98 protein-coding genes and 1 pseudogene (2 of these 99 only partly in view) are annotated in these 115,343 nt (G+C 66.9%); 71 read left to right on the forward strand and 28 right to left on the reverse strand.

Annotation, left to right across the window (positions count from 1 at the left end; genetic code table 11):
* The 3 genes in view from PVZ72_RS13825 to PVZ72_RS13835 are tightly spaced (at most 46 nt apart) and all read left to right on the forward strand, a layout consistent with a single transcriptional unit that may run on beyond the window.
* On the forward strand, nt 1-777 hold the 3' portion of the coding sequence (locus tag PVZ72_RS13825; RefSeq protein ID WP_273862218.1) for a Gfo/Idh/MocA family oxidoreductase. It extends 240 nt beyond the left edge of the window; 777 of the gene's 1,017 nt are visible here — the last part of the coding sequence; its start codon lies beyond the left edge, outside the window; it ends in the stop codon at nt 775-777.
* A gap of 5 nt (nt 778-782) precedes the next feature.
* The gene (locus PVZ72_RS13830) at nt 783-1,571 is read left to right on the forward strand and encodes a TIM barrel protein (RefSeq protein WP_273862219.1); all 789 of its coding nucleotides are present in this window, start codon (nt 783-785) and stop codon (nt 1,569-1,571) included.
* Nucleotides 1,572-1,617: 46 nt separating this feature from the next.
* The gene (locus tag PVZ72_RS13835; protein WP_273862220.1) at nt 1,618-2,544 is read left to right on the forward strand and encodes a sugar ABC transporter substrate-binding protein; all 927 of its coding nucleotides are present in this window, start codon (nt 1,618-1,620) and stop codon (nt 2,542-2,544) included.
* 143 nt (nt 2,545-2,687) lie between these two features.
* Here PVZ72_RS13835 and PVZ72_RS13840 read toward each other — a convergent pair whose 3' ends face one another.
* The 5 genes from PVZ72_RS13840 to PVZ72_RS13860 all read right to left on the reverse strand — a co-directional run bounded on the left by PVZ72_RS13840 (nt 2,688) and on the right by PVZ72_RS13860 (nt 9,897).
* Nucleotides 2,688-3,302, reverse strand: coding sequence for a TetR family transcriptional regulator (locus PVZ72_RS13840; protein ID WP_173147902.1), 615 nt, complete (start codon nt 3,300-3,302; stop codon nt 2,688-2,690).
* A gap of 338 nt (nt 3,303-3,640) precedes the next feature.
* Nucleotides 3,641-4,927, reverse strand: coding sequence for a beta-ketoacyl-ACP synthase II (gene fabF, locus PVZ72_RS13845; RefSeq protein WP_273862221.1), 1,287 nt, complete (start codon nt 4,925-4,927; stop codon nt 3,641-3,643).
* Nucleotides 4,928-4,992: 65 nt separating this feature from the next.
* Complete coding sequence (locus tag PVZ72_RS13850; RefSeq protein ID WP_273862222.1) at nt 4,993-8,091, reverse strand: efflux RND transporter permease subunit; 3,099 nt, start codon at nt 8,089-8,091, stop codon at nt 4,993-4,995.
* Nucleotides 8,088-9,203, reverse strand: coding sequence for an efflux RND transporter periplasmic adaptor subunit (locus tag PVZ72_RS13855; protein WP_273862223.1), 1,116 nt, complete (start codon nt 9,201-9,203; stop codon nt 8,088-8,090). The genes PVZ72_RS13850 and PVZ72_RS13855 overlap by 4 nt, the downstream gene beginning before the upstream one ends.
* A 76-nt stretch (nt 9,204-9,279) precedes the next feature.
* Nucleotides 9,280-9,897, reverse strand: coding sequence for a TetR/AcrR family transcriptional regulator (locus tag PVZ72_RS13860; protein WP_273862224.1), 618 nt, complete (start codon nt 9,895-9,897; stop codon nt 9,280-9,282).
* A 98-nt stretch (nt 9,898-9,995) separates the two neighbouring features.
* Between PVZ72_RS13860 and PVZ72_RS13865 the strand changes: the two genes are divergently transcribed.
* Nucleotides 9,996-11,447 carry an efflux transporter outer membrane subunit gene (locus PVZ72_RS13865; protein ID WP_273862225.1) on the forward strand — a complete coding sequence of 484 codons (1,452 nt, stop codon included), beginning with the start codon at nt 9,996-9,998 and terminating at the stop codon, nt 11,445-11,447.
* A gap of 181 nt (nt 11,448-11,628) precedes the next feature.
* A complete protein-coding gene (locus PVZ72_RS13870) occupies nt 11,629-12,261 on the forward strand; it encodes a LysE family translocator (RefSeq protein ID WP_273862226.1) in 633 nt (210 codons plus the stop codon).
* Here the strand turns inward: PVZ72_RS13870 and PVZ72_RS13875 are convergent.
* On the reverse strand, nt 12,258-14,828 hold the full coding sequence (locus PVZ72_RS13875; RefSeq protein WP_273862227.1) for a bifunctional diguanylate cyclase/phosphodiesterase: 2,571 nt from the start codon (nt 14,826-14,828) through the stop codon (nt 12,258-12,260). The two genes, PVZ72_RS13870 and PVZ72_RS13875, sit on opposite strands and share 4 nt — an antisense overlap.
* A 312-nt stretch (nt 14,829-15,140) precedes the next feature.
* Between PVZ72_RS13875 and xdhA the strand changes: the two genes are divergently transcribed.
* From xdhA to guaD, 4 genes are read left to right on the forward strand one after another with little or no spacing between them, the layout of a single operon-like run.
* A complete protein-coding gene (gene xdhA, locus PVZ72_RS13880) occupies nt 15,141-16,580 on the forward strand; it encodes a xanthine dehydrogenase small subunit (protein WP_273862228.1) in 1,440 nt (479 codons plus the stop codon).
* Entirely contained in the window at nt 16,573-18,972 is a 2,400-nt protein-coding gene (gene xdhB, locus PVZ72_RS13885; RefSeq protein WP_273862229.1) for a xanthine dehydrogenase molybdopterin binding subunit, read from the forward strand. Before xdhA ends, xdhB begins: the two co-directional genes overlap by 8 nt.
* Nucleotides 18,969-19,793 carry a xanthine dehydrogenase accessory protein XdhC gene (xdhC, locus tag PVZ72_RS13890; protein ID WP_187979618.1) on the forward strand — a complete coding sequence of 275 codons (825 nt, stop codon included), beginning with the start codon at nt 18,969-18,971 and terminating at the stop codon, nt 19,791-19,793. The genes xdhB and xdhC overlap by 4 nt, the downstream gene beginning before the upstream one ends.
* A gap of 24 nt (nt 19,794-19,817) precedes the next feature.
* Nucleotides 19,818-21,122 (forward strand): guanine deaminase, encoded by a 1,305-nt coding sequence (gene guaD, locus PVZ72_RS13895; RefSeq protein WP_443218251.1) that lies wholly within the window; start codon nt 19,818-19,820, stop codon nt 21,120-21,122.
* A 213-nt stretch (nt 21,123-21,335) separates the two neighbouring features.
* Here the strand turns inward: guaD and PVZ72_RS13900 are convergent, their stop codons facing one another.
* A complete protein-coding gene (locus PVZ72_RS13900) occupies nt 21,336-22,433 on the reverse strand; it encodes an NADH:flavin oxidoreductase/NADH oxidase (RefSeq protein WP_273862230.1) in 1,098 nt (365 codons plus the stop codon).
* 92 nt (nt 22,434-22,525) lie between these two features.
* Between PVZ72_RS13900 and PVZ72_RS13905 the strand changes: the two genes are divergently transcribed.
* Together PVZ72_RS13905 and PVZ72_RS13910 are read left to right on the forward strand one after the other, a co-directional pair.
* Entirely contained in the window at nt 22,526-22,849 is a 324-nt protein-coding gene (locus PVZ72_RS13905; protein ID WP_133861023.1) for an ArsR/SmtB family transcription factor, read from the forward strand.
* A 194-nt stretch (nt 22,850-23,043) separates the two neighbouring features.
* Nucleotides 23,044-24,090, forward strand: coding sequence for an SGNH/GDSL hydrolase family protein (locus PVZ72_RS13910; RefSeq protein WP_273862231.1), 1,047 nt, complete (start codon nt 23,044-23,046; stop codon nt 24,088-24,090).
* A gap of 69 nt (nt 24,091-24,159) precedes the next feature.
* Here the strand turns inward: PVZ72_RS13910 and uraH are convergent, their stop codons facing one another.
* On the reverse strand, nt 24,160-24,531 hold the full coding sequence (gene uraH / locus PVZ72_RS13915) for a hydroxyisourate hydrolase (RefSeq protein ID WP_273862232.1): 372 nt from the start codon (nt 24,529-24,531) through the stop codon (nt 24,160-24,162).
* Between the two features lie 216 nt (nt 24,532-24,747).
* Here uraH and puuE point away from each other — a divergent pair, with 216 nt between their 5' ends.
* Genes puuE through PVZ72_RS13935 form a run of 4 tightly spaced genes read left to right on the forward strand, consistent with a single transcriptional unit; the run spans nt 24,748 to nt 27,693 of the window.
* Complete coding sequence (puuE, locus tag PVZ72_RS13920) at nt 24,748-25,656, forward strand: allantoinase PuuE (RefSeq protein ID WP_273862233.1); 909 nt, start codon at nt 24,748-24,750, stop codon at nt 25,654-25,656.
* Complete coding sequence (uraD, locus tag PVZ72_RS13925; protein WP_133861027.1) at nt 25,653-26,165, forward strand: 2-oxo-4-hydroxy-4-carboxy-5-ureidoimidazoline decarboxylase; 513 nt, start codon at nt 25,653-25,655, stop codon at nt 26,163-26,165. Before puuE ends, uraD begins: the two co-directional genes overlap by 4 nt.
* A gap of 23 nt (nt 26,166-26,188) precedes the next feature.
* The gene (gene alc, locus PVZ72_RS13930) at nt 26,189-27,196 is read left to right on the forward strand and encodes an allantoicase (RefSeq protein ID WP_133861028.1); all 1,008 of its coding nucleotides are present in this window, start codon (nt 26,189-26,191) and stop codon (nt 27,194-27,196) included.
* Nucleotides 27,193-27,693, forward strand: a complete 501-nt coding sequence (locus PVZ72_RS13935; protein ID WP_273862234.1) for an ureidoglycolate lyase — start codon at nt 27,193-27,195, stop codon at nt 27,691-27,693. The genes alc and PVZ72_RS13935 overlap by 4 nt, the downstream gene beginning before the upstream one ends.
* Here the strand turns inward: PVZ72_RS13935 and rarD are convergent.
* The 3 genes from rarD to PVZ72_RS13950 form a co-directional block, all read right to left on the reverse strand.
* Complete coding sequence (gene rarD / locus PVZ72_RS13940; RefSeq protein ID WP_273862235.1) at nt 27,690-28,598, reverse strand: EamA family transporter RarD; 909 nt, start codon at nt 28,596-28,598, stop codon at nt 27,690-27,692. The genes PVZ72_RS13935 and rarD overlap by 4 nt on opposite strands.
* A complete protein-coding gene (locus PVZ72_RS13945) occupies nt 28,595-29,446 on the reverse strand; it encodes an EamA family transporter (RefSeq protein ID WP_273862236.1) in 852 nt (283 codons plus the stop codon). Before PVZ72_RS13945 ends, rarD begins: the two co-directional genes overlap by 4 nt.
* A gap of 74 nt (nt 29,447-29,520) precedes the next feature.
* Complete coding sequence (locus PVZ72_RS13950; protein WP_273862237.1) at nt 29,521-30,111, reverse strand: DUF3060 domain-containing protein; 591 nt, start codon at nt 30,109-30,111, stop codon at nt 29,521-29,523.
* Nucleotides 30,112-30,283: 172 nt separating this feature from the next.
* Here PVZ72_RS13950 and PVZ72_RS13955 point away from each other — a divergent pair, with 172 nt between their 5' ends.
* From PVZ72_RS13955 to PVZ72_RS13965, 3 genes are all read left to right on the forward strand, one after another.
* Nucleotides 30,284-31,174 carry a LysR family transcriptional regulator gene (locus PVZ72_RS13955; RefSeq protein WP_133861033.1) on the forward strand — a complete coding sequence of 297 codons (891 nt, stop codon included), beginning with the start codon at nt 30,284-30,286 and terminating at the stop codon, nt 31,172-31,174.
* Nucleotides 31,175-31,236: 62 nt separating this feature from the next.
* The gene (locus PVZ72_RS13960; protein WP_222613601.1) at nt 31,237-31,791 is read left to right on the forward strand and encodes a peptidylprolyl isomerase; all 555 of its coding nucleotides are present in this window, start codon (nt 31,237-31,239) and stop codon (nt 31,789-31,791) included.
* Between the two features lie 94 nt (nt 31,792-31,885).
* Entirely contained in the window at nt 31,886-33,757 is a 1,872-nt protein-coding gene (locus PVZ72_RS13965; RefSeq protein WP_273862238.1) for an ABC transporter ATP-binding protein, read from the forward strand.
* Here PVZ72_RS13965 and PVZ72_RS13970 read toward each other — a convergent pair.
* On the reverse strand, nt 33,712-34,329 hold the full coding sequence (locus PVZ72_RS13970) for a hypothetical protein (protein ID WP_273862239.1): 618 nt from the start codon (nt 34,327-34,329) through the stop codon (nt 33,712-33,714). The two genes, PVZ72_RS13965 and PVZ72_RS13970, sit on opposite strands and share 46 nt — an antisense overlap.
* 172 nt (nt 34,330-34,501) lie before the next feature.
* Between PVZ72_RS13970 and queD the strand changes: the two genes are divergently transcribed.
* From queD to PVZ72_RS13985, 3 genes are all read left to right on the forward strand, one after another.
* On the forward strand, nt 34,502-34,858 hold the full coding sequence (gene queD / locus PVZ72_RS13975; protein ID WP_273862240.1) for a 6-carboxytetrahydropterin synthase QueD: 357 nt from the start codon (nt 34,502-34,504) through the stop codon (nt 34,856-34,858).
* A gap of 82 nt (nt 34,859-34,940) precedes the next feature.
* The gene (locus PVZ72_RS13980) at nt 34,941-36,407 is read left to right on the forward strand and encodes an inorganic phosphate transporter (RefSeq protein WP_133861038.1); all 1,467 of its coding nucleotides are present in this window, start codon (nt 34,941-34,943) and stop codon (nt 36,405-36,407) included.
* A gap of 141 nt (nt 36,408-36,548) precedes the next feature.
* On the forward strand, nt 36,549-36,731 hold the full coding sequence (locus tag PVZ72_RS13985) for a hypothetical protein (RefSeq protein WP_187979629.1): 183 nt from the start codon (nt 36,549-36,551) through the stop codon (nt 36,729-36,731).
* Nucleotides 36,732-36,830: 99 nt separating this feature from the next.
* On the opposite strand, the gene PVZ72_RS13990 is transcribed toward PVZ72_RS13985, so the two are convergent.
* A complete protein-coding gene (locus tag PVZ72_RS13990; RefSeq protein ID WP_273862241.1) occupies nt 36,831-37,040 on the reverse strand; it encodes a hypothetical protein in 210 nt (69 codons plus the stop codon).
* Nucleotides 37,041-37,463: 423 nt separating this feature from the next.
* Between PVZ72_RS13990 and PVZ72_RS13995 the strand changes: the two genes are divergently transcribed.
* From PVZ72_RS13995 to PVZ72_RS14125, 27 genes are all read left to right on the forward strand, one after another.
* The gene (locus PVZ72_RS13995; protein WP_273862242.1) at nt 37,464-39,695 is read left to right on the forward strand and encodes an NADP-dependent isocitrate dehydrogenase; all 2,232 of its coding nucleotides are present in this window, start codon (nt 37,464-37,466) and stop codon (nt 39,693-39,695) included.
* A 129-nt stretch (nt 39,696-39,824) separates the two neighbouring features.
* Nucleotides 39,825-40,277: an NUDIX hydrolase gene (locus PVZ72_RS14000; protein ID WP_273862243.1), complete on the forward strand. Its 453-nt coding sequence runs from the start codon at nt 39,825-39,827 to the stop codon at nt 40,275-40,277.
* A gap of 28 nt (nt 40,278-40,305) precedes the next feature.
* A complete protein-coding gene (mnmA, locus tag PVZ72_RS14005; RefSeq protein WP_405046476.1) occupies nt 40,306-41,388 on the forward strand; it encodes a tRNA 2-thiouridine(34) synthase MnmA in 1,083 nt (360 codons plus the stop codon).
* Nucleotides 41,385-42,005 carry a high frequency lysogenization protein HflD gene (gene hflD / locus PVZ72_RS14010; protein WP_273806045.1) on the forward strand — a complete coding sequence of 207 codons (621 nt, stop codon included), beginning with the start codon at nt 41,385-41,387 and terminating at the stop codon, nt 42,003-42,005. The genes mnmA and hflD overlap by 4 nt, the downstream gene beginning before the upstream one ends.
* An 87-nt stretch (nt 42,006-42,092) precedes the next feature.
* Nucleotides 42,093-43,463, forward strand: a complete 1,371-nt coding sequence (gene purB, locus PVZ72_RS14015; RefSeq protein ID WP_273862245.1) for an adenylosuccinate lyase — start codon at nt 42,093-42,095, stop codon at nt 43,461-43,463.
* A 58-nt stretch (nt 43,464-43,521) separates the two neighbouring features.
* Entirely contained in the window at nt 43,522-44,700 is a 1,179-nt protein-coding gene (locus PVZ72_RS14020; protein ID WP_273862246.1) for a ribosomal protein uL16 3-hydroxylase, read from the forward strand.
* Between the two features lie 12 nt (nt 44,701-44,712).
* Nucleotides 44,713-45,243 (forward strand): DUF7931 domain-containing protein, encoded by a 531-nt coding sequence (locus tag PVZ72_RS14025; protein ID WP_273862247.1) that lies wholly within the window; start codon nt 44,713-44,715, stop codon nt 45,241-45,243.
* Entirely contained in the window at nt 45,240-46,001 is a 762-nt protein-coding gene (locus PVZ72_RS14030) for a secretin N-terminal domain-containing protein (protein ID WP_273862248.1), read from the forward strand. The genes PVZ72_RS14025 and PVZ72_RS14030 overlap by 4 nt, the downstream gene beginning before the upstream one ends.
* A 259-nt stretch (nt 46,002-46,260) precedes the next feature.
* Nucleotides 46,261-46,674, forward strand: a complete 414-nt coding sequence (locus PVZ72_RS14035; protein ID WP_007158885.1) for an NADH-quinone oxidoreductase subunit A — start codon at nt 46,261-46,263, stop codon at nt 46,672-46,674.
* Nucleotides 46,675-46,684: 10 nt separating this feature from the next.
* Nucleotides 46,685-47,359, forward strand: a complete 675-nt coding sequence (locus PVZ72_RS14040) for a NuoB/complex I 20 kDa subunit family protein (protein WP_059315327.1) — start codon at nt 46,685-46,687, stop codon at nt 47,357-47,359.
* 51 nt (nt 47,360-47,410) lie between these two features.
* Nucleotides 47,411-49,195, forward strand: coding sequence for an NADH-quinone oxidoreductase subunit C/D (nuoC, locus tag PVZ72_RS14045; RefSeq protein ID WP_158894193.1), 1,785 nt, complete (start codon nt 47,411-47,413; stop codon nt 49,193-49,195).
* 2 nt (nt 49,196-49,197) lie between these two features.
* On the forward strand, nt 49,198-49,698 hold the full coding sequence (nuoE, locus tag PVZ72_RS14050) for an NADH-quinone oxidoreductase subunit NuoE (RefSeq protein WP_187979635.1): 501 nt from the start codon (nt 49,198-49,200) through the stop codon (nt 49,696-49,698).
* On the forward strand, nt 49,695-51,044 hold the full coding sequence (gene nuoF, locus PVZ72_RS14055; RefSeq protein ID WP_273862249.1) for an NADH-quinone oxidoreductase subunit NuoF: 1,350 nt from the start codon (nt 49,695-49,697) through the stop codon (nt 51,042-51,044). The genes nuoE and nuoF overlap by 4 nt, the downstream gene beginning before the upstream one ends.
* Nucleotides 51,045-51,182: 138 nt before the next feature.
* Nucleotides 51,183-53,900: an NADH-quinone oxidoreductase subunit NuoG gene (gene nuoG / locus PVZ72_RS14060; protein WP_273862250.1), complete on the forward strand. Its 2,718-nt coding sequence runs from the start codon at nt 51,183-51,185 to the stop codon at nt 53,898-53,900.
* On the forward strand, nt 53,897-54,907 hold the full coding sequence (gene nuoH, locus PVZ72_RS14065) for an NADH-quinone oxidoreductase subunit NuoH (protein WP_133861053.1): 1,011 nt from the start codon (nt 53,897-53,899) through the stop codon (nt 54,905-54,907). The genes nuoG and nuoH overlap by 4 nt, the downstream gene beginning before the upstream one ends.
* A gap of 10 nt (nt 54,908-54,917) precedes the next feature.
* On the forward strand, nt 54,918-55,466 hold the full coding sequence (gene nuoI / locus PVZ72_RS14070) for an NADH-quinone oxidoreductase subunit NuoI (protein ID WP_017642306.1): 549 nt from the start codon (nt 54,918-54,920) through the stop codon (nt 55,464-55,466).
* A gap of 9 nt (nt 55,467-55,475) precedes the next feature.
* Nucleotides 55,476-55,988: an NADH-quinone oxidoreductase subunit J gene (gene nuoJ, locus PVZ72_RS14075; RefSeq protein WP_133861054.1), complete on the forward strand. Its 513-nt coding sequence runs from the start codon at nt 55,476-55,478 to the stop codon at nt 55,986-55,988.
* A gap of 25 nt (nt 55,989-56,013) precedes the next feature.
* Nucleotides 56,014-56,322 (forward strand): NADH-quinone oxidoreductase subunit NuoK, encoded by a 309-nt coding sequence (gene nuoK / locus PVZ72_RS14080; RefSeq protein ID WP_007158894.1) that lies wholly within the window; start codon nt 56,014-56,016, stop codon nt 56,320-56,322.
* Nucleotides 56,319-58,166, forward strand: coding sequence for an NADH-quinone oxidoreductase subunit L (gene nuoL, locus PVZ72_RS14085; RefSeq protein ID WP_273862251.1), 1,848 nt, complete (start codon nt 56,319-56,321; stop codon nt 58,164-58,166). Before nuoK ends, nuoL begins: the two co-directional genes overlap by 4 nt.
* A 27-nt stretch (nt 58,167-58,193) precedes the next feature.
* Nucleotides 58,194-59,726: an NADH-quinone oxidoreductase subunit M gene (gene nuoM, locus PVZ72_RS14090; RefSeq protein WP_273862252.1), complete on the forward strand. Its 1,533-nt coding sequence runs from the start codon at nt 58,194-58,196 to the stop codon at nt 59,724-59,726.
* Between the two features lie 7 nt (nt 59,727-59,733).
* Entirely contained in the window at nt 59,734-61,185 is a 1,452-nt protein-coding gene (gene nuoN, locus PVZ72_RS14095) for an NADH-quinone oxidoreductase subunit NuoN (RefSeq protein ID WP_133861057.1), read from the forward strand.
* Nucleotides 61,186-61,334: 149 nt separating this feature from the next.
* The gene (locus PVZ72_RS14100; protein ID WP_273862253.1) at nt 61,335-63,368 is read left to right on the forward strand and encodes a M13 family metallopeptidase; all 2,034 of its coding nucleotides are present in this window, start codon (nt 61,335-61,337) and stop codon (nt 63,366-63,368) included.
* Nucleotides 63,369-63,441: 73 nt separating this feature from the next.
* Nucleotides 63,442-65,112 carry a bifunctional protein-serine/threonine kinase/phosphatase gene (locus PVZ72_RS14105; protein WP_273862254.1) on the forward strand — a complete coding sequence of 557 codons (1,671 nt, stop codon included), beginning with the start codon at nt 63,442-63,444 and terminating at the stop codon, nt 65,110-65,112.
* Nucleotides 65,113-65,365: 253 nt separating this feature from the next.
* Nucleotides 65,366-66,112 carry a uroporphyrinogen-III C-methyltransferase gene (gene cobA, locus PVZ72_RS14110; RefSeq protein WP_273862255.1) on the forward strand — a complete coding sequence of 249 codons (747 nt, stop codon included), beginning with the start codon at nt 65,366-65,368 and terminating at the stop codon, nt 66,110-66,112.
* Nucleotides 66,113-66,172: 60 nt separating this feature from the next.
* Entirely contained in the window at nt 66,173-67,192 is a 1,020-nt protein-coding gene (locus PVZ72_RS14115; protein ID WP_273862256.1) for a ligase-associated DNA damage response exonuclease, read from the forward strand.
* Nucleotides 67,189-68,910 (forward strand): ATP-dependent DNA ligase, encoded by a 1,722-nt coding sequence (locus tag PVZ72_RS14120; RefSeq protein ID WP_273862257.1) that lies wholly within the window; start codon nt 67,189-67,191, stop codon nt 68,908-68,910. The genes PVZ72_RS14115 and PVZ72_RS14120 overlap by 4 nt, the downstream gene beginning before the upstream one ends.
* Before the next feature lie 2 nt (nt 68,911-68,912).
* Nucleotides 68,913-70,016 (forward strand): FUSC family protein, encoded by a 1,104-nt coding sequence (locus PVZ72_RS14125; RefSeq protein WP_187979658.1) that lies wholly within the window; start codon nt 68,913-68,915, stop codon nt 70,014-70,016.
* Here PVZ72_RS14125 and PVZ72_RS14130 read toward each other — a convergent pair.
* The gene (locus PVZ72_RS14130; protein WP_273862258.1) at nt 69,956-70,420 is read right to left on the reverse strand and encodes a hypothetical protein; all 465 of its coding nucleotides are present in this window, start codon (nt 70,418-70,420) and stop codon (nt 69,956-69,958) included. The genes PVZ72_RS14125 and PVZ72_RS14130 overlap by 61 nt on opposite strands.
* A gap of 501 nt (nt 70,421-70,921) precedes the next feature.
* On the opposite strand from PVZ72_RS14130, the gene PVZ72_RS14135 reads away from it, so the two are divergent.
* From PVZ72_RS14135 to PVZ72_RS14155, 5 genes are all read left to right on the forward strand, one after another.
* Nucleotides 70,922-71,701, forward strand: coding sequence for a transporter substrate-binding domain-containing protein (locus tag PVZ72_RS14135; RefSeq protein WP_007158910.1), 780 nt, complete (start codon nt 70,922-70,924; stop codon nt 71,699-71,701).
* 102 nt (nt 71,702-71,803) lie between these two features.
* Nucleotides 71,804-72,544 (forward strand): ABC transporter permease, encoded by a 741-nt coding sequence (locus PVZ72_RS14140; RefSeq protein WP_133861065.1) that lies wholly within the window; start codon nt 71,804-71,806, stop codon nt 72,542-72,544.
* Complete coding sequence (locus PVZ72_RS14145; protein ID WP_007158912.1) at nt 72,541-73,251, forward strand: ABC transporter permease; 711 nt, start codon at nt 72,541-72,543, stop codon at nt 73,249-73,251. Before PVZ72_RS14140 ends, PVZ72_RS14145 begins: the two co-directional genes overlap by 4 nt.
* 37 nt (nt 73,252-73,288) lie before the next feature.
* On the forward strand, nt 73,289-74,401 hold the full coding sequence (locus PVZ72_RS14150) for a succinylglutamate desuccinylase/aspartoacylase family protein (protein ID WP_273862259.1): 1,113 nt from the start codon (nt 73,289-73,291) through the stop codon (nt 74,399-74,401).
* A 34-nt stretch (nt 74,402-74,435) separates the two neighbouring features.
* On the forward strand, nt 74,436-75,200 hold the full coding sequence (locus PVZ72_RS14155; protein ID WP_133861067.1) for an ABC transporter ATP-binding protein: 765 nt from the start codon (nt 74,436-74,438) through the stop codon (nt 75,198-75,200).
* 82 nt (nt 75,201-75,282) lie between these two features.
* On the opposite strand, the gene PVZ72_RS14160 is transcribed toward PVZ72_RS14155, so the two are convergent.
* Nucleotides 75,283-75,414 (reverse strand): hypothetical protein, encoded by a 132-nt coding sequence (locus PVZ72_RS14160; protein WP_007158915.1) that lies wholly within the window; start codon nt 75,412-75,414, stop codon nt 75,283-75,285.
* A gap of 470 nt (nt 75,415-75,884) precedes the next feature.
* Here PVZ72_RS14160 and PVZ72_RS14165 point away from each other — a divergent pair, with 470 nt between their 5' ends.
* Nucleotides 75,885-76,610 carry a TorF family putative porin gene (locus PVZ72_RS14165; RefSeq protein ID WP_187979663.1) on the forward strand — a complete coding sequence of 242 codons (726 nt, stop codon included), beginning with the start codon at nt 75,885-75,887 and terminating at the stop codon, nt 76,608-76,610.
* Nucleotides 76,611-76,613: 3 nt separating this feature from the next.
* Here the strand turns inward: PVZ72_RS14165 and PVZ72_RS14170 are convergent, their stop codons facing one another.
* Nucleotides 76,614-80,960 (reverse strand): DEAD/DEAH box helicase, encoded by a 4,347-nt coding sequence (locus PVZ72_RS14170; RefSeq protein ID WP_273862260.1) that lies wholly within the window; start codon nt 80,958-80,960, stop codon nt 76,614-76,616.
* A gap of 231 nt (nt 80,961-81,191) precedes the next feature.
* Nucleotides 81,192-82,136 carry an NAD(P)-dependent oxidoreductase gene (locus PVZ72_RS14175; protein ID WP_273862261.1) on the reverse strand — a complete coding sequence of 315 codons (945 nt, stop codon included), beginning with the start codon at nt 82,134-82,136 and terminating at the stop codon, nt 81,192-81,194.
* Between the two features lie 208 nt (nt 82,137-82,344).
* On the opposite strand from PVZ72_RS14175, the gene PVZ72_RS14180 reads away from it, so the two are divergent.
* From PVZ72_RS14180 to PVZ72_RS14195, 4 genes are all read left to right on the forward strand, one after another.
* Nucleotides 82,345-83,574, forward strand: coding sequence for a maltoporin (locus PVZ72_RS14180; protein ID WP_273862262.1), 1,230 nt, complete (start codon nt 82,345-82,347; stop codon nt 83,572-83,574).
* A gap of 98 nt (nt 83,575-83,672) precedes the next feature.
* On the forward strand, nt 83,673-84,956 hold the full coding sequence (gene egtB / locus PVZ72_RS14185; RefSeq protein ID WP_273862263.1) for an ergothioneine biosynthesis protein EgtB: 1,284 nt from the start codon (nt 83,673-83,675) through the stop codon (nt 84,954-84,956).
* Nucleotides 84,957-84,959: 3 nt separating this feature from the next.
* Nucleotides 84,960-85,922 (forward strand): L-histidine N(alpha)-methyltransferase, encoded by a 963-nt coding sequence (gene egtD / locus PVZ72_RS14190; RefSeq protein ID WP_273862264.1) that lies wholly within the window; start codon nt 84,960-84,962, stop codon nt 85,920-85,922.
* A gap of 114 nt (nt 85,923-86,036) precedes the next feature.
* On the forward strand, nt 86,037-87,869 hold the full coding sequence (locus PVZ72_RS14195) for a putative bifunctional diguanylate cyclase/phosphodiesterase (protein WP_273862265.1): 1,833 nt from the start codon (nt 86,037-86,039) through the stop codon (nt 87,867-87,869).
* Nucleotides 87,870-87,924: 55 nt separating this feature from the next.
* Here the strand turns inward: PVZ72_RS14195 and PVZ72_RS14200 are convergent, their stop codons facing one another.
* On the reverse strand, nt 87,925-89,244 hold the full coding sequence (locus tag PVZ72_RS14200) for a DEAD/DEAH box helicase (RefSeq protein WP_158893063.1): 1,320 nt from the start codon (nt 89,242-89,244) through the stop codon (nt 87,925-87,927).
* 50 nt (nt 89,245-89,294) lie between these two features.
* Entirely contained in the window at nt 89,295-90,209 is a 915-nt protein-coding gene (gene prmB, locus PVZ72_RS14205; protein ID WP_273862266.1) for a 50S ribosomal protein L3 N(5)-glutamine methyltransferase, read from the reverse strand.
* A 111-nt stretch (nt 90,210-90,320) separates the two neighbouring features.
* Here prmB and PVZ72_RS14210 point away from each other — a divergent pair, with 111 nt between their 5' ends.
* Nucleotides 90,321-92,087, forward strand: coding sequence for a thiamine pyrophosphate-requiring protein (locus PVZ72_RS14210; RefSeq protein WP_273862267.1), 1,767 nt, complete (start codon nt 90,321-90,323; stop codon nt 92,085-92,087).
* 69 nt (nt 92,088-92,156) lie between these two features.
* Nucleotides 92,157-92,480 (forward strand): hypothetical protein, encoded by a 324-nt coding sequence (locus PVZ72_RS14215; protein ID WP_187979670.1) that lies wholly within the window; start codon nt 92,157-92,159, stop codon nt 92,478-92,480.
* On the opposite strand, the gene PVZ72_RS14220 is transcribed toward PVZ72_RS14215, so the two are convergent.
* The 3 genes from PVZ72_RS14220 to PVZ72_RS14230 are packed head-to-tail and all read right to left on the reverse strand — an operon-like array spanning nt 92,481 to nt 95,190.
* Entirely contained in the window at nt 92,481-93,350 is an 870-nt protein-coding gene (locus PVZ72_RS14220) for a rhomboid family intramembrane serine protease (protein ID WP_133861079.1), read from the reverse strand.
* Nucleotides 93,347-94,306: a metallophosphoesterase gene (locus PVZ72_RS14225; protein ID WP_273862268.1), complete on the reverse strand. Its 960-nt coding sequence runs from the start codon at nt 94,304-94,306 to the stop codon at nt 93,347-93,349. Before PVZ72_RS14225 ends, PVZ72_RS14220 begins: the two co-directional genes overlap by 4 nt.
* Entirely contained in the window at nt 94,306-95,190 is an 885-nt protein-coding gene (locus PVZ72_RS14230) for an NAD(+) kinase (protein ID WP_187979672.1), read from the reverse strand. The genes PVZ72_RS14225 and PVZ72_RS14230 overlap by 1 nt, the downstream gene beginning before the upstream one ends.
* Nucleotides 95,191-95,230: 40 nt before the next feature.
* Between PVZ72_RS14230 and PVZ72_RS14235 the strand changes: the two genes are divergently transcribed.
* Nucleotides 95,231-96,211, forward strand: a complete 981-nt coding sequence (locus tag PVZ72_RS14235; protein ID WP_273862269.1) for a DUF1853 family protein — start codon at nt 95,231-95,233, stop codon at nt 96,209-96,211.
* On the opposite strand, the gene PVZ72_RS14240 is transcribed toward PVZ72_RS14235, so the two are convergent.
* From PVZ72_RS14240 to PVZ72_RS14250, 3 genes are all read right to left on the reverse strand, one after another.
* A complete protein-coding gene (locus PVZ72_RS14240; RefSeq protein WP_273862270.1) occupies nt 96,184-97,107 on the reverse strand; it encodes a 1-aminocyclopropane-1-carboxylate deaminase/D-cysteine desulfhydrase in 924 nt (307 codons plus the stop codon). The genes PVZ72_RS14235 and PVZ72_RS14240 overlap by 28 nt on opposite strands.
* 11 nt (nt 97,108-97,118) lie before the next feature.
* A complete protein-coding gene (locus tag PVZ72_RS14245; protein WP_187979675.1) occupies nt 97,119-98,432 on the reverse strand; it encodes a chromosome partitioning protein ParA in 1,314 nt (437 codons plus the stop codon).
* A 287-nt stretch (nt 98,433-98,719) separates the two neighbouring features.
* Nucleotides 98,720-100,774: an NADPH-dependent 2,4-dienoyl-CoA reductase gene (locus tag PVZ72_RS14250; RefSeq protein WP_273862271.1), complete on the reverse strand. Its 2,055-nt coding sequence runs from the start codon at nt 100,772-100,774 to the stop codon at nt 98,720-98,722.
* A gap of 196 nt (nt 100,775-100,970) precedes the next feature.
* Between PVZ72_RS14250 and PVZ72_RS14255 the strand changes: the two genes are divergently transcribed.
* From PVZ72_RS14255 to PVZ72_RS14270, 4 genes are all read left to right on the forward strand, one after another.
* Nucleotides 100,971-101,993: a carbon-nitrogen hydrolase family protein gene (locus tag PVZ72_RS14255; protein ID WP_273862272.1), complete on the forward strand. Its 1,023-nt coding sequence runs from the start codon at nt 100,971-100,973 to the stop codon at nt 101,991-101,993.
* Entirely contained in the window at nt 101,990-103,033 is a 1,044-nt protein-coding gene (locus tag PVZ72_RS14260; RefSeq protein ID WP_273862273.1) for an AraC family transcriptional regulator, read from the forward strand. The genes PVZ72_RS14255 and PVZ72_RS14260 overlap by 4 nt, the downstream gene beginning before the upstream one ends.
* A 65-nt stretch (nt 103,034-103,098) precedes the next feature.
* A complete protein-coding gene (locus PVZ72_RS14265) occupies nt 103,099-105,624 on the forward strand; it encodes a mechanosensitive ion channel domain-containing protein (protein ID WP_273862274.1) in 2,526 nt (841 codons plus the stop codon).
* 5 nt (nt 105,625-105,629) lie between these two features.
* Nucleotides 105,630-106,370, forward strand: coding sequence for an NUDIX hydrolase (locus tag PVZ72_RS14270; RefSeq protein WP_273862275.1), 741 nt, complete (start codon nt 105,630-105,632; stop codon nt 106,368-106,370).
* Here the strand turns inward: PVZ72_RS14270 and cysE are convergent.
* From cysE to PVZ72_RS14285, 3 genes are read right to left on the reverse strand one after another with little or no spacing between them, the layout of a single operon-like run.
* On the reverse strand, nt 106,352-107,140 hold the full coding sequence (gene cysE / locus PVZ72_RS14275; protein WP_273862276.1) for a serine O-acetyltransferase: 789 nt from the start codon (nt 107,138-107,140) through the stop codon (nt 106,352-106,354). The two genes, PVZ72_RS14270 and cysE, sit on opposite strands and share 19 nt — an antisense overlap.
* Nucleotides 107,141-107,155: 15 nt before the next feature.
* Nucleotides 107,156-107,722, reverse strand: coding sequence for a GNAT family N-acetyltransferase (locus PVZ72_RS14280; RefSeq protein WP_273862277.1), 567 nt, complete (start codon nt 107,720-107,722; stop codon nt 107,156-107,158).
* Between the two features lie 9 nt (nt 107,723-107,731).
* Entirely contained in the window at nt 107,732-108,274 is a 543-nt protein-coding gene (locus tag PVZ72_RS14285; protein WP_273862278.1) for a helix-turn-helix domain-containing protein, read from the reverse strand.
* A 666-nt stretch (nt 108,275-108,940) separates the two neighbouring features.
* Between PVZ72_RS14285 and PVZ72_RS14290 the strand changes: the two are divergent.
* The 6 genes and pseudogenes from PVZ72_RS14290 to PVZ72_RS14315 all read left to right on the forward strand — a co-directional run.
* A pseudogene (locus tag PVZ72_RS14290) lies at nt 108,941-109,117 on the forward strand (general stress protein); the annotation flags it as partial.
* Nucleotides 109,118-109,338: 221 nt separating this feature from the next.
* Nucleotides 109,339-111,144 carry a methyl-accepting chemotaxis protein gene (locus PVZ72_RS14295; RefSeq protein WP_187979684.1) on the forward strand — a complete coding sequence of 602 codons (1,806 nt, stop codon included), beginning with the start codon at nt 109,339-109,341 and terminating at the stop codon, nt 111,142-111,144.
* Nucleotides 111,145-111,146: 2 nt separating this feature from the next.
* Entirely contained in the window at nt 111,147-111,602 is a 456-nt protein-coding gene (locus tag PVZ72_RS14300; protein WP_273862279.1) for a chemotaxis protein CheW, read from the forward strand.
* Nucleotides 111,599-112,846: a CheR family methyltransferase gene (locus tag PVZ72_RS14305; protein ID WP_187979685.1), complete on the forward strand. Its 1,248-nt coding sequence runs from the start codon at nt 111,599-111,601 to the stop codon at nt 112,844-112,846. Before PVZ72_RS14300 ends, PVZ72_RS14305 begins: the two co-directional genes overlap by 4 nt.
* A complete protein-coding gene (locus PVZ72_RS14310) occupies nt 112,843-113,370 on the forward strand; it encodes a chemotaxis protein CheW (RefSeq protein WP_187979686.1) in 528 nt (175 codons plus the stop codon). The genes PVZ72_RS14305 and PVZ72_RS14310 overlap by 4 nt, the downstream gene beginning before the upstream one ends.
* Nucleotides 113,367-115,343, forward strand: partial view of a hybrid sensor histidine kinase/response regulator gene (locus PVZ72_RS14315; RefSeq protein WP_273862280.1) — the 5' portion only. It continues 210 nt past the right edge of the window; 1,977 of the gene's 2,187 nt are visible here — the first part of the coding sequence; the start codon lies at nt 113,367-113,369; the stop codon falls past the right edge of the window. The genes PVZ72_RS14310 and PVZ72_RS14315 overlap by 4 nt, the downstream gene beginning before the upstream one ends.

A 115,343-nucleotide genomic window follows, 5' to 3' on the forward strand; every position in this document is an offset into this window, starting at 1 on the left:
CGCAGCCATGCCGAGCTGGTGGTGGCCGCCGCCCGCGCCGGCAAGCCGGTGTTCTGCGAAAAACCCATGGCCGTGACCCTGGAAGAGGCCGATCGGGCCATCGCCGCCTGCGCGGAGGCCGGCGTGGCCCTGCAGGTAGGCTTCAACCGGCGTTTCGCCACCAGCTTCCGCAGCGCTCGGGAGCTGATCGTCCAGGGGCGGATCGGCACACCGCATCTGCTGCGCTCCCTCACCCGCGATCCGGCGCTGCACGATCCAGCGGCGGTGAAACCCTGGACCATCTTCCTCGAGACCCTGATCCACGACTTCGACACCCTCAACTTCTTCAATCCGGGCGCCCGCGCCGTGCAGGTCTACGCGGTGGCCGACGCCCTGGTGCGCCCCGATTTCCGTGACCGCGGCCTACTGGACACCGCCGTGGTGACCATTCGCTACGACAACGGCGCCATCGCCACCGCCGAGGCCAACTTCCAGGCGGTGTACGGCTACGACGTGCGCGGCGAGGTGTTCGGCAGCGCGGGCATGCTGACCGCCGGGGACGCCCGGACCAGCGAGCTGGTCTGCTACGGCGCCGACGGCATCAGCCAGACCACCCAGCGCTCCGACGCCGAATTGCTGCGCGACGCCTACCTGGCCGAGCTGCGCGCCTTCGTCGATGCCGTGCGCGAGGGCACCCCGGTGCCGGTGGGCGGCCACGATGCCCGGGCGGCGCTGGCCATCGCCCTGGCCGCCATCGAATCGGTGCAGACCGGCCAGCCGGTCGCCGTCGCGGAGTGAAGCCCATGACCTCATCGCCCTTCATCCTCGCCGTCAGCGCCGAAATGGTCTTTCTCGACCTGCCCTTCGTCGAGCGGGTCCGCCGCCTGCACGCCCTGGGCTTCGCCGTGGAGATCTGGGACTGGACGCGCCACGACATCGACGCCCTGGCCGCCACCGGCGCGCGCTTCACCTCCATGACCGGCTATGTCGCAGGCGACCTGGTGAGTGCCGAAGGCCGTGCCGCCCTGCTCGCCAGTGCCCGGGAGTCCCTGGCCGTGGCCGAGCGCCTGGCCTGCCCTTCGCTCAACCTGCACGGCACCGGCCTGGACCCGCGCGGCCTGCCGGTCAAGCCGCTGGCCGAGGTGAGCGGCCATCACTGGCTGGCGGCGCGTGACACCCTCGCCGAGATCGCCCGCCTGGGCGAGTCCGCCGGCCGGGTCTTCCTGCTGGAGAACCTCAATACCGCGGTGGACCATCCCGGCGTGCCCTTCGCCCGCGCCGAAGACACCCTGGCCCTGATCGAGGCGGTGGCCAGTCCCTACCTGCGGCTCAACCTGGACCTCTACCATGCCCAGATCGGCGAAGGGAATTTGATCGAGCTGATCCGTCGGGCCGGGTCGGCGATCGGGGAAATCCAGGTAGCCGATGTCCCAGGGCGCTGTGAGCCGGGGACCGGCGAGATTCACTACCCGGCCATTGCCCGGGCCCTCGCCAGGCTCGGCTATCGTGGTGTGGTCGGCCTCGAAGGCTGGGCTGCCGAAGGTGATACCGAGCGTGCGCTGGAGCGCTTCAGAACGGCCTTCACCCTGTAGTCCCCGCTAGATGTTTCCGCTCGCATAACAACAAGAGGAACTGAACATGCTGCTTCGCAACCTGCTGTGCGCCGCCTTCGCCTTCGCCCTGACGCCCCTGGCCCTCGCCGACTACCGTATCGGGGTGAGCATCGCCAAGGTCGACGACAACTTCATGACCTATGTCCGCCGCAATCTGGAAGAGGCGGGCAAAGCGGAAAAGATCAGCCTGCAATTCGAGGATGCCCAGGGCGACGTCGTTCGCCAGCTGAACCAGGTGCAGAGCTTCCTGGCGCAGAACGTGGACGCCGTGATCGTACTGCCGGTGGACACCGCCGCCACCGTCAACATTACCCGCGCCGCCACCTCGGCCAAGGTTCCGCTGGTGTACGTCAACCGGCGCCCGGACGATCCCAAGCTGCCCGCCGGGGTGGTCGCGGTGGCCTCGGACGACTTGCAGGCCGGGCAGTTGCAGGGGCAGTTCATCGCCAAGCAGCTGAACGGCAAGGGCAGCATCGCCCTGATCATGGGCGAGCTGACCCAGAACGCCACCCGTGGTCGCTCCGAAGGTCTCAAGGAAGCGCTCAAGGCCTATCCCGACATCAAGGTGATCGCCCAGCAGAACGCGGACTGGGACCGCAGCAAGGGCATGGACCTGACCAGCAACTGGCTGACCGCCGGGACCCATTTCGACGCCATTGTCGCCAACAACGACGAGATGGCCATCGGCGCCGCCATGGCGCTGCAACAGGCCGGAATGGGCAAGGGTCAGGTTCCGGTGGTGGGGGTGGATGGTCTGCCCGATGGGCAGGCGGCCATCAAGCGCGGACTGCTGGCCGCCTCGGTGTTCCAGGACCCCCGCGGCCAGGCCGTGCAGGCGGTGCAATCCGCGCTCAAGATGATCCGCAAGGAACCGGTCCAGGCGGATGTCTGGGTGCCGTACGAGCTGATCACGCCCGGTAACCTGGCGGATTACACCGCTCGTTTCAAGTAGCGGCCGGGAGCGCACCGGCCTGAACGGGGTAGCGTCCCCTCGAAGGCTGAAAACCAACGCCCGGGACAGCTCAGTACCCCGCCCAGCGGGAGCAAGGCGTCAGTGCCGGTCCCTTGCTCCGCTGGCGCGCCGCTCGTCCACCGTCAGGGCCAGTCTTTCACCAGCGACCTGAAGTAGAGGGTGAAGATCAGCCGTACATCCATGAGCGGCGCGAAGATGTCCTGGTCACGAAGGATGCCAGCCAGCGTGCCGCAAAACAGGCTATGCAGCTGTAGGCTGGCACTTCTCGGCGTCACCGCGACCTGCAGGCGCTGCCGTTGGCCATCGAAGAGGCGCTCGACGAGCGCCACGAATTCGCGGGTCAGGGCATTTTCCCGCTGTTCGACTTCCTGCAGTTCCTGAGTGAACTCGCAACGGTGCATCAGGATGGTCATGACACGACGCTCCCGTCCCGGCTGAACGAATTTCTCCATGCACTCGACGCACAGTTCGTACAGCCTCATCAGGCAATCGCCCTCCCCATCCATACTCAGCTGCTGGGTGACTTCGTCAAGCGGAATGCGGATGCGATTGAGCATCTCGTGGACCAGCTGCGCCTTGTCCCTGAAGTGCCAATACACCGCTCCTCGCGTGAGCCCGCACTCTCTGGCGATCATTTCGAGGCTGGTGCGTGAAACACCATTGGTGAGAAACAACGCCTCGGCTGCATCCAGAATGGTCTGGCGTGTCTGCTCAGCGTCTTCTTTAGTACGGCGCATGGCTATCTCGTTTCAAAGGCGTCTGTTTTGACAGTCTAACGTTTAGCCTGTCTTTTACAAACATTCTTGCATGTATGCTTACCTAGCGCATCTCTTCGGCACTTACACCGATGCGCACTCGTCTTTCCTGGGAGCTACGTGGGTGCCGGCTGCCCAGTCAGGTTTTGGACAGCGGCTGGAGAAAAACAGGAAGAGAGCCTTCTCTTCCTGGTGGACTCATTTCTTATCTGAAACGACGCAGGGAAACGCCGTTCCTACCGCTACGCGAGTCCAGAAATCATGTGCACCGCCGCGCGCGTGGCCGGCCGGGCCACCCGTGCAAGCGCGTTCAGCAACTATCAGCTCCCCATCCAACGCCTGAACAGCACGCTGGCATTCACCCCACCGAAACCGAAGCCATTTGACAGCGCGTACTCAATCGGTAGTTGCCGTGCCTGCAGGGCAACGAGGTTCAGGCCTTCCGCGGCCGGATCGGGGTGGTGCAGGTTCAAGGTCGGCGGCACGATCTGGTCGCGCAGCGCGAGCACGGTGAAGATGGCTTCCACGCCCCCCGCGGCGCCCAACAGGTGCCCGGTGCTCGACTTGGTCGAGGTGATGGCGACTGAGGACGCGTCGCCAAACACCGCACGGATGGCCGCCAGCTCGCCCTTGTCGCCCACCTGGGTGGAGGTGGCGTGGGCATTGATGTGCTGAACCTGGGCAGCATTGATGCCGGCCTGGCGCAGGGCCTGCGCCATGGCGCGACGGGCACCGCTGCCGTCCTCCGGGCCGGCGGTGAGGTGATAGGCATCGGCGCTGGTACCGTAGCCCACCAGCTCGGCCAGGGGTGTGGCGCCCCGTGCCAGTGCATGCTCCAGGGTCTCGATCACCAGCAGCCCGGCGCCTTCGGCCATGACGAAGCCGTCACGCTCCCGGTCGAAGGGGCGCGAGGCCTCCTGCGGACGCTCGTTGGATCCCGTGGACAGCGCCCGGGCGACGGCGAAGCTGCCCAGGCTCACACGATTGATCGCCGCCTCCGCCCCGCCGCAGAGGGCGATGTCGGCCTCGCCGCTACGGATCAGCCGGGCGGCGTCGCCGATGGCCTGGACACCGGCGGCGCAGGCGGTGATGGGCGCACCCAGCGGACCGCGGAAGCCGTATTGGATGGAGACGTTGCCCGCCGCCATGTTGGCGAGGAACGACGGTGCGGTAAAGGGCGAGAGCCGCCGCGGGCCGCGGGCATCGGTGGTCCGCACCGCCTCGGCGATGGCGCCGAAGCCGCCCACCCCGGAGGCGATGATGGCCGCCGTGCGCTCGCGCTGCGCCTCGCAGGTCGGTTGCCAGCCGGCCTGGCCGAGGGCTTCCTGGGCCGCCACCAGAGCGAACTCGATGAAGCGATCCATCTTCTTCAGATCCTTGGCGGCGATGGCCACCAGGGGGTCGTAGCCCGCCTCCGGATCTTCGGCGCGGTCGGGGACCTGACCGGCGATGAGACTGCCCACCCCGTCGCTGACCGCGGGCGGCAGCGGACTTATGCCCGAGCGCCCCGCCAGCAGCCGAGACCAGACCCGGTCGGTGCCACAGCCCAGCGGACTGACCGTGCCCAGGCCGGTCACCACGATGCGTGTTCTGTCGTTGCCTTGCATTGCCTTACCTCTTCTCTCGATGGACGAGGCGCCCGCGGGCGACCTCGTGTCTTGTCCGCGCCCGATCAAGGCGCAATTGGCAGATCGGAGGACAGGGAATCACCGCGGACGGGTGGCCTGATCCTGAACCAGATGGCATACATGGCCGGCAGGAATACGAGGGTGAGCACGGTGCCCGCGAGGGTGCCGCCGATGAGGGTGTAGGCCAGGGTGCCCCAGAACACCGAATGGGTAAGGGGGATGAAGGCCAGCACCGCCGCCAGCGCCGTGAGGATCACCGGTCTTGCGCGCTGCACGGTCGCCTCGACCACCGCCTGGAAGGGGGGCAGGCCGTCCTGCTCGTTCTGGTGGATCTGCCCGATCAGGATCAGGGTGTTGCGCATCAGGATGCCCGACAGCGCGATCAACCCGACCAGGGCATTGATGCCGAAGGGTTGCTGAAACAGGATCAGGGTCGGTACCACCCCGATCAGCCCCAGGGGACTGGTCAGGAAGACCATGATCATCGCGGCCATGGAACGCACCTGCAGGATGATGATGAGCAGCGTCAAGGCGATCATCAGCGGGAAGATCGGCAGCATCGCCGCCATCGCCTTGCCCGACTCCTCGATGGCGCCCGCCTGTACGATCCGATAGCCCGCCGGCAAGCGCTGGATGATCGGCTGCAGCTGCTGGAGCACGGCGGTGGAAACGTCCGGCGGTTGCAGCTCTTCGGCGATATCGCCGCGCACGGTGATCGTCGGCACCCGATCGCGTCGCCGCATGAGCGGCTCTTCCAGCTGCACCTCCAGGTCGCCGATCTGCGACAGCGGAATGCGCTGGCCCTGGGCGCCGACCAGGGTGAGATCGCCCAACCGCGCCGGATCGAGGCGAACATCACCGGCCGCGCGCGCCACCACCTGGACGGTGCGAATGTCTTCGCGCACCGCCGTAACCGGCACGCCGCTGAGCAGGAATTGCAGCTGCTGCGCGACGGCGCTGGAGCTCAGGCCCATGGCCTGCAGGCGATCCTGCTGCAACCTGAAGCGCAGCACCGGCGTGCGCGTGCCCCAATCGCTGTTGACGGTACGCATCAGCGGACTGGCACGCATCACCTGCTCCACCTCCGCGGCCACCCGCCGCAGCACCTGCGGATCGGGACCGCTCACGCGAAAGGCGACCGGGAACGGCGAATAGGGCCCGAACACCAGTTGGGTGACCCGCAGCCGTGCCTCCGGCGCGAGTCCGGCGGCAATGGCGTCACGCAGCCGCATCTTGAGAGCTTCACGGGCCTCGGGGTTGTCGGTGCGGACGATGATCTTGGCGAACGACGGATCCGGCAGCTCCGGACTCATGGCGAGAAAGAAGCGCGGCGCACCCTGCCCGATGTACGAGGTCACGATCCGGGCATCATCCTGCTGGGCAAGCCAGGCCTCGACCTTGGCGGTCGCCCGTTCGGTCTCGCTGATCGAGGTGCCATAGGGCATCTGCACCTCCACCATCACCTCGGGGCGATCGGAGATGGGAAAGAACTGCTTCTTGACGACAGCCATGCCCAGGATGGCGGCCACGAACAGGCCGATCACCAGCAGCGCGACCAGCCACTTGCGCGCGATCACCTGGCCGAGAACGCGGCGGAAGCGGTGGTAGCGCGGCGTGTCGTAAAGCGCGGTGTGGCCACCCTCGACGGTCTTGGTCTCCGGCAGCAGCTTGACGCCCAGGTAGGGCGTGAACACCACTGCCACGACCCAGGAGGTGATCAGCGCGATGCCGACGATCCAGAACATGTTGCTGGTGTATTCACCCGCCGCGGACTGGGCAAAGCCATTGGGCATGAAGCCCACGGCGGTCACCAGGGTACCGGCCAGCATGGGAGCGGCGGTGTGGCTCCAGGCATAGGCGGAGGCTTTGCCGCGGCTATAGCCCTCCTCCATCTTCACCACCATCATCTCGATGGCGATGATGGCATCGTCCACCAGCAGCCCCAGGGCCAGGATCAGCGAGCCCAGGGTAATGCGATCGAAATTCTTGCCGGTGGCGGCCATGACGAGAAACACCGCCGCCAGCGTCAGGGGGACCGCGGCCGCCACGACGATGCCCACCCGCCAGCCCATGCTGACGAAGCACACCACCATCACCACCAGCAGGGCGACAAAGAACTTGATCATGAATTCGTCGACCGACGAGGCGATGTTGACCGCCTGGTCGGTCACCTTGGTCAGACTCATGCCCAGGGGCATCTCAGCGTTTATGTTGCCGACTTCGCCTTCAAGTGACTTGCCGAGATCCAGGCCATTCCAGCCGTCGCGCATGACGATGCCCAGCAGCAGCGCCGGCTCGCCACCGCTGCGGATGACGAAGGTGGCCGGGTCTTCATAGCCACGCGTCACCGTCGCGACGTCGGCCAGTTTGAAGGTGCGGCCCTTGACGATCACCGGGGTGTCGCGGATGGCATCGAGCTGTTCGAAGGCGCCATCCAGACGGACGAAGACCTCGGGGCCGCGGGTTTCGATGGAGCCCGCGGGCGTCAGGACATTCTGGGCATTGAGCGCGGCGAAGATGTCTTGCGGTGCCACGCCCAGGGTCGCCAGGCGATCGTGGGAAAACTCCACATAGATGCGCTCGGTCTGCTCACCCAGGATATTGACCTTCTTGACCCCCGGTACATGCAGCAGACGCTGGCGCAGCGTTTCCGCCTCGCGTGCCAGCAGCCGTTGCGACTCGCCCCGGGCCTTGAGTGCGAAGAGCGCGAAGGTGACGTCGGCGTATTCATCGTTGACCATTGGCCCGCTCACCCCGGCGGGCAGGACCTTGGCTTCGTCACTGATCTTCTTGCGCGCCTGGTAGAACTCCTCGGGCACCTCGGCCGGCGGTGTGCTGTCGAGCAGCGTCAGGGTGGTAAAGGCCAGGCCCGGACGGGTATAGGTCTCCGAGCGCTCGTACCAGCGCAATTCCTGCAGGCGCTTTTCCAGTTTCTCGGCGACCTGATCCTGCATCTCGTGCGCCGTGGCCCCCGGCCAGGCCGTGATGATGGTCATGACCTTGACCGTGAAGGCCGGATCTTCCGCCCGGCCCAGCTTGAAGAACGACAGTACCCCGCCGACCGAGATCAGCAGGATCAGAAACAGGGTGATGGAGCGCTCGCGGACGGCCAGCGCCGACAGATTGAATCGGCTGTCGCTCACGGCTGCTTCCCTTCCAGGGCACTGTTGGCAGTGGTGGCCAGGCGGATCGCCTGGCCCTCGTGAAGGAGATGAACGCCGAGGGCCACGACCCTGTCACCCGGCAGGAGGGGGCCGTCCACCAGGGCGGTGTCATCCGACACCTGACGAATCTGCACGGGTACCCAGGCGACCTGCCCGGGCGAGCCCTGGATACGCCAGACCCCCGCGCCTTTGCCCGCGTCGTACAGGGCGCCCAGCGGCACCTGCAAGGCATTCGCCCGATGCCCGGACTCTTCCGGAATGCGCAGTCTCACGGTGGTGCCCAGGGGCGCACTGGCCAGCGTCCCTTCGAGCACATAGCGCGCCTCGAAGGTACGCGTCTCGCGGTCGGTGCTGTCCGATAACTGCCGCAACCGAGCCGATCCCGGCTGTTCCGCAGCGCCCAGACGGCTGGCTTGGGCCAGGGAGCCAAGCTTCGGACGCAAGGTCTCCGGCAGCTGGACGACGACCTCCCGGGCGCCTGCACGAGCCAGGCGCACCACGCTCTGTCCAGCGGCTACGACCTGCCCGGGCTCGGCCAGGGTATCGACCACGGTGCCATCCGCATCGGCCACCAGGACGGTATAACGGCTGGCGTTGAAGGCGACTTCCGCCTGGGCTTCGGCAGCCTTGAGCTGGGCCCTGGCCGTATCCGCAGCAGCCTTGATCTGATCGTAGCCGGAGACCGAGATCGCCCCCGTGCCCCGTAGATCCCGGTAGCGCGCCTCATCGTCCGCCGCCTGGCGGGCTCGCGCCTGGGCAGCGGCCACGGCCTCGCGCTGCGCCTGCAGGGCCAGTTGCAGATCGATGGGATCAAGCTTCAGCAGCGGCTGCCCGCGCTTGACGGTTTCACCGATGTCCACCAGCCGTTCGGCGACCTTGCCTGTCACGCGGAAGCCCAGATCGCTCTGGATTCGCGCGGCGACGATACCGGTAAAGGTACGACCAGCGCGCTCGGCGGGCTCCGCCACCGCAGCTCGCACCAAAGGCGCCTGCGTGCGGGGATCGCCCTGGGAAGGGGCGTTGCAACCGCCAAGGGACAGCGAAAGGACGGTAGCACCCACAGCGGTGGAAAGCAGACGGCGCGCGAACATGGAAGCTCCGAGAGGATGCCAGCAGAGCGCGCAATTTGATACTAGTGACCATTTTAGTCAATAGTCACAAGACAATTTAGGGCGAGAGGCTACGCAGCACCAGGTTGGACAGCTGGGCAAGAGCGACATCGAAATGCTCGAAGCTGTGCTGGAGCATCAGCGGATTCAGATAGGGTCGCAACACGAGATAGGTCGCCATCGTCACGTCGTCAATCGGCGTCTTGCGCTCGAACTGTCCTTCCCCGCGGCCCTGCACCAGGATCTCCTTGAGCAGCTCCTGCATCCGCGCTTCGTAGCTGATCGTGGCCGGCCAGCGGCCCGACGCCGCAGAAATGGCGATTTCGTAAAGCTTTCGATCGTCTGAAAACAGCCGCAGGGTTGCCGCCGGAAGGCTCTGAAACAGCCTTCTCAACTTTTCGGGGGCTTGGGTAGCCGAGGCCACCGCGGCCCTGGCCTCGGCCTCGATTCCGCTCAGGCAATCCGCACAGATGGCCTCGCCAATCGCCTGCTTCGAATCGAAGAACTTGTAAATGTAGGCCTTGGAAAACCCGATGCTCCGGGCGAGTTCGGACACCGTGGTTTTCTCGTAGCCGTAGTGGCTGAAGTGTTCTTTCGCTGCCACCATGATCTGGTGGCGAACGTCGTGCTCGGCCGGTCCACGAGCCTGGCCAGGGGAAACGGATTCGGTAGTCATGGGGCTGGGTGTTCCGGCAGTTGCAAAATGATGCGGAAGGTGACCAATATACACTTTAGTCACTAAAACCGTTCAGGCGTTGCTCAGGATAAAAGCCCATGCGCTCCAGACTCCAGATTATTCTGCTCACCAGCGCCACCCTGGCGAGCGGCTGCACAGTCGGGCCTGACTACCGCGCCCCTGAAGGTGCGTTACCGGCAACCTTCCAGCAGCAGCCGGTGGCAGCGACCCTGGCCGATCGGGCGCTCGCGGGTTGGTGGGACCGTTTCAACGATCCACTCCTGAGCCGCCTGGTAGAACAGGCGCTTGCGCAAAATCTCGATCTGGTCCAGGCCGACGCACGCATTACCCAGGCTCGCGCCGGCCTTAGGGCGGCCGATGCCGCGCTATTGCCGGCAGGCGATCTCGGTGGCCAAGCCGGTCGTGCCTATCAGTCGCTGGAAACACCGCTTGGACGGGTGCTCGATTCAGCGCCCGGCTACGCCAGGAGCGGTTCTTCCTATGAGGCCAATCTTGACTCAAGCTGGGAGCTGGATGTGTTTGGCGGTCTGCGCCGAGGTCGTGAAGCCGCCCGGGCCGACTACCAGGCCAGCGTGGCGGGTGCCCGTGCCGTGCGCCTTGCCGTGGCTGCCCAGACCGCCGATCTCTATGTCGACATCCGCGGACTGCAGACACGCCTGGCGATCGCTCGCCATCAGGTGGACACCCAGCAGGGCTTGCTGTCGATGGTCAGGCTACTGAACGGCAAGGACCTGGCGACCGACCGGGAGCTACGCCAGGCCGAAGGAGGCTTGGCCGAGGTCCAGGCCTCGATACCCGGCCTGGAGTTCTCGCTGGAGCGGGCCATGAATGCACTGGACGTGATGCTGGCGGCGCCACCTGGCACCTGGCGTACCCAACTGGCTGGCGCCGCGTCCATTCCCGACGCCCCCCGCATCGAAACGGCAGGCACGCCCGCCGACCTGCTCCGTCGACGTCCGGACCTGATCGCGGCCGAGCGCCGCCTGGCCGCCGCCAATGCCCGGATCGGCACCGCAATGGCCGAGTACTATCCCAAGATCTCCCTGAGCGCTCTGCTCGGCAGCGCCACCACGATTTCCAGTGGCAATCTCTTCAGCCACGACGCCAATCAGGCGCTCGGTGCCCTGGGCGTACGCTGGCGGCTGTTCGACTTCGGCCGGATCGATGCGCAGATCCAGGCGGCCGAGGGACAGCGCGCAGAATCGCTGGCGGCCTATCGGCTGGCGGCATTGCGCGCCACCGAAGACGTGGAAGATGCCCTGACCGGCCAGTTGAAGCGCGAAGAGCAGGTCACTCTGCTGACGGCGGGCGAGGCTTCGCTCAGCCAAGCCCGCCAGGCCGCCGCCCTCGCCTACCAGAAGGGTGTGCTGCCCCTGGTCGACGTTCTGCAGGCCGATGAGCGCCTGCTCCGCACGGCCGATGCGCGTGCCCAGGCGCAAACGGCAGCCGCACAGGCGGCAATAAGCACCTTCAAGGCGCTGGGTGGAGGCTGGCAACCCGCTTCCCCCGCCGCCCTAAGCCTGAGATAGCAGAAGACGGCACCTGCTGCACCGGGCCAGCCCGAGCGGCTGTCCGGTACAAAAGCCGGGATTCTGCATCGCGACCCCTGCAAGCCGGCCGGCCATACTGGGTACCCATGGCCGGCACCGGTCAGCTCCCCAGGTAGACAGCCATTCCGGTCGTCCCATGCCAGCAGGTTAAGACACGTCAATGCAACACTTCGCCCTCTACCGCCTGCTGTGCGGCCTCACCATCGCCAGCCCCGGCCCGGGCGTACTGCTCACGATCACCAATGCGCTGCAGCTGCGGCTACGCGGCGCCCTGCCGGGCATCCTCGGGGTGGTGCTGGGCATACTACTGGTCGCCATCCTGGCCAGCACCGCGCTCGGCGCCCTGGTAAGCAGCTCGCCGCGGACCCTGCAGGGATTGCAGCTGGTCGGCGCGCTCTACCTGGGTTGGCTGGGGCTGCGGCGTCTGCGCAGTCCCGCGGCCCAAGGCCGGCAGCCTGCCGCCACTCGGCCTTCGGTCAGCGGTGGCAGACACCTCCTGCAGGGCTTGCTGGTGTCCCTCACCAACCCCAAGCCGATCCTCTTCTTTCTGGCGCTGTTTCCGCCCTTCATCCAGGTGGATCGCCCGGTGTTGCCGCAGCTGGTGCTGCTGGTGGCGACCTTCAGCCTGATGAGTTTCATCATCCATTGCAGCTACGCCGGGGCGGCGACAGTCCTGAGTGCCCGCCTGACCTCGGATACCGCCCTCGCCCGGCTGCAGCGGGCGGCTGGCGCGCTCTTCCTGGTGTTCGCCACGCTGTTGCTGGGGGCGGCCCTGGGGTCCCCAGGCGGCTAGTGCGCGACCAGGGTCCGGCTGGCGTCGCTCGACGCTTCCCGCGGCTGAGACTGCTCCTGCCGCAAGGCCGCAAAACGCGCCGGGGACAGCGGTCGCTGCAGATGGAAGCCCTGCGCCTGGTCGCATTTGAGGTCGGCGATGCGCGCCAGCTGGCCGGCGGTCTCGATGCCCTCGGCCACCACCGTCAACGACAGGGCCCGCCCCATGCTGACAATCGCCTCGACAATGGCGGCATTGCTCTCGCTCACCTCGATGTTGGAGACGAAGCTGCGATCGATCTTCAGGCAGTCGAAGGGATAGGTGCGCAGATAGCTCAGGGAGGAATAGCCGGTGCCGAAGTCGTCCATGGACAGCCGCACGCCCAGGGCCTTGAGCTTCTTCATCAATTCCAGGGCACCGGCGGCGTCGTCCAGCAGGACGTTCTCGGTCAGCTCCAGCTCGACCCGCGCCGGGTCGATACCGGTGCGCAGGAGGACCTTGCTGATCCGCGCGATCAGGTCATCGCGCTGGAACTCCAGCGGTGACAGGTTGATGGACACGATCAACTCCGGCGCCCACTCCAGCGCCTGACTGCAGGCTTCCTGCAGCACCCAGTCGCTCAGCCCCAGGATCAGCCCGGTTTCCTCCGCCACCCCGATGAATTCGGCGGGCGCCAGTCGACCGCGGGCGGGATGATTCCAGCGCACCAGCGCCTCGGCGCCCAGCAAGCGCTGGCCATTGGCGGCGAAGCGCGGCTGGAAGTCCAGCTCGAATTCCAGTCGCTGCAACCCCAGGCGCAACTCGGTCTCCAGCTGGCGCCGCTCGAGGATGCGCTGATTCATGGTGGGCTCATAGAACCTCAGGGTGTTACGCCCCGCCGCCTTGGCTTCGTACAGGGCGATGTCGGCATAGCGCAGCAGATCCTCGGCGCCATGGCCATCCTGGGGCGCCCGGGCGATGCCGATACTCGCCCCGATGTTGATGTCGTGCTCGTCGATGCGCATGGTCCGGCCGATGCCCTCCAGCATCCGGTTGCACAGCACGCTCACCTGCTCGGCGCTCAGGCAGCCATTCACCGCGATGACGAATTCATCGCCGCCGATGCGCGTGACCAGATCGCCTTCGCGCACGCTGGCGCGCAACTCCCGGGCGACCTGACAGAGCACCTGGTCGCCGGCGCCATGGCCGAGGGCGTCGTTGACCGGCTTGAAGCGGTCCAGATCGAGGGCCAGCAGATGCAGCGGCTGACTGGCGTTGACGCCCTCGGCGAAGCGCTGCGCCAGGTAGCGGTGCAGTTGATGACGGTTGGCCAGTCCGGTCAGGGCATCGTGCTGGCTGATGTGTTCGATGCGCGCCTTGGCCTCGATCTCCTCGGTCACGTCGCACACGGTGCCGCGAAAGCCGGCCAGCAGGCCACCGCTGATGATGGGTTGCGCCGTCAGCTGGCAGTACCTGAGCTTGGCCTGGGCGTCGCGCATCTCGCAGCGCAGGGGGCGCCGGGTCCGGCCGGCCGCCAGCGGCGTCCTCGCCACCTCTTCCACCTGGCTCGGCGGATAGCCGAGCAGTTCGTGCAGCGGGCGGCCCAGCCAGTCCTCGCGACTGAAGCCGGTCACCGCCACGAAGCGCTCCGAAAGATAGACCAACCGCTGCTCGGCGTCGCTCTCCCAGATCCAGTCGGACGAGGCCTCGGAAACGGTGCGGAAGCGCTGCTCGCTGTGCCTCAGGGCATCTTCGGCCACATCCGTCTGCCGTGCCGCCAGGCCGATCCGGCGGCGCAGGTACCAGACCAGCAGCAGCGCCAGACCACACATCGCCGCCAGCAACGGCAGGAACTGCGCCAGCAGACCTTGCCCCATGCCATGCACCCGCCAGTGCAAGGTCACGGCGATACCCGGATCGGACTTCACCACCAGGGTCGGCCGCTCCGCCACGGCGGGCAGTTCCCCTGGCTCCGCGGTCAGCCCGGGCAATTCGAAGGTCTGGCCGAGCTGGGCAAGCTTGTCCGGCGTGAGGATGTCGACGAAGACCATGTAGGACAGCCGCTTGAAGTCCTGGTAGGTGGCATCCGGGCGGATGACCGCGGCCAGCACGCTGGCCGGCTTGCCCTCGATCAGGAAATAGCCCTGGGCATAGCCATCCTTGAGCGAGCGCTCCCGGGCCTGAGCCAGCAACGACGCCTGGTCGTCGCCCAGCCAGGTATCCAATTGCAGCTTGCTGCGACCGCCGCCGACCACGGCATAGCGCGTGACACCAGAGGGCGCCAGGATGAAGGCGCCATTCACGCCATAGCCGCTGTAGAGGGATGGCCCGACGTTATCTTCTTCGTAGGCCCAGTTGACGTCGACCTTCTTGCCGGTCCGCGCATAGGCCTCGATCCAGAAGGAGTAATCGGTCAGCACCCGGCCCAGCTTGTCCAGCCGCGTCTCCAGCGCCCGCTGGGCATCCGCCTCGCTGTGATGGCGTTGCTGCTCGTCAATGCGCGCGCACAGGTCGAACAGCATCCATCCGGCCAGAGTGAAGATGAGGGTGACCAGTGCGAAGAAACCCAGGGAGGCCTGACGAGCGACGCGATTGAGTTGAGTAGGCACGATAGCGACCTGTGGCAACGGTTGTACGATGATGTTGACGGCAGGCGGCCAGGCCGTAATCGTCTGCCTTTATATCGGCACTGCTGTGACGGCCTTGAAGCGCCAGCATAAATATTCCGCAGAAACGCAGCCTAGAGCGCTTGTTTTGCACCATTGGCGTGCAACACGGTACTGGGCGCGCCAGGACGGCGCGGCCTTGGCCAGGCCGCTTGCCCAAAAACGACAGCAGCGCTCCACTCGACCGGGCAATTGTTGACCTACCGGTCAGCTTTACCCACCATCGAGACATTCGAGACCAGGTGGAGAGCGGCCGTGATCAGGTTTCTGCTGGACCAGGAGCTGCGCAGCGAAGAGCAGCTCGACCCCAACCTCACCGTGCTGCAGTACTTGCGCGAGCGCTGTGGCAAGACCGGCACCAAGGAAGGCTGCGCCTCGGGCGACTGCGGCGCCTGCACCGTGGTGCTGGCCGAGCCCGATGGCGACCGGTTGCGCTATCGCACCGTCAACAGTTGCCTGACCTTTGTAGCGGCGCTGGACGGCCGGCAGCTGATCAGTGTGGAGGACCTCAAGCACCGGGGCCGTCTGCATCAGGTGCAGCAAGCCATGGTCGACTGCCACGGTTCCCAGTGCGGCTACTGCACCCCGGGCTTCGTCATGTCGCTGTTCGCCCTGCAGAAGAACGTGGCCACGCCGGATGACGCCGCGACCCACGAAGCCCTGGCCGGCAATCTCTGTCGCTGCACCGGCTACCGGCCGATCCTGGCCGCGGCCGAACAGGCCTGTGCCGGCCGGCAGCCGGATCAGTTCGATGCCCGCGAGCAGCAGACCCTGGAGCGTCTCCAGGCCCTGGCGCCGGCGCCCGCTACGCGCCTGGAGGGAGACGGTCGACGCTGCCACAGCCCCACCAGCCTGAGCGAACTGGCCAGTCTCTACCTGACCTACCTCGAGGCGCGCCTGCTGGCCGGCGGCACCGACCTGGCCCTGGAGGTCACCCAGCACCATCGCCGCCTGGAGACCCTGATCTACCTGGGCAACCTGCCCGAATTGCGCGGCGTTACCCTGAGCGACGAGGTCATCGAGATCGGCGCCGCCACCCCGCTGGCCGATTGCGCCGCCGCCCTGGCCGCCGACTACCCGGACTTCGGCGCCCTGCTGCAGCGCTTCGCCTCCCTGCAGATCCGCAACCAGGGGACCCTGGGCGGCAATATCGGCAATGCCTCACCCATCGGCGACAGTCCGCCCCTGCTCCTGGCGCTGGGCGCCAGCGTGCTGCTGCGCCAGGGCGAACGGCTGCGCGAACTGGCCCTCGACGACTTCTTCCTCGACTATCGCCAGACCGCCCTGGAGCCGGGCGAATTCATCCAGGCGGTACGGGTGCCGCGGTCACGCGATGGCCTGGTGTTCCGCGCCTTCAAGGTGTCCAAGCGACTGGATGACGACATCTCCGCGGTCTGCGCCGCCTTCGCCCTGGAGCTGGAGCAGGGCCGCGTCGCCAGCGTGCGCATCGCCTATGGCGGCATGGCGGCCACGCCCAGGCGGGCAGCGCGCTGCGAACAGGCGCTGCTCGGCCAGCCCTGGAACGCCGCGTCCATCGAGCGCGCCGTCCAGGCCCTGGCCGAGGATTTCGCCCCGCTGTCGGATTTCCGCGCCAGTCGCGAATACCGTCTGCTGACGGCGCAGAACCTGCTGCGCAAATGTCACCTGGAAACCACCCAGCCCGCGCTCGCCACGAGGGTCACCGCCCATGCCTAGCACCCTGCCCGCCCGTACCCCCGAGGAAATGGCCGCGGCCTTCGCCGCCGGCCTGGCCACCGGCGTCGGCAAGCCGCTCAAGCACGAGAGCGCCGACAAGCATGTCAGCGGCGAGGCCCTGTACATCGACGACCGCCTGGAGTTTCCCAACCAGCTGCACGTCTATGCGCGGATGAGCGAGCACGCCCATGCGCGGATCAAACACATCGATCTCGCGCCCTGCTACCAGATCCCCGGTGTGGCCCTGGCCATCACCGCCGCCGACGTACCCGGCCAACTCGACATCGGCGCCGTCTTGCCCGGCGATCCGCTGCTGGCCCATGGCGAGGTGCAGTACCTGGGCCAGCCGGTGCTGGCGGTGGCCGCGACCAGCCTCGACGCCGCCCGCCGCGCCGCCCAGGCCGCCCTCGTCGAATACGAGCCGCTGGAGGCCATCCTTGACGTCAAGGAAGCGCTGCGCCGCGAACACTTCATCTCGCCCAGCCACAGCCATCAAATCGGTGACGCGGCCGCCGCCCTGGCCGCCGCGCCCCATCGCCTGCAGGGCGAACTGGCCATTGGCGGCCAGGAGCACTTATACCTGGAAACACAGGTAGCCTCGGTGATGCCCACCGAAGACGGCGGCATGCTGGTCTATTCCTCCACCCAGAATCCCACCGAGGTGCAGAAGCAGGTGGCCGAGGTGCTGGGGGTGTCGATGAACAGGGTCACCGTCGACATGAGACGCATGGGTGGCGGCTTCGGCGGCAAGGAAAGCCAGGCCGGCATGCCGGCGGCGCTCTGCGCGGTGTTCGCCCATCTCACCGGGCGCCCGGTGAAGATGCGCCTGCCGCGATTCGAAGACATGCACATGACCGGCAAGCGCCATCCCTTCCACGTCGACTACGACGTCGGCTTCGACGACGATGGCCGACTGCTGGGCATCCGCTTCGAACTGGCGGGCAACTGCGGCTATTCGCCCGACCTGTCCAACGCCATCATCGATCGCGCCATGTTCCATGCCGACAATGCCTATTTCCTCGGCAACGCCCAGATCACCGGCCACCGCTGCAAGACCCACCTGGCGTCCAACACCGCCTACCGCGGCTTCGGCGGCCCCCAGGGCATGCTGGCCATCGAGAACGTCATGGACGCCATCGCCCGCCATCGCGGCCTCGACCCGCTGGAGGTACGGCGGCGCAACTACTATGGCAAGGAGACGCGCAACCTCACCCACTATCACCAGGTGGTGGAAGACAACCTGCTCGACGAGATGACCACGGACCTGGCGGCCAGCAGTGACTACCAGGCGCGGCGCGAGGTCATCCGCGACTTCAACCGGAACAGTCCGGTACTGAAGAAGGGCCTGGCGCTGACTCCGGTGAAATTCGGCATCTCCTTCACCTCCTCCTTCCTCAACCAGGGCGGCGCCTTGGTCAACGTCTACACCGATGGCAGCATCCACCTGAACCATGGCGGCACCGAGATGGGCCAGGGGCTCAACACCAAGGTCGCCCAGGTGGTGGCCGAGGTCTTCCAGGTCGACATAGCCCGCATCCAGATCACCGCCACCAACACCGACAAGGTGCCCAACACCTCGCCCACCGCGGCCTCCAGCGGCACCGACCTCAACGGCAAGGCCGCGCAGAACGCCGCCCAGACCATCAAGGACCGCCTGATCGACTTCGCCAGCCGCCACTTCCACGTCGGGCCTGAAGAGGTCGACTTCCGCAACGGCCACGTCAGGGTGCGCGACCGGCTGCTGAGCTTCGAAGAGCTGATCCAGCTGGCCTATGTCGGCCAGGTATCGCTGTCCAGCACCGGCTACTACCGCACACCGAAGATTCACTACGACCGCGACCAGGCCCGCGGGCGGCCCTTCTACTACTACGCCTTCGGCGCCGCCTGCTCCGAGGTGCTGATCGACACCCTCACCGGCGAATACCGCCTGCTGCGCACCGACATCCTCCATGACGTCGGCGCCTCCCTGAATCCGGCCATCGACATCGGCCAGGTCGAAGGCGGCTTCGTCCAGGGTCTGGGTTGGCTGACCATGGAAGAACTGGTGTGGAACGATGCCGGCAAGCTGCTCACCGCCGGCCCCTCCACCTACAAGATCCCGGCGGTGAGTGACGTACCTCCGGACCTGCGGGTGCGGCTGGTGGAGAATCGGCAGAATCCCGAGGCCACGGTGTTCCACTCCAAGGCCGTGGGCGAACCGCCCTTCATGCTTGGCATCTCGGTGTGGTGCGCCCTGCAGGACGCCGTGGCCAGCGTGGCGGATTACCGCTTCCATCCGGCGCTGGACGCGCCGGCCACCCCGGAACGGGTGCTCTGGGGCGTGGAGCGCATGCGCCGCCTGGCCGCCGAGCTGCAGACCGCCCCGGTCTCCGCCACGGAGGAGCCCGCATGAACAGCAAACGCGGCTGGCTGGCCTTGCTGGCCGATTTCGAAGCGCGGGGCGAGCCCTGCGTGCTGATCACCGTGGCCGACGAGCAGGGCTCCACGCCCCGCGAGGCCGGCACCAAGATGCTGGTGGGCCGGGAAGCGCAGCACCTGACCATCGGCGGCGGCCACCTGGAATACCGCGCGGTGGAGATCGCCCGGGAAATGCTCGCCGCCGGTACGCGCCAGCCGCGCCTGGAGCGTTTCTCCCTGGCCGCCAGCCTCGGCCAGTGCTGCGGGGGCGTCACTACCCTGCTGTTCGAACCCCAGCTGGCACAGGACGTCCCGGTGATCGTCTTTGGCGCCGGCCATGTCGCCCGCGCCCTGGTGCCGCTGCTGGCCGGACTGCCTTGCGCGGTGCGCTGGGTGGATTCGCGCGCCCAGGAATTTCCCGCCGTCCTGCCCGCCGGCGTGGAAAAGTGCCTGACCGACGAGCCGGTCGACGAGATCGCCCGGATGCCGGCGGGTGCCTACTACATCGTCATGACCCATAATCACCCCCTGGACCTGGAGTTGACCGACGCCATCCTCGCCCGCGGCGACCATGGCTATTTCGGTCTGATCGGCTCCCGGACCAAGTGGGCCAAGTTCCGCCACCGTCTCGCGGCGCGCGGCCACGGCGCCGACCGCCTGGGCACGGTGCGCTGCCCGCTGGGCCTGCCTGAGGTCCAGGGCAAGCTGCCGCTGGAGATCGCCATCGCCGTGGCCGGCGAGGTCATCGCCCACTACGGTCGCCAGGCCGAGCAGGCGGATCTGCCCCTGCGCCTGGTCACCGCTACCCCCAAGTAGCTCCATCCTTCATCCGAGATCGTTATGACCGCCATCGCCCATCGCGCCGCCCTGCTCCACAGCCTCGCCGACCCGGCCGAGGTGGGGCTGGACGCCTCCTACGAATACCATGCCGACGGCCTGCTGCTGGTCGCGGACGGCCGCATCCAGGCCATGGGCCCGGCCACCGAGCTGCTGCCCACCCTGCCCGCCGGCACCCAGGTCATCGAGCATCCCGACGCCCTGATCACCCCCGGCTTCATCGACACCCATATCCACTATCCGCAGACCGGCATGATCGCCAGCTACGCCGAACAGTTGCTGGACTGGCTGGACACCTACACCTTTCCCACCGAGGGCGCCTTCGTCGATCCGGCCAAGGCCGCCGAGGTGGCCGAGGTCTTCGTCGGTGAACTGCTGCGCAACGGCACCACCACCGCCCTGGTGTTCGGCAGTGTCCATCCGCAGTCGGTGGATGCCTTTTTCGAGGTCGCCGAACGCCTCGACCTGCGCATGATCGCCGGCAAGGTGCTGATGGATCGCAATGCCCCGGACTATCTGCAGGACACCGCCGAATCCGCCTATGCCGACAGCAAGGCGCTGATCCAGCGCTGGCACGGCAAGGGCCGCCTGCACTATGCCGTCACCCCGCGCTTCGCCCCCACCAGCACCCCGGAGCAACTGGAAGCCGCCGGCCGCCTGCTGGCCGAATACCCGGACGTCTACCTGCACACCCACCTCTCCGAGAATCTCAAGGAGATCGACTGGGTGAAGGCGCTGTTCCCGGAGCGCAGCCACTACCTGGACGTCTACGATCACTTCCAGCTGCTCGGTCCGCGCTCGGTGTTCGCCCACGGCATCCACCTCTGCGACGCCGAGTGCCAGCGCCTGCACGACACCGGATCAGCGGTGGCGCACTGCCCCACCTCCAACCTCTTCCTCGGTAGCGGACTGTTCGATCTCGAACGGATGGAAGCCTTCAAGGTCAACGTCGGCCTGGGTACCGACGTTGGCGCCGGCACCAGTTTCTCGCTGCTGCAGACCCTCGGCGAAGCCTACAAGGTGCAGCAACTGCGTGGCCATCGCCTGCATCCCTTCAAGTCGCTGTACCTGGCCACGCTGGGCGGCGCCCGCGCCCTGCGCCTGGACGAGCGCATCGGCAGCCTGGCCCCCGGCCACGACGCCGACTTCGTGGTGCTCGACCTCAAGGCCACCCCGCTGCTCGACTACCGCCTGCAACAGTCCAGGAGCCTGGAAGAAACCCTCTTCGTCCTCACCACCCTGGGCGACGACCGGGTGATACGGGAAACCCATGCCGCCGGTCGCCGGGTACACAGTCGCGACGCCTGATACCCTCACCCCGTAGCGTGGAAAACCGCGCAGCGTTTTCCACGGGTGGAGCAAAACGGCACTGTTGGGCTTTGGCGATGAAGCCCCCACAACCCAACCTACCCATTACCGTAGGTTGGGCTGAGCGCAGCGAAGCCCAACAAAACCCACCCCCATCCCATACGCACAAAAAACCGCCCCGAGGGGCGGTTTTCATGTTCAGCCTAGACCGACTCAACTGGTGCGATAGCGCTCCAGCCAGTGGGCGTAGGGCGCCGGCAGCACCCAGGACGGCTGGTCGACGCCCAGAGCCTTGGCCGCATAGTAGGGCCAGTGCGGATCGGCCAGGTGAGCGCGACCTACCATCACCAGATCCAGTTGCCCATCGGCCACCACCTGGTTGGCCAGCGCCGGGGTGTCGATGTTCCAGGCCGAGGCCACCTTGAGGCCGGTCGCCTTGCGTACCTGTTCGGTGACGGGTGCCAGCAGACCCGGTCCCCAGGGGATGTTGGCGGTCGGGGTGGAGAAGCCGATGCTGACACTCAGCAGGTCGAGGCCTTCGCGCTTGAAGCCCTGGGCCAGCTCGATGGATTCGGCCAGGGTCTCTTCGTCGCGACCGTCGTATTCGATCACGCCGAAACGCGCGGTCAGCGGCAGGTGCTCCGGCCAGACTTGGCGCACCGCGGCCAGGGTTTCCAGCAGGAAGCGGCTGCGGCCGGCGAGGTCGCCACCGTACTGGTCGTCGCGCTGGTTGGAATGCACCGAGAAGAAGCTCTGCGCCAGGTAGCCGTGGGCGAAGTGCAACTCCAGCCACTCGAAGCCGGCCTCATAGGCACGCTTGGCGGCATCGACGAAGTCCTGGCGGACCCGGGCGATGTCGTCCAGGGTCATGGCCTTGGGCACCTTGGGCAGATTGGCGCCAAAGGCCACCGCGGACGGGGCGATGGTGTCCCAGCCACGGGCGTCGTTGGCGGCGATGTGGTCATCGCCTTCCCAGGGACGGTTGGCGCTGGCCTTGCGACCGGCGTGGGCGATCTGGATGCCCGGTACCGAACCGGCGGCCTTGATCGCCTGGACCACCGGCACGAAGGCCTGGGCGTGCGCGTCCGACCAGATGCCGGTGCAACCGGGGGTGATCCGGCCTTCCGGCGAGACCGCCGTGGCCTCGACGACCACCAGGCCCGCACCACCGCGGGCCAGGCCGGCATAGTGCACCTGGTGCCAGTCATTGATCACGCCATCGACGGCGCTGTACTGGCACATGGGCGGGATGGCGATGCGGTTGCGCAACGTCACGTCCTTCAGGGTAAAGGGTTGGAACAATGCGGACATCTGAGCGGTCTCCAATGAGGCGGATGTTGTTTCGTTATTTCGATATTAATCGAACATAACATAATCGCCAACCCCCGGTGTATGATTAGCGCATGCGCCCTTTCAAACATCCCAGTCCCGACGAATTCTCCCTTGAGCGCCTGTTCCATGCGCTCAGCGATCCCGTACGTCTGGACATCGTCCGCTACCTGGCGCGGGTCGCCGAGGCCACCTGTGGCGAACTTGACGGGGGCCGTCCGAAATCCAGCATGTCGCACCACTTCCGCGTCCTGCGCGACGCCGGCCTGGTACACACCCGCAACGCTGGTACCACGCACATGAACCAGTTGCGGCGCGACGACCTGGATCAGCGTTTCCCCGGGCTGATGGCAGCCATCCTGGCGCAGTCTTCCGATCCCGTGATCAAGCCGGACTAGCTCGCTCGTGGTGCAGCCTTAGCTGCGAAACCTCGGACTTGCCCATCGCTCTTGCCATCCCGTGCTGGTCGTCGGCTGCCGCTTCGCCTGGTCCGGGCGCCGGGAACTCCGACCTTGCTTTTCCGCTCTTCCCGGTATGAAGGTTGCAAAAGATAAAGGCAGCACCGACGCTGGACGCTGCCGGGAGGTAGACGATGGGCAAGCACTGGGGATTGGCGACCGCACTCGCAGGTGTCGCCACGTTGCTCGCCCTCGTACCCAGCCCTGAGCCCATCGCCGAGGCGCGGGGCATCCAGAGGGTCATCGCCTTTGGCGACAGCCTGATGGACTGCGGCACCTTCGGCCACATCTACGCAACCAACCCGGGGCGCACCTATCCCCAGGAAATTGCCGACGCCTACGGTATCGAACTGGGCCCCAATCGTCAGGTGGAAGGCTATGGTCACGAGGGTCCGAGCGATCCCGACGGCCTCTGCTACGCCGAGGGCGGCGCCGTAACCGGCAGCTTCACCGAGCCAGGCTTCGACCACAACGAGGCGCCGCTGGCGTTTTCCCAGCAGATCCGCAATTTCGAGATGCAGCATGGCCGCTTCCGCCAGCAGGACCTGGTGCTGGTGCAGATCGGCGGCAATGACATCATCGGCCCCTTCTACGACAAGACGCTCAAGGCCGCGCTGATGGCTGATGCCCCGCTGACTCCGGAGGTACGCACGCAGGTCGAGGCCCGGATCCGCCATACGGCCCTGAACGAGGTCAAGCTGCTGCGCTACCTGCTGAGCCTGGGTGCCCAGCGGCTGGTCGTGCTCAACAACACCGACTACGGCAAGGCGCCCTATCTCGAGCCCTGGACCGAGCAGGTGGCGCAGCGCAATCATGATCTGGTGAAGCTCTACAACGACACCCTGCAGGCCAACCTGCCGGCCGGAGACCGCCTGCTGCTGGTGGATGCATACCGGGTGATGGAAGAGGTCTTCGCCCACTACGGCAACTATGGATTCACCCATGCCGAAGGCGATGCCTGCCTGCCCGGTCGCGAATTCTGCGATCCGGACAGCTACGTCGAACCGGGCGCTGACCAGGCCTATATCTTCGGCGCCCGGGGTCATTTCGCCAGCCGTACCCACAGCATGCTGGCCCAGGTGGTGCTGGAACGTATCGCCCAGACCTGGCCAGACAGTGCCGTGCCGGACCGACCGCTGCTGGCCAGCGCCCGGTTGGCCAGCGAGCCGACCTTCCACTAGCCTGAGCGGATCCACGCCCCAGGCTGGTGCCGGCTCACCCCTGCGCGCACCGCCGCAGAGCAGTCTTTCCTAACTGCCGCGATAGGTCGAATAGCTGTAGGGCGAAACCAGTAGCGGCACATGGTAGTGCGCCGCCTCATCGGCGATACCGAAGCGCAGGACCACGGTGTCGAGAAATGCCGGTTCCTCCAGCGTCGTCCCCCGTCGCCGATAGTAGTCACCCACCGCGAATTCCAGCTCGTAAGTACCCGCCGTAAAGGCTTCGCCCTGCAACAGCGGTACATCGCCGCGGCCATCGGCATTGGTCCGCACTTCACCCAGCGCCTGCCGCGACACCCCATCCAGGCGGTACAGACGGACGGCGATGTCCGCGCCGGGGCAGCCGCCGGTGGTGTCCAGCACATGGGTAGTCAGGTAACCGCCAGGGGATGAAACGGACATGGGAGAACTCCTGCAAGGGGGATGATCCAGCCTAGCAGTTTTCTACCCGCCGATTGTATACAGCTCCTTGCCCCGCCCTAACCTAGGGATCATCGTCCTCTAGCGCACCAAAGTCTTCAGACCGGTCAGACCAGTTGGGCAGGATTCTTGCTGGGACTCGGCAAAGGCCGCCAAACATTGTATACAAAACATCTCGACTGCCAGGATGCCCTTCCCATGACCTATCCCCGCGATCTCATCGGCTACGGCGCCAAGCCGCCCCACCCGCGCTGGCCGGGTGACGCCCGCATCGCCCTGTCCTTCGTGCTCAACTACGAAGAGGGTGGCGAACGCAACATCCTGCACGGCGACAAGGAATCCGAGGCCTTTCTTTCCGAGATGGTCGCCGCCCAGCCGCTGCAGGGCGTACGGAACATGTCCATGGAGTCGCTCTACGAATACGGCAGTCGCGCCGGCGTCTGGCGCATCCTGGAATTGTTCGCCAAGCACCAGGTACCCCTGACCATCTTTGCCGTGGCCATGGCCGCCGAGCGCCACCCCGAGGTCATCCGCGCCATGGTCCAGGCCGGCCACGAAATCTGCAGCCACGGCTATCGCTGGATCGACTACCAGTACCTGGACGAAGCCGAGGAGCGCGCCCATCTGCAGCGCGCCATCGAGATCCTCACCCGGTTGACCGGCGAGCGTCCGCTGGGCTGGTACACCGGCCGGACCGGTCCCAACACCCGGCGCCTGGTCATGGAGGAAGGCGGCTTTCTCTACGACAGCGACACCTACGACGACGACCTGCCCTATTGGGAGCCCGATACGCCAACCGGCAAGCCGCACCTGGTGATCCCCTACACCCTGGACACCAACGACATGAGATTCACCCAGGTCCAGGGCTTCCATACCGCCGAGCAATTCTTCCAGTACCTCAAGGACGCCTTCGACACCCTCTACGCGGAAGGTGCCAGCGCGCCCAAGATGCTCTCCATCGGCCTGCACTGCCGGCTGATCGGTCGCCCAGGTCGCCTGGTGGGTCTCAAGCGCTTCCTCGAATACGCCCAGAGCCATGAGCGCGTCTGGTTCGCCCGCCGGGTGGACATCGCCCGTCACTGGCACAGGGAGCATCCGCCGGCATGAGCGCCTTCCACACCGTCACGCCCAGCCAGCTGGATCGCGCCGCCTTCGTCGCGGCCTTCGGCGGCATCTACGAGCACTCCGCCTGGGTCGCCGAGCGCGCCTTCGACGAGGGCCAGCCGCTGCCGGACAGCGTCGACGCCCTGCATCAGCGCCTCGCCGCCCAGGTCGCCCGAGCCAGTCACGCCGAGCAACTGGCGCTGATCCAGGCACATCCGGATCTTGCCGGTCGCGCGGCCCTGGCCGGCGAGCTGACCGCCGCCAGCAGTGGCGAACAGGCCGGTGCCGGCCTCGATCAATGCACCCCGGACGAGCTCGAGCGCTTCACCCGCCACAACGACGCCTACCGCGCCAAATTCGGCTTCCCCTTCATCATGGCGGTGAAGGGCAGCAACCGGCATCTTATCCTGGCGGCCTTCGAAGAGCGCCTGCCCAACAGCCCGGAGCAGGAATTCCAGCGCGCCCTGGCCGAGATCGATCGCATCGCCCTCTTCCGCCTGCAGACCCTCTGACCCTTCCCCGACAAGAGCACTCCATGAAACGCACCTATGCCGCGCCCTTCGAGAAGTACCTCAACCTCGCCGACGCCCGTCTCGGCACCCGCGTCATCAGCGTCACCGACGACTGGTTCGCCGCCGCCGACCGCATGCTCCAGCCCCACGAGCCGGAGTGGAAGGAAGGCGTCTACGACGACAACGGCAAATGGATGGACGGCTGGGAATCGCGACGCAAGCGTTTCGAAGGCTACGACCACGCGGTGATCCGCCTGGGCGTGCCCGGCTCGATCAAGGGCGTCGACATCGACACCCGCTGGTTCACCGGCAACTATCCGCCCTCAGCCTCCCTGGAAGCCTGCTTCTGCGCCGAGGGCGATCCGGCCGAAGACGCTGCCTGGACCGAGGTGCTGCCGGCCATCGAGATGCAGGGCAATAGCCACCACTACCATGCCATCGCCGATGACCGCCCCTGGACCCACCTGCGGCTGAACATCTTTCCGGACGGCGGTGTGGCGCGCCTGCGCGTCTATGGCATTCCCCATCGCGACTGGTCGGCCCAGGCCGAAGACGAGGTACTGGACCTGGCTGCCGCGCTCAATGGCGGGCGCGCCCTGGCCTGCAATGACGAGCACTACGGCCGCATGAGCAACATCCTCAACCCCGGTCGCGCCGACAGCATGGCCGATGGCTGGGAAACCGCGCGCCGTCGCACCCCCGGCAATGACTGGGTGATCATCGCCCTGGGCCATGCCGGCACCGTCGAGGAGATCCTGGTGGACACCCTGCACTTCAAGGGCAACTACCCGGACAGCTGCCAGATCCAGGGCGCCTTCGTCCGCGGCGGTACCGATGGCCAGATCGAGACCCAGAGTCTGTTCTGGAAGGAGCTGCTGCCGCCGCAAAAGCTGCAGATGCACCAGGAGCACAGCTTCCGGGAGCAGGTCCGCGACCTTGGCCCCATCACTCACGTGCGCCTGAACATCTTTCCGGACGGCGGTGTCAGCCGGCTGCGACTGTTCGGCAAGGTGGCACGGGGCCAGGCATGAGTCGGCCACTGCGCATCGAGCCGCTGACTGCCGAGGGCTTCGCGCCCTTCGGCGAGGTCATCGAGACGGCGGGCCGGGACTGGTATCCGATCAACAACGGCTCGACCCGGAGATACCACGCGCTGGCCCGGGTCGCGACGGGGCCGGCGGACGGCGCGGCGATCATCAGCATCTTTCGCGCCCAGCGCCTGGACTATCCGCTGACCATCGCCATGCTCGAACGCCATCCCCACGGCAGCCAGGCCTTCGTGCCGCTGCGCGGCGAACCCTTTCTGGTAGTGGTGGCGCCACCCGCAACGGAGCCGGATGCCCGCGCCATCCGCGTCTTTCGCGCCGATGGCCAGCAGGGCATCAACTACCACGCCGGGGTCTGGCACCATCCGGTGCTGGCGCTGCGCGACGAAGATGAATTCCTCATCGTTGATCGCGCCGGCAGCCTGCCCAACTGCGACGAGTTCTTTTTCGCCGCGCAGGAATGCCCGATCCTGGCGCTCTAGGGCGCCACCGGCGCGCGCCTGAGCTGCTTGCGCAGCAGGCGCGCACTGTCCAGGCAGACCCAGGCCACCGCCAACCAGATGGGACCATAGGTCCAGATCGCGCCCTCCGGCAGCTGCTCGCCGAGCACATAGAGGGCGACGAACACCAGCAGCGCCGGCTCCACATAGCTGAGGATGCCGAACAGACTCAGCGGCAGCATGCGACTGGACGCCAGCATGGCGGCGAAGGCGATGGCACTGAGCAGGCCCAGGCCCGGCAGGAGCGCCCACAGCCAGGGCGTCTGCTGCAGGATGGCGCCGGGCGAGAACCAGTGCAGGGCGAGCAGCGCGAAGGGTAGCAGGCAGCACATCTCCAGCACGAAGCCCGACAGCGCATCCACCGCCATCCAGCGGCGCAGGACGAAATACGGCGGATAACCCACCACCGGCAGCAGGCTGACCCAGGACAGCGCCCCGGTCACCCAGACCTCGTTGACCACCCCCAGCAGCGCGCACACCACCGCTACCTGCTGCAGCGGCCGCAGGCGCTCGCCATAGACCAGGCGTCCGGTCAGCACGATCGCCAGGGGCAGCAGGAAGTAGCCCAGCGACATGGCCATGGCCTCGCCATTCATGGTCGCCCAGACGAACACCCACCACTGGATGCCCATCAGCAGCGCCGCCGCCGGGATGGCCAGGCACAGGCGGGGCTCGCGCACCAGCCGTTTGAGCGTGGCCCACAGGGCCCTGCCCTCCCGCAGCACCACCACCAGCAGCAGCACCATCGGCAACGACCAGACCACCCGCAGGGCCACGACCTGCAGGCCATCCAGCGGCGCCAGCCAGGCGAAGTACACCGGCATCAGCGCGAACAGTACCGATGACAGCACCGAAAGGCCCAGGCCCTTGCCGGACAGCACATTCATGACGGGCGCCCCAGACGATTGATGAACAGTGACAGCAGGATGATCCCGCCGCCCAGCAACAGCCTAGGCAGATCGGCCGGGTGCTGCCAGATCAGCAGGCTGACCAGCAGACCGGCCGGCACATGGGCCTCGTTCATGATCGCCAGGGTGCCGCCGTTGACCCGCAACGAACCCAGCGTCCACCAGTACAGGCCGAGCGCCGTGGCAAACACGCCCATCCACACCAGCACGCCCCATTGCAGGCCCGTGCTGGGCAGCCGCGCCGGATTGCCGAACAGCAGAAAGGAAAGCGCCGCCACCAGCAGGGCACCGAGAAAGAACAGGCCGAAGTAGCGATGCAGGGCGCCCTGTCCGGCATAGGCATGGCCCAGGTGCTTGCACAGCACCTGGCCGGCGGCAAAGGTCAGGTTGGCCACCTGCAGCAGCAGAAAACCCAGCAGGTAGTCACCGGTCAGTGGCTGGAAACGGATCAGCGCCGCGCCGCCCACCGCCACCACCGCCGCCAGCAGCGACCAGAGGCGCAAGCGCCGCTGCCAGGCATCGTCCAGCAGGGTCACGTAGATCGGCGTGAGCACGGTGAACAGCAGCACCTCGGGCACCGTCAACACCGCGAAGCTGCGGTACAGGCACAGATAGGTGATGCCGAACTGCAGCGCGCCCGCCGCCATCAGCCCCAGGGCGAAGCGTCCCGGCACCCCGCGCCAGCGGGTGAACGGCAGGAACAGCACGACGGCGATGGCCACGCGGACCAGCACGGCGAAGTCGCTGTCGACCCGACCGGCGAGGTACTCGCCGATCAGGCTGAAGGAAAACGCCCAGATGAGGGTGACGAGCAGGAGATAAGGCATGGCGGCGACGCACGAAAAAGGTGCGCGACCTTAACGTGCCCGTCGCCGGAGGGAAACCCCCGGCTCGTCGCCGGCTAGCGGGTGGCGTTGAGGCCCGAGGGCTCGCCGCCGCTGAGCGCCGCTACCGACTGATTGGCCTGCAGCACATTGTCGCTGCCCGAGACCAGGGTCTTGGGTTCGGCCACGCCCGCGGCGCGCGACCAGTAGACCTGCTGATTGGAACCGCCCACGGCGATGTCGGCCTGGCTGAGCAGGGTCAGGCGCGCCTTGGCGCCGTAGCCATAGGCATCGACCTTGGCCAGGCCGTCGCTGGCGCGCACGTTGGCCTGCACCTGCTGGTAGCCACCGCCGATGCTCAGGCTGGCCACCGCGCCCTTGACCGTGGTGACGCTGCCCAGGCCATGGATGGTCAGCGCCTGGGCGCCGTCGAGCACCAGCCGATGATGACTGCCGTAGACGGTCACCGTGCCGCACTGACCTTTCAACGTCAGGGTATTGCCTTCGCCGGACAGGGACACGTTCCGGCCCTCGCAGTCGAGGGTCCGACTGATGTTCATGCCGTCGATATCGATCGGCTCGGCCGCCACCGCGCGGGATTCCTCGGCCTGGACCAGCAGCGGCGCGATGACCAGACAGCAACCCAGCAATGCCTTGAATGACGACATGGAGACTCCTTGTCTTGCCTAGAGTGGGAAACTCATCGGCTGGCTTGGAGGGTGGCGCCGACGAGACATTTGCTCCTGCGGGCGGAATTTTTTCGTGCCGTGATGGACGCCGCGTTTTGCCATTGCCACCCTAGGCACTAACATGCGCCCTTTCGTGGCTCCAGAGCGCTCGATGAAGACTCCTCGCGTTTCCCTCGATCAGTGGCGAACCCTGCAGGCGGTGGTGGACCACGGTGGCTACGCCCAGGCCGCCGAGGTGCTGCATCGCTCCCAGTCGTCGGTCAGCTATACCGTCGCCCGCATGCAGGAGCAGCTCGGCGTGCCGCTGTTGCGTCTGGAAGGTCGCCGCGCCGTGCTGACCGATGCCGGCGCCGTGCTCCTGCGCCGTTCACGGCGCCTGGTGCAGCAGGCCAGCCAGCTGGAGGAACTGGCCTACCACATGGAACAGGGCTGGGAATCCGAGGTGCGCCTGGTGGTGGACGCCGCCTACCCGACCCGTCCGCTGCTGCTCTGCCTGCGCGAATTCATGCCCCAGAGTCGTGGTTGCCGCATACGCCTGCGCGAGGAGGTCCTGTCCGGGGTGGAGGAAGCCCTGCTCGACGGTTCGGCGGACCTGGCGATCACCGGCCTGGTGATCGCCGCCCATCTGGGCGCCTCCCTGGGCAACGTGGAATTCGTCGCCGTCGCCCATCCCGAGCATCCGCTGCACCTGCTGCAGCGCACCCTGGTGACCGCCGATCTGGAAGAGCAGCTGCAGATCGTCATCCGCGACAGCGGCCGCGCCCAGCCCCGGGATGCCGGCTGGCTGGCCGCCGAACAACGCTGGACGGTGGGCAGCATCAGCACCGCCGCCACCTTCCTGCGCGACGGCCTGGGCTTCGCCTGGCTGCCGCGGGACGCCATCCAGACCGATCTCGACGCCGGCCTGCTCAAGCCGCTGCCGCTGGAACAGGGCGCCCAGCGCTTCCATCCCTTCCAGCTCTACAAGACCCGCCAGCACGAACTGGGCCCGGCGTCGCAGATCCTCATGAACCTGCTGCGCAAGCATGCCCTGCCACGCTGACCGTGGCGGGGTGCCAGCCGGGTTGCTATCGTTCGCCAGTCGTCTCTGCCACTCAAGGATCCATCATGTTCAAAGCCCTGCTTGCCGCCTGCGCCCTGTTCGTCGCCTCCACCACCTGGGCCGCGGACAATCCGCACGTGCTCATCAGCACCAACAAGGGTGACATCGAGGTCGAGCTGGATGCGGCCAAGGCACCGGTCAGCACCGAGAACTTCCTGGGCTACGTCGACAGCGGCTTCTACAAGGGCACACTGTTCCATCGCGTCATCCCCGGCTTCATGATCCAGGGCGGTGGCTACACCCGCGACATGCAGGAAAAACGCACCAAGGCGCCGATCAAGAACGAAGCCGACAACGGCCTGAAGAATCTGCGCGGCACCCTGGCCATGGCGCGGACCTCGGACGTCAACTCCGCCACCAGTCAGTTCTTCATCAACGTCGAGAACAATGCCTTCCTGGACCACGGCTCGCGCGACTTCGGCTACGCGGTATTCGGCAAGGTCGTGCGCGGCATGGAAGTCGTCGACCAGATCGCCGGGGTGCAGACCACCCGCCAGGGCATGCTGCGCGACATTCCCCGTGAACCGGTGATGATTCTCGCTGCCAAACGGCTGTAGCCGACCCGTCCTGCCGGACGATCCGCTGGCGGTCGTCCGGTTAACCAGGCGAGGCCCCAGTGCGAGACGCCGTCTCCCCCCACAAGGACCCCGCATGATCTTTCGCCGCTTCGAACGCATCATCGATGCGTTTCGGGAAGCCCCCGATGAAATGCCGCCCACTGGGATCGGCGCCTTCTATCTCCACTTTCTCAAGCAAGCCTGGCCGGCCTTCGCCCTGCTACTGGCAGTGGGTCTCATCGGCGCCCTCGTCGAAGTCGCCCTGTTCAACTTCATCGGCCAGATCGTCGACCTCGCGGGCAGTGCGCCCAACAGCACGGTGTTCTTCCAGGAGCACGGTGGCACCCTGATCTGGATGGCGGTGGTCACCCTGGTCATCCGGCCCCTGTTCATCAGCCTGCACGACCTGCTGGTGCACCAGACCATCACCCCCAGCCTCACCACCCTGATCCGCTGGCAGAACCATCGCTATGTGCTCAAGCAGAGCCTGGGCTTCTTCCACAGCGACTTCGCCGGGCGCATTTCCAGCCGCATCATGCAGACCGGTGTCTCCCTGCGCGATTCGGCGGTGCAGGCGGTGGATGCCATCTGGCACGTGCTGATCTTCGCCGTCACCTCGCTGATCCTGTTCGCCCAGGCCGACGTCTGGCTGATGGTCCCGCTGATCCTCTGGATCATCGGCTATGTCATCGCCCTCTGGTATTTCGTGCCCCAGACCAAGGAGCGTTCGGCCATTGCCTCCGAAGCCCGCTCGCAGCTCTCCGGGCGCATCGTCGACGGCTACACCAACATCTCCACGCTCAAGCTGTTCTCCCACTCGGCCCAGGAGGAGCAATACGCCCGCCAGGCCATGGAAGAGCAGACCGAAAAGGCCGAGAGCGCCGCTCGCCTGATCACCGCCATGGGCGTGACCATCGCCATCCTCAGCGGCTTCCTCATCGCCGGCACCACGGGCCTGGCCCTCTGGCTCTGGCACCAGGGCGTCATCTCCGTCGGGGCCATCGCCCTGGCCACCGGCCTGGTGATCCGCATCAACAGCATGTCCGGCTGGATCATGTGGGTGGTCAACGGCATCTTCGAGAACATCGGCATGGTGCAGGACGGCATGAGCACCATCGCCAAGCCGCGCCAGGTTGGCGACGCCCCGGACGCCAAGCCGTTGCAGGTGACCCGCGGCGCGGTGCTGTTCGAGGAAATCGCCTTCCACTACGGCAAGGGCGCCGGCATCATCGAAGGCCTGACCCTCGATGTCGCTCCGGGCGAGAAGATCGGCCTGGTCGGCCCTTCGGGCGCCGGCAAGTCGACGCTGATCAACGTGCTCCTGCGCCTCTATGACCTGGAAGGCGGTCGCATCCTGGTCGACGGCCAGGACATCGCCCATGTCACCCAGGAAAGCCTGAGATGCCAGATCGGCGTGGTCACCCAGGACACTTCCCTGCTGCACCGCTCGATCCGCGAGAATCTGCTCTACGGCCGTCCCGAGGCTACTGATGAAGAGCTGCATGCCGCTCTGCGCAAGGCCAAGGCGGACGACTTCATTGCCCGCATCACCGACGCCCATGGCCGTACCGGGCTGGATGCCCAGGTGGGTGAACGCGGGGTCAAGCTCTCCGGCGGTCAGCGCCAGCGCATCGCCATCGCCCGTACCCTGCTCAAGGACGCGCCGATCCTGCTGCTGGACGAAGCCACCTCCGCCCTCGACTCCGAGGTGGAAGCGGCGATCCAGGAAAGCCTGGAAACCCTGATGGAAGGCAAGACGGTGATCGCCATCGCCCACCGGCTGTCGACCATCTCGCGCATGGATCGCCTGGTGGTCATGGAGCGCGGCCAGATCGTCGAGATGGGCTCCCACGACGAGCTGATCGCCTACAACGGCCTCTATGCCCGTCTATGGCGCCACCAGACCGGCGGCTTCGTCGGTCATGGCGTGCCGGGCAGGCAGCGGGTGCGCAGCAGCTCCAGCTGATGCTGCTGGTCCAGGCCCGGATAGAAGCCTTCGATCTTCTGCAGCCCACCCAGCCAGCTGCGCTTCTCCACCACGCACTCGAACACCGGGCAGGCGGCCTGCCCGGTCTTGCCGCAGTCCTGATAGTAGCCGAGGCGCTGGCTCTTCTGCGCCGTACCCTGGAACGGACCCTGGCGTTCCTGCAGCACATAGAAGTCGATATCCGCGGCGCTGCGATGATTCTCCCATTGGAACGCCAGGGTGCTGGGATAGAAGAGCACCAGCAGGCCCGCCAGCAGCACCCAGAGGATGCCGGCCGTCACCGGCAGCGGCAGCCGTGAACGGAAGCGGCGGCCACCGCGGATGATCAGCGCGGTCACCACCGTGACCAGCGCCAGGGCGATGCACAGCGACGGCAGGCCGATGATGACCTGCCCCGCTACGCCAATGTCCAGGCCGCTGGGCGACGGTACCGTCCGATAGCCGATCTCCACACGCTCCCAGCCCACCTGATTGCCGATCAGACCAACGAGACCGAAGACGGCGGCCAGGCCAAGGAGCACCCAGAAGGTACGGGGATTGCTGCTGCGCATAGGGATTCTCGTCCGGACAAAGACCGGGAGACTGCCTAAGCCCGCCGGCGAAGGCAAATCGGAATTCCGCCGGTTCCGGCGCCCGCGGCCGCAGGTTCGGCAAGCCGCTGTCGAGCTGATAGACTGCCGTCCCGCAGCCGTCACATACCGTGGCCCAACGCGAGTGGTTATCGTGGAAATTTTCAAAGAATTCGTTTTCGAAGCCGCACACTTCCTGCCCAATGTTCCGGCCGGGCACAAGTGCGGTCGTCTCCATGGGCATTCCTTCAAGGTAGGCCTGCACGTCGAGGGTCCCATCGATCCCCATACCGGCTGGGTGCGGGATTTCGCCGACATCAAGGCCGTCTTCAAACCCCTGTACGAGCGTCTCGACCATCATTATCTGAACGACATCCCGGGCCTCGAGAATCCCACCAGCGAAGTGCTCGCGCGCTGGATCTGGCAACAGCTCAAGCCTCTGCTACCCGAGCTCAGCCAGGTTCGCGTCCACGAGACCTGCACCTGCGGCTGCATCTACCGCGGCGACTAATTCGCCCCTCCCATTCAAGGTGGCGATGGCGGCAGTCATTTTTCTGCCATAATTCGCGCCTGCCAACTGTCGACGTATCCCCATGTTCGAACTTTTCAGCGGACTCCATGCCTGGGTCGCCATCAGCCTCGTCTTGGCCCTGGCCTTTGTGCTGGCCTTTGAATTCATCAACGGCTTTCACGACACCGCCAACGCCGTCGCCACGGTGATCTACACCAAGGCGATGCCACCGCACCTCGCGGTGTTCTTCTCCGGCATCTTCAATTTCCTCGGTGTGCTGCTCGGTGGTGTCGGCGTCGCCTACGCCATCGTCCACCTGCTGCCGGTCGAACTGCTGATCAACGTCAACACCGGCCATGGTCTGGCCATGGTGTTTTCGCTGCTCGCCGCGGCCATTACCTGGAACCTGGGCACCTGGTACTTCGGTATCCCCGCCTCCAGCTCCCATACCCTGATCGGCTCCATCCTCGGTGTCGGCGTGACCAACGCCCTGCTGACCGGCCTGCCGGTGAGCGAAGGCGTGAACTGGCAGAAGGCGATCGACATCGGCCTGTCGCTGATCTTTTCGCCGCTGGCCGGCTTCGCCGTCGCCGGCCTGCTGCTGCTCGCCCTCAAGCGCTGGCGGCCGCTGTCGAAGATGCACAAGACCCCGGAACAGCGCCGCGAAGTGGATGCCAAGAAGCACCCGCCCTTCTGGAATCGCCTGATGCTGGTCCTCTCGGCCATGGGCATGAGCTTCGTGCACGGCTCCAACGACGGCCAGAAAGGCATCGGCCTGATCATGCTGGTGCTGATCGGCATCGTCCCGGCCAAGTTCGTGCTGGACCTTGACAGCACCACCTACCAGATCGAGCGCACCCGCGATGCGGCCATCCACCTGGGCCAGTTCTACGAGCGCCAGGGCGACAACCTCAAGGACTTCCTCGCCGAAGTGCCCGGCAATCGCGACCTGCCCCAGGAATTCCGCTGCGCCCCGCACATGACCGTGCCGACCCTGCAGGCACTGCTGGCCGATCTGGAAGGCATCACCGACTACCGCGCCATGAGCGACGACCATCGCCAGCAGGTGCGCCGCTACCTGCTGTGCCTGGACGACACCGCCAAGAAGGTGAGCAAGCTGCCGGTGCTGACCGCGCGCGATCGCGACGACCTCAGCCGCCTGCGCAAGGACCTCACCAGCACCACCGAATACGCGCCCTTCTGGGTCATCATCGCGGTCGCCCTGGCGCTGGGCATCGGCACCATGGTCGGCTGGCGCCGCGTGGTGCTCACCGTGGGCGAGAAGATCGGTCGCCAGGGCATGACCTATGCGCAGGGCGTTAGCGCCCAGGTGACGGCCGTGGCCGCCATCGGCATGGCCAACGTCTTCGCCCTGCCCGTCTCCACCACCCACGTGCTGTCCTCGGGCGTCGCCGGCACCATGGTCGCCAACCGCAGCGGCCTGCAGGGCAGCACGGTGCGCAATATCCTCATGGCCTGGGTCCTGACCCTGCCAGCCTCCATGGCTCTCTCCGCCGGTCTGTTCTGGCTGGCCCACCTGTTCCTGTGACCCGTACCGACCGAGCGCCGCGCGAGCGGCGCCCGGTCGGACCCCTCGTCGGGAAAGCCCGAACAGGATAGCTATTGACGAGTCTACTGAAATGTGTCCCAGCAGAGACACCTTTCCGAGACAGCCGTACGGTGAACGTCAATGACTCCTGCGACCTACATCCTTCTCCTGGTACTTGGCTGGCTAGCCCTGGCGCTGGCCATACTCTGGGCCATGCTGCGTCTGGCACGCCGCGCCAGACCCGTGGCGACGTCCGCGCCCAGGGCGCTGCCCACGGCCATTCCCACCTCCCCCGTGAGTCCAGGCAAACACCTGGTCTGCTAGCACTGCGGACGTGACGAGGCCACCTCGACACCTGGGCAGTGCGTGGGGAAAAAGGAAGATTCTTATTGTTTGAAAGGAAGGGATTCGAACCGACGCGAATCAGGTGAGCAGGGTATTTTCCTGAGCGCTGCGGCTCATCTGCTCGAGGATCTGGTCTTGCTGCTGCGGGGTCAGGGTATCCCAGCAGTGATGCTTGACGAACAGCCCGGTGCCAAAGGCGACGTACAGCGACAGGGCGACGATGACGAGCGTTTCCAGCCCGACGATGGCCCAGGAACGACTCTTGGACGTGTTGTCCTTGGTTTTCATAACGACCTCATCAAATTAAGAGGGGCAATAGTTTAGTCCCTTAAGCAACTGCCGTGCAGCGCCAGCCGTCGAATGGTCAAGCCTCTTGACCTGAATCCCCAATGCGGCTGTGCGCTTCTGTCGGATTGATCGCGCCGGCAACATTTCCCCATGGCCCAGCCACGGCGGTGCGAATGCACGCCAGGCGCCGCGCTGGTATACTCCGCCGACTGACGGGTCGCTGCAGGCCCTGCCGGTTCCGCTGGCTGTATCGGCCGATCCCGCAATTTCCGCAGCGACGCTTTGTCGCATCGCACGTCCATCGCCGCCGCGCCTGTCGCGCGGCCCGATAACGCCTTCTTGGGGCGTCTATCGACTCAAGGGTCGATCCTCGCTCGCCCGGCTTCGCGCCACAGCTGTGATAAAGAGGAGTTAAAGCAAGACATGTCCACCACGTCGAAGATCATCTACACCCTGACCGACGAAGCGCCCGCCCTCGCGACCTATTCGCTGCTACCCATCGTCGAGGCCATCACCGCCTCCTCCGGCGTCGCCCTCGAAACCCGTGACATCTCCCTTGCCGGCCGCATCATCGCCCTCTTCCCCGAGTACCTGAAGGAAGAGCAGCGCATCTCCGACCACCTCGCCGAACTCGGCGAACTGGCCACCACTCCCGAAGCCAACATCATCAAGCTGCCCAACATCAGCGCCTCGGTACCGCAGCTCAAGGCCGCGATCAAGGAACTGCAGGGCCAGGGTTACGCCCTGCCGGACTATCCGGACGAGCCCAAGGACGACCAGGAAAAGGACGTCAAGGCGCGCTACGACAAGGTCAAGGGCAGCGCCGTGAACCCGGTCCTGCGCGAAGGCAACTCCGACCGCCGCGCACCGTTGTCGGTCAAGAACTACGCCCGCAAGCACCCCCATCGCATGGGTGCCTGGAGCGCCGACTCCAAGTCCCACGTCGCCCACATGGACGCCCATGACTTCTATGGCAGCGAGCGCTCGGCCACGATCGAGAATGCCGGCAGCCTGAAGATCGAACTGATCGGCAAGGACGGCAGCAGCAAGGTCCTGAAAGAGAAGACCGCGGTCAAGGCCGGCGAGATCGTCGATGCCTCGACCATGAGCCGCAAGGCCCTGCAGAGCTTCATCGCCGCCCAGATCGAAGACGCCAAGGCCAAGGGCGTGCTGTTCTCCGTGCACCTGAAGGCCACCATGATGAAGGTCTCCGACCCCATCATGTTCGGCATCATCGTCGGCGAGTTCTACAAGGACGTGCTGGCCAAGCACGAAGCCGCCCTGAAAGAAGCCGGCTTCGATCGCAACAACGGCATCGGCGACCTCTACGCCCGCCTGTCCAGCCTGCCGGAAGCCACCCAGGCCGCCATCAAGGCCGATTTCGACGCCCAGTACGCCCAGCGTCCGGCGCTGGCCATGGTCAACTCCGACAAGGGCATCACCAACCTGCACGTGCCGAGCGACGTCATCGTCGACGCCTCCATGCCGGCCATGATTCGTGACTCCGGCAAGATGTGGAACACCGAAGGCAACCTGCAGGACACCAAGGCCATCATCCCCGACCGCTGCTATGCCGGCGTCTACCAGGTGGTGATCGAGGACTGCAAGCAGCACGGCGCCTTCAATCCCAGCACCATGGGCAGCGTACCCAACGTCGGTCTGATGGCGCAGAAGGCCGAGGAATACGGTTCCCACGACAAGACCTTCCAGATCCCCACCGACGGCACCGTGCGCGTGACCGACGACCAGGGCAAGGTGGTCTTCGAGCATCCGGTCGAGGCCGGTGACATCTGGCGCATGTGCCAGACCAAGGACGCGCCGATCCAGGATTGGGTCAAGCTCGCCGTCAACCGTGCCCGCGCCAGCGGCACCCCGGCGATCTTCTGGCTGGACCAGAACCGCGCCCATGATGCTCAGGTCATCGCCAAGGTCGAGCGCTACCTCAAGGACCATGACACCAACGGCCTGGACATCCGCGTCCTGTCGCCCGAGGAAGCCACCCGCGTGTCCCTGGAGCGCATCCGCAAGGGCGAGGACACCATCTCGGTGACCGGCAACGTCCTGCGCGACTACCTGACCGACCTCTTCCCCATCATGGAACTGGGTACCAGCGCCAAGATGCTGTCCATCGTCCCGCTGATGAACGGCGGCGGCCTGTTCGAGACCGGTGCTGGCGGCTCCGCGCCCAAGCACGTCCAGCAGTTGGTGCAGGAAAACCACCTGCGCTGGGATTCCCTGGGCGAATTCCTGGCCCTGGCCGAATCCCTGAACCACCTGGGCGAAACCACCGGTAACGCCAAGGCCAAGATCCTCGCCAAGACTCTGGACCAGGCCAACGGCCAGTTCCTCGACAGCAACAAGTCGCCGTCGCGCAAGACCGGTGAACTGGACAACCGCGGCAGCCACTTCTACCTGGCGCTGTACTGGATCCAGGCCCTGGCCGAGCAGAGCGAAGACGCCGAGCTCAAGGCCCAGTTCGCGCCAGTGGCCAAGTCGCTGACCGCCGACGAAGCCAAGGTGGTCGCCGAGCTGAACGGCGTCCAGGGCCAGGCTGTGGACATCGGTGGCTACTACCACCCCGACCAGACCAAGACCAGCCAGGCCATGCGTCCGAGCGCCACGCTCAACGCCGCCCTGGCCCAGCTCAAGGGCTGAACCTGAGGGCTGCGCCCGCAGCCTGAATGGGTGATCACAGCGAACCCCGGCCCTGGCCGGGGTTCGCTGCATTTGGGACCGGCAAAGCTTAAGGCGTATACTGCGCGATTACCGATAGCGGAGTCCGAGATGGATTGGCACGCCCACGTCACCGTGGCCACCGTGGTGGAAGACGCCGGTCGCTTCCTGCTGGTGGAAGAAGAGAAGCAGGGTCGCCTGGTGCTCAACCAGCCGGCCGGGCACCTGGAGCCGGGCGAGAGCCTGATCGAGGCGGCGCACCGCGCGACCCTGGAAGAAACCGCCTGGCAGGTGGAGATCCAGGGCGTGATCGGCATCGGCCTCTATGTGGCGCCAGCCAATGGCGTCACCTACTACCGCACGGCCTTCCATGCCCGCCCCCTGGCCCACGAACCCGGGCGCGCCCTGGACGCCGACATCACCCGCGCGGTGTGGCTGACGCTCGACGAGATCCGCGCCGAACAGGCACGGCTGCGCAGCCCCCTGGTCCTGGACGCCATCGAGAAATATCTGGACGGCCACCGCTATCCCCTGTCGATGATCGTAGATATGAGAGGTTTTTGAAGTGAACGGCACCCGCGTCATCGTCGGCATGTCCGGCGGAGTGGATTCCTCGGTCTCGGCCCTCTTGCTCAAGGAGCAGGGCTATCAGGTCGAGGGCCTGTTCATGAAGAACTGGGACGAGGATGACGGCACCGAGTACTGCACCGCCAAGGAAGACCTGGCCGACGCCCAGGCGGTCTGCGACCGCATCGGCATCAAGTTGCACACGGCCAACTTCGCCGCCGAGTACTGGGACCACGTCTTCGAGCACTTCCTCGCCGAATACAAGGCTGGCCGGACGCCGAATCCGGACATCCTCTGCAACCGCGAGATCAAGTTCAAGGCCTTCCTCGACTACGCCCTGGCCCTGGGCGCCGAGCTGATCGCCACCGGCCACTATGTGCGTCGTCGCGATGTCGACGGCCAGACCCTGCTGCTCAAGGGCCTGGATGCCAACAAGGACCAGAGCTATTTCCTCCACGCCGTGGGCGGCGAGCAGCTGGCGCGCACCCTCTTCCCGGTGGGCGAACTGGAAAAGCCCGAGGTCCGCGCCATCGCCGAGCTGCATGGCCTGGCCACCGCGCGCAAGAAGGACTCCACCGGCATCTGCTTCATCGGCGAGCGCCGCTTCAGCGACTTCCTCAAGCAGTACCTGCCGGCTCAGCCGGGCGACATCGAGACCACCTCCGGCGAGGTCATCGGCCGCCACCACGGCCTGATGTACCACACCATCGGCCAGCGCCAGGGCCTGGGCATCGGCGGCATGAAGGACGCCGGCGACGATCCCTGGTACGTACTGAGCAAGGACCTGACCCGCAACGTGCTGATCGTTGGCCAGGGCAATGCCCACCCCTGGCTGTTCGCCGAGTCCCTGACCGTCGGCGAGATGTTCTGGGTCAATGACCTGGAGCTCGCCCAGCCGCGCCGCCTCACCGCCAAGGTTCGCTATCGCCAGCAGGACCAGCCCTGCCGGATCGAGCGCCAGGGCGCCGGCTACCGGGTGGTCTTCGACGAACCCCAGCGCGCCGTGACCCCCGGCCAGTCGGTGGTCTTCTACGACGGCGATGTCTGCCTGGGCGGCGGCGTGATTGAACACTACCAACCCGCTTGCGCCGAGGCGCCCGCCGCATGAATCGTACCCAGGAACAACTCATCGCCCTGGGCGGCGTCTTCCAGGCCGCCCTGCTGGTGGACCAGCTGGCGCGCACCGGCCAGGTCGCCGAAGAACCCCTGGCCTGCCTGCTTGGCAGCCTGCTGGTACGGGATCCGGGCAGCACGCTGGACGTCTATGGCGGCAGCGTCGCCCCCCTGCGCGAGGGCCTGGGTGCCCTCTCCAGCACCCTGGAGCGCAATCCCAACAGCCTGCAGCGCGAGCCCCTGCGCTATGCCCTGGCGATGACCGCCCTGGAACGCAAGCTGGAGAAGCGCGGCGACCTGCTCGACCTCATCGGCCGGCGCCTCACCCAGATCCAGTCCCAGGTCGAACACTTCGGCGTGGCGCACGAGAACGTCATCGCCGCCTGCGGTGGCCTCTACGAGGACACCCTGAGCACCTTCAAGCAGCGCATCCAGGTGCACGGCGAGATGCGCTACCTGCAGCAGTCCGCCACCGCCTCGCGGGTGCGCGCCCTGCTGCTGGCCGGCATCCGTTCCGCCCGCCTGTGGCGCCAGCTCGGCGGCCATCGCTGGCAGCTGGTGCTCAATCGCCGCAAGCTGCTCGACAACCTCTATCCACTGCGCAACGGCTGATCCCGGACTGGCCGGCGGCGGTACTACAGCCCCGGCCTTTGCGTGTAGAATTCCGGCCCTTTCTCCCCCGCTACCAAGAGAATGCCCATGCAGCTCTCCTCGCTCACCGCCGTATCGCCCATCGACGGCCGTTACGCCGGCAAGACCGCCGCCCTGCGCCCCATCTTCAGCGAATTCGGCCTGATCCGTTTCCGCGCCCAAGTCGAGGTCCGCTGGTTGCAGCGCCTGGCCGCCCACGCCGGCATTCCCGAGGTCGCCCCCTTCTCCGCCGAGGCCAATGCCCTGCTGGACAAGCTGGCCACCGAGTTCAGCGTCGAGCAGGCGCAGCGGGTCAAGGACATCGAGCGCACCACCAACCACGACGTCAAGGCCATCGAGTACCTGCTCAAGGAAGAGGTCGCCGACCTGCCGGAACTGGCTGCGGTGAGTGAATTCATCCACTTCGCCTGCACCTCCGAGGACATCAACAACCTGTCCCATGCGCTGATGCTGCGCGAAGGTCGTGACCAGGTGCTGCTGCCGCTGATGCGCCAGATCGCCGGCGAGATCCGTGCGCTGGCCCACCGCTTCGCCGACGTGCCCATGCTTTCGCGCACCCATGGCCAGCCCGCCTCCCCCACCAGCCTGGGCAAGGAACTGGCCAACGTGGTCTATCGCCTGGAGCGCCAGATCGAGCAGATCGCCGCCGTCCGCCCGCTGGGCAAGATCAACGGCGCCGTGGGCAACTACAACGCCCACCTGTCCGCCTACCCGGACGTCGACTGGGAAGCCAATGCGCGCACCTTTATCGAAGGCGATCTCGGCCTGACCCTGAATCCCTACACCACCCAGATCGAGCCGCACGACTACATCGCCGAGCTGTTCGACGCCATCGCCCGTTTCAACACCATCCTGATCGACTTCGACAGGGACATCTGGGGCTACATCTCCCTCGGCTACTTCAAGCAGAAGACCGTGGCCGGCGAGATCGGCTCCTCGACCATGCCGCACAAGGTCAATCCCATCGACTTCGAGAATTCCGAAGGCAACCTGGGTATCGCCAACGCCATCCTCCAGCACCTGGCCAGCAAGCTGCCGATCTCCCGCTGGCAGCGCGACCTGACCGACTCCACCGTGCTGCGCAACCTGGGCACCGGCCTGGCCCACGGCGTGATCGCCTACGAAGCCACCCTCAAGGGCATCAGCAAGCTGGAACTCAACGCCGCCCGCATCGCCGAAGACCTGGACGCCTGCTGGGAAGTCCTGGCCGAGCCGGTGCAGACCGTGATGCGCCGCTATGGCGTGGCCAACCCCTACGAGAAGCTCAAGGAGCTGACCCGTGGCAAGGGCATCAGCGCCAGCGCCCTGCAGGATTTCATCGACGGCCTGGAGATCCCCGAGGCCGCCAAGGCCGAACTGCGCCAGCTGACCCCGGCCGGCTATATCGGCAACGCTGCCGAACAGGCCCGCCGGGTCTGAAGATCATCCTTTTTCTACGCCCGGCCTCGCCGGGCGTTTTTCATTGCGCGAGGTGTGCATGAACCCGGATCAACCCCTGCAACTGCTCGGCGGCCTGACCGCCCGAGAATTCCTCCGCGACTACTGGCAGCAGAAACCCCTGCTGATCCGCCAGGCCCTCCCGGACTTCCAGAATCCCCTGGAGCCCGACGAACTGGCCGGCCTGTCGCTGGAAGAGGAAATCGAATCCCGCCTGATCATCGGCCAGGACCAGACCTGGGAGCTGCGCCGCGGCCCGCTGCCGGAAGACACCTTCGCCGGCCTGCCCGAGCGGGACTGGACCCTGCTGGTGCAATCGGTCGACCAGTTCGTGCCCGAGGTGGCGGAGGTGCTGGAATCCTTCCGCTTCCTGCCAAACTGGCGCGTCGACGACATCATGGTCAGCTATGCCGCCCCCGGTGGCGGTGTCGGCCCCCACTACGATCACTATGACGTCTTCCTGCTGCAGGGCCATGGCCGCCGCCGCTGGCGCATCGGCCAGCAATGCACCGCCGACAGCCCGCTGATCGACGGCCTGGAGCTGAAGATCCTCGCCGATTTCCAGCAGACCGACGAATGGGTCCTGGAACCGGGTGACATGCTCTACCTGCCGCCGGGCCTGGCCCATGATGGCATCGCCGAAGACGAGTGCATGACCTACTCCATTGGCTTCCGCGCGCCCAGTGCCGGCGAAGTGCTTACCCACTTCACCGACTTCCTCGCCCAGTTCATCCCCGAGGACGAGCGCTACAGCGACGCCGGTTGCGCGCCGGCCAGCGAGCATCCGGCGGAGATCCCGCCCGAGGCCATCAAGCGCCTGCGCGGCCTGATGGAACGCCACCTGAGCGATGATCGCCTGCTGCTGGCCTGGTTCGGCCAGCACATGACCGAGCCGCGGTACCCGGAGCGGGTCGCCGGGGAAAACCTCAGCGCCAAGCAGCTGCGCAAGGAACTCGACGAAGGCGCACTGCTGATGCGCAACCCCAGTGGCCGCATCGCCTGGAGCCGCCTGGAAGACGAGGTGATGGTCTTTGCCAGCGGTCAGAGCCGCCTGCTGCCCATGCGACTGCAACCGCTGCTCGACCTGCTATGCTCGGCGGAGGTCCTGCACGAGGCCAATCTCGCGCCCTGGCTGCAGGACGACGATGCCATGCGCCTGATCCGCGAACTGCTCCAGCAGGGCAGTCTGATCTTCGCCGGAGAAGACGACGACGAGTGAGAGGGAGCCGCCGTGGACGAGTCCTTTGCCGATCTGACCCTGGGCATCCTGCCCGAACCCCAGCTCGGCCAGGACCTCGCCCTGCGCCTCGAAGGCCTGGACGCCCTGCGTGAGCACAGCGTCCGTCTCATCGCGCAAGCCAGTCGCCAGCTGTGCCTCCAGACGCCCGATCTGGAAGCGCCCCTCTACGACAACCTCGACGTCGAGGCGGCGATCAAGCACTTGCTGCTGGGCCATCCGCGGCATCAGGTACGCATCCTGATCAACGACAGCGCCAGTGCCCTGCGCCAGGGGCATCGACTCATCGCCCTGGCGCAGCGCCTGACCAGCAATCTGCTGATCCGGCGACCATCGGCCGATCGGCAACCGGAAGGCAGCTGCCTGATCGTCGACGACCAGGCCCTGCTGCGCCGCACGGGCAGCGCCCCAACTGGCTTCGTCCGCTATGGTGACCGTGCCGCCGTCAAGGTCCAGCAACAGGTCTTCGATCGTCTCTGGGCCATCAGCCAGCCGGATCAGGAATTGCGGAGGATGGTGCTGTGAAGGGCTTGCTGGCGCTCTTGCTGCTGTTGACGGCCACCGCCTGGGCCACGCCTCGTACCGAGGTCATTCCCCTGCAGTACCGCACCGCCGACGATCTCCTGCCCACCCTGCAAGCCGTCCTCGGCGGCGAAGGCAAGGTCAATGTCTATGGCAACCAGCTGATCGTCAACGCCGAGCCGGCCAAGCTCGCCGAGCTCAAGAATCTGCTGGCCCAGCTGGATATCCAGCCGCGGCGCCTGCTCATCACCCTGGCTACCCGCGCCGGCAGTTCGGGTGCCAGTCAGGGATACTCGGTAAACGGCAACGGACGCTCGCCCCAGGTGCGCATCATCGAGGACAGCACCGACCAGCGAGAGGATGGCGCCCAGCGCGTCCAGGTCACCGAGGGCTATCCTGCCTTCATTCGCTTCGGCGAAGACGTCCCGGTCACCACCTACCAGACCTCCCCCTATGGGCAGAGCTCCGCTCAGACCGATTACCGCCGTCTCGAACGGGGGTTTCAGGTCACCGCCCGTCTGAGCGGCAACCTGGTGCATCTGGACATCAGCAGCGTCGATGATCGCGCCGCGGCCATGCGCCCGGGCGCGGTGCAGACCCAGAGCGCTGCCACCCGCATCAGCGGTCCACTTGGACAATGGCTGGATCTAGGGGGCTTCCGGCAGCAGGTCGAGGGCGACCAGAACGGCCTTACGCGCTACTACTCGACCGAGGGTCATGATGACCGCCAGTTGACCATTCGCGCCGACCTCATCGACTAACCAACCGGCGAACGGGAGAACTCTCGCGGCGCCTGGCAATCTAGGCTTCAGCAGAACATGAAAGTTTATTTGAGAATAATTCCTATATTCATTCTCAAATGAATCTGAAGTTCTGTTTAGTTTGATTCAAAGCAGTCCAATAGAATCTTTTTGGACCAATAAATTTACAGAATGAATCGATAGAGCATAAAATCTGTCTGTCTTGCGACACCGTGTCGCACTGATAGCGCCTGATACCCAATAATTAAGGATTCAAAGCATGTCTGAGTCGATCAGCCTACTGACCCACAACTGGAGCTTCGCGGTATTTCTCCTGGGCGTGGTTGGTCTGATCGCCTTCATGCTCGGAGTCTCGAGCCTGCTCGGCAGCAAAGCCGTGGGCCGTAGCAAGAACGATCCCTTCGAGTCCGGCATCGTCCCCACCGGGGGTGCCCGTCTCCGTCTCTCTGCCAAGTTCTACCTGGTCGCGATGCTCTTCGTGATCTTCGACGTCGAAGCCCTCTTTCTCTTCGCCTGGTCGGTGTCCATCCGTGAATCGGGATGGGCCGGCTTCGTGGAAGCCTCCATTTTCATAGCAATTCTGTTGGCGGGTCTTGTCTACCTGTGGCGAATCGGAGCGCTCGATTGGGCGCCTGCGAGCCGTCGCGAGCGGCAGGCGAAGTCGAAACAATGAGGCTTTGGCAATGCAATACAATCTCACCCGGATCGATCCCGATGCGGCAGTAGACCGCTATCCGGCCGGCCAACGGGAAACCGTTGCCGACCCTATGGAAAGTCAGGTCAACCGCAGCATCTTCATGGGCAAACTTGAGGATGTCCTGCGGGGCGCGGTCAATTGGGGGCGCAAGAATTCCCTCTGGCCCTACAACTTCGGCCTGTCCTGCTGCTATGTGGAAATGACCACCGCCTTCACGGCGCCCCACGACATCGCGCGCTTCGGCGCCGAAGTCATCCGGGCATCGCCGCGTCAGGCCGACTTCATGGTCATCGCCGGCACACCCTTCATGAAGATGGCCCCGGTCATCCAGCGCCTGTACGAGCAGATGCTGGAACCCAAGTGGGTGATCTCCATGGGCGCCTGCGCCAACTCCGGCGGTATGTACGACATCTACTCGGTCGTTCAGGGAGTGGACAAGTTCCTGCCCGTCGACGTCTATGTGCCCGGCTGCCCGCCTCGCCCCGAAGCCTTCCTGCAGGGACTGATGCTCCTGCAGGACTCCATCGGTGAAGAGCGCCGCCCCCTTTCCTGGGTGGTGGGCGACCAGGGTATCTATCGCGCCGAGATGCCTTCGCAGCGCGAGCAGAACCGCGAGCGCCGCATCCAGGTCACCAACCTGCGCAGCCCAGACGAAGTGTAAGTCCCCTTCGGGACCTGCACGCTGACGACGATCGATTAGCGACGGAACATCATGACCGCAGACACCGCTCTGTCCGCCTCTGCGCTCGCCCCTGCCGGCGATGCGTCGGTGGTTGGCGAACTCCAGGGCCAATTCGGCGCCGACGCCCTGACCCTGCAAGACACCCGTACCGGCATGCCGGTGATCTGGGTGGCGCGCGAAAGAATCATCGAAGTACTGCGCTTCCTGCGCAACCTGCCCCGCCCCTACGTCATGCTCTATGACCTGCATGGCGTGGACGAGCGCCTGCGGACTCACCGCCGCGGCCTGCCCAACGCGGACTTCACCGTCTTCTACCACCTGCTGTCCATCGACCGAAACAGCGATGTGATGCTCAAGGTGGCCCTGTCCGCCAATGACCTGCGCCTGCCCACCGCCACCGGCATCTACCCCAATGCCAACTGGTACGAGCGGGAAGTGTTGGACATGTACGGCATCCATTTCGACGGCCACCCGCTGCCCAAGCGCATGCTGATGGCCGACAACTGGCAGGGGCATCCACTGCGCAAGGACTATCCGGCGCGGGCCACCGAATTCGATCCCTATGCGCTGAACGCCGCCAAGCAGGACCTCGAACAGGAGACCCTGAGATTCAAGCCCGAAGAGTGGGGCATGAAGGAACATGCGGAGAATTCCGACTACATGTTCCTCAACCTGGGGCCGAACCACCCTTCCGCCCACGGTGCCTTCCGCATCATCCTGCAGCTGGACGGCGAAGAGATCGTCGACTGCGTGCCGGAGATCGGCTACCACCACCGGGGCGCCGAGAAGATGGCCGAGCGCCAGTCCTGGCACAGCTACATCCCCTACACCGACCGGATCGATTATCTGGGTGGGGTGATGAACAACCTGCCCTACGTCCTTTCGGTGGAAAAGCTCGCCGGCATCAAGGTGCCGTCGCGGGTCGACTTCATCCGCGTGATGATGGCCGAGTTCTTCCGCATCAACAGCCACCTGCTGTACCTGGGCACCTATATCCAGGACGTCGGTGCCATGACCCCGGTGTTCTTTACCTTCACCGACCGTCAGCGTGCCTACAAGGTGATCGAGGCCATCACCGGCTTCCGCATGCATCCGGCCTGGTTCCGTATCGGTGGCGTCGCCCACGACCTGCCGCGTGGCTGGGACAAGCTGGTCCGCGAATTCCTCGACTGGATGCCCAAGCGCCTGGACGAGTACGAAAAGGCCGCGATGAAGAACAGCATCCTCATCGGCCGGACCAAGAACGTCGCCGTCTACAACACCAAGGAAGCCCTGGAGTGGGGTGTCACCGGCCCCAACCTGCGCGCCACCGGTCTCGATTTCGACCTGCGCAAGGCCCGTCCCTACTCCGGCTACGAGAACTTCGAATTCGAAGTGCCCATCGCCCACAACGGCGACTGCTACGACCGCGGCATGCTGCGCGTCGAGGAGATGCGCCAGAGTCTGCGCATCATCGAGCAGTGCCTGCAGCACATGCCCGAAGGCCCGTACAAGGCGGATCACCCGCTGACCACGCCGCCGCCCAAGGAGCGCACCCTGCAGCACATCGAGACCCTGATCACCCACTTCCTGCAAGTGTCCTGGGGTCCGGTGATGCCGGCCGGCGAAGCCTTCCAGATGATCGAGGCGACCAAGGGCGCCAACAGCTATTACCTGACGAGCGATGGCAGCACCATGAGCTACCGCACCCGCATCCGGACGCCGAGCTTCCCGCACCTGCAGCAGATCCCGGCCGTCATTCGCGGCAGCATGGTGTCCGACCTGATTGCCTACCTGGGCAGTATCGACTTCGTCATGGCCGACGTGGACCGCTGAGTATGAGCACCGAAACCCTGATCCAAACCGACCGTTTCGTCCTGAGCGAAACCGAGCGCTCGGCCATCGAGCACGAGATGCATCACTACGAGGACCCGCGCGCGGCGTCCATCGAAGCCCTGAAGATCGTCCAGAAGGAACGTGGCTGGGTGCCGGATGGCGCCATCTATGCCATCGGCGAGGTGCTGGGCATTCCCGCCAGCGACGTCGAGGGCGTGGCGACCTTCTACAGCCAGATCTTCCGCGTGCCGGTCGGTCGCCACATCATCCGCGTGTGCGACAGCATGACCTGCTACATCGGCGGCCACGAATCCGTGGTCGGCGAGATCCAGCGCCAGCTGGGCATCGGCCTGGGCCAGACCACCACCGACAGCCGCTTCACCCTGCTGCCGGTCTGCTGCCTGGGCAATTGCGACAAGGCCCCGGCGCTGATGATCGACGACGACACCCATGGCGATGTCCAACCTGCGGGCGTGGCCAAACTGCTGGAGGGATACGCATGAGACTGACCTCCTTCGGGCCTGCCAACAGCATCGCCCGTACTCCCGAGACCCATCCCCTGACCTGGCGCCTGCGTGAAGACGGCGCCCCGGTCTGGCTGGAGGAATACCAGGCGAAGGACGGCTACGCCGCGGCGCGCAAGGCGCTGACCGAGCTGGCGCCGGACGCCATCGTCCAGGAAGTCAAGGACTCCGGCCTCAAGGGCCGCGGCGGTGCGGGCTTCCCCACCGGCGTGAAGTGGGGCCTGATGCCCAAGGACGAATCCCTCGATATCCGCTACCTGCTGTGCAACGCGGACGAGATGGAGCCCAACACCTGGAAGGACCGCCTGCTCATGGAGCAGCTGCCCCACCTGCTGGTGGAAGGCATGCTGATCAGCGCCCGGGCGCTCAAGGCCTACCGTGGCTACATCTTCCTGCGTGGCGAATACGTCGACGCCGCCGCCAACCTGCGGCGGGCGGTGGAAGAAGCCAAGGCCGCCGGTCTGCTCGGCAAGAACATCCTGGGCAGCGGCTTCGACTTCGAGCTGTTCGTCCACACCGGCGCCGGTCGCTACATCTGTGGCGAAGAGACCGCGCTGATCAACTCCCTGGAAGGCCGCCGCGCCAACCCGCGCTCCAAGCCGCCCTTCCCCGCCGCCGTCGGCGTCTGGGGCAAGCCCACCTGCGTCAACAACGTCGAGACCCTGTGCAACGTGCCGGGCATCGTCGCGGGTGGCGTGGACTGGTACAAGAGCCTGGCCTGCGAAGGCAGCGAAGACATGGGCACCAAGCTCATGGGCTTCTCCGGCAAGGTGAAGAACCCCGGCGTCTGGGAACTGCCCTTCGGCATCACCGCCCAGGAGCTGTTCGAAGACTATGCCGGCGGCATGCGCGACGGCTTCACGCTGAAATGCTGGCAGCCCGGTGGCGCCGGTACCGGCTTCCTGCTGCCCGAGCACCTCTCGGCGCAGATGTACGCCGGCGGCATCGGCAAGGTCGGCACCCGCATGGGCACCGGCCTAGCCCTGGCCGTAGACGACAGCGTCAACATGGTCTCGCTGCTGCGCAACATGGAAGAGTTCTTCGCTCGCGAATCCTGCGGCTGGTGCACCCCCTGCCGCGACGGCCTGCCCTGGAGCGTCAAACTCCTGCGCAGCCTGGAGAAGGGCGAAGGCCAGCAGGGCGATCTCGATACCCTGCTGCAACTGGTCAACTTCCTCGGCCCGGGCAAGACCTTCTGTGCCCACGCACCGGGCGCCGTCGAGCCCCTGGGTAGTGCCATCAAGTATTTCCGCGAGGAGTTCGAGGCCGGTGTGCGCAAGGCGCCCAGCGAGCCTCGTCCGACTGCTTCCGCGACCGTGATCTGAGGACCGGTCCCCCGGGACCGCTCCCATCGCTTTCTGGCCGGGCTCGACCCGGCCGGCGCTGCCACTGGCGACCGCCAGGGCAGCGCGAACGTTTTCCCATTAGCCAGACCCGCCCTGCGCGGGTGAGAAGAAAACCCTATGGCCACTATCCATGTAGACGGCAAGACGTACGAGGTCGACGGGGCGGACAACCTCCTCGAAGCCTGCCTGTCCCTGGGGCTCGACATCCCCTATTTCTGCTGGCACCCGGCGCTGGGCAGCGTCGGCGCCTGCCGCCAGTGCGCGGTAAAGCAGTTCGCCGACGAGAATGACACCCGCGGGCGCCTGGTCATGTCCTGCATGACCCCGTCCAGCGACAAGACCTACATCTCCATCGAAGACGCCGAAGCCAAGGAATTCCGCAGCTCGGTCATCGAATGGCTGATGACCAACCATCCCCACGACTGTCCGGTCTGCGAAGAAGGCGGCCACTGCCACCTGCAGGACATGACGGTGATGACCGGTCACAACAAGCGCCGTTATCGCTTCACCAAGCGTACCCACCAGAACCAGGACCTCGGCCCGTTCGTCGCTCACGAGATGAACCGCTGCATCGCCTGCTATCGCTGCGTGCGCTACTACAAGGACTACGCCGGCGGAACCGACCTGGGCGTCTACGGTGCCCACGACAACGTCTATTTCGGCCGCGTCGAGGACGGTACCCTGGAGAGCGAATTCTCCGGCAACCTGACCGAGGTCTGCCCCACCGGGGTGTTCACCGACAAGACCCACTCCGAGCGCTACAACCGCAAGTGGGACATGCAGTTTGCCCCGAGCATCTGCCATGGCTGCTCCTCGGGCTGCAACATCAGCCCCGGCGAGCGCTATGGCGAACTGCGCCGCATCGAGAACCGCTTCAACGGCTCGGTCAACCAGTACTTCCTCTGCGACCGTGGCCGCTTCGGCTATGGCTATGTCAATCGCAAGGATCGTCCGCGCCAGGCCCTGCTGAAGGACGGCAGCCTGGAGACCGGTATCGACGCCGCCCTGGATCGTGCCGCCTTGCTGCTGCGCGGCAAGAAGGTGATCGGCATCGGTTCGCCGCGTGCCAGCCTGGAAAGCAACCACGCCCTGCGCGAGTTGGTCGGCGCCGACAACTTCTCCAGTGGCATGAGCACCCGTGACCTGGCCAACGTCCGCCTGGTGCTGCAGGTGCTCAAGGACAGCCCCCTGCCCGTCCCCACCCTGCGCGCCATGGAGAAGCACGATGCCGTCTTCGTCCTCGGCGAAGATCTGACCCAGACCGCGGCCCGTCTGGCGCTATCCCTGCGGCAGTCGGTCAAGGGCAAGCCCGAGGCCATGGCCGCGGCGCAGAAGATCCAGCCCTGGCTGAACGCCGCCGTGCAGAACATCGGCCAGAGCGAGCGCAATCCGCTGTTCATCGCCAGCGTCGCCGCCACCCGCCTGGACGACGTCGCCGACGCCCGCCTGCATGGTTCGCCGCTGGAACTGGCCCGCTTCGGCCATGCCGTGGCCCATGCCATCGACGCCAGCGCCCCGGCCGTCGACGGCCTGAGCGACGAAGTCGCCGAGCAGGCGCGCCTGCTGGCCGAAACCCTGCTGGCGGCCGAACGCCCGCTGGTGGTGTCCGGTACCTCCCTGGGTGAACCGGCGCTGATCGAGGCCGCCGCCAACCTGGCCAAGGCCCTGGCCGCCAAGGGCAAGGCCGGCTCCCTGAGCCTGGTGGTGCCCGAAGCCAACAGCCTGGGCCTGGCGCTCTACGGCGGCGAGTCCGTCGAAGACGCCTTCGCCGCCCTGGAAAACGGCCAGGCCGACGCCCTGGTGGTGCTGGAGAACGACCTCTATCGCCGCGCCCCTGCCGAGCAGGTGGATCAGGCCCTGGCCCGCGCCCAGGTGCTGGTGGTGCTGGATCACCAGCGTACCGCCACCGCCCAGCGCGCCGACCTGGTGCTGCCGGCGGCTAGCTTCGCCGAAGGCGACGGTACCCTGGTCAGCCAGGAAGGTCGCGCCCAGCGCTTCTTCCAGGTCTATGAGCCGAGCTACTACGACCCCTCCAGCCTGATCCGCGAGGGCTGGCGCTGGCTGCACGCCCTGCGCAACACCCTGGACAACCGTCCGGTGGACTGGACCCAGCTGGACCACGTCACCGACGCCGTGGCCACCGCTGCGCCGCAGCTGGACGGTATCCGCGATGCTGCGCCCAACGCCAGCTTCCGGGTGAAGGGTCTCAAGCTCGCCCGCGAACCGCATCGCTACAGCGGCCGCACCTCCATGCGCGCCAACCTCAGCGTGCACGAGCCGCGTGCGCCCCAGGATGCCGACACCGCCTTCGCCTTCTCCATGGAAGGCTATGCCGGCAGCGTCGAACCGCGTCAGCAGATTCCCTTCGCCTGGTCCCCGGGCTGGAACTCGCCCCAGGCCTGGAACAAGTTCCAGGACGAGGTGGGTGGTCACCTGCGCGCCGGCGATCCGGGCGTGCGTCTGATCGAGTCCCAGGGCGATCGCCTGACCTGGTTCGCCGTGCCGACCGCTGCCGTACGCAGTGCCGAGTCCGGCTTCCAGGCCGTGCCGCTGTACCACCTGTTCGGTAGCGAAGAGACCTCTTCCCGTGCCGAACCGGTACGCGAGCGCATCCCGGCCGCCTATGTGGCGCTGGCCAAGGCTGATGCCGACCGCCTGGGCGTCAACGAAGGCGCCCTGCTGCGCCTGCAGGTCGCTGGTCAGGAATTGCGCCTGCCGCTGCAGATCAAGCCCGAGCTGTCGGCGGGTCTGGTCGGCCTGCCCGCCGGCTTCGAAGGGATTCCGGTGGACTTCGCCGGCCTCAGCGTGGAAGGACTGCAGGAGGCCGCGGCATGACCTGGCTCACCCCCACCCTCATCGCCGTGGTGATCGGCATCCTCAAGGCCATCGTCATCCTCCTGGCGGTGGTCATCTGCGGGGCGCTGCTGAGCTTCGTCGAACGGCGTCTGCTGGGACTCTGGCAGGACCGTCACGGCCCCAACCGGGTCGGTCCCTTCGGCGCCTTCCAGCTTGGCGCCGACATGCTGAAGATGTTCTTCAAGGAGGACTGGACGCCGCCGTTCGCCGACAAGATGATCTTCGCCCTGGCGCCGGTGATCGCCATGGGCTCGCTGCTGGTGGCCTTCTCGGTCATTCCGATCACCCCCACCTGGGGCGTGGCTGACCTGAACGTCGGCCTGCTGTTCTTCTTCGCCATGGCCGGCGTCAACGTCTATGCGGTGCTCTTCGCCGGCTGGGCGAGCAACAACAAGTTCTCGCTGCTGGGCGCCATGCGCGCCTCGGCCCAGACCCTCTCCTACGAGGTGTTCATGGGTCTGTCGGTGATGGGCATCGTCGCGGTGACCGGTTCCTTCAACATGAGGGATATCGTCGAGGCGCAGCATCAGGGCTGGTGGTTCATCATTCCCCAGTTCTTCGGCTTCTGCACCTTCTTCATCGCCGGCATCGCCGTTACCCACCGTCACCCCTTCGATCAGCCGGAGGCCGAGCAGGAGCTCGCTGACGGTTACCACATCGAATACGCGGGCATGAAGTGGGGCATGTTCTTCGTCGGCGAGTACATCGGCATCGTGCTGATCTCGGCGCTGCTGGTGACCCTGTTCTTCGGCGGCTGGCACGGTCCCTTCCTGGACACCTTGCCCTGGCTGTCGTTTTTCTGGTTCGCCCTGAAGACCGCCTTCTTCATCATGATCTTCATCCTGCTGCGCGCGTCCATTCCGCGTCCGCGCTACGACCAGGTAATGGCCTTCAGCTGGAAGTTCTGCCTGCCCCTGACCCTGATCAACCTGCTGGTGACCGGCGCGGTGGTGCTCTATAGCGCCTCGCCGGCCATCGGCCAGTGAGGTATTCGTCATGATCAAGGAAATCTTGCACGTCCTGCATGGCACCTACACCCAGTTGCGCAGCATCGTGATGGTCTTCGGCCACGCCTTCCGCAAGCGCGACACCCTGCAATACCCCGAGGAACCCGTGTACCTGCCGCCGCGCTACCGGGGCCGCATCGTGCTCACCCGTGACCCCGACGGCCAGGAGCGCTGCGTGGCGTGCAACCTGTGCGCCGTGGCCTGCCCGGTCGGCTGCATCTCCCTGCAGAAGACCGAAGCCGAAGACGGTCGCTGGTACCCGGAGTTCTTCCGCATCAACTTCTCGCGTTGCATCTTCTGCGGCATGTGCGAGGAGGCCTGCCCCACCACCGCCATCCAGCTGACTCCGGATTTCGAAATGTCCGAATTCAAGCGCCAGGAGCTGGTGTACGAGAAGCAGGACCTGCTGATCTCGGGTCCGGGCAAGTATCCGGAATACAACTTCTACCGCGTGGCCGGCATGGCCATCGCGGGCAAGCCCAAGGGTGCCGCGCAGAGCGAGGCAGAGCCGATCAACGTGAAGAGCCTGCTGCCCTAAGGAGCTGTCGTGGAATTCGCCTTCTATTTCTCCGCCGGGGTGGCCGTCCTGGCCACCTTCCGGGTGATCACCAACACCAATCCGGTGCATGCGCTGCTGTACCTGATCATCTCGCTGCTGGCCGTGTCCATGGTGTTCTTCGCCCTGGGCGCGCCCTTCGCCGGCGCCCTGGAGATCATCGTCTACGCCGGCGCCATCATGGTGCTGTTCGTCTTCGTGGTGATGATGCTCAACCTCGGGCCGGTCGTCGCCGAGCAGGAACGCAAGTGGCTGACCCCCAAGATCTGGATAGCTCCGTCGATCCTCGCCGGTGCGCTGCTGGTGGAACTGCTGGTGGTGCTCGCGCGCACCCCGGGCGGCGCTGCCATCGGTCATACCTCGGTGGAAGCCAAGGCCGTGGGCATCAGCCTGTTCGGACCCTATCTGCTGGCGGTCGAACTGGCCTCCATGCTGCTCTTGGGTGCCCTGGTCGCGGCCTATCACCTGGGTCGCAGCGACGTCAAAGACGGGATCGGCGAGTGAGTCGCCAAGGACTGGAGAACAGCCAATGAACGCCATACCTCTGGAACACGGCCTGGCCCTCGCCGGCGCCCTGTTCGCCCTTGGCCTGGTGGGCCTGATGGTCCGCCGCAACATTCTCTTCGTGCTCATGAGTCTGGAAATCATGATGAACGCCGCCGCCCTGGCCTTCGTGGTCGCGGGTAGCCGTTGGGGCGCCCCCGACGGCCAGGTGATGTTCATCCTGGTGCTGAGCCTGGCCGCCGCCGAGGCCAGTATCGGCCTGGCGATCCTGCTGCAGCTCTATCGCCGCTTCCACACCCTCGACGTCGATGCCGCCAGCGAGATGCACGGATGAACCTGCTACCCCTCACCTTCGCCTTTCCCCTGGTCGGCTATTTCCTGCTGGCCTTCTCCCGCGGTCGGCTGTCGGAGAATCTTTCCGCGCTGATCGGCGTGGGTTCGGTGGGCCTGGCGGCGCTGGTCGCCGCCTGGGTCGGCTGGAACTTCCACGTCGCCCCGCCCGCCGACGGCCACCTGACCATCGTCCTCTGGCAGTGGATGAACGTGGAGGGCTTCGCGCCCAACATGGCTCTCTACCTGGATGGCCTGTCGCTGACCATGCTCGGTGTGGTCACCGGCGTCGGCTTCCTGATCCACCTGTTCGCGTCCTGGTACATGCGCGGTGAAGAGGGCTATTCGCGCTTCTTCGCCTACACCAACCTGTTCATCTTCAGCATGTTGCTGCTGGTTCTCGGCGACAACCTGCTGCTGCTGTACTTCGGTTGGGAAGGCGTAGGCCTGTGCAGCTACCTGCTGATCGGCTTCTACTACAGCGAGCGCGCCAACGGCAACGCGGCGTTGAAGGCGTTCATCGTCACCCGCGTCGGCGACGTCTTCATGGCCTTCGGTCTGTTCATCCTGTTCATGACCCTCGGCACCCTGGACATCCAGGAGCTGCTGCAGAAGGCCCCTGACGTCTTCGCCAGCGGTGATCCGCTGATCGTCCTGGCCACCCTGGCGCTGCTTGGCGGCGCGGTCGGCAAGTCGGCCCAGCTGCCGCTGCAGACCTGGCTGGCCGACGCCATGGCCGGCCCCACCCCGGTCTCCGCCCTGATCCACGCGGCGACCATGGTGACCGCGGGCGTCTACCTGATCGCCCGGACCCACGGCCTGTTCCTGCTGGCGCCGGAAATCCTTCACCTAGTCGGCATCATCGGTGCCGTGACCCTGGTGCTGGCCGGTTTCGCCGCCCTGGTGCAGACCGACATCAAGCGCATCCTGGCCTATTCGACCATGAGCCAGATCGGCTACATGTTCCTGGCCCTGGGGGTCGGCGCCTGGCAGCCGGCGATCTTCCACCTGATGATCCACGCCTTCTTCAAGGCGCTGCTGTTCCTCGCCTCGGGTTCGGTGATCCTGGCCTGCCACCACGAGCAGAACATCTTCAAGATGGGCGGCCTGTGGAAGAAGATCCCCCTGGCCTACGCCAGCTTCGTGGTGGGTGGTTCGGCCCTGGCGGCGCTGCCGCTGGTGACCGCCGGTTTCTACTCCAAGGATGAGATCCTCTGGGAAGCCATGGCCAGCGGTCATACCTACCTGCTCTACGCAGGCCTGGCCGGTGCCTTCCTGACCTCGATCTACACCTTCCGCCTGATCTTCATCACCTTCCATGGCGAGGCGCACACCGAGGCCCATGCCGGCCACGGCATCGCCCACAACCTGCCGCTGGCGGTACTGCTGGTGCTCTCGACCTTTGTCGGCGCGATGATCGTGCCGCCGCTGGCCGGGGTGCTGCCGGAATCCATCGGCCACGCCGGTGGCGAAGCCAAGCACTCCCTGGAGATCACCTCGGGGGCCATCGCCATCGCCGGTATCCTGCTGGCCGCCCTGCTCTTCCTCGGCAAGCGTTCCTTCGTGAACGGCCTGGCCAGGAGTGCGCCGGGTCGCTTCTTCGGGACCTGGTGGTACCACGCCTGGGGCTTCGACTGGCTGTACGACCTGATCTTCGTCAAGCCGTACCTGCTGCTGACCCGTCTGCTGCGTCGCGATCCCTTCGACCAGGCCATTGGCCTGATCCCGATGCTGGCGCGTGGCGGCAACTTGGCACTGAGCATCACCGAGAACGGCCGTCTGCGCTGGTACGCGGCTTCCATCGTGGGAGGCGCCGTGCTGCTGCTCGGCGCGCTGCTGCTGGCCTGACCCCCTGACTAAGGATAAGTACACGTCATGCTTCTGCCCTGGCTAATCCTGATCCCCTTCATCGGCGGCCTGCTCTGTTTCCTCACGGAAAAGACCGGCCCGCTGGTGCCCCGCTGGATCGCCCTGTTCACCATGCTGCTGGAGCTGGTACTCGGCCTCTGGCTGTGGGCCCACGGCGACTACAGCCTGGCTCCGGCCCCTGGCGCCGAAACCGCCTGGACCGCGGAATTCCAGATGAACTGGATTCCACGCTTCGGCATCAGCCTGCACTTCGGCCTCGATGGCCTGTCGCTGCTGATGATCCTGCTCACCGGCCTGCTCGGTGTGCTGGCAGTCACCTGCTCCTGGCGCGAAGTGCAGCGCCACGTCGGCTTCTTCCACCTCAACCTGCTGTGGATCATCGGCGGCGTGGTGGGGGTGTTCCTGGCCCTGGACCTGTTCCTGTTCTTCTTCTTCTGGGAGATGATGCTGGTGCCGATGTACTTCCTGATCGCGCTGTGGGGCCATAGCTCCGCGGACGGCAAGAAGAGCCGCATCACCGCTGCCACCAAGTTCTTCATCTTCACCCAGGCCAGCGGCCTGATCATGCTGGTGGCGATCGTCGCCCTGGTGCTGGTGAACTACGGTGCCACCGGCGTCCTGACCTTCGACTACGAAGACCTGCTGCAACTGCAGCTGGATCCCAAGCTGGAATACCTGCTGATGCTGGGCTTCTTCATCGCCTTCGCGGTGAAGCTGCCGGTGGTGCCGCTGCACTCCTGGCTACCCGATGCCCACGCCCAGGCGCCGACCGCCGGTTCCGTCGACCTCGCCGGCATCCTGCTCAAGACCGCCGCCTACGGCCTGCTGCGCTTCGCCATCCCGCTGTTCCCCAACGCCTCGGCGGAATTCGCGCCGATCGCCATGTGGCTGGGCATCATCGGCATCTTCTACGGCGCCATCCTGTCGTTCGCCCAGACCGACATCAAGCGCCTGGTCGCCTACTCCAGCGTCTCGCACATGGGCTTCGTGCTGATCGGCATCTACTCCGGCAGCCCCCAGGCGCTGCAGGGCGTGGTGGTGCAGATGATTGCCCACGGCCTCTCCGCCGCCGGTCTGTTCATCCTCTGCGGCCAGCTCTATGAGCGCATGCACACCCGTGACATGCGCCAGATGGGCGGGCTCTGGGCGCGGCTGCCCTACCTGCCGGCCCTGAGTCTGTTCTTCGCCTCGGCCTCGCTGGGTCTGCCGGGTACTGGCAACTTCGTCGGCGAATTCCTGATCCTGCTGGGCGCCTTCCCGGTGGTGCCGATGATCACCGTCATCGCTACCTTCGGCCTGGTGTTCGCCTCGGTCTATTCGCTGATCATGATCCACCGCGCCTACTTCGGTCCGGCCAAGGCCGAAGGCGCCCTGCCGGGTCTGAACGCACGGGAACTGTCGATGCTGCTGTTGCTTGGCGTGCTGCTGGTGCTGCTCGGCGTCTATCCGCAGCCGGTGCTGGATACCTCGGCCGCGAGCATGGCCGGTGTCCAGCAGTGGCTCGGCGAAGCCTTCTCCTCTCTCGTTTCCGCCCGGTAAGAGCGCCATGACCTTTACCTACGAACACTTCATCGCCCTCCTGCCGATCATCATCACCGGCTTCACCGCCGTGGTGGTGATGCTGGGCATCGCCTGGCGGCGGGATCACACCATCATCCCGACCCTGGGCGTGATCGGTCTCAACCTGGCCCTGCTGTCCTGCATCCCGGCCCTCGGCGTCGGTGCCATCGACGTCACCCCTCTGCTGCGCATCGACGGCTTCACCTGCTTCTACATGGCGCTGATCCTGATCGCCACCCTGGCCTGCATGACCCTGTCGCATGCCTACATGGAAGGCTATCCGGGCAACCGCGAAGAGCTGTACCTGCTGCTGCTGATCTCCGCCACCGGGGGTCTGGTGCTGGTGGCGGCGCAGAACGTCGCCGGCCTGTTCATCGGCCTGGAACTGCTGTCGGTACCGGTCTACGGCCTGGTGGCCTACAGCTACTTCAATCGCCGTTCCCTGGAAGCCGGCATGAAGTATCTGGTGCTGTCCGCCGCCGGCTCGGCCATCCTGCTGTTCGGCATGGCCCTGCTCTACGCCCAGTCCGGCAGCCTGAACTTCGCCGACATCGGCATGCAGATGGACGCCCCGGCGAGCACCGGCCTGCTGATGGAAATCGGCCTCGGCATGCTGATCGTCGGCCTTGGCTTCAAGCTGTCGCTGGTGCCCTTCCACCTCTGGACCCCGGACGTCTACGAAGGCTCCCCGGCTCCGGTCGGTGCCTTCCTGGCCACCGCCAGCAAGGTTGCCGTCTTCGCCGTGCTGGTGCGGGTGTTCCAGACCATGCCCATGGCCACCGAAGACGGCTGGCTGCACGATGCCATCGCCTTCATCGCCATCGCCTCCATGCTGGTGGGCAACCTGCTGGCACTGATGCAGAGCAACCTCAAGCGTCTGCTGGGTTATTCCTCCATCTCCCACTTCGGCTACCTGCTGGTGGCGGTGGCGTCGGGCGAAGGCCTGTCGATGGAGGCCGTGGCGGTCTACCTGGTGACCTATGTCTTCACCAGCCTGGGCGCTTTCGGCGTGATTACCCTGATGTCCAGCCCGAGCAACGGCCAGCGTGACGCCGATGCCCTGTTCGAGTACCGCGGCCTGTTCTGGCGCCGTCCGTACCTGACCGCGGCGCTGACGGTGATGATGCTGTCCCTGGCCGGCATCCCGCTCACCGCCGGCTTCATCGGCAAGTTCTACGTCATCACCGTGGGCGTGGAAGCAGGCATGTGGTGGCAGACCGCGGCCATCGTGCTGGGCAGTGCCATCGGCCTGTTCTACTACCTGCGCGTGATGGTCACCCTGTACCTGACCGAGCAGGGCCTGCAGCGCCACGATGCGCCGATGAACTGGGGTCAGCGCGCCGGTGGCGTGATGCTGATCGCCATTTCCATCGCGACCTTCATCCTCGGCGTCTATCCGCAGCCGCTGCTGCAACTGGCGCAGCTGACGGTGTTCTGATCCAGAGCGTCGCCCACGATCCCCGCCTCGGCGGGGATCGTCGTTTCTGAAGCCTGTGAAATACCTGCCCTTGGCAGGGTCGCGCCCCGACCGCTACCCTCGACGCCCCACCCTGCTTTCCTGTCCTTTCCTGGAGACCCTTTTCTCCCATGCCTGCGTTGAAACCCCTCACCCTCGCCATCGGCCTGCTGCTCGGCAGCCAGGCCTTCGCCGCCCCGGTCTTCGACGTCACCGAACTGGGTGACCCCGCCACCGCCTGTAGCGACCTCGACACCTTCGTCAATGAAAAATGGGTCGCGGCCAATCCGATCCCGCCGGACAAGTCACGCTGGGGTTCCTTCATGGCCCTGGGGGAGAAATCGCTCAACGACCAGCACACCATCCTGCAGCGCGCCGCCCGCACGGCGGACCGCGCGCAAGCAGGCTCGGTAGAACAGAAGGTCGGCTGGCTGTATCGCTCGGGCATGGACGAGGCCGCCATCGAGCGCGCCGGCTATCGGCCGATCCAGGCGCAACTGGCGGCCATCGACGGGTTGCGCACCACGGCTGATGTCGTGAAGTACCTGCAACAGAGCTTCGCCCGTGGCGACATGCAGGTGTTCTCCTTCGGCTCCGGCGCCGATTATCAGAATGCCAAGCAGCAGATCGCCTACGCCTACCAGGGCGGCCTGGGCCTGCCCACGCCCGACTATTACACCGAAGCCGACTACGCCAAGCTGCGCCAGGCCTATCTCGGCCATATCGCCCGGCTGCTGGTGCTGACCGGAGTGCCCAAGGCCAAGGCGGCCGCCCAGGCCGAACTGGTGCTGGCCTTCGAAAGTCGCCTGGCGCGGGCCTCGGTCAAGCCGGTGGAGCTGCGCAATCCGGAGAACCAGTATCACTACCTGAGCTTCGCCGAAGCCAACAAGGTCACGCCGCACTTCGACTGGCAGGCCTTCTTCGCCAGCCAGGGCGTCACCGGCCAGCAGGGCTTTTCGCTGTCCCAGCCGGGCTTCTTCGCCGAATTCGACCGGATGCTGGCCGAGACCCCCGTCGAGCAGTGGCAGGCCTATCTGCGTGCCCATGTGATCGACGACGCCGCGCCGCTGCTGTCCAGGCCTTTCCAGCAGGAAAGCTTCGAATTCAACCAGAAGACCCTGAGTGGCCAGCAGCAGCAGAGCGAACGCTGGAAGCGGGTGCTGCGCGCGGTCAACGGCGCCATGGGCGAAGGTCTCGGCCAGCTCTATGTGCAGGAGCACTTCTCCCCCCAGGCCAAGGCGCGGGCCCAGGAACTGGTGGATAACGTGATGCTGGCGCTCAAGGCGCGCATCGAGCAGCTCGACTGGATGAGTCCGGAGACCAAGCAGAAGGCGCTGGCCAAGTGGGACAGCTTCCTGCCCAAGATCGGCTATCCCGAGCGCTGGCGCGACTGGAGCGGCCTGACCCTCAAGCCGCAGGGCTTCTATGCCAACCTGGAAGCCGCCTCGCGCTTCAACTATCGCCATGACCTGGACAAGATCGGCAAGCCCACCGACCGCCAGGAATGGGGCATGTACCCGCAGACGGTCAATGCCTACTACAGCCCCACCGACAACACCATCAACTTCCCCGCCGCCATCCTGCAGCCGCCGTTCTTCTATCCGGACGGCGACGATGCCATCAACTACGGCGGTATCGGCGCAGTGATCGGTCACGAGGCCAGCCATGGTTTCGACGACCAGGGCAGCAAGTTCGACGGCGCCGGCAACCAGGTGGACTGGTGGACCCCGGCCGATCGCAAGGCCTTCGAAGCCCGCACCGGCAAACTGGTGGAGCAGTTCGACAACTACCAGCCGCTGCCGGATCATCCGGAGCTGCACGTCAACGGCAAGCTCACCCTGGGCGAGAACATCGGCGATCTCGGCGGCATCAATGCGGCCTACGACGCCCTGCAACTGGCCCTGGCGAAAAAGCCGGAGGAAGCCAACCGGAAGATCGATGGCTATACCCAGCAGCAGCGCTTCTTCCTCAACTGGGCGCGGGTCTGGCGCGGTTCGATCCGTGAAGAGCAGGCGCGCCTGTTCCTCAACACCGACCCCCATGCGCCCATGAGATTCCGCGCGCTTGGCGCGCCGTCCAACATGCCGTCCTTCGCCAAGGCGTTCAGCTGCAAGGCGGGTGATGCCATGGTCCGGCCGGACGAGAAACGCGTGGAAATCTGGTGAGGGATCAGGGGCGTCCGGTGGTCGGGTATCGCTTTTGCATCGCCGGTCTCCTCTCCTCTCTGGCGCCCCCTACATGCCTCTAGAACTCGCCTTCGCCGAAGCCACTGCGACCGGTCCGCGCAAGGAAAACCAGGACGCCTTGCGCAGTGTCCAGCCCAGCGCGGCGCTGGCGGCGACCAAGGGGCATCTGTTCGCCCTCGCCGATGGCGTCAGCGGCTGTCCCGACGGTGGCCTGGCCGCCCGCGCCACCCTCCAGGCCCTGGCCCAGGATTACTATTCCACGCCGGAGACCTGGCCGGTGGCCCAGGCCCTGGAGCGGTTGCTGCTGGCGCAGAATCGCTGGCTGCAGGCTGCGGGCAATGGCCAGCCACTGCTGACCACCCTCACCGCCCTGGTGATCCGCGGGCGGCGCTATACCCTGGCCCACGTCGGCGACTGCCGCGCCTATCGCTGGCACGGCAACCGGCTGAGCTGCCTCACCGTCGACCACGTCTGGCAGCAGGCCGGCATGCAGCATGTGCTGACCCGCGCCCTGGGCCTGGAGAACCACCTGGTGGTGGACTTTCGCGAAGGCGAGCTGGAAGCCGGCGAAACCCTGCTCCTGGTGAGCGACGGCGTCTGGGCCGCGCTGGGTGAAGACAGCATGAGGCGCATCCTGGTCGATGGCGTCGCGGAGCTGGAGGCCACTGCCCAGGCCCTGGTGGCCGGCGCCCTGCATGCCGGTGGTCAGGACAACGCCAGCGCCCTGCTGGTACGGGTCGACCGCCTCCCTGACGTGTCCCTGGCCGATACCCTGGCCAGCGCCGATACCTGGCCGCCGTTGCCGGCGCTCAAGCCCGGCCAGCACTTCGAAGGCTGGACGGTGGTGGAGCGTCTGGCCGAGTCGCGGCAATCGCTGCTCTACCGGGTCAAGGACGAGGGCGGCCGTCCCTGGCTGCTCAAGACCCTGCCCGCGGCGCTGCAATTCGACACCCTGGCCGGTCATGCCCTGCTCATGGAGGAGTGGTTCCTGCGCCGGGTCGCCGGGCGCGCCTTCGTCGAGGTCCATCCGTTGCCGCGGCGGGCGCATCTCTACTTCGTGCAACGGGAATATGCCGGTCGTACCCTGGCGCAGCAGCTACGCAGCGAAGGCCCCCTGGCCCTGGCCGACTGGCTGGACGTCGCCTCCCGCCTGCTGCGGGCCCTCGGCCAGCTGCACAGGCGCAACATCCTTCACCGCGACGTCAAGCCGGACAACCTGCATCGCGGCCAGGATGGCGAATTGCGCCTGCTGGACTTCGGCCTGGCCTACTGTCCGCAGCTGTCCGAGGATCTGCATGACAGCCCGGGCACTCCCAGCTACCGGGCGCCGGAGTCCTTCGAGGGCGCCGAGCCCAGTCCGGCCCAGGATCTCTATGCGACCGGGGTGACCCTCTATCAGCTGCTCACCGGTGGCTATCCCTACGGCGAGGTCGAGCCCTTCCAGCGGCCACGTTTCGGTGCGCCGGCCAGTGCCCTGCGCCGGCGTCCGGATGTACCGGCCTGGCTCGACGACTGGCTGCAGCGCGCCGTGGCGGTCGACCCCGCCGACCGCTTCGAAACCGCCGAGGAAGCCCTGCTGCTGCTGGAGCAGGGCGAGCGCCAACCCCTGGCCCGCCCGCTGCCGCTGCTGCAGCGCGATCCCCTGCGCACCTGGCAGATCGTGGCCGCCTGTTCGCTGCTGCTGAATCTGCTGCTGGTGCTGCTCTGGCTCTATCGGCACTGAAGACCTCGCGGCGTCATGCCCTCCTTTGCAGCACGCTGCGCCCAAAAGGGGCAGCCCGCTGCCCCCTTTCCAGCGGTAAACCGCCGGAAAGAACGGATCTGCGCCTTGGCATGAAGTCTGCAATTCCACAATACACATAGGTCTTTCTTCAACGGCGAGGAAAGACCCTCCGGACAAAGGCGTCCCAGCTGCTTGCAGCGGGACGCCTTTTTTTTGCGTTACAGTCGCCACCCTGGAAACGAGAGGTCACTACATGAGCGGGAAAGTCTGGTTGATCGGTGCCGGCCCCGGCGATCCCGAGCTGCTGACCCTCAAGGCGGTGCGCGCCCTGGGCGAGGCCGAGGTGGTGATGATCGATGACCTGGTCAATCCGGCGGTGCTCGAACACTGCCCTACCGCCCGGGTGATCCGCGTCGGCAAGCGCGGCGGCTGCCGCTCCACGCCCCAGGCATTCATCCACCGGCTGATGCTGCGCTATGCCCGCCAGGGCCGTTGCGTGGCCCGGCTCAAGGGCGGCGATCCCTGCATCTTCGGTCGTGCCGGCGAGGAGGCCGAATGGCTGGCCGCCCGTGGCGTCGCCAGCGAGATCGTCAACGGCATCACCGCCGGCCTGGCCGGTGCCACCGCCTGCGGCATCTCCCTCACCCTGAGGGGCGTGGCCCGCGGCGTAACCCTGGTCACCGCCCACACCCAGGACGACACGGCGCCCAACTGGGCCGCCCTGGCCGCCACTGGTACCACGCTGGTGGTCTACATGGGCGTGGCCCGCCTGGCCGAAATCCAGCAGGGCCTGCTGGACGGCGGTCTCGCGCTGACCACACCGGTGGCCATGATCGAGAACGCCTCCCTGCCGGACCAGCGCGAGTGCCGCTCGACCCTGCAGGACCTGCAGGTGGACGCCGCCCTCTTCCAGCTGCGCAGCCCGGCGATCCTGGTGATCGGCGAGGTGGTCGGCCAGGCCGCCCTGCAACAGGCCCTGAGCTTCGCCGCCCAGGCCTGAGCGGCGAACTCCGGAGCCCGGCCGCCGTTCCTATGGGTATTCCCCAGCAGAGCGGCGCCCATGGACCTCGTCATCGCCCGACCGGACGGCCTCTATTGCCCGCCCGGCGACTTCTACATCGATCCCTGGCATCCGGTGGAACGTTCGGTCATCACCCACGGCCACGGCGACCATGCCCGGGTGGGCAACGGCCACTATCTCGCCACCTCCGGCAGCGCCGGCATCCTGCGCGCCCGGCTGGGTGCCGACATCAACCTCCAGACCCTGGAATACGGCGAGGTCATCGATCACCACGGGGTCAGGCTGAGCTTCCACCCGGCCGGCCATGTGCTGGGCTCGGCCCAGGTACGCCTGGAATACCGTGGCGAGGTCTGGGTGGCCTCGGGTGACTACAAGGTCGAACCCGATGGCACCTGCACCCCCTTCGAGCCGGTGCGCTGCCACACCTTCATCACCGAATCCACCTTTGGCCTGCCGATCTATCGCTGGCGCCCCCAGGCGGAGATCTTTGCCGAGGTCAACGCCTGGTGGCGCGCCAACCAGGCCCGGGGGTTGGCCAGCATGCTCTACAGCTATGCCTTCGGCAAGGCGCAACGGCTCCTGCACGGCCTGGATCCGGAGATCGGTCCCATCCTCGCCCATGGTGCGGTGGAGCCTCTGAACCGGGTCTACCGCGAAGCCGGCATCCGCATCCCGGAAACCCACTATGCCGGCGACTTCAAGAAGAGCGACCCGACGTTGCGCCAGGCGCTGATCATCGCGCCGCCCTCGGCCGGCGGCAGCACCTGGATCCGCCGCTTCGGCGAGCACAGCGACGCCTTCGCCAGCGGCTGGATGATGCTGCGCGGTACCCGCCGCCGGCGCGGCGTGGATCGCGGCTTCGTGCTTTCCGACCACGCCGACTGGCCGGGCCTGCTGTGGGCCATCGAGCAGACCGGCGCCGAGCGGGTGATGGTCACCCATGGCTCGGTCGCCACCCTGGTGCGCTACCTGCGCGACCAGGGCCTGGACGCCCAGGGCTTCACCACCGAATACGGTGAGGAAGACGATACCCCCGTCACCGCGGAGGCCCAGGCATGAAGGCCTTCGCCGAACTCTATGGGCGTCTCGACGCCACCACCTCCAGCAATGCCAAGCTCGCGGCGCTGGTGGACTATTTCGGCAGCGCCCCGGCGGCGGATGCCGCCTGGGCGGTGTACTTCCTCGCCGGCGGCCGCCCCCGCCGGCTAGTGCCGACCCGGCAGCTGCGTGAATTGACCATGACCCTCTCCGGGCTGCCCGAGTGGCTGTTCGAAGAAAGCTACCAGGCGGTGGGCGATCTGGCCGAAACCATGGCACTGCTGATTCCCACCGCCGATGCCGCCAATGCCGAGGGCCTGGCCTTCTGGCTGGAGGAGTACCTGCTGCCCCTGCGCGGCCTACCACCGGAGGAGCTGGCCGAGCGCCTGCCGCCGCTCTGGGGCCAGCTGGATCGGCAGAGCCTGATGGTCTGCATCAAGTTGATCACCGGCGAGTTCCGCGTCGGTGTCTCCAAGCTGCTGGTGACCCGCGCCCTGGCCACTCTGGCGGACCTGGACCCCAAGCGCGTCGCCCAGCGCCTGGTGGGCTACACCGATCTGTCCCACCGCCCCACCGCCGACGGCTATGCCCGCCTGGTCGCCCCGGAAAGTCCGGACGAGCATGCCCAGCGTGGCGGCCAGCCCTATCCCTTCTTTCTGGCCCACGCCCTGCAATTGCCGGTTGAGCAGTTCGAGGCGCAACTGGGGCCGGCCGAGGACTGGCAGGTGGAATGGAAGTGGGACGGCATCCGCGCCCAGCTGGTCAAGCGCGACGGTCGCCTGTGGATCTGGTCGCGAGGCGAAGACCTGGTCACCGATCGCTTTCCCGAACTGCATCCCCTCGCGGAATCGCTACCCGATGGCACCGTCATCGACGGCGAGATCGTGGTCTGGAAGGAAGACGCCGCGCCCGACGCCCTGCTCAGCAGCGAGGAAGTGAGCGAGCAGCAGGACGGCCGCGATCCGGCCGCGCCCATCCCCTTCGGCGTGCAGCCCTTCGCGCTGCTGCAGCAACGCATCGGGCGCAAGACCCTGGGCAAGAAGATCCTCGAAGACGTACCGGTCATCCTGCTCGCCTACGACCTGCTGGAATGGCATGGCCATGACCTGCGCAGCCACCCGCAACGCGAGCGTCGCGCCGAACTGGAAGGGGTAGTGGCGCGCTGCGCCAGTCCGCTGCTGCGCCCCTCGCCGCTGCTGCACGGCAAAGACTGGCAGGACCTTGCCCGCCAGCGCGAGGCTTCGCGCACCCTGGGGGTCGAAGGGATGATGCTCAAGGCCAAGGGTTCGCTGTATGGCGTCGGCCGCACCAAGGACATGGGCACCTGGTGGAAATGGAAGGTCGATCCCTTCTCGGTGGATGCGGTGCTCATCTACGCCCAGCGCGGCCATGGGCGGCGTGCCAGTCTCTATTCCGACTACACCTTCGCCGTCTGGGACGGTCCGCCGGAGAGTAGCGAACGCACCCTGGTGCCCTTCGCCAAGGCCTACTCCGGCCTCACCGACGAAGAGATGCGCAAGGTGGACGCCATCGTCCGGCGCACCACCGTGGAGAAATTTGGTCCGGTACGCAGCGTCGAGCCGACCCTGGTGTTCGAGCTGGGTTTCGAGGGCATCGCCCTGTCCAAGCGCCACAAGAGCGGTGTCGCCGTGCGCTTTCCACGGATGCTGCGCTGGCGCCACGACAAGCCGGTGGCCGAAGCGGACACCCTCGACATCCTGCAGAATCTGCTGGCCTAGCCATGGCCGGCCAGACCGCGCCGCCGGTGACCGATGGCGCCCTGGGCGCGCCGCGGGAACCGCGCTGGGCCCTGGCGCTCGCCTGCCTGCCAGCCCTGGCGGCGATCCTGCTCACCGGCGGGTGGACCGGGGCCTGGCTCCCCTGCGTGGTGGCCCTGGGTGGCGCCTATACCGTCGGCTTCGGCGCCTACAAGAGCTTTGCCGCCGAGCCCCTGGCGCCCATGCTGGTGGCGGCGCTGGGCATGGCCTTTTCCGCCGTGGTTGGCTCCCTGCTGGGTCATCAGCTGCCGGCGCTGGTCCTGGCCGGCGCCCTGTGGGCGGCCTGCTGCGCCTGGCTGTTCGCCGTGGGCAATGGACCCTGGTGGATCACCCAGCAGTGGACGGTGGCCCTGCTGGTAGCCGGCGGCTTTCCCGGTGATCTCCACCAGGCCCTGCTGCGGGGTGGCCTGGTGCTCGGCGGCGGACTGCTGCAACTGCTGTTCTTCGCCCTCGTACAAAAGGCCCTCTATCGCTCCCAATGGCGGCTGCGCACCGGTTCCCTCAAGGCCCATCTCAGGGAGGTGGTGGTGCTGTTCGAAGACAGATTTCGGCTCGGCCGCTACGGCTTCTATGCCGCCGCCGTGGTCGCCCTCTGCCAGACCCTGACCAGCCTGCTCGATTACGGCCACGGCTACTGGGCGCCGATGACCGCCCTGCTGGTGCTCAAGCCGCGGCTGGGCGATACCTGGCGGCGTGGCCTGGGTCGGCTGGGCGGCACCCTGGCCGGTTGCCTGCTGGCGGGCGCGGTGGTCTGGCTCGACAACACGCCTGCCGTCCTGGCCGCTGCCTGCCTGCTGTGTGCGGCGGGCGCCTATCTGCTGCAGGACGGTCGCTATTCGCTGCAGACGCTGTTCATCACCGGCACCACGGTGCTGATGGTCGCCCTGGCCGGCGCCCCCGAGGCGAGCATCGCCCGTGAGCGGATCGGCAGCACCCTGCTCGGCGGTACGGTCGCCCTGCTCTTTCTGGCGCTGGAAGCCGGCGTCGCGCGAATCCTCGCGCGGTTTCAGCGGCGCAGCCGGTTGCGCCAGGCAAACACCAGCAAAGCCAGCAGGGCGCCCAGGTAGCTGCCATCGTGCATCCAGGCCGCCAGCAGGAAACCTCTGCGGTCCTGCACGCAGTCCGGCACCCGCAGGACGCTGCCCAGCTCCAGGGCAAGCCAACCCAGGCCCAGGCCCAGCACGGCGCAACCCAGCGCCCCGAGCAGCACGGCCGCGCTGCCGCGCCAGAGATAACGGTCACCGACAGGACGTCCACGCGCCAACCAGAGCAGCGCCAGGCCCAGGGGCAGTCCTGCCGCCGCGCCAGCCTGGAGACCCACCCGGGCCACTCGCCAGCGGGGCGCCAGGTCGCTATCGAGCAGCCCGAATTGCGAAAATTTCAGGCAATCGAAGTAATCCGGACCCAGGCCGTAGCTGAGCTGGTCATGCAGCGCCCCATAGAGCGCGGCCAGGAAGACCAGCGCCAGCAACCTGCCCAGGCTCCGCGCCACCGGCTAGCCCAGTGCCTTATGGCAGCCGGGCAGGCCGCTTACGCTTACCCACGCGCGGACAATGCGGCATCGGTAGCCGCTCGGCGCCGGAATCCTGCGGGGGATCACCTTCTTTTCGCCATCGCTCATCCGGCTTCACTCCCGTTTCCTTTGCACACAGCTGAACTCCGTGATTGCTACCGAACAGATACGATGTCTTAGCGAAGCGGGTCTTCTGCTACCTTTCTGCCCACCTTTGGCGCATGCGTATTTTTTTAGACCCAAAGCGGTGCGTTCGTCCGCACCAGGCAGGAAAGCCGCGCCTTTCCGGTGCATAATGCGCGCCGCTCGGCGGGGTCGGCTGCTACAGGATGTAACCAACGCGGCAACCGCGTACAGATTTGGGACGATCTTCGCCGACTGGTAAGCTTATTGCTCCCGCGAGGGCACGGGCGTCGTACTGGCGCCATGATTTCATCCACATTCGCACTAGGATCCGACATGAAAAAAAGCTGGCTGACTCTCTCTGCGCTCGCCCTGTGTCTGGCCGCCGGTTCGGCGATGGCCAAGGAATGGAAAGAGATCCGCTTCGGTGTGGATACCACCTATCCGCCCTTCGAATCCCAGGCCGCCGATGGCAGCTTCGTCGGCTTCGACATCGAACTGGGCAACGCCATCTGCGAAAAGCTGGAAGTGAAGTGCAAGTGGGTGGTGAGTGACTTCGACGGCCTGATTCCCGGCCTGCGCGCGCGCAAGTTCGACGGCATCCTGTCCTCGCTGACCAAGACCCCGGCACGTGCCGAACAGATCGACTTCTCCGACCTGCTCTGGTCGGGCCCCTCCTCCATGGTCACCAAGGAAGGCGCCAACCTGCAGGCCACCGCGGAAAGCCTGAAGGGCAAGACCGTTGGCGTGCAGCAGGGCACCATCCAGGAGACCTTCGCCAAGCAGAAACTGGCGCCCAACGGCGTCAACGTCCAGAGCTACCAGAACCAGGATCAGGTCTATGCCGACCTGGTGTCCGGTCGTATCGACGTCGCCATGCAGGACATGCTGCAGGCCGAAGGTGGCTTCATGAAGTCGCCCCAGGGCAAGGGCTACACCAACACCGCCATCCATGACGAGTTGCTGCCGGCCGATACCGCCATCGGTATCCGCAAGGGCAACGACGAGTTCAAGACCTTCGTCAACAAGGGTATCGCGGCCATCCACGCCGACGGCACCTACGACAAGATCCAGAAGAAGTACTTCGGCGACCTGAACCTCTACGATCCCAAGTAAGGTCGGTTCGGCAAACGCCTCCGGTGCCACCGGGGGCGTTTTACGTATGACCGCCGGCGCCCACCGCGCCGGCGGCCTCACCAGGCGATTTTCCCAAGACGCATGCAGCAGAATTCCTTCGACTCCTTCTTGCAGTCCATCGGACTGGGCACGCTCAGCCTGCATGGCTACGGCCCGCTGATCCTGGAAGGCACCCTGACGACCCTCAAGCTCGCCGGCTTCGCGCTGATCGTGGCGGTCATCCTCGGCCTGCTCGGCGCCTCGGCCAAGCTGTCGCGCCTCGCGCCCCTGCGCTTCATTGCCCAGAGCTACACCACCCTGATCCGTGGCGTGCCCGATCTGGTGCTGATGCTGCTGATCTTCTACAGCCTGCAGAACTGGCTGGGCGCCCTCACCGACTACATGGGCTGGGATTACATCGACATCGATCCCATGGCCGCCGGTATCGCCACCCTCGGCTTCATCTACGGCGCCTACTTCACCGAGACCTTTCGCGGCGCCATCCTCGCCGTGCCGCGCGGTCAGGGCGAAGCCGCCCTGGCCTACGGGCTGAGCCGCTGGCAGACCTTCACCCTGATCACCTTTCCGCAGATGATGAGATTCGCCCTGCCCGGCATCGGCAACAACTGGCAGGTGCTGCTCAAGGCCACCGCACTGGTCTCCATCATCGGCCTGGCGGATCTGGTCCGTGCCTCCCAGGAGGCCGGCAAGGGCACCTTCAAGCTGTTCTACTTCCTGATCGTCGCCGGCGTCATCTATCTGCTCATCACCGCCGTGACCAACGCCATCCTCGGGGCCCTGGAACGGCGCTATCACGTCGGCGTGCGGGAGGCCAAGCGATGATCGAACTCCTGCAGCAATACTGGAAACCCCTGCTGTGGACCGATGGCTACCACATCACCGGCCTGGCCATGACCCTCTGGCTGCTGGTGGCCTCGGTGGTGATCGGCTTCATCGTCTCGGTGCCGCTGTCGGTGGCCCGGGTCTCGGAGCGCCGCTGGCTGCGCTGGCCGATCGGCTTCTATACCTACGTCTTCCGTGGCACCCCGCTCTATCTGCAGCTGCTGATCTGCTACACCGGCATCTACAGCCTGGGCTTCGTGCGCGACCAGCCGATGCTGGGCAGCTTCTTCCGCGACGGCCTGAACTGCACCATCCTGGCCTTCGCCCTGAATACCTGCGCCTACACCACCGAGATCTTCGCCGGGGCCATCCGCAACACCCCCCACGGCGAGGTCGAGGCGGCCAAGGCCTACGGCCTGGATGGCTGGCGCCTGTACGTGCACGTCATCCTGCCCTCGGCGCTGCGCCGCTCGCTGCCCTTCTACAGCAACGAAGTCATCATGATGCTGCACTCCACCACCCTGGCCTTCACCGCCACGGTGCCGGACCTGCTCAAGATCGCCCGCGACGCCAACACCGCCACCTTCCTGACCTTCCAGGCCTTCGGCCTGGCCGCGTTGCTGTACCTGGCGGTGTCCTTCATCCTGATCGGCCTGTTCCGCCTGGCGGAGCGCCGCTGGCTGGCCTTCCTCGGCCCGACCCACTGACCCAAGCGGCCGCGCCCGGCGCGGCCCCGGAGTTGTCATGCGCCATCTCACCCATCCGCTGGTCGCCCCGGTCCCGGGCACCGAGCGCTGCATCCACAGCTTCCACTTCGGTCCCGCCGACAGTGGCCGCAAGGTCTATATCCAGGCCTCGCTGCATGCCGACGAACTGCCCGGCATGCTCACCGCCTGGCACCTCAAGCAGCGCCTCCGGGCGCTGGAAGCCGCCGGTGAACTCCTGGCGGAGGTGGTCCTGGTACCGGTGGCCAACCCCATCGGCCAGGATCAGCAGGTCGCCGACGTCCACCTCGGTCGCTACGAGCTGGAAAGCGGGCAGAACTTCAATCGCCGCTTCCGCGACATGACCGCCCAGGTCGAAGCCGCCATCGCCGAACGCCTCGGTGACGACGTGAGCGCCAACCAGGCCTTGGTGCGCGAGGCCTTCCGCACCGCCCTGGCCGGGGAAGCCGCCACCACCCAGCTCGACAGTCAGCGCCTGACCCTGCAGCGCCTGGCCTGCGACGCCGAGGTGGTGCTCGATCTGCACTGCGATTTCGACGCGGTCGCCCACCTCTACACCACGCCGGAAGCCTGGCCCCAGGTCGAGCCGCTGGCGCGCTACTTCGGTTCCGAAGCCAGCCTGCTCGCCACCGATTCGGGCGGCCAGTCCTTCGACGAATGCTTCACCCTGCTCTGGTGGAACCTCAACCAGCGCTTTGGCGAGCGCCTGCCCCTGGGCAGCCTGTCGGTGACCCTGGAGCTGCGCGGCCAGCTGGACGTGCGTGACGAACTCGCCGCGGCGGATGCCGAGGCCATCGTCAACTACCTGCGCCACCAGGGCTTTCTGAGCGGCGCCGCCGCCCCCCTGCCGCCGCTGCTGCAACCGGCCACGCCGCTGGCGGCCGTGGAGCCCGTGGCGACCACCCAGGGTGGCGTGCTGGTGCTCAAGGCCCAGGTGGGCGAGCGCATCGCGGTCGGCCAGGTGCTGGCGCAGGTCGTGGACCCCATCAGCGACCGCGTCGAAGAGGTCCGCAGCGCGGTCGCCGGCACCCTCTATGCGCGTTCCAATCGCCGCATGGCCACGGCCGGCATGGTGATCGCCCATGTGGCGGGCACCGAGGCCTATCGCAGCGGCTACCTGCTCTCGCCGTGACCCCTACCCCTTTTCAGCTGTGGAATTCCTATCCATGTACAAACTGACCGTCGAAGGCCTGCACAAGCGTTACGGCGACCACGAAGTGCTCAAGGGCGTCTCGCTCAAGGCCAAGACCGGCGATGTGGTCAGCCTGATCGGCGCCAGTGGCTCGGGCAAGAGCACCTTCCTGCGCTGCATCAACTTCCTCGAGCAGCCCAATGCCGTGACCATGACCCTGGATGGCGAGACCATCCGCATGGCCGAGGATCGCGGCGCCGTCCGGGTGGCCGACGCGGCCCAGCTGCAGAATCTGCGCACCCGCCTGGCCATGGTCTTCCAGCACTTCAATCTATGGAGTCACCTGAGCGTGCTGGACAACATCACCCTGGCGCCGCGCAAGGCGCTGGGCATCAGCAAGGCGGAAGCCGAAGAACGCGCGCGCAAGTACCTGGACAAGGTCGGTCTGCAAGCGCGGGTCGCTGATCAGTATCCGGCCTTCCTCTCCGGTGGCCAGCAGCAGCGGGTGGCCATCGCCCGCGCCCTGGCCATGGAGCCGGAAATCATGCTGTTCGACGAGCCCACCTCGGCGCTCGACCCGGAGCTGGTCGGCGAGGTGCTGAAGGTGATTCGCGCCTTGGCGGAAGAGGGACGTACCATGCTCATGGTGACCCACGAGATGGCGTTCGCCCGCGAGGTGTCTTCTCAGGTGCTATTCCTGCACCAGGGGGTGGTGGAGGAAGAAGGTCCGCCGAGCGAAGTGCTGGTGAGCCCGCGTAGCGAGCGCCTGCGCCAGTTCCTCAGCGGCAACCTCAAGTAAGCCTGGGTCCCCGCTCGGGGGACCGCGCGCGAACCGGGCGGCTCCAGCCGACCGGCTTCGCGCCCGTCAAGGCCGGTAACGCTTAGCGGCGCTGCTGCTGGCGACGACGCTGGGCAGCCAGCTGCTCGCGTTCACGGCTGGGAATCGGGATGGCCTTGACCAGACCGAGTCGCGCGAGCAGGTCCAGCATCAGAGCTTGTATACGGTCGTTCATGGAAACTCCTCGAGCCAGCGCTCAATCAGGGACAGCCATAGCGGGCAGACCTTGCTGCCCTCCTCTACAATATTGAGTCTTTCCTGGTCGATTCAATCCACCCACGTGCGGTTGTTCGTCGCAACAGGGCGGCGCTTTGTCAAAAAGTGTGTCTTTTACCCGAAGACAGTGCCGGTGCCGCTCCGACGCTCGCCTGGTCAGGCGCTGCCGATTGTTATCGGAACCCATATCAAATCTGTCGGTCTTGATATTGCTATCGAGTTCAATTCTCGACCTGGAAACTGACGAATGGTGAAAATATGCCACCGTCGTTGGTTATCATCGCCGGACGATAACGGGTTAGCCGCGGTTTCTCATCCAATAACAACGATGTCATCAGGGTGCTCGCACCTCGATGTTCTCCCTGCTTGTTGTTATCCCCATCACATTCTTTCTCCAGTTAGCGTGACCGGCACGGCAGGAGTGCTCCCATGACCAGATCCTTACCTCTCTTCATCGCGCTCGGGCTGCTGGCCAGTCCGGCGCTGGCGGCCACCTGGGGCATGCAGCGCGAGGTAGGGGATTTCGATCTGAAGATGGGCACGGCGCCGTCACGCAGCATGGCTCAGGGTCTGGTCGCGCCCAACTCCGCCGGCATGGGCGGGGGCTTCGATCTCACCCACGACAGCGGGCTGTATTTCGGCCAGTGGACGACCAACAATGCTTCGTCCGCGGATGCGCCGTTGCTAGAGATGGACACCTACGCGGGCTACAAGCACCGCTTCGCCCCTGGCTATGGCTATGAGCTGGGCGTGATCAACTACAGCAACCTGATCCAGAACGTCGATCCCAGCCGCGAGTTGTATTCCGGGATGACCGTCTATGGCAAGCGCCTGGGCGCGGCCTTCGCCAATGACCCGGGGCGCCACAACGCTTCGCTCTATGCCGATCTGGGGACGTTGCCGCTGATCAAGACCGGGGTCTCGCTAAAGTACACCAACTATGTGCTGGATGTGCCCTCGACCCTCGACAGCGGCGGCATGGTGCGCAGTTTCAACGACTGGTCGGTGAATCTGAGTCGCAAGTGGGTGAATACCCTGTTCAACCTGACCTACAGCGGCACCAGCCTGAGAGGGGCCGACTGCTCGGTGTATTCGGGCCACAACACCTACTGCGACAGCGCCCTGATGCTCAAGGCCTCGCACCCCTTCTTCTAGTCTTTACTGCCGCAGCAGGCTGCGCCCGATGCCGACCTGGGGTCGTTCCCGCCCCAGTTGCTGCAGGGCCTGCCGCGCCCGCACCTGTTCCCCGGCTTCCAGCTCCACCAGCCAGCTGACCCTGGTTCCCACCCGCGCGGCGATGGGCACGCCGTCGCGATAGAGCAGGCGATTGCCGGCCACGGCGGGTATCTTGGCGCCGGGCAGCAGGGTACCGACCAGGTTGAGCGGATCCAGCGCCGAGACGCACACCCACAGGTCTTCCGCCGGGCGCTGGCGCCACTCGCGCAGGGGGGCGATGGCGGCCGGATCGGCGAATTGCTCGCCGGAGAGCCCAGCAATGAAGCGACCACCGCGGATCTCGCCGCGGGCTTCCAGGCGATGGCAGGCACGCAGGAGATCGCGCCAGGGCGGCAAGACGGCGCTCTCCCGCTGCAGCAGCTGCCAGCAGAGCACGCCATAGCGACGCAGCAGCAGCCCGACCAGGCGCTCCAGCAGCGCATCTGGCAGCCGCGCATCGTCCGGCGCCTCGGCCGGCCGCAAGGCGACCCAGCGGCCGGCATCCTCCATCCCGCCATAGAGTGCCATGCGCCCGCGGCGCAAACCGCTGCGACCGCTGCCGCGCTTGGCCGCCGGCTGCAGCAGGGCGCGCAGACCAGCGAAGCTGTCGGCGTTGACCGCACCGACTCCCACCAGCTCGCCCAGGGCCGTCTCCAGTTCGCTGCGCAGCAGGCGCGCCGCGCCGAGCAGCTCATCGAAGAAGGAGGCACCGCGTTGCGTCAGCACCTCCAGCACCCGCTGCGCCTTGGGTGACAGCATCTCGCTGCCGGTGGGCTCGGTCAGGCCGTTCCAGTCGGCCAAGTGTCGCCGCGGCAGCAGGACGATGGGCGAACCCTTGACCGGTCCGCTACCGCCCCGCCCCGCCTGGGGCAGGCGCAGCCAGACCACGCGACCGGCGCGGCAGAGGTCATCGAGGTAGGTGAACTGATAGTCCGGCAGGCGACTGGGCAGGATCTCGCCTTCCCAGCCGGCGGCGGCGACCTCGAAGCCTTCCAGCAGGCCGATCACCTGCTCCAGGCCCTCGTTGCCTCTCAGGCTCGCCGGACCGGCCAGCTGCTGGTGCTCCAGCAGGAATCTCAGGTAGTCGGCCAGGGCCACCGGCTCGATGGCCTTGCGTAGCCGCCCCAGGGTGTAGCGATGAATCCGCGCCAGCAGGTGCCGCTCGCACCATTCCACAGCCTTGCCTGCCGTGGTGAAGCGCCCCTGCAGGACATAGCCCTCGCCCTCCAGGGCCAGCAGCGCCGGCGTGAGCTGCGCTGCTGGCAACCCGAGGCTGGCGGCCAGCTCCTCCTGGCCTACCGGACCCAGCGCGGTGAGGCGCCCGCGCAGCACCTCGACCAGGGCCGCCTCGGCATCCGCGGGCGCCGCGAAACCTGGCGGCGCACTGAGCACCGGCTCCGTGGCGGCGCCTGGAAACAGCACCTGGAACAACGGCAGTCGCTCGGCCGCGATCCAGAGGGTCGCCGCCGGCAGCCGCAACCGCCCTGCCCGCCCGGCCTTGACCAACTGGCGAGCCTGGGTCTGGTGGGGGGCCAGCTCCGCCTCGGTGAGAAAGCCGACGCCGAGCAGGGCTTCGTGCAGGTCATCGGCGCTCTCCAGCCGCGGCCAGGCCTCCGCCCGAACCAGGTCGATGGCCGCCGGATCCAGGGCGCCCAGCTCGTCCGGATCGGCGCCGCCGAAACGGCGATTCTGCACCGCCAGGGTCCGCCGCTCTTCGACGGGAGCGTCGTCCAGATAGGCATAGGGTTTGGCCGTGAGCACCTCGGCAGCCAGTGGCGAAGGTCCGGGCAGGTCGCGGCTCAGCAGGGTCAGTTGGCCACCGGTGATACGTTCCAGCAGGGCCAGCCAGCCACGGCTGTCGAGGGATTCGTGCAGGCAGTCGTCGAGGGTCTGGCGGACCAGCGGATGATCCGGCACCTGGCGCTCGCCGGCGAGATTTTCCAGGCAGGCGACCTGCTCGGGAAAGACCGTGGCCAGGAGGTCTTCGCTGCGCATGCGCTGCACCTGGGTGGCCACCTTGCGCCCGGCGCTGAAGCGCGGCAGGGCCAGGGCCGTGGTGGCATTCCAGCGCCAGCGCACGGCGAACAGCGGGGCGTCGAGCAGCGCCTGGATCAGCACGGTCTCGGCGGTGGCCGGATGCAGGTAGCGCCAGACCTCGTCGAGCATGAAGCTGTGGCTGGTTGCCAGCGAGAGAATCAGGGCGTTCTCGGTGGCTGCCGCCTGCAGCTCGACATTGAAATTGCGGCAGAATCTCTTGCGCAGGGCCAGGCCCCAGGCGCGGTTGATACGGCTGCCGAAGGGCGCATGGATGATCAGCTGCATACCGCCGGCCTGGTCGAAAAAACGCTCCATCACCAGGGTCTGCTGGGTCGGCAAGGCGCCCAGCGCCTGGCGTGCCCGACCGAGATAGTCCACCAGCTGGCGCGCCGCGCCCTCCTCCAGCGCATAGGCCGCGCCGAGGCGGGCGATGGCCGGTTCCGGAGGTTCGCCGGCCGCGGGCAGCAGGGGTTGGAGTTCCGCGCGCAACCGCGCCAGGCCGGCCGACAGCTCATCGCTGCGCCCCGGCGCCTCGCCGTGCCAGAAGGGGATATTGGGCGGCTGTCCCCTGGCATCCTCCACCCGCACCTTGCTGCCTTCGATCTTGACGATGCGGTAGGCGGTGTTGCCCAGCTGGAAGACGTCGCCCACCAGGCTTTCGAAGGCGAAGTCCTCGTTGACGCTGCCGACGGTATGGCCCTGGGGTTCGAGCAGCACGCTGAAATCGCCGCTCTCCGGGATGGTACCGCCGCTCATCACCGCAGTCGCCTTGCCGCCCCGGCGGCCACGCAGGAGACCGTTGACCGCGTCCCGATGAACATAGGCGGCGCGCGGACCGCGGCGATCCGTATAGCCCTGGCTGAGCATCTCCACCACGGCCCGATAATCGGCCTCGCTCAGCGCCGCATAGGGCTCGGCCTGGCGCAGCACGGCCAGCAGGCCCGCTTCCGACCACTCCTGGCAGGCGACCTCGGCCACCAGCTGCTGGGCCAGGACGTCCAGGGGCGCCACGGGGATGTGCAGGGTATCCAGCTCACCGCGACGCACGCAGTCGAGCAGCGCCACGCACTCCACCAGGTCGTCCCGCGAGGTGGGAAACAGCCGTCCCTTGGGCAGGCCGCCGACCTGGTGGTTGGCCCGACCGACCCGTTGCAGAAAGGCGGCGATGGAACCCGGCGAGCCGATCTGGCAGACCAGGTCGACCTCGCCGATGTCGATGCCCAGCTCCAGGGAAGCGGTCGCCAGCAGCAGGCGCAATTCGCCGCGCTTGAGGCGCTGCTCGGCGTCCAGTCGCTGCTCCCGGGCCAGGCTGCCGTGGTGGGCGGCGACCTGGGTGCTGCCGAGGCGATCCGACAGCTGGCGCGCCATGCGCTCGGCCAGGCGACGGGTGTTGACGAACACCAGGGTGGTGCGGTGCGCCTCGGCCAGTTCGGCCAGGCGGTCGCAGACCAGCTCCCAGGCCTGGGTGGACAGCAGGGCCTCCAGGGGAATGGGCGGCACTTCCAGCGCCAGGTCGCGGGCGCGCTGGTGGCCGATGTCGATCACCGTACAGGGGCGGGGCTGGCCCTGGGCATCGCGCCCGACCAGAAAGGCGGCCACGGCGGCCAGCGGCTTCTGGGTGGCGGACAGACCGATGCGCTGCAGCGGCTGCCCGGTGAGGGCTTCCAGGCGCGCCAGGCTCAGGGTCAGGTGGCTGCCGCGCTTGCCATCGGCGATGGCATGGATCTCGTCGACGATGACGCCGCGCACGCTGGCCAGCATTCGTCGCCCGGAATCCGAACCCAGCAGCACATAGAGGGATTCGGGCGTGGTGACCAGCAGGTGCGGCGGCCGCCGGCGCATGGCCGCCCGCTCCTTTTGCGGGGTATCGCCGGTACGCACCGCCGTGCGCAATGCCAGCGGCGGCAACCCCCGCGCGTCCAGCGCCGCGCCGATGCCGGCCAGGGGTTCTTCGAGATTGAGGCGGATGTCGTTGGACAGGGCCTTGAGCGGGGACACATAGAGCCAGAGACAGGCCTCGGGCAGGCCGTCTGCCTGCAACGCCTCCTGGACCAGGCCATCCAGCACGGCGAAGAAGGCGGTCAGCGTCTTGCCCGAGCCGGTGGGGGCCGCCACCAGCACCGAGGCGCCGGCGCGAATGGCCGGCCAGGCCTGCAGCTGCGCCTCGGTCGGGGCGGGAAAGCGCGTCGTGAACCAGCTGCGCGGCGCGTCGTGAAAGTCCGCCAGGACGGCGGCAGGCGAGTTCGAGGTCATGCGCTCAATATGGGAGTGGCTAGCAGGGGCCACAACCCAAGCCGACCGGTGGCGAACAAGAGCCTGTTTGAAGTCTAGCGAGCTAGAGCCAAACAAGACGAAGAGACCTGAGGAAGCGGACCGAGCTCGCGTGCGAGTTTACGAGTGGTAAATGAGCATTCCGACCGGGCTGGCGATCCAGGGTGTATTCAACGCCGTTTGGCCGACGCGCAGCAGACTTTCAACAGGCTCTCAGGCGATGCGATTGCGCAATTCGCCCCCCTCCAGCATGGCTTCGAGGTTGGCCAGCATCACCTGTTGCTGGGCCTGCTGGGCCGAGGCCGCATTGGCCGCGACATGGGGGCTGAGCACCAGGTTGGGCTGCTGGCGCAGGCGTTCGGGCACATCGGGTTCGCGGGCGAAGACATCCAGCGCCGCGCCGGCGATCACTCCCTGCTCCAGGGCCTCGGCCAGGGCCTCTTCGTCGACCACGCTGCCGCGAGAGATATTGACCAGATGGCCCTCCGCACCAAGCGCGGCCAGGACCCCGGCATCCACCGCGCCCACGGTCTCGGCGCTGGCGCGGACCGCCACCACCAGCACATCGCTCCAGCGCGCCAGCTCCAGCAGACTGCCGTGATAGGCATAGTCCAGCCCCTCCCGCGGCGAGCGATTGAAGTAGCCGATCTCCATGTCGAAGGCCTCACCGCGGCGGGCGATGCGCCGACCGATCTCGCCCAGGCCATAGATGCCCAGGCGCCGCCCGGCCAGGCCCGGGACCTGGGGCATGCGCTCGACGGCATTGCCCTGCCAGCGACCGCTGCGGACGAAGGCATCGCCCTGCAACAGGCGACGGGCGCTGGCCAGGATCAGGCCAAAGGTGAATTCCGCCACGGCGGTGGCGTTGGCGTCACCGGCGGTGGTCACGGCGATGCCGCGCTCGCGACAGGCCGCCAGCTCCACGCCCTCGTAGCCGGTGCCATAGCAGGCCACCAGGCGCAACGCCGGGAGCGCGTCGAGCAAGGCCGCGCGAGTCGGCAGGCCGCCAATGGTCAGCAGGGCCACCGCCTCCTCGGCACCGACAGGCAAGGCCGCAGGATCGGCTGAAGGAAAGGGACCCAGTACCCGGTAGTGAGCCTCGAGTTGGTCAACCAGTCCCTGGGGCAATTGCGAGGCCATCAGCAGCGTCGGTTTCATCTTGTAATACTTTCCCTGGCCAAAAACCCCAGCGTCGCCAGCGGGAGGCCTGGTCGTCAACCATTCTCTTTAGGCCGCCGCTCTCGACCCTGTTCGCCCAGGTCTCGATCTCGATCCAAGTCCTTGATAGGACGAGGTTTTCGCGCAACTTGTCGACCTGGCATCAGGTCCGATCGGCGTTCGCCAAACCACAGAGGGATTTTTGGGTATGAGTAGAGTTTTTCGCCAGGCCGGCACCGCCGCCTGCCTCGCCCTGCTTGCCGGCAGCCTGCCACTGAACGCCGTGGCGCTGGAATTCAGCGGCTACGGCCGGGTAGGTGTCGGTGGCGCTGCGGAAGGCGGCAAGCAGAGCTGCTTCCAGCTGCCCGGGGCACCCGCCAAGTACCGCCTGGGTAATGAATGCGAGACCTACTGGGAACTCGAACTGCACCAGACCCTGTACAAGGGCGCCGATGGCACCGAACTCAAGGTGCACGGCATGGCCAGCCTTTACAACGTCTATGACCAGACCCCCACCTTCAGTGGCGACAACGGCAACGTCCGCCTGCCGCAGATCTGGACCAGTCTCAGCCTGCCGGCGCTCAATGGCGGCGGACTTTGGGCCGGTCGCCGCTACTACAAGCGTCACGACATCCATATCAACGACTTCTACTACTGGAATCCGAGCGGCACCGGTTTCGGCGTGGAGGACTACGGCCTGGGCGACAGCGGGCTGCGACTGAGCTACGCCTTCAGTCGCGAAGACAACGTCGACCAGCCGGACAAGGCCAATCGCCACGACCTGAACCTGGGCGGCATCAAGACCAATCCCGGTGGCGAGATCGAACTGGGGCTGTCCTATATCCAGCGCGCCGGCCAGGTGCAGAACGCCCACAGCGGCTGGTCGGCCACCGCCGAGCACAAGCAGTCGCAGTTCCTTGGCGGGGTCAATGTCTTCACCGTGCAATACGGCCGCGGTCCGGGCACCGGTCTGGGCGCCACCGGCAGCCTGACCGCCGACCGGGATTACGAAAGCCTGCGCGTACTCGAATCGCCGCGCTGGCAGCTCACCCCGCGCTTCGGCGGCCAGTTGCTGGCGCTCTACCAGCGCGACCGGGCGCCGGGCGATGGCGGCCAGACCTGGTATTCCTTTGGCGTGCGGCCCAGCTATGCCTTCACCCGGCTGTTCAAGCTGCAGGTGGAGTTCGGCCACGACCAGATCCACCCCGACAGTGGTGCAACCCGCACGCTGAACAAGGTCACCGTGGCGCCGACCCTGGCGCTGGGCGGCATGGGGCTGATGGACCGGCCGGAGATCCGCCTCTACTGGACCTACGCCAGTTGGAACCGCGGCGCCCAGGACGCTGCCGTGGCCGGCACGGCGCTGTCCGACAGCGGTGCCTTCGGCGATGCCCGCCACGGCAACAACTTCGGTGTGCAGCTGGAAACCTGGTGGTAGAGAGCGGCAAGCGAGACCGCCCGTCATAACCGGGCGAACTAAACTTATGGCGTCCGGTCGGTTTCCTGACAACCAAAAGGCCGACCAGGGAGAACGCCATGAATCCTCTCGCCCGCGAGCTGCCCGCAGCGAGTGACACCGCCACCACCCTGCTCGACCGCTTCCAGCGCGTGCGCAGGGCCAGCGAGGCCCTGTGCGCCCCGCTCACCGTCGAGGATTACGTCATCCAGAGCATGGCCGACGTCAGTCCGCCGAAATGGCACCTGGCCCACGTCACCTGGTTCTTCGAGGCTTTCATCCTCAAGCCCTTCCTCAAGGGTTACCAGACGCCCAATCCGGCTTACGACTACCTGTTCAACTCCTATTACGAGACCCATGGCAAGCCCTTTCCCCGGGCGGCCCGCGGGCACCTGTCGCGACCGGGCGTGGACGACGTCTATCGCTTTCGTGCGGCGGTGGACACCGCCATGGCCGAACTGCTCAGCGCGCCGCCCGCCGAACACGCCGTCGAGATCGCCCGACGCCTGGAGCTGGGTCTGCACCACGAGCAGCAGCACCAGGAATTGCTGCTCATGGACATCAAGCACATCCTCGCGCAGAACCCGCTGCACCCGGTCTATCGCGCCGACCTGGCCAAGGGGCCCACAGCGCCGATAGCGCCCCTGGGCTGGGAAAGCCATCCAGGCGGCGTCCGGCATGTCGGCCATGGCGGCGACGGCTTCGCCTTCGATTGCGAGACGCCGGTCCACCGCCAGTTCGTCGATGACTTCCAGCTGGCCGATCGGCTGGTCACCAATGGCGAATACCTGGCCTTCATCGAAGACAATGGCTACGGCCGCAGCGATCTCTGGCTGTCCGACGGCGCCGCGGCCATCCGCAGCCTCGGCTGGCAGGCGCCGCTGTACTGGCAGAAGCTCGATGGCGTCTGGCATCACTTCACCCTGGGCGGCCTGACTCCGGTGGATCAGGCTGCACCGGTCTGCCACCTGAGCTTCTACGAAGCCGATGCCTACGCCAGCTGGGCCGGCGCCCGGCTGCCCACCGAGGCGGAATGGGAGACCGTGGCGGCGCGCCAGCCGATCCAGGGAAACTTCGTCGAGCAGGATCACCTGCAGCCGGTCGCCAACGCGGGCCAGGGCATGCGCCAGCTGTTCGGCGATGTCTGGGAATGGACCGGCAGCGCTTTCCGCCCCTACCCTGGCTTCAAACCGCTGCCGGGCAGCCTGGGCGAATACAACGGCAAGTTCATGTCCGGCCAGATGGTCCTGCGCGGTGGCTGCTGCGCCACGCCCCAGGACCATGTGCGCGCCTCCTATCGCAACTTCTTCTATCCCACCATGCGCTGGCAGTTTTCCGGCCTGCGCCTGGCCAGAGAGGTCTGACCCATGGCCCTAGCCGTGCGCTTCTTCGATCAGCAACCGGTGAGCGTCGCCGACAGCTCGCTGCGGGACGATGTGCTCCAGGGCTTTGCCCAGACCCCGAAGGCGTTGTCGCCGAAATATTTCTACGATCAGCGCGGCTCCGAGCTGTTCGAGGCCATCACCCGGCAGCCCGAGTACTATCCCACCCGTACCGAAGAGGCCATCCTCGCCACGGCGGCCGGTGAGATCGCGCGCCTGGCCGGACGCGACGCCGCCCTGGTCGAACTGGGCAGCGGAGCCAGTCGCAAGGTGCGCCTGCTGCTGGAAGCCATGCACCCGGCCGGCTATCTGGGCATCGACATCTCCCGGGACTTCCTGCTCAGCAGCACCCAGCGGCTGGCAGCCGACTACCCTTGGCTGGACGTCAGCGCCGCCTGCGCCGACTTCAGTCGACCCATGACCCTGCCCGACAGTCTCGACGGCCTGCGTCCCATCGCCTTCTTTCCGGGCTCGAGCATCGGCAACTTCACCCCGGAAGAAGCCGGCGTCTTCCTGCGCAACCTGCACCGGATGCTGCCGGCCACCGGGGGCCTGCTGATCGGGGTGGACCTGATCAAGGACCGGGCGCGGCTGGATGCGGCTTACAACGACGCCGCCGGGGTGACCGCCGATTTCAATCTCAACCTGCTGGAACGCATCCGCCGCGAGCTGGACACCGATCTCGATCCGCAGCGCTTCCGGCACCTGGCCTTCTTCAACGAAGAACAGGCGCGCATCGAGATGCACCTGGTCAGCACCCGCGACCAGACCGTACGTCTCGAAGGTCGCCGCTTCGCCTTCCGTGAAGGCGAACGTCTGCATACCGAGAATTCCTACAAGTACAGCCTGGAGAGTTTTCGTGCGCTGGCCGAAGACGCCGGTTTCAGACAGGTGCGGGTGTGGACCGACCCCCAGGCGCTGTTCGCCGTCTTCTACTTCGCGGCCTGAGCCTTTCGACAGATAAATGACGACTGACAGAGTGTGAGGCGAGTGGTGAGGGAACTCTCGACCCGATCACGCTCTAAGTAGCAATCTGCTACTACAGCGCACCGAGACGTTGCTATGGAGCCTGCTCCACTCACTGCGGCCAATGAACGCCAGCGTCTTGCACTGCTGCGCGATCTCGCCTTGATCGACCGTCCCTCCGACCGTGCCTTCCAGGATCTCACCGAGCTCTGCGCGCGGCTGTTCGATGTCCCCTACGCCATGATCTGCTTTCTGGACGGCCAGCAGGTTCATTGTCGAGCCACCGTGGGCTGCGCGCCCCTGACCGTGCCGCGCACCCAGTCGTTCTGCCAGCACCTGCAGGAAACCAGCCTGCCGCTGCAGGTGGAAGACGCGCGCAACGACGCCCGCTTCGCCGACCTCCAGGTGGTCACCAGCGCGCCCCATATCCGCTATTACCTGGGCGCACCGCTGCGCACGACCGAAGGGCTGATGCTCGGCAGCCTCTGCCTGTTCGATTCGGCACCCCGTGCCGCCCTGCCCCAGGATCGGCTGATCGCGCTGCAGCAACTGGCGGCCCTTGCCAGCCAGCACATCGAACTGCTGCGCACCGAAGCCTTCTGGGACCCGGTCACCCAGTTGCCGAATGGCCAGCGCTTCATCGAGGATGCCGAAGCCCTAACCCGCGCCGGCACCCGCGTGGTGGCCGTGGCGGCCGATCTGTTCGCCCAGAGCTATCTCAACGACTTCATCAAGGCCATGGGCCAGGCCCACTTCGATGGCCTGCAACGCGCCATCAAGCAGCACTTGCGCCGTCTGCTGCCGGTCGAGCTACCCCTGTATCGCCTGGGGCCGGCCCGCTTCGGCTTTCTGCTGCACGACGCCGACGAGGCCGCGCAACAGGCGCTGCTCGAACGCCTGCAGGAGGAATTGACCGGGGTGCTCGACTACAACGGCATTCCCATCCAGACCCGCCTGGGCCTGGGGATCATGTCCCTGACCGACGATCATCCGGCCGACTGGCTGCGCGCCCTGATCGCCACCGCCGACGATGCCCGCGCCGAGATGCGCGGCTGCCGGCATTTCGATCCGCAGCACGATGCCGCCTACCGCCGCGCCTTCGCCCTGCTCAGCGCCCTGCCCCAGGCGCTGCGCGCCGAGGATCAGCTGAGCCTGGTCTACCAGCCGCGCATCGATCTGGCCACCGGTCGCTGCCACAGCGTCGAGGCACTGCTGCGCTGGCAGCATCCGCACCTGGGGTCGGTCAGTCCGGCGGAATTCATTCCACTGGCGGAAAAGACCGCGCTGATCACCGCCCTGAGTCGCTGGGTGATGCAGCAGGCCATCAGCCAGGCCTATACCTGGCAGCGGGAAGGTCGGAGTCTGGGCGTGGCGATCAACATCTCCGCCCATGACCTGAACGATCCGGACTTCACCGAGCAGACCACCGAGTTGCTGCAGCGCTATCCGGTCAATCCCAGGCGCCTGGAACTGGAGGTCACCGAGAATGCCCTGCTGGGTGACGTGGCGCTGATCCATCGCCAGCTGGCCGCCCTGCGCGAGCTGGGCATCGGCATCGCCATCGACGACTTCGGTACCGGCTACAACAACCTCTCGCACCTGCGCGAGTTGCCGGCCGACACCATCAAGATCGATCGCAGCTTCGTGCGCGAACTGACCCATCGCACCAAGGACCGGCTGATCGTCAGTTCGCTGATCGAACTGTCCCACCAGCTGGGCTTTCGCATCACCGCCGAAGGCATCGAGACCGCCGAGGCCCTGGCCAGCCTGCTGGCCATGGGCTGCGACGAAGGCCAGGGCTTCTGGATCGGCAAGCCCATGCCCGAACCGGAGTTGCAGGCCTGGCTGCTGATCCAGCAACCGGATCTGCAACGCTCGACCCGTCGCGCACCGGTCTTCCAGCTGTTCGACAACACCGCCAAGCACTGAGCCCGCCCTGCCCCGCGGTCTCGCCGCGGGGTGGCGCCTCAGGCCCGGCGCGGGATCACTCCTGGGTGCGCTTGCGCGGCGGCGCGAAGCCGTCGGCCGAAGTCGGCACCAGGGCGCCGGGGCGGCGCTCGGACTTGGGTTTGGCCTTGGTCTTGGCCTTGCCGTCCTTCTTGCCCTCGGTCTTTTTCTTCTTCACGCCGGCAGCCTTGCCCGACGCCTTGAGCTTTTTCGGGCCGTTGTAGCTGGCCTTGAGACCCGGCAGGTGACGGCGCTCGAATCTCAGCTTGAGATAGCGCTCGATGCTGGACATCAGATTCCAGTCGCCATGGGTGACGAAGGAGATCGCCGTACCCGCCTCGCCGGCGCGCCCGGTGCGGCCGATGCGGTGGACGTATTCGTCGCCACTGCGCGGCAGGTCGTAGTTGATCACCAGGTCGAGGCCTTCGACGTCCAGGCCGCGGGCAGCCACGTCGGTGGCGATCAGCACCTTGACCGCGCCGCTCTGCAGCCGCTCCACGGCCAGCTTGCGGTCCTTGGTGTCCTTGTCGCCGTGCAGCACGAAGACCTTGAGGCCCTCGGCCACCAGGCGGCCGGTGAGGCGATCGGCCTGCACCTTGGTGTTGGTGAAGACGATGGCCTTGCGATAGGTCTCGTTGGCCAGCAGCCACTGCAGCAGGCGTTCCTTGTGCGGGGGCTCGTCGGCCAGGATCACCTGCTGCACCACGGCTTCGTTCAGTTCGCCGGTGCGGTCCAGCATGAGATTCTGCGGCTCGCGCAGGACCTGCTCGACCACCTGACGCAGGCTGTTGCCACCGCTGGTCGCGGAGAACAGCAGGGTCTGGCGACCCTCCCGCTCGCAGCTCGCGGCGATCTGCAGCACGTCCTCGGAAAAGCCCATGTCGAGCATGCGGTCGGCTTCGTCGAGCACCAGCATCTCGATGTCTTTCAGGTTCACGTTGCCGGCGTTACGCTGCTCCAGCAGGCGACCGGGGGTGGCCACCAGGATCTCCGGATTCTTGCGCAGGCCGGCGGCCTGGACCCGGAAGTCCTCGCCGCCGATCACCAGGCCGGCCTTGAGAAAGGTGAACTGGCCGAAGCGTTCGATTTCCTTGGCGGTCTGCTGGGCCAGCTCGCGGGTCGGCAGCAGGATCAGCGCGCGGGCGCCGGAACGCGGCTTGGGGTCCTTGAGCAGGCGATCCAGCAGCGGCAGCAGGAAGGCGGCGGTCTTGCCGCTGCCGGTGCGGGCGGTGACGCGCAGGTCATGACCTGCCAGGGCCGGGCCCACGGCAGCGGCCTGGACCGGAGTGGGCGTCTTGAAGCCCAGGGTATCGAGGGCCTTGAGCAGGCGCTCGTGCAGAGCGAGTTCGGTAAACACGGGTAGACCTCGGTAAAGAAAGGGCGGCCGCCGCGGGCGACCGCGGGTGATCAGGGGACCAGACGGCTGCGGAACAGCGCCTGGTGCTCGCGGCACTGGGCGGCGGCCAGCAGGAAGACGCCATGGCCGCCGCGCTCGAATTCGAGCCAGGTGAAATCGACTTCCGGATAGAGCGCCTCGACGTGGACCTGGCTGTTGCCCACCTCCACGACGAGGATGCCCTGCTCGGTGAGGTGATCGGCGGCCTCGGCCAGCATCCGCCGCACCAGGTCCAGGCCGTCGTCGCCACAGGCCAGGCCCAGGGCCGGTTCGTGCTGGTATTCGGCCGGCATGTCGGCGAAGTCCTCGGCATCCACATAGGGCGGATTGCTGACGATCAGGTCGAAACGCTGCCCTGGCAGTCCGGCGAAGCCGTCGCCCTGGACGGTATAGACGCGATCCTCCAGGTCGTGGCGCTCGATGTTCTGCCAGGCCACTTCGAGGGCGTCGTAGGACAGATCGCCCAGGGCCACCTCGGCCTCGGGGAAGGCATAGGCGCAGGCGATGCCGATGCAGCCCGAGCCGGTACAGAGATCGAGGATGCGCGCCGGCGCGGCCGGCAGCCAGGGCGCGAATTGCGCGTCGATCAGCTCGCCGATGGGCGAGCGCGGCACCAGCACCCGCTCGTCGACGGTGAACGGCAGGCCGCAGAACCAGGCTTCGCCGAGCAGATAGGCGGTCGGCACACGCTCCTGGATGCGCTTGTGCAGGAGCACCCCGAGTGCGTAGCGCTCGTCGTCTTCCAGGGCGCAGTCCAGGTAGCGATCGGCGGTGTCCCAGGGCAGGTGCACGGCGCCCAGCACCAGGGCGCGGGCCTCGTCCCAGGCGTTGTCGTGGCCATGGCCGAAGAACAGCTCTTCGGCATGGAAGCGGCTGACGGCCCAGCGGATGTGGTCGCGCAAGGTGCGCAGGCGGGATTCGCTCATGAAAGGCTCCGGATGATCAGCCGCGCATTCTAACCCGCGCCCGGTCCGGCTGCAGGAACTTAACGTCCGGGCCCTTCTTCCTAAGCCTAGACCTTCAACGAGGAGAACGTCATGAGCAAGACCGTAGCCGATCATCTCTGGGAGCGCCTCGGCCAGTGGCACGTCGAGCGCATCTTCGGTTACCCCGGCGATGGCATCAACGGCATCATGGGCGCCCTGGGTCGGGTAGCCGACCAGTTCGACTACGTGCGGGTGCGCCACGAGGAGATGGCCGCCTTCATGGCCTGCGCCCATGCCAAGTTCACCGGCGAGGTGGGCGTCTGCCTGGCCACCTCCGGGCCCGGGGCCATCCATCTGCTCAACGGCCTGTACGACGCCAAGATGGACCATATGCCGGTAGTGGCCCTGGTGGGCCAGCAGGCCGCCTCTTCACTGGGCAGCGACTATCAGCAGGAGGTCGACCTGCACACCCTGTTCAAGGACGTCTCCGCCTATGTGGAGACGGTGGTGCATCCGGCGCAGCTGCGCCATGTCATCGACCGCGCCTTCCGCGTGGCCATCGCCGAGCGCCAGGTGGCGACGGTGATCATCCCCAACGACATCCAGCAGCTGCCGGCGGTGGAAAGTCCGCCGCACCAGCACGCCAATGTCCTCTCCGGTGCCGGTGCCATCCCGCCGCGACCCTATGCCCAGGAAGACGACCTGCAGGCCGCGGCAGACATCCTCAATGCCGGCAAGAAGGTTGCCCTGCTGGTGGGCGCCGGCGCCCTGCAGGCGCGCAGCGAGGTGATGGCGGTGGCCGAGAAGCTCAGCGCCGGGGTGGCCAAGGCGCTGCTGGGCAAGGGCGTACTCTCCAACGAACTGCCCTATGTCACCGGCGCCATCGGTCTGCTCGGCACCGAGGCCAGCGATCTGCTGATGAAGGAATGCGACACCCTGCTGATCGTCGGCTCGACCTTCCCCTATACCGAATTCCTGCCTCAGGAAGGCCAGGCGCGAGCGGTGCAGATCGACCTGCATGCGCGCAACATCAGCATGAGATATCCCATCGAGCAGCCGTTGCTGGGCGATGCCGCCGAGACCCTGAGACGCCTGCTGCCACTGCTGGAGAGCAAACCCCACGATAAATGGCGCGCGCGCATCGAAAAGAGCGTGGCCGCTTCCTGGCACTCCATCGAGCAGCGCGCCCTGGCGCCCGCCGAGCCGATCAATCCGCAGCGGGTGTTCCACGAACTTTCCAGCCAGTTGCCGCAGGATGCCATCCTCTGCGGCGACAGCGGCTCCCACACCAACTGGTATGCCCGCGACATCCGCATGCGCGGGCAGATGCTGGGGTCGCTGTCGGGCAAGCTGGCGACCATGGGCTGCGGCATTCCCTATGCCATCGCGGCCAAGTTCGCTCATCCGGATCGTCCGGTGATCGCCCTGGTGGGCGATGGCGCCATGCAGATGAACGGCAACGCCGAACTGGTCACCCTGCAGCAGTACTGGAAGAGATTCAGCAATCCGACCTTCATCGTCATGGTGCTCAACAACGGCGATCTCAATCAGGTGACCTGGGAGCAGCGTGCCCTGGCTGGAGACCCCAAGTTCGCCCCGGCCCAGGATGTACTCGACTTCCCCTATGCCCGCTATGGCGAATTGCTCGGCTTCAAGGGTCTGCGCATCCATCGCCCGGACGAGGTGGCCGATGCCTGGCAGCAGGCCTTCGAGGCGGATCGCCCGGTGGTGCTGGAATTCGTCACCGACCCCAGTGTGCCGCCGCTGCCGCCGCATATCAGCTTCGAGCAGGCCAGGGCCTTCCTCGGCGCTATCGCCAGTGGCGATCCGAATCGCTGGGACATGCTCAAGCAGGGAGCCCGGCAGCTGCTGCGCTAGCCCGCGCCGCTCAGGCTCGCCAAGCAACGCCGAGGCGTATAACCTCGGCGGCCTTACAGAGCCTGGGGTATGAGCATGCAGTTGCCCGAGCACGACCGTTTCGATCCACCGCCGCTGCGCCTGCGGCGGCCCTTCCTGACCTCCCTCGCCGCCGGCCTCGGCACCCTCTCGGTGCTGACCGGCCTGGCCGCGCTGCTGGCGGGCGGTGCGGCCCTGCTGCAGTGGCCGCAGCTGACGGCCTATCTGAGCCTGACCCGCGAGACCGCCCAGGGCTGCCTGGGCGGCGGTGCGCTGCTCTTGCTCATGGGGCGCTGGTTGCGTCGCCGCAGCCAGCGGCGCTGGCGCTATCGCAACGCCTTGAGCCTTTCTCCCGAGCTCAAGCGGCGACGCTAGCTAGCGCTGCCGCAGGCGGGCCAGGCCACCGCCCAGCAGTCCGGTGAGGCAACCCAGCACCAGGCCGCCGACATGGGCGCCATTGGCGATGGAGCCGAAGCCGAGCAGATCGAAGACCCCGGTCAGGCAGATCACCAGCCAGATCAGCATCATGGCCACCACGCCACGGGGCATGCGATAGGCCGGATTGGGCGCCAGCCACTGGAACAGCCAGCAATGGCCGAGCAGGCCATAGAGCACGCCGGACAGACCGCCGAACAGCGCCGGCCCGGTCCAGGCGTACTGCACCAGGTTGGAGCCGGCGGCGAACACCAGTGTCAGGAGCAGCAGCAGCAGGCCGCCCTGGCGGAATTCGATGCGGCGACCCAGCTCCCAGTACCAGAGGGCGTTCATCGCCAGATGCAGCAGGCCGAAGTGCAGGAAGATCGGGGTGACCAGTCGCCACCATTCGCCGCGGGCCAGGCTGGCGTCGAGATCGAGAAAGGCGATGTGCTCCGCGTCGATCAGGCGGAATTCCTGCAGCGTCAGGTAGTGGATCAACGCCAGGTTGTCGCCCAGTTCGGTGGCCAGGCCCAGCAGCAGGGTGACGGCGAGAAAGACGGCGCTGACCGGACTGGCCTTGAGTTGCGCCAGCAGCCCGAAGCCCCGCGGTCCACGCGTCGCCTGGACCTCGCCGCGCGGATCGCCGTCGGGATAGCGTTCATAGAGGCTGCGGGTCTCTTCGATCCGCGCCGGGTCCAGCACCCAGAGCACCTGGCTGTCGCCCTCTTCCACCACCCGGTGGCGGATCTGCAGGCGCCGCAGCAGGCGCGTGAAGCCCAGCAGGTCACGGCCCAGGGGCACGCGCAGCACGGGTTGCGGCTGGTTCATCGCCCCTCCTCGCGCTGCACGTCGATCCAGACGAACTTGGCCGGGTCGATCTGGCGTTCGTCGTCGAGGCGGTAGGCCACCAGCTTGCCGTACTTGACCGCACTGTAGTCCAGGCAGGCGAGGTTCGGCCGCAGAGGTTCGGGATGGCCATCGCGCCAGTAGTGACCGACGAACAGCATCGGCTCATCCTCGCCATAGCAGAGCAGCCCGGCCTTTTCCTCGTCGCTCAAGGGTTCGCAGGCGATTTCCGCCGGCAAGGCATCGGGCTGGAAGACCACGTCGCCATAGGTCTGGGGATCGCTTTCCCAGAACTTGGTGCGAAAGCGCGCCCGCACATAGCCATCGCTGCCGGTGAGGCGCAGGCCATGGGGCAAGGGCAGCGACACGCCGTTGAGCAGGCGCGAGGCGACCCGACTGGCCAGGCTGCCGCCGACGATGGACTGGCGCACGAAGTCCTCGTCGATGCAGGCATCCGGATAGTGGTGGAGGAATTCGTCGATCAGCCGCTGATCCCAGCAGGCATGGACGATGCGGAAGTGCCCGAAGTCCTTGCACAGCGGCAGCCGGTAGAGCCAGCGCAGATGGTCCTGCCACTCGCCGGGATGGTCGGCGAAGGCCGCCAGGGTCTCCTGGATCAGCTGGCGATGGCGCGGCGTGTGTTCGCGTACCCAGGTCTGGCCGGTGCCGGGCAGCGCCGGGGTGTGCCAGGCCAGGGCATTGAGTTCGTGATTGCCGAGGATGCAGTGGGCATGGCCGCCTTCGACCATGGCCCGCACCCGGCGCAGGGAGCCGCGGATGCGCGGGCCGCGATCGACCAGGTCACCGAGAAAGATCGCCTGGCGCTCGGGGTGCTGCCAGACGCCGTCCACCTGCTGATAATCAAGACGCGCCAGCAGCAGGTCCAGGGTATGGGCGCAGCCGTGGAGATCGCCGATCAGATCGTAGCCCAGGGGCATCAGTCGTCTCCCAGCCGACTGCCCCAGCCGAGCTTGGTCCGGCAGATCTCGTAGTAGTTGTGATCCAGCGGATGGATCAGCCTGAGTTTGTGCGGCTTCTTCTGAATGGTCACGGTATCGCCGGGTGCGCAGGTGAAATGATTCTGGCCATCACATGAGACCTGCGGATAGATCGTCATGTTCGGCGACACCAGGATCGACAGGGTGCTGTCGCCGGACACCACGATGGGCCGGCTGGACAGGGTGTGGGGATACATGGGCACCACCACGATAGCATCCAGCTTGGGATGCATGATGGGGCCACCGGCCGACAGCGAGTAGGCGGTGGAGCCGGTGGGGGTGGCGACGATCAGGCCGTCGGCGCGCTGGCTGCAGACGAACTGGCCGTCGATGTACAACTCGAATTCGATCATCCGGGTGGACTTGCCCGGATGCAGCACCACGTCGTTGAGGGCATCGCCCTGGCCGATGATCTCGCCGCCACGCTCGACGAAGGCATCGAGCAGGAAGCGCGTCTCCATCAGGTACTGACCGTCGAGCACCTCGGCGACCTTGGTCTCCAGTTCATCGGGACGGATATCGGTGAGAAAGCCCAGCTTGCCGCGGTTGATGCCCAGCACCGGCACCCGCGGGCGCACCAGGGCGCGGGCGGCACCGAGCAGGCTGCCGTCGCCGCCGACCACGATCACCAGGTCGCAGATCTCGCCCATGAGCTTGCGCGACACCGTCTGCAGGCCATGCCCGGGCAGCACCTCGGCGATGGTGTTTTCCAGGATGACGTTGCGCCCGCGTTGCAGCAGAAAGGTCTTGAGCCGGCGGATGGTGTCCAGCACCTGGGTGCTGCCGAGTCGACCGATGATGCCGATGTTACGAAAGGAGTCCATGACGCGCCGGCGGCCCCGTTGGCTGGAAAGTGCGGAAAGTATGGGCGAAAGGCCGTGGCAGCGGCAAACCGCCCTCATCCGACCGCGGGTCGCCGCCGGTGATCCGCAGCGGTCCGGCTTGGCCTATGCTGGCACCATGACGCCCTTCGCCGAGCTGCACGCCCTGCCCCGCCGCCTGAGCCAGCCCCAGGTGCGTGACCTCGCCTGGACGCTGATCGCCACGCCGCTGCTGGAAGCCGCCGACACCCGCCATCCGCTGGTCGCCAGCGACTGGGCGAATCATCCCGGCAGACTGGCAGACTGGCTGCGGCAACAGGACGCGGCGCCCGCGGCCCTAACAGCCTGGCTTGCCCAGGGCAGCGACCGCCGGCTGGGGCGCCAGTACGAAAGACTCTGGCAATTCGCCCTGGAACGGGCACCGGGGCTCAGATTGCGCGCGGCCAACCTGCCCCTGCGCGAGGGCGACCGTACCCTGGGCGAACTGGACCTGCTGGTGGAAGACGCCGAGGGGGTCCATCACCTGGAACTGGCGGTGAAGTTCTACCTGGGCGAAGGCCCACCGGAGGCACCGCTCTGGCTGGGTCCGGGTGGCGAAGACCAGCTGGCGCGCAAACTCTCACACCTGCGCCAGCGCCAGCTGCCGCTGTCGGCCACGCCCCTGGCCCAGGCCAGCCTGGCGGCGCTGGACATCGCCCCGCCGCGGGCGGCGCTGTGGCTGGGCGGCTATCTGTTCCAGCCACTCGACCGCCCCCTGCCCTGGCCGGTTGGCGCCCTGCTACCCCGCCAACCCCAGCTGTGGTGCGCGCGGCAGCTGCTGCCGGTCGGCCCCTGGGAAGTGCTACCCAAGGGCCACTGGCTGGCGCCCGCGGTCGCCGATACGCCCTGCCTGCCCCTGCCGGACGGCGAGCCGAGCTGGCCGCAATTGCTGGTGCGGCGCGATGCACGCGGCGACGAAGAGGCGCGGCTGTTCCTGGTGCCTGCGGGCTGGCCGGTTCAGCCGCCGGCCAACGCCGCCAGCTGAGTTTCCAGCGCGCGGCGGCCCTGGAGACCACCGCTGTGGACCAGCACCAGGCGACTGCCCGGCGCCAGCGCGCCGCCCTCGATTGCCTGGCGCAGCGCCAGCCAGAGCTTGCCGGTATAGAGCGGCTCCAGGCCGATCCCGGTCTGCGCCTCGAATTCCGCCATGGCCCGCGCCAGCTCGGCATCGAGGCGGCCGAAGCCGCCGCGGCTGGCGTCCAGCAGGCGCCAATCGGCGCCGGTGTGCTGCGCGAGCAGCCGGTCGAGCGTGGCTTCGACGCCATGCCCGGGTGGCACCGCCAGGCCGCCCACCACCTGCCAGGCGGGGTCGGCGGCGCGGATCACCCCGGCCAGGGTGGTACCGGTGCCGGCGGCCAGCCAGAGCTGCTGGCAATCGGGCCAGCCCAGGGCGGCGAGTCCCTGTCGCAGTTCCGTGACGATGGTTGCGCAGGCCGCGGCGGCCTGCGCGTCGCAGCCGCCTTCGGGAATGGGTAGCAACTCGGGATAGCGCGCCTGCCAGGGCTGCCAGAAGTCGCTGTCGTGGCGGCGGCGATAGCCGCCATAGCCGAGCCAGTGCAGGGTCATGCCATTGGCCTGCAGATCCTCTACCGTGGGCGTCAGGCAGGGCTCGCCACGCAAGAGGCCGACGGTGGCGAAGCCTTCCTCCCGGCCCAGGGCGGCCAGCGCATGCAGATGATTGGAGTGGGCACCACCCAGGCTGATGAGCCCGCGGCCTTCGCCCCGGGCCAGGCGTTCGCGCCAGGGCCGCAGCTTGTAGGCCTTGTTGCCGTTATGCGCAGCCGGGCGCTGATCCAGGCGCAGCACCGCCAGGCGCAGGTCCCGCGCCGCCAGGATGGCGAGTTGCACCTCCTGGAGCACGGCGGGCGAAGGAAAGATCATCAACCAGGGAGTCAGAGATTGGCGACGTCACCATCGCTGTCATCGCCGCGGTGCTCGGCGCACAGGGTCGAGCGCAACGGATCGAACTGGGCGGGGTGTTCCACCCGCACCACCGGCCGTCCGCAGCGCTCGCCCTCCACCTCGGCCTGGCAGACCGGCTGCTGGTGATGCTCCAGCCAGCGCTGATACTGCTCCCGGCTGACCTTGCAGTGCTCGGCGACGTAACCCAGGGGATCGGCGCTGAAGCGAGGGACGTCCTGCCGGCTGAGGATCAGATGACCGGCGCCGGGCTGGAAGGTGACGAAGAGAATGCCCTGGCGCGCCAGGCGCTCCAGCTGGCCTTCGTTGCTGTCGCCGATCAGCTGGGCGCAGCGCTCGCGCAGCTGGCGGATGTCTTCCTGCAACTGGCCGTCCAGCTCGTCGCGGTACTTGAGTTCCACCTCGCGGATGGTCAGCTGGTTCTTCAGCTCACCCACGGCGGCGGCCACCCGGGCCTCGCTTTCGGCTTCGGACTGGATGCGCAGCGCCTCGATCTTGTAGAGGGCGTTGCGCTCCAGGGTGCGCATCTGCTCGTTGAGCTCTTCGCGCTGCTGGCGAGTTTGCTCGTGCTGCTGCTCCAGGTGCTGGGCCAGGGCGGCATAGCGCACCTCCAGCTCGGCCTTGGCCGCGCGTACCTCGTCGGCGTCGCGCTGCAGACGCGCCAGGTCTTCCTGGTGCTGGCGGGTCAGGGTCAGCAGCCGGGTACGCTGACCGGCGATCAGCTTGTCCAGCGCCTCCTGGTGTTCCTGGGCGAGGATGCGGCGGACCCGTTCGAGACGGGCCTCGACATCGATGCCGTCGGCGGCGCTAGGGTGGTATTCCCCGGCCAGCTCCACCTCGCCATCGCGCGGCGCGACCAGGCCCAGGCAATCGCGGATCGCCTGCCAGTCGTCGTGCTCGGTCTCGCTGCGGGGATCCCAGAGATCGCCCTGGTGCCAGGAAATCGGGCAATGGCTGCGACTGGCCAGGCGGATCGGTCCGGCGCCCAGGTCGGGGCCGACATCGCCGCGCTCGGCCAGCTCGCCCAGCGGCAGGTCCCATTCCGGCAGCGGTTTGCCCTGGGCATCGAAGGCCAGCAGGAAGAACACCGCGGCCTTGACCCTGCGGTGCTCGTCCAGCAGCAGATAGACGAAGCGATGGCGCCGTCCGGCGCAGTCGAGCAGCGTCTGGTCGCCCTGCCAGAGCGCCTGAAAATCGGGGAACAGCAAGGCGCGATTCACACCCTGGTCGCCGAACCCCAGCACCACCGGGGTCAGTACCGTCTCTACGTTCAACGTCTCTGCCATCTCTCGCCGCGTGCTCTGTCGATCCCACATGAATACCGAGGCCGGCGTCTCGCCAATTGGCGACCGGACCTGCGTCCGCCCGCCGACCTCTGGCGGCGACACGGTAGACCCGCGTCGCCGCCCAACTCCTTCGACGCGCCGGGCCCCCACCCGACGCATCAGGACGGCAGCTTAGCCAATCCTGGTCGGCGGGATGGAAGAGAGGCCAGACATTGGGACGAGGGTCGGTCCGGAACCGATGTTATGCGGAGTGGATCACAGAAATCATCCCTGATCGCAACGAAGAGTTACAGCTGGGCGGCAAGGCGAGTGGCCTGATCGATGGCGCGCTTGGCGTCCAGCTCGGCGGCGACATCCGCGCCGCCGACCCGGTGCACCGCCACGCCGGCGCCGAGCAACTCGTCTTCCAGCTCGCGCAGGGACTCCTGGCCCGCGCAGAGCACGACGTTGTCGACGTCCAGCACCTGCTCGCTGCCATCGGGCAGGCGCAGGCGCAGGCCGGCGTCGTCGATACCCAGGTATTCCACCCCGCCGAACGCCTGGACACCACGCTGCTGCAGGCGCGAGCGGTGGATCCAGCCAGTGGTCTTGCCCAGGCCCTTGCCGGGTTTGCCCGGCTTGCGCTGCAGCAGCCAGACTTCGCGTGGCACGGCCGGCGGCGTCGCCGGGGCCAGCCCGCCGCGGCTGCTGAAACTGGGATCTATGCCCCACTCGCGGTAGAAGGCGGTGATGGGCTCCGCGTCCTGATGGCCGTGGGTGAGGAAATCCGCCACGTCGAAACCGATGCCGCCGGCGCCGATCAGGGCCACCCGCCGCCCTACCGGCTTGCGTTCAAGCAGGACGTCCAGGTAGCCCAGCACCTTGGGATGGTCGACCCCCGGAATGGGCGGCACCCGCGGCGTCACCCCGGTGGCCAGGATCACCCCGGCGAAGCCCTCGGCCTGCAAGTCGGCGGCGCTGACGCGCTGGTTGAGGCGGACATCCACTGCCAGTCGCTCCAGACGCCGCTGGAAATACCTCAGGGTCTCGCCGAATTCTTCCTTGCCGGGAATACGCTTGGCGACATTGAACTGGCCACCGATGCGCTCGCTGGCCTCGAACAGCACCACCTGGTGGCCGCGCTCGGCCAGGGTGCAGGCGGCGGCCAGGCCGGCCGGCCCGGCGCCGACCACGGCAAAGTGGCGTGATTCGGCGGCGGGCAGGATCTGCAACTCGGTCTCGTGGCAGGCGCGCGGATTGACCAGGCAGCTGGTCAGCTTGCCGGCGAAGGTGTGGTCCAGGCAGGCCTGGTTGCAGGCGATGCAGGTGTTGATCTCGTCGGCGCGGCCGGCGGCGGCCTTGGCGACGAAGTCCGGGTCGGCCAGCAGCGGCCGGGCCATGGACACCAGGTCGGCCTGGCCGGCGGCGAGGATGGCCTCGGCCACCTCCGGGGTGTTGATGCGGTTGGTGGCGATCAGCGGCACCCGCACCCGGCCCTTGAGCTGGGCGGTGACGGCGGCGAAGGCGCCGCGTGGCACCAGGGTGGCGATGGTGGGGATGCGCGCCTCGTGCCAGCCGATGCCGGTGTTGATCAGGCTGACCCCGGCGTCTTCCAGCCAGAGCGCCAGTTGCAGGCATTCCTCGGGGGTGCTGCCCTGTTCCACCAGATCCAGCAGCGAGAGGCGGAAGATGATCAGGAAATCCGGGCCGGTCGCCCTACGGATGCCTGCGACGATGGCCAACGGCAAGCGGCAGCGACTGGCGAAGTCGCCGCCCCAGCGATCCGTGCGGTGGTTGGTCCGCGCGGCGATGAACTGGTTGATGAAGTAGCCTTCGGAACCCATCACCTCGACGCCGTCGTAGCCGGCCTGCTGCGCCAGCGTGGCACAGCGGACGAAGGCGGCGATCTGCCCCTCCACCTCGGCCTCGTCCAGCTCGCGTGGGGTGAAGGGATTGATCGGTGCCTGCAGCGCCGAGGGCGCCACCAGCTGGGGGTTATAGGCATAGCGACCGGCGTGCAGGATCTGCAGGCAGATACGGCCGCCGGCGGCGTGCACCGCGTCCGTGACCGGCCGATGGTGCTCGGCTTCCTCGGGAGTGGTCAGCTTGGCCGCGCCCTTGGCCACCGCCCCCTCTTCGTTCGGCGCTATGCCCCCGGTGACGATCAGCCCCACCCCGCCCCGCGCTCGCTCGGCGAAGAAGGCCGCCATCCGCGCGAAGCCGCCGGGCCGCTCTTCCAGCCCCGTGTGCATGGACCCCATCACCACCCGGTTGCGCAAGGTGATCGACCCCACGGGCAGAGGTTCGAGCAGATGCGGATAGCGATCAATAGGGGTGGTATTACGGGGGGCAAGCTCGATCATGGCGGTCTCCGGTGGTTGGCCTTTCTGGGAAAGCCTGGCGCCACGATAGGAGCAGCGCGGGCTGGCCTCAATCACCGGAAATGACAACCTCTTTACCCAAATGTACAGCCGCCCCTTGGCAGTGGCGGTCTGGTCTCCTACCCTGAGCACCTTTATCTCGCCCGGCCCGGGAGGCCGGGACCGCTCTGGAGTGCCGATGCGCAAGCTCGTGTTCCTGGTGCTGATCGCCCTGTTCGCCGTGCTGGCGGGCTGGGTGGCCCAGCGGCCAGCCTTCCATTACCTGTCGGATCTGCGCAGCAGCCTGGCGGTGGACCTGACCACCACGCCAGCGGCGGCCACCACCGGCAACCTGCTGGGGATCGAGCCCGAACTGGTCGCCCTGGACTATGGCAATCCCGAGCGATTGCGCCTCAAGCTCGCTGCCTATCTGACCAATGCACGGCGCCTGGGCCTGATCGGCGCCCAGACCACCGTGGTGCTGCCCGAGCACCTGGGCACGCCCCTGGCGCTGATGGGCGAGAAGCCCGAGGTCTATGCCGCGGCACGCAGCGAAGAGGCCATCCAGTGGCTGCTGCTGGGCAATCCGTTGCGCGTGGCTCGCGCCTGGTTCCAGGCCGAGGGTGACCGGCGCCTGGCCGACAGCCTGTTGCGCATGAAGGCCTGGGACATGGCCAGCGCCTACCAGCAGCTCTTCGGCGGCCTCGCCCGCCAGTACGGCGTCACCCTGGTGGCCGGCTCCATCGTCCTGCCCGGTCCGACCCTGGTGGACGGCGAATTGCAGGTGGGTACGGGACCTTTGCGCAATGTCACCCTGGTCTTCGGACCCGACGGCAAGGTGCTCGGCCAACCGCTGGTGCGACCGCTGACGGCCAGGGACAGCGGCGACGATCTCAGCCCGCCCCTGCTGCGACTGGAGACGCCGCTGGGCCGTCTCGGCGTCATCCAGGGCAGCGACACCGGTCGCGCCGGCGTGCTGGACGCTCCCCAGGTGGACTTGCTGGCGATTCCCGCCCTCGCCTCGGGCGCCACCCCGGCACCGGCACCCTTCGACATCCAGCGCCTGCGCGCCGCCGGCATCCGCGCCGCCCTGGAAGTGCAGCTGCGCGGCCGCCTCTGGGAATGGCAGGCCGGCGGCGGCAGCCAGGCCTTCACCCCGGATGCGACAGCGGCCACCGATGCTGCCCAGGCCGGGAGCAAGCTGATCAATCTGCGGCTATGAGCGCGCCGGCGCTGCGCCTGGGCGACCTCTCCACCGGCTTCGTGCTGGCGCTGGCGGCAGCCGTCGCCCAGCGGGGTGCCGATGCCGCCGGCCTGCTGGCACGCTTCGGCCTGACCGCGGCGCGGCTGGCCGAACCTGGCGGACGGCTGTCGATCCCCCACTACATGCGCCTGGGCCATGCGGCCCTGGAACTGACTGGTGATTCGGCGCTGGGCCTGGCCATGGGCCGGGCGATGCGGCCGGCCTTTCTCGGTCTCGCCGGCGTCACCGTGGGCCAGGCGCCGGACGTGCGTCACGCCGCCGAGACGCTGCTCGAACTGGAACCGCTCTATGGCCGCAACTACCGGGGCCGGTCGCGCTATGCCGCCCAGGGCCGCGACGCCTGGCTGCACTTCTATAGCATCAGCCCCTACAACGGTTACAACCGCTTCGTGGTTGACGTGGTGCTCAGCGCCTGGCTGGCGCTGTTGAGCGCCGTCGCCGGGCGCCCGCTACAACCGCGCCGCGTCCTCATCGAATACCCCGCACCGGCGGACGTGGCGCCCTACGAGGCCGCCTTCGGCTGCGCGGTGGAATTCGGCGCCGCCGAGAATGCGCTGCTGCTCGATGCCGCGACCCTGGCCCGGACCGGGTCCGAGCATTGCCCGGCCACCTGGCGCCAGCTGCTGGCCCTGAGCGAATCCGAACACGGCCGCCTGACCCGCACCCGCGGCCTCACCGAGCGGGTGGTCGAAGTCATGGGGCCCTTGCTGCGGCACGGCGAGCCGACCCTGGAGCAGATCGCCAGCCGGCTGCGTCTGCCGTCCTGGACGCTGAGGCGCAAGCTGGCCGAAGAAGGTACCCAGTACCGTACCCTGCTCAACCTGACCCGCCGCGACCTGGCGCTGGCCTATATCCGCGATACCGAGGCCAGCTTCGGCGAGATCGCCTATCTGCTTGGCTTCGCCTCCCCCGCCGCCTTCCAGCGCGCCTTCAAGCGCTGGACCGAGCAGACGCCGGGTGACTGGCGGCGTCTCCAGCGGCAGGGAGTGGCCAACTGAAGGGAGCATAGGCGAGGATCGCGGGTCCTAACTGGCTGATCCTTCATCAGGACCGCTATCGCCCCATGCCGAACTTCCTGCTCGCCCTGTTGCTGCTGTGCCTGGCGTTGCCCCTGCGCGCCGCCGAAACCCCTGGCCCGCCCCCGACCGGTCTCGATCCTCAGCAGGCGCGCCAGGTCGCGGCCCTGCTGCAGGATCCGCAGCGCCGCCAGGAGCTGATCCTGACCTTGCAGGCCATCGCCAGCCAGCCGGCGAGCGCGACCGGGACGAAGGCGGCACCGGCGGCTACGGCAACCGCCGCCACTGCACCAGCGGCAGCTGCCCCGGCGCCAGGCGAGGAAAAGGCGCTGGTACCGCTGGAAGCCAATGGCCTGATCGCCCAGACCCTCAGTCGCGTCGGTCGCTGGGCCGACAACCTAAGCAGCGAGCTGAACCAGGTGCAGCGGGCCGTGCGTACCCTGCCCGACTGGTCGCGCGCCAGCTTCACGTCCGAAGCGGGTCGCCGCGCCCTGCTGCAGGCCTTGCTGACCCTGGCCACCCTCTTTGCCGCCGGCCTGGTGGGCGAGTGGCTGATCCATCGGGCGCTCCGGCGCCCGCGGCAACGGCTGCAGCGCCATGCCGATCTGGCCGACACCCGGGCCCGGCGCCAGGCCCAGCACCAGGCGGCCCAGCAGTCCCCTGCTGAAGCGTCGGCACCGGCGGTCGAGGAGGCAGCTACCCGCCCGGCCGAAGCCGCGGTGGCCCTGGTCAAGACTCAGCGTGATGGCGTGGATCAACTCGAAGAGGTGCCCATCGCCCCGTCCGACAGCGCCGCACCTGCGCCAGCCGCACCGGCGACCGAGTCCACTGCCACCGATCCCGCATCCGCCAACCGCGCCCGACCCAGCGCAGAGGAGCACTGGACCACCCTGCGGCACCTGCCCTTCGCCCTGGGACTGCTATTGCTGGAACTGCTGCCGCTACTGGCCTTCTGGGCCACGGCGGCGCTGCTGATCCACTATCTGGTGGGCGCGGATGCCAATCAGCGCGAGCTGGTCGGTGGCTTCCTCGGTGCCTATCTCACCACCCGCCTGGCGCTGATCGTCATCCGCCTGCTGATCGATCCCGTCGCCCACGGCATCCGCCTGCTCAAGGTCAGGACCGGCCTCGCCTGTACCCTGCTGCGCTGGCTTCACGCCTTCGTGGCCCTGATCACCTTCGGCCTGGCGCTGGCCCAGGCCGCGGACATCCTGGGTGCCAACGAAGAGGGCCGCGAAGCCATCGTCAAGCTGGTCTCGCTGCTGGCCCATCTGTTGGTGGTGGGACTGATCTTTCATGTCCGCCGGCCGGTGGCCGCCCGTATCGCCGGGCGCCAGGATGGCAGTGGCGCCCTGACCGTGCTGCGCGCCTGGCTGGGTCAGGTCTGGGCCGTATTCGCCGCCGTGTTCGTCATGGGTGGCTGGACCATGTGGGCACTGGACATCGAGAACGGGCTGCCGCGGCTGATGAATTTCGTCGCGCTGTCCGCCGGCATCGTGATCCTCGGGCGCCTGGCGGCGGTATTCCTGCTCGGCCTGCTGGGTCGCTTGTTCCAGCCCGCAACCACCGAAGGCGGCAGCGCTACCGATCTGCACCTGCAGCGCTACTATCCGCTGGCACGCTGGCTGGTGGGGGTGATCGTCACCCTGATCACCGTCCTGGCCCTGTTCCAGTCCTGGGGCTGGAGCGTGCTGGACTGGTTCGGTGACGGCAGCATCGGGCGCAGTCTGCTGTCCGCCTTTCTCACCATCCTCATCGCCGCCGTCATCGCCGTGGTGGTCTGGGAAGGCGCCAACGCCACCGTGAATCGTCGACTGAGCAGTTGGAACGAACGCGGAGACACGGTGCGGGCCGCCCGCTTGCGTACCCTGCTGCCCATGCTACGCACCGGGCTGTTCATCCTGGTCGCGCTGATCGTCGGCCTGACCGCGCTGAGCGAACTGGGCATCAACACCACACCGCTACTGGCCAGCGCCAGCATCATCGGCGTGGCCCTGGGCTTCGGCTCGCAGAAGCTGGTGCAGGACTTCATCACCGGTATCTTCCTGCTGCTGGAAAACGCCATGCAGGTGGGCGACTGGGTCACCGTGGCCGGGGTCTCGGGCACCGTGGAGTACCTCTCGATCCGCACCGTGCGCCTGCGCGCCGGCGACGGCTCCCTGCACATCGTGCCCTTCAGCTCGGTGTCGGCGGTCAACAACATCAACCGTGGGCTGGGCAACGCCGCCCTGCGCATCAGCGTGGGCTACGCAGAGGACATCGAGCGCGTCATCGCCGAACTCAAGGACATCGGCGCCGGCATGCGCGCCGATGAGGCCTTCAAGGAGCTGATCCTCGCCGATCTGGAGATCTGGGGCGTGGACGCCGTCGACGGCTCCATGGTGACCATCGCCGGGCAGATGAGATGCCTAGACAAGGGCCGCTGGGGCGTGCAGCGCGAACTCAACCGCCGCATCCTCGAACGCTTCCGCGAACGCGGTATCGAGATCGCCAATCCGCGTGCCAGTCTGCTGCTGCCCAGCGAAGCCGGTATCGTGCCCTCCTCGCCCATCCAGCCACGGCCTGCGGAGTAACAGCTGTGCAATACCGTCAAGACGCCTTCAACGGCCTGATCATCGACGCCGCCTCGCTGCCGTCCACCCGCGAGGCCTTTGCCCCGGCGCTGGCGGAGTTGCTCGACAGCGCCCGCCGCGACGGACGCAATCTGATCTGGCTGACCCTGCCGCTGGCCCTTGGCGAGCTGGTCGGGGTGGCCACCCGCGCCGGTTTCGTCTTTCACAACTGCCTGGAACAGGAACTCACGCTGGTCTGGCGCGGTACGCCCACCGCCTTCGCGCCCTTCGTCCCGACCCACAGCCTGGGCGTCGGCGGCCTGGTGCTCAATGCCCATGGTGAACTGCTGGCGATCCGCGAACGCGGCAGCCAGGGCTACAAGCTGCCGGGGGGCCATGTCGAGCTGGGCGAAGACCTGGGGCCGGCGGTGATCCGCGAGGTCTGGGAGGAAACCGGCATCCACAGCGCCTTTCGCAGCGTGGTCGGCCTGGTGACCACCCACCCCTACCGCTTCGGCAAATCCAATCTCTATGTGGTCTGCCGCCTCGATCCCCTGAGTGCCGACATCGCCATCCAGGATCCGGACGAGATCGCGGACGCCCGCTGGCTGGCGCTGCCCGACTACCTGGCGGATCCGGGCAACAGTGCCTTCAACCGCGAGTTGGTACGCAGCCTGGCGCAGGCGGAGGGCCTGCGGTCGAGCGCGCTGAACAGCGAGCGCTATCCCAAGGCCGAGGTCTTTCTGGCTCAGCCGTCGAAGGACTGATCCATGCTTTCGGCCGGATGGGCATCGCGCGGACGCCCTACCGGGCGAGCGGGAATACCCACCACCGTGGTGTGGGGCGCCACCGGATGCAGGACCACGCTGTTGGCGCCGATCTTGGCGCCCTCGCCGATCTCCAGATTGCCGAGGATCTTGACCCCGGCGCCGATCATCACCCCGCGCCGCACCTTGGGATGGCGATCGCCCTGCTCCTTGCCGGTGCCGCCCAGGGTCACCTGCTGCAGGATGGAGACGTCGTCCTCCACCACCGCGGTTTCGCCGATGACGATGCCGGTACCGTGGTCGAGCATGATGCCGCGCCCCAGCCGCGCCGCCGGGTGGATGTCGATGGCCAGCAGCCGATTGCAGCGCGCCTGCAGGTGCAGGGCCAGCAGCCGCTCGCCGTTGTGCCAGAGGGCATGGCTCAGGCGCTGGCTCTGCAGCGCCAGGAAGCCCTTGGAGAACAGGAAGATCTCCAGCAGGCTGGCATAGGCCGGATCCCGTGCCAGCACCGCTTCCAGGTCCGCGCAGGCCGCCAGGGTCAGCGCCGGCCACTCGGCGTGCAGGGCAGCGAAGCGTTCGCCGAGTGACTCGGCCTGCCCTGGATCCTCCGCCAGGGCCTCGGCGCAGCGCCGGACCAGGGCGGCGGCCAGATCCACCGGCTGCAGCAGCGCTCGCGTCAGCCCCTCGGCCAGGGCCGGGGCGTCGCGGCGCCCGGCCTCGGCTTGGGCGCGCAGGAGTTGCCAGAGTTCGGGAGCGGAGCGAAGCGGCATGGCGGGACAGGGTCCTTAACTGGGAGCGCCCAGCTTAGCGGGCGCGGCCGGTAACGTCTTGTACATCAGGGTGGTGCTGTCACGGCGTTCGGGTTGGCGGGCATCCAGGGCATAGCCGGGAATCCTGCCGACCACCTGATAGCCGAGGGACAGATAGAGCGGCTCGGCATGGTCGTTGCTGCGGGTGTCCAGGGTCAGCAATTCCCGCCCCTGGGCCTGGGCGGCCGCTTCCACCGCCTGCATCAGCCGACGCGCCAGGCCCTGGCGACGGCAGTCCGGATGCACCAGCAACTTGACCACGTCAGCGCGGTGCGGCTGATTGGCCGGGGTATCCAGCACCAGTTGCACGCTGCCGACCACGCGGCCGTCCTGCAGCGCGGCGAACAAGAGCCGGATGCCCCGGGCCAGGCCCGGGGCCACGGCTTCGGTCCAGAAGCGCCGGTTCACCACGTCGGCCAGCGGCAGGATGAAGCCGATGCTGGCGCCCTGCTCGACACAGGCGGCTAGTAGTTGCTGGAATTCATTCAGATGCCTCGTGAAAGCGGCGGCGTCGAGCTGTTCGATACGCAGGGAAGTACTCATGGACACACCTCAGATCATGAACAGGAGATAACGGGCGCCCGCCGGGCCACTCAGGAAGCGACTGCTACCCCAGAGGCGATAGCGCAGGCAGTCGCCGACGCCCAGTTGATAGGGCTGCTCTTCGATCCACAGCTGCAAGTCGCCTTCGAGCAGGAGCAGATGGTGTTCGAGGCCTGGCCGGGGCGATGCCTGATAGCGGATGTCCACGCCCGGCCCCAGCTGGCTCTCGATGACTTCACCCGCCAGGGCCTGGGCCGGCGGCGAGACCGAACGGCGGGTGAAGGCCTGCTCGGGATCGGCCCAGATCTGCTGCGCCTGGCGCTCGACCTGGGCCGGATAGGCGCTTTCCACGCTATGCAGCAGGCGCGTCAGGGTCAGGCCGTAGGCCGAACAGAGCTGCCCGAGGACCGCCGTGGTCGGACTGACCTCGGCATTTTCCAGCCGAGACAGCGTCGCGCGACTGACCCCGCTCAGGGTTGCCAACTGCTCCAGTGACAGCTCGCGCTCCAGGCGCAGGGCCTTCAGCCGGACGGCAAGACGTTGATCGAGCATGGCCATCTCCCAATTTAGGGATTTTTTCTCACATTCGGGAAAATTTGGAAAGGGCTTTTTTGCAAGACCTGCCTTATCAGACGTATCAACGAACTTCCTATCGCATTAAACTTTATCGGAAGAACTTATATCACCGACTGTCCAGCAACCTGACTGATCGACTTGATTACTTGGTCGAGCGCTCTAGCTTGGCTGTTCGCCCTCATTTTATCGTCAGGCGAACAGCGTTACCCTGTAACAGCGCGAGAAATGGCGCTATCGAATCGGCGATAAATTTACCCATGAAGAAAGAACAAGCTCTAGGCCAAGGCGTCTGAGTCAGACTGCGGCAAAGCTCAACCCGGATACGCCCTGCAGCCAGATGCATCAAGACATTTCGGCACATGACAGATAGCCTGCTGGATTACTGTCGCTCCGCTCGCCGATTCTTCTACAGCCCCTGTACAACCTTTGGCCTGACGGCTCTGGCCAGGCCATCGTCAAATAAAAGTCTATATTTAACTTTCACCTCGTATAACAAAATATCCCTTTATCACCTCGCTCGAACTCGCCTTCCGCCCCCTACTCTCAATAACCGAAACGCCTAGCCTTTGGGGAGCGCAGCGTTCGACTCTTCAATAATTGAAAGTGGGAGAAGTTCTTATGGCCAACAAGAGCAGCAATCCAGGCAACTTCGCCAACAACCGCGATCGCGCCGCCGAGGCTGGTCGCAAGGGTGGACGTGCCAGCGGCGGCAATTTCGCCAACAATCCGACCCGGGCTTCCGAAGCCGGGCGCAAGGGTGGTCAGAACAGCCATGGCACTCGCCGACCCGAAGCGGCGAACGACGTCGAGGCGACCTGACCCGCGTTCCTCGATGCCGCCCGGCAGCCCTCCAGGCATGGCAAGACCTGGCAGGCTGCCCTTTCTGTTATTGCTGTTCCATCGCTGCTGGCACCTCAGGCGCCTGAGCCCCCAAGTGCGTTACAACTCACACAAATGCATGACCGTGCTACTTTTATCGGACAACCCGAGTGCTCCCCAGGGCTCACTCTTTCTGCCTCTGTCCGTCTGCACCGGTGCCCATGCTCAACAACATTCGCATCCAGAACAAACTCTTCGCCGGCTTCGCCGCCATCATCGCCCTGGTGGTCCTGCTGCTCTGGCTGACCTATGCCGCGTTGCAGAGCCTGGTGGACGCCAATCGCTGGGACAGGCACACCGCCGAGGTGCTGCTGTCGGTCACCACGCTGGACAACAATCTGCTCGAGACCCGGGCCAAGTTGCGCAACTACTGGTATTCCGGCTCAACCGCGGATGCCGACGCTGCGCGGCAGGCGCTGGCGCCACTGGCCGCAGCCGTGCGCGTGCCGCAGCAGCTGACCCAGGATAATGCTGAGCAACAGCAGCGCTTCGCTCGCCTTGCCGCGGACCTCGACACCTGGCGCCAGCAGACCTTCGAACCCCTGTTGCGCCTGCGTGATACCGGCAATCTGTCAGCGGTGCAGCTGGCCAACGAGCCCCTGATCACCACCCTGACCAATCAGGTCGCGGCCATGCGTCAGCAGATCCAGACCATCGCCGATGAAGAACGCCGCCTGTACGCGCAACGCGCGGGTCATACCGAGCAGGTACGCGACCAGCTGACCTGGACCCTGGTCGCCGGCGGCGCCCTCTGCGTGGTGCTGGCCGCCCTCATCGCCTGGCTGCTGTCCCATAATCTGCTGCGTTCGGTGCGCCGGCTGACCGATACCGTGGCGCGCATTTCCGCGGGCGACAGCAGCGCGCGCGTGGCGGTCCAGGGCCGTGACGAACTCGCCCAGGTCGGTCTGGCCTTCAATCAGATGGCGCAGCAGATCCAGGACGACCACGCCCGCGAACAGGCGCTGATGCAGCGCCTGCGCGCCGATGTCGACGACCTGCTCGGGCTGGTCAACAAGGCCGCCGCCGGTGACCTCACCGGACGGACCGCGGTCAGCGGCGACGACGCCATCGGCCAACTGGCCCGCGGCCTGAGCAAGATGATCGAGGACCTGCGCGGCATGCTCGCCAAGGTGCAGCGCGCCGGCATCCAGGTGACCTCCTCCACCACCGAGATCGCCGCCTCCTCGCGCCAGCAGGAGGCCACCAGCATCGAGCAGGCGCAGACCAGCGTCGAGGTGCTGAGCACCACGCGCGAGATCGCCGCCAACGCCAATGCCCTGGTACGCACCATGGAAGAAGCCGTGCAGGTGGCGGACGAGACCACCGAGGGCGCGGAGCAGGCGCGCAGCAGCCTGGCGAGCATGGACGGCACCATGCAGCGCATGGTGGCGGCGACCGATTCGATCAACGCCAAGCTCGCCGCCCTGTCGGAGAAGTCCAGCCACATCAACAAGGTGCTGACCACCATCACCAAGGTGGCCGACCAGACCAATCTGCTGTCGCTCAACGCCGCCATCGAGGCGGAAAAGGCCGGTGAAGCGGGCCGCGGCTTCTCGGTGGTGGCCACCGAGATCCGTCGCCTGTCCGACCAGACCACCGCGGCCACCGACGACATCGAGCAGATGCTCAAGGACATGAACTCCGCGGTTTCCGCCAGCGTCATGGGCATGGACAAGTTTTCCGAGGAGATCCGCCGCAGCGTGCAGGAGGTGGCCAGCGTCAGCGATCAGCTGGCCGGGGTGATCGAGGACGTGCAGAAGTTGCCGGCGCGGTTCGATATCGTCCTGGAGGGCATGCAGTCCCAGGCGGTGGGTGCCGGCCAGATCGCCGAGACCATCACCCAGCTCAACGACAGCACCCAGCAGACCACCGAGGCGCTCAAGGCCACCAGCGAGGCGGTCCAGTATCTGCAACAGGCGGCCCAGGACCTGCAGAGCAGCGTCGCCACCTTCTCGGTCACCCGTTGACCATGCAGATCCTGATCTTCCAGCTGGCCGATGCCGCGGCGGCCCTGCCGACGACGGCGATCCGCCAGGTGCTGCCCCTGTTGCAGCTCACCCGCTTCCCTGCTGCGCCGGCGGGCGTCGCCGGCCTGATGAACCTGCACGGCGCGGCGATCCCGGTGGTCGATGTCACCGCCATGAGCGGCGGCCTGGGTGCCCGGGCGCGCCAGGACACCCGCATCCTGCTGGTGGACTTCACCCTGCCCGATGGCCGCAGCCGGCCGCTCGGACTGGTAGTGGAAGGCGTCGCCGGCGTGCGTCGGATCTCCGCCAGCGTGCCGCGACCGGCAGGTGTCCGACTACCCGACTATCCCTGGCTCGGCGAGGTGCTGGAGACGCCCGAGGGCCTCTGGATGTGGCTGGAACCGGATCGCCTGCTCTCACCGGCCCTGGCCGCCCTGCTGTTCCAGGAGGCCGCGTGAAGCTTGATCCCCGGCTGGCGCCCCTGGTACGGGCGCGCACCGGCCTGGCCATCGCCGACGACATGCTCGGTCGCGCCATCCGCCAGCGCCTGCGCGAGCGCCAGGAGGGCGATGCGGAGGACTACATGGCGCGCGTCCTCGACGACGAAGCGGAATTCGCCGATCTGCTGGACCTGCTGGTCATTCCCGAGACCTGGTTCTTTCGCGATCCCCAGGCCATCGCCCATGCCGCCCGCTTCGCCCAGGAACGCCATGCCCGCAGCGGCGCACCGGTGCGGCTGCTCAGCCTGCCCTGCTCCACCGGGGAAGAGCCCTATACCCTGGCCATGGCGCTGTTCGACACCGGCCTGCCGGCCCAGGCCTTCGAGGTGACCGCGGTGGATATCAACGAGCCGTCCCTGGAGCGCGCCCGCCGCGGCCTCTATGGGCGCAATTCCTTTCGCGCTCGCGACCTGAGCTTTCGCGATCGCTATTTCGCACCCGAGGGCGATCGCCATCGCCTGGCCGAACGGGTGCGCAACCAAGTGCGTTTTCGCCAGGGCAACATCCTGCAGCTGGGCAGCCTGCGCGACGGCACCGCCTTCGACGTGGTGCTCTGCCGCAACCTGCTGATCTATTTCGACGACCAGACCCAGGGCCGCGCCCTCAGTCACCTGGCCGCGCTCATGCACGACGACGGCCTGCTCTGCGTCGGCAGTTCGGAGATGGTCAGCGCCATGCGCCACGGCTTCGCCAGCCTGGGCGTGGCCCACGCCTCCGCCCTGGTCAAACGTCAGGCCGTCGCCCCCGAACAACCGCGCCCGCCCACACCGGCTGCGCCGCCACGGCGCAAGGCCGCGCCGCGCCCACCCGCGGCGGCGAACCTGCCTGCGCGCCTGCGCGCCAGAAGCACGCCTTCACCTGCCCCGGCTACCCCCGTCTCCGCCGCCCCTGCGCCGCTCGAAGAAGCCCGGCGCCTGGCCGATGCCGGGCGCGGCACCGAAGCCGAGGCGCTGTTGCGCAACCTGCTCGAGACGGATCGCAGCCAGGCCGGTGCCCACTTCCTGCTGGCGCTGATCCTGCCCGACGCCCGCGCCGCCGAAGCCGAGCGGGCGCTGCGCCAGGCACTTTATCTGGAGCCAGGCCACTACCCCGCCCTCTGTCGCCTGGCGCTGATCTGTGAAAGAGCCGGCCGACTCGACGAAGCCGGACGCCTGCGCGAACGTGCCGCGCGCATCCAGACCCGCGCCGGTGACGAGGCATGAGCCTGAACCGTGAACTCAGCGCCCTGGAGCGCGCCGCCTGGGCCGAGCACTATGCCGAGCCGCTGGACGATCGCCAGGCGCGCTCGGCCAGTGCGCTGGTCTTTCGCCTCGGCGCGGAATGGCTGGGGCTGCCGGGCAGTTGCCTGGTGACCGCCACCGAACCCACCGCCGTGCACCGCGTCCCGCACCGGCGCTCGCCACTGCTGCGCGGCATCGTCCCGGTGCGCGGTCAGCTGCAGCCCTGCATCGCCCTGGAGCTGCTGCTGGCGGTGGCGCCGGCTGAACAGACCCGCGGCTTTCCGCGCCTGTTGCTGCTGCATGTCGGGCGCCGCGACTGGGCGGTGCAGGTAGACGAGGTGCTGGGCCTGCAGCGCTATGCCCCGGGCGAGGTGCAGCCGCCGCCAGCCACCCTGGGCGGCGAGTTGCTCAGCTACCTGGGCGGCGTCTATCGCGAAGGCGCGCACCAGGTCGGCCTGCTCGAGCTGACGCGCCTGGAGCGGGCCCTGGAAGAGGCGCTGCGATGAGTCAGCCGCCGCGCGATGTGCGCGAGATGTCGCTCTACGATCTCTTCGCCAGCGAGGTGCAGAGTCATCTGCAGGCGCTGGATGCCGGTCTGTTGCGCCTGGAGCGCGACCCCAGCGACACCGGGGTGATCGAGCCGATGATGCGCGCGGCCCATTCCATCAAGGGCGCGGCGCGCATCGTCGACCTCGACGGCCTGGTGGAGCTGGCCCACGCCATGGAGGACTGCCTGGTCGCGGTCCAGGCCGGACGTCGCCAGCTCGGCCCGGCGGACCTCGATCGGCTGTTTCGCTGCGTCGACGTCCTCGGCGAGGTCAGTCGCCTGGACGAGGCCGCCAGCCAGCGCTGGCAGCGCGAACAGCGCGATAGCCAGCGGGCGCTGGCGCAGGCGCTGAGCGCTGGCGCGGGCGATCCGCCGCCAGCGGCCGCAGGCGCCCCCCGTGAGTCGGCGCCGGCGCCCGTCGTACCCGAAGAACCAGCCCCCGACGTCGAGCGCGGCCGGGACCCGCTGCGGGTGGACAGCGGTCGCTTCAACCAGATTCTCGCCCTCACCAGCGAAGCCCGGGTCATGGGCCTCGGCCTGCATGGCCTGGTCCAGGGTTTCCAGGGCTATCGCGCGGAATTGCAGGGCCTGTTCGGCCAGGCCCAGGCGGTCAGCAGCGAAGTGCGTCAGCGCCAGGAAGGGTTGCTCGATCGCTATCAGCAGCAGCTGCAGGCGCTGGAAGCCTACGAGCGGCGCCTGCTCGGGGTCTGCCAGGGTCTGCTGGACGAGGTGCTGGGGGTGCGCATGCGCCCGCTGCGCGATGCCGTCCAGGGCTTTCCGCGGCTGGTGCGCGACCTGGCCCGGGGCCTGGACAAGGACGCCATGCTGCAGGTGGACGGCGCCGACACCCTGATCGATCGGGAGGTGCTGGCGCGACTGGAAAGCCCGCTCAATCACCTCTTGCGCAACGCCGTCGACCATGGCCTGGAAACCCCGGCCGAACGCCGCGCCCTGGGCAAGCCCGAGTGCGGCCAGATCCGCCTGGAGGCCCGCCATGTCGCCGGCCGCCTGCAGGTCAGCCTGCACGACGACGGCCGCGGCCTGGACCTGGAGCGCATCCGCGCCGCGGTCATCGCCCGGCGCCTTAGTCCGGCGCCGGTGGCCGCCGAGCTGAGCCCGGCGGAGTTGCTGGAGTTTCTGCTGCTGCCCGGCTTCAGTCTCAAGGAGACGGTGACCGAGCTGTCCGGTCGCGGGGTGGGCCTGGACGTGGTGGCCGACGCCATTCGCGCCCTGGATGGCGAGGTGCGCCTGGAAACCCGGCCGGGGCTGGGCTTCAGTACCCACCTGCTGGTACCGGTCAGTCGCTCCATCGTCCGGGCGCTGATCGTCGACATCGCCGGCGAGGCCTATGCCCTGCCGGTCAATCGCATCGAACGGGTGCTGCGCCTGGATCCGGCCGAGGTGCACTCGCTGGAGGGCAAGGCCTTCTTCCTGCTCGGCGAGGGTCGCCTGGGGCTGGTCGCGGCGCATCAGCTGCTGGAGCTGGATGGCGCGCCGCCCAGCGGCGATCTCGCCGTGCTGGTGATCGGTGGTGGTGACCGGCGCTACGGGCTGGTGGTGGATCGCCTGCGCGGCGAACAGGGCCTGGCGCTCAAGCCGCTGGACGAGATCTTCGGCAAGTTGCGCTCGGTCATCGCCGGGGCGCTGCTCGACGACGGCAGCCCGGTGCTCCTGCTGGACGTGGCCGACCTGCTCACCGGCATCGAGCGACTGCTCGGCGAGGGCCGCCTGCGGCAGGTGCAGAGCGGCGCGGCCACGGACAACCGCAGGGTCAAGCGAGTCCTGGTGGTGGACGACTCCCTCACCGTGCGCGAGATGGAGCGCAAGCTCCTGGAAGGCCAGGGTTATCAGGTGGAGGTGGCGGTGGACGGCATGGACGGCTGGAACGCCGTGCGCGCCGGTGAATTCGACATGCTGCTGTCGGATATCGAC

The organism is Pseudomonas sp. LA5, assembly GCF_028640825.1.
In the GTDB taxonomy this organism is placed as follows: domain Bacteria; phylum Pseudomonadota; class Gammaproteobacteria; order Pseudomonadales; family Pseudomonadaceae; genus Chryseomonas; species Chryseomonas aestiva.

Coding starts and splice junctions, on each gene's coding strand:
- PVZ72_RS13830 (WP_273862219.1), top strand. CDS start 783: ATGACCTCATCGCCCTTCATCCTCGCCGTCAGCGCCGAAATGGTCTTT.
- PVZ72_RS13835 (WP_273862220.1), top strand. CDS start 1,618: ATGCTGCTTCGCAACCTGCTGTGCGCCGCCTTCGCCTTCGCCCTGACG.
- PVZ72_RS13840 (WP_173147902.1), bottom strand. CDS start 3,302: ATGCGCCGTACTAAAGAAGACGCTGAGCAGACACGCCAGACCATTCTG.
- fabF (WP_273862221.1), bottom strand. CDS start 4,927: ATGCAAGGCAACGACAGAACACGCATCGTGGTGACCGGCCTGGGCACG.
- PVZ72_RS13855 (WP_273862223.1), bottom strand. CDS start 9,203: ATGTTCGCGCGCCGTCTGCTTTCCACCGCTGTGGGTGCTACCGTCCTT.
- PVZ72_RS13860 (WP_273862224.1), bottom strand. CDS start 9,897: ATGACTACCGAATCCGTTTCCCCTGGCCAGGCTCGTGGACCGGCCGAG.
- PVZ72_RS13865 (WP_273862225.1), top strand. CDS start 9,996: ATGCGCTCCAGACTCCAGATTATTCTGCTCACCAGCGCCACCCTGGCG.
- PVZ72_RS13870 (WP_273862226.1), top strand. CDS start 11,629: ATGCAACACTTCGCCCTCTACCGCCTGCTGTGCGGCCTCACCATCGCC.
- xdhB (WP_273862229.1), top strand. CDS start 16,573: ATGCCTAGCACCCTGCCCGCCCGTACCCCCGAGGAAATGGCCGCGGCC.
- xdhC (WP_187979618.1), top strand. CDS start 18,969: ATGAACAGCAAACGCGGCTGGCTGGCCTTGCTGGCCGATTTCGAAGCG.
- guaD (WP_443218251.1), top strand. CDS start 19,818: ATGACCGCCATCGCCCATCGCGCCGCCCTGCTCCACAGCCTCGCCGAC.
- PVZ72_RS13900 (WP_273862230.1), bottom strand. CDS start 22,433: ATGTCCGCATTGTTCCAACCCTTTACCCTGAAGGACGTGACGTTGCGC.
- PVZ72_RS13905 (WP_133861023.1), top strand. CDS start 22,526: ATGCGCCCTTTCAAACATCCCAGTCCCGACGAATTCTCCCTTGAGCGC.
- PVZ72_RS13910 (WP_273862231.1), top strand. CDS start 23,044: ATGGGCAAGCACTGGGGATTGGCGACCGCACTCGCAGGTGTCGCCACG.
- uraH (WP_273862232.1), bottom strand. CDS start 24,531: ATGTCCGTTTCATCCCCTGGCGGTTACCTGACTACCCATGTGCTGGAC.
- puuE (WP_273862233.1), top strand. CDS start 24,748: ATGACCTATCCCCGCGATCTCATCGGCTACGGCGCCAAGCCGCCCCAC.
- uraD (WP_133861027.1), top strand. CDS start 25,653: ATGAGCGCCTTCCACACCGTCACGCCCAGCCAGCTGGATCGCGCCGCC.
- alc (WP_133861028.1), top strand. CDS start 26,189: ATGAAACGCACCTATGCCGCGCCCTTCGAGAAGTACCTCAACCTCGCC.
- PVZ72_RS13935 (WP_273862234.1), top strand. CDS start 27,193: ATGAGTCGGCCACTGCGCATCGAGCCGCTGACTGCCGAGGGCTTCGCG.
- rarD (WP_273862235.1), bottom strand. CDS start 28,598: ATGAATGTGCTGTCCGGCAAGGGCCTGGGCCTTTCGGTGCTGTCATCG.
- PVZ72_RS13945 (WP_273862236.1), bottom strand. CDS start 29,446: ATGCCTTATCTCCTGCTCGTCACCCTCATCTGGGCGTTTTCCTTCAGC.
- PVZ72_RS13950 (WP_273862237.1), bottom strand. CDS start 30,111: ATGTCGTCATTCAAGGCATTGCTGGGTTGCTGTCTGGTCATCGCGCCG.
- PVZ72_RS13955 (WP_133861033.1), top strand. CDS start 30,284: ATGAAGACTCCTCGCGTTTCCCTCGATCAGTGGCGAACCCTGCAGGCG.
- PVZ72_RS13965 (WP_273862238.1), top strand. CDS start 31,886: ATGATCTTTCGCCGCTTCGAACGCATCATCGATGCGTTTCGGGAAGCC.
- PVZ72_RS13970 (WP_273862239.1), bottom strand. CDS start 34,329: ATGCGCAGCAGCAATCCCCGTACCTTCTGGGTGCTCCTTGGCCTGGCC.
- PVZ72_RS13980 (WP_133861038.1), top strand. CDS start 34,941: ATGTTCGAACTTTTCAGCGGACTCCATGCCTGGGTCGCCATCAGCCTC.
- PVZ72_RS13985 (WP_187979629.1), top strand. CDS start 36,549: ATGACTCCTGCGACCTACATCCTTCTCCTGGTACTTGGCTGGCTAGCC.
- PVZ72_RS13990 (WP_273862241.1), bottom strand. CDS start 37,040: ATGAAAACCAAGGACAACACGTCCAAGAGTCGTTCCTGGGCCATCGTC.
- PVZ72_RS13995 (WP_273862242.1), top strand. CDS start 37,464: ATGTCCACCACGTCGAAGATCATCTACACCCTGACCGACGAAGCGCCC.
- PVZ72_RS14000 (WP_273862243.1), top strand. CDS start 39,825: ATGGATTGGCACGCCCACGTCACCGTGGCCACCGTGGTGGAAGACGCC.
- mnmA (WP_405046476.1), top strand. CDS start 40,306: ATGTCCGGCGGAGTGGATTCCTCGGTCTCGGCCCTCTTGCTCAAGGAG.
- hflD (WP_273806045.1), top strand. CDS start 41,385: ATGAATCGTACCCAGGAACAACTCATCGCCCTGGGCGGCGTCTTCCAG.
- purB (WP_273862245.1), top strand. CDS start 42,093: ATGCAGCTCTCCTCGCTCACCGCCGTATCGCCCATCGACGGCCGTTAC.
- PVZ72_RS14020 (WP_273862246.1), top strand. CDS start 43,522: ATGAACCCGGATCAACCCCTGCAACTGCTCGGCGGCCTGACCGCCCGA.
- PVZ72_RS14035 (WP_007158885.1), top strand. CDS start 46,261: ATGTCTGAGTCGATCAGCCTACTGACCCACAACTGGAGCTTCGCGGTA.
- PVZ72_RS14040 (WP_059315327.1), top strand. CDS start 46,685: ATGCAATACAATCTCACCCGGATCGATCCCGATGCGGCAGTAGACCGC.
- nuoC (WP_158894193.1), top strand. CDS start 47,411: ATGACCGCAGACACCGCTCTGTCCGCCTCTGCGCTCGCCCCTGCCGGC.
- nuoE (WP_187979635.1), top strand. CDS start 49,198: ATGAGCACCGAAACCCTGATCCAAACCGACCGTTTCGTCCTGAGCGAA.
- nuoF (WP_273862249.1), top strand. CDS start 49,695: ATGAGACTGACCTCCTTCGGGCCTGCCAACAGCATCGCCCGTACTCCC.
- nuoG (WP_273862250.1), top strand. CDS start 51,183: ATGGCCACTATCCATGTAGACGGCAAGACGTACGAGGTCGACGGGGCG.
- nuoH (WP_133861053.1), top strand. CDS start 53,897: ATGACCTGGCTCACCCCCACCCTCATCGCCGTGGTGATCGGCATCCTC.
- nuoI (WP_017642306.1), top strand. CDS start 54,918: ATGATCAAGGAAATCTTGCACGTCCTGCATGGCACCTACACCCAGTTG.
- nuoK (WP_007158894.1), top strand. CDS start 56,014: ATGAACGCCATACCTCTGGAACACGGCCTGGCCCTCGCCGGCGCCCTG.
- nuoL (WP_273862251.1), top strand. CDS start 56,319: ATGAACCTGCTACCCCTCACCTTCGCCTTTCCCCTGGTCGGCTATTTC.
- nuoM (WP_273862252.1), top strand. CDS start 58,194: ATGCTTCTGCCCTGGCTAATCCTGATCCCCTTCATCGGCGGCCTGCTC.
- nuoN (WP_133861057.1), top strand. CDS start 59,734: ATGACCTTTACCTACGAACACTTCATCGCCCTCCTGCCGATCATCATC.
- PVZ72_RS14100 (WP_273862253.1), top strand. CDS start 61,335: ATGCCTGCGTTGAAACCCCTCACCCTCGCCATCGGCCTGCTGCTCGGC.
- PVZ72_RS14105 (WP_273862254.1), top strand. CDS start 63,442: ATGCCTCTAGAACTCGCCTTCGCCGAAGCCACTGCGACCGGTCCGCGC.
- cobA (WP_273862255.1), top strand. CDS start 65,366: ATGAGCGGGAAAGTCTGGTTGATCGGTGCCGGCCCCGGCGATCCCGAG.
- PVZ72_RS14115 (WP_273862256.1), top strand. CDS start 66,173: ATGGACCTCGTCATCGCCCGACCGGACGGCCTCTATTGCCCGCCCGGC.
- PVZ72_RS14120 (WP_273862257.1), top strand. CDS start 67,189: ATGAAGGCCTTCGCCGAACTCTATGGGCGTCTCGACGCCACCACCTCC.
- PVZ72_RS14125 (WP_187979658.1), top strand. CDS start 68,913: ATGGCCGGCCAGACCGCGCCGCCGGTGACCGATGGCGCCCTGGGCGCG.
- PVZ72_RS14135 (WP_007158910.1), top strand. CDS start 70,922: ATGAAAAAAAGCTGGCTGACTCTCTCTGCGCTCGCCCTGTGTCTGGCC.
- PVZ72_RS14140 (WP_133861065.1), top strand. CDS start 71,804: ATGCAGCAGAATTCCTTCGACTCCTTCTTGCAGTCCATCGGACTGGGC.
- PVZ72_RS14145 (WP_007158912.1), top strand. CDS start 72,541: ATGATCGAACTCCTGCAGCAATACTGGAAACCCCTGCTGTGGACCGAT.
- PVZ72_RS14150 (WP_273862259.1), top strand. CDS start 73,289: ATGCGCCATCTCACCCATCCGCTGGTCGCCCCGGTCCCGGGCACCGAG.
- PVZ72_RS14155 (WP_133861067.1), top strand. CDS start 74,436: ATGTACAAACTGACCGTCGAAGGCCTGCACAAGCGTTACGGCGACCAC.
- PVZ72_RS14160 (WP_007158915.1), bottom strand. CDS start 75,414: ATGAACGACCGTATACAAGCTCTGATGCTGGACCTGCTCGCGCGACTC.
- PVZ72_RS14165 (WP_187979663.1), top strand. CDS start 75,885: ATGACCAGATCCTTACCTCTCTTCATCGCGCTCGGGCTGCTGGCCAGT.
- PVZ72_RS14170 (WP_273862260.1), bottom strand. CDS start 80,960: ATGACCTCGAACTCGCCTGCCGCCGTCCTGGCGGACTTTCACGACGCG.
- PVZ72_RS14175 (WP_273862261.1), bottom strand. CDS start 82,136: ATGAAACCGACGCTGCTGATGGCCTCGCAATTGCCCCAGGGACTGGTT.
- PVZ72_RS14180 (WP_273862262.1), top strand. CDS start 82,345: ATGAGTAGAGTTTTTCGCCAGGCCGGCACCGCCGCCTGCCTCGCCCTG.
- egtB (WP_273862263.1), top strand. CDS start 83,673: ATGAATCCTCTCGCCCGCGAGCTGCCCGCAGCGAGTGACACCGCCACC.
- egtD (WP_273862264.1), top strand. CDS start 84,960: ATGGCCCTAGCCGTGCGCTTCTTCGATCAGCAACCGGTGAGCGTCGCC.
- PVZ72_RS14195 (WP_273862265.1), top strand. CDS start 86,037: ATGGAGCCTGCTCCACTCACTGCGGCCAATGAACGCCAGCGTCTTGCA.
- prmB (WP_273862266.1), bottom strand. CDS start 90,209: ATGAGCGAATCCCGCCTGCGCACCTTGCGCGACCACATCCGCTGGGCC.
- PVZ72_RS14210 (WP_273862267.1), top strand. CDS start 90,321: ATGAGCAAGACCGTAGCCGATCATCTCTGGGAGCGCCTCGGCCAGTGG.
- PVZ72_RS14215 (WP_187979670.1), top strand. CDS start 92,157: ATGAGCATGCAGTTGCCCGAGCACGACCGTTTCGATCCACCGCCGCTG.
- PVZ72_RS14220 (WP_133861079.1), bottom strand. CDS start 93,350: ATGAACCAGCCGCAACCCGTGCTGCGCGTGCCCCTGGGCCGTGACCTG.
- PVZ72_RS14225 (WP_273862268.1), bottom strand. CDS start 94,306: ATGCCCCTGGGCTACGATCTGATCGGCGATCTCCACGGCTGCGCCCAT.
- PVZ72_RS14230 (WP_187979672.1), bottom strand. CDS start 95,190: ATGGACTCCTTTCGTAACATCGGCATCATCGGTCGACTCGGCAGCACC.
- PVZ72_RS14235 (WP_273862269.1), top strand. CDS start 95,231: ATGGGCGAAAGGCCGTGGCAGCGGCAAACCGCCCTCATCCGACCGCGG.
- PVZ72_RS14240 (WP_273862270.1), bottom strand. CDS start 97,107: ATGATCTTTCCTTCGCCCGCCGTGCTCCAGGAGGTGCAACTCGCCATC.
- PVZ72_RS14245 (WP_187979675.1), bottom strand. CDS start 98,432: ATGGCAGAGACGTTGAACGTAGAGACGGTACTGACCCCGGTGGTGCTG.
- PVZ72_RS14250 (WP_273862271.1), bottom strand. CDS start 100,774: ATGATCGAGCTTGCCCCCCGTAATACCACCCCTATTGATCGCTATCCG.
- PVZ72_RS14255 (WP_273862272.1), top strand. CDS start 100,971: ATGCGCAAGCTCGTGTTCCTGGTGCTGATCGCCCTGTTCGCCGTGCTG.
- PVZ72_RS14260 (WP_273862273.1), top strand. CDS start 101,990: ATGAGCGCGCCGGCGCTGCGCCTGGGCGACCTCTCCACCGGCTTCGTG.
- PVZ72_RS14265 (WP_273862274.1), top strand. CDS start 103,099: ATGCCGAACTTCCTGCTCGCCCTGTTGCTGCTGTGCCTGGCGTTGCCC.
- cysE (WP_273862276.1), bottom strand. CDS start 107,140: ATGCCGCTTCGCTCCGCTCCCGAACTCTGGCAACTCCTGCGCGCCCAA.
- PVZ72_RS14280 (WP_273862277.1), bottom strand. CDS start 107,722: ATGAGTACTTCCCTGCGTATCGAACAGCTCGACGCCGCCGCTTTCACG.
- PVZ72_RS14285 (WP_273862278.1), bottom strand. CDS start 108,274: ATGCTCGATCAACGTCTTGCCGTCCGGCTGAAGGCCCTGCGCCTGGAG.
- PVZ72_RS14295 (WP_187979684.1), top strand. CDS start 109,339: ATGCTCAACAACATTCGCATCCAGAACAAACTCTTCGCCGGCTTCGCC.
- PVZ72_RS14300 (WP_273862279.1), top strand. CDS start 111,147: ATGCAGATCCTGATCTTCCAGCTGGCCGATGCCGCGGCGGCCCTGCCG.
- PVZ72_RS14310 (WP_187979686.1), top strand. CDS start 112,843: ATGAGCCTGAACCGTGAACTCAGCGCCCTGGAGCGCGCCGCCTGGGCC.